Raw genomic sequence first — 113677 nt, 5'->3', positions numbered from 1 at the left:
ACTCGTGAAGAGTGCCGCCAGTGGAAGAAAATGACGGATCACCGCCGCCATCAAATCCTTGGAGAACGCACACGCCGACAGGCTAAGGTGCTAGGTTCGGGCTAGAGTAGGGAATTACAAGACTGGAATTCTTCAGTAAATCAAATGTCATTTGGGTCATAGCCCATCATGATTCCCATTGGCATTTTTTCACCACCGATCTTAGTTCAATCCCGCGATTTTGGCTTGACAAAAAACTAGTAAACGATGCATTATTTTTAACAACTTTCTCACAAGGCCGTTGCCGATATATTGCGATGACGAACGCGCTTGAAACAGTCTATCCATGCCTGGATCTTTGCAATCCAGGACTGCACCGACGACAGCGCTGGCAACCACGGCACCGGCCACCACTGCATTTGCGGCATCCTCGCCGCGCGCCCTTTCCGATGCAGCTCAAGACTTCATATTGGCTGAGATACATCTCCTTTACGCAGCGCAGCAGCAGCTGCTATGCGACACATCCCGCGAACGCACCTTCATGGAGTGAGATCCTATGGCGAGCATCGAAAGAACCGCATATCCGCAATTTCCGCGTACCTTGACGCTGAAGGATCTCCAGACATCGTTCTCTCCGCGCCCTGACGAGATTGAATGGGCGCAAGGTAACTCCCGAAGTCCCGATAGGCGTCTATCGCTATTGGTACTGCTCAAGTGCTTCCAGTTCCTGCGGTATTTTCCCGCACTGGAGGAGATACCGCCGGATGTCGTGGAGCATGTGTCCGCCACCCTGGCCATGCCGCCGGCACAGGCCATCGACTATCCCAGCCCCACCGCACTGTACCGCCATCACAAGGCGATCCGCGCGCTGCTCGGTGTGAAATCGTATACCGATGCCCATACCCGGCCCTTGGCCATCGGTATCGCAAAGACCGCCGCCGCTGTGGTCGACACACGCACCGATATCATCAACATTACGATCGACGAACTGGTGCGGCTTGGATACGAGTTGCCCGTGTACCGCACGATCGACGAAATCGCCGAGCAGGCCTATGCGGCGGCCGAACTTGAACTGCACGCGAGTATTGCCAAACGGCTCACCGAAGAGCAGCGAAAATGGCTTGATTCACTGCTCAATGCGGAGCTGCCTTTGCGCAGGACGCTGTACAACAAGATCAAGCGGTCCGCCAAGAAGACATCGCGCAAGCACCTCGACGCCGTGCTGGACCAGCTCGACTGGCTCGAATTGCTGCCCGACAGCGACGTACTGCTCGATGGTGTGCCGACGACCAAGCTCAAGCATATCGCCGACATGGCCTCGGCGCTCGACGCCGGCGACATGAAGGACTTCACGCCCGCCAAGCGCCACACATTCATCCTGGCGCTGATCCGGCAGATGCGCGTGAGCGCGCGCGATGATATCGCCGAGATGTTCATCCGGCGGGTGGGCACCATGCACAAAAGCGCGCGCGAGGAATTGCAATCGATCCAGGCACGTCAGCGTCAGATGAGCGAGGAGCTGGTGGCCACGCTTGAACATGTGCTGGAGATTCTGGCCGAGGGGCTTGACGATGCGGCGACCGGTATACGCGTGCGCGAGCTGCTGGCGCCCAACGGCGACCTGGAAAAACTCGGCGCGGACTGCGAAGCAATTCGGATTTGGAGTGGTGGAAATCATTTGTCGCTACTGTGGAAGCCTTACAGCAGCTGGCGGGCCGGTATGTTCAGGATGGCCAAGGTCTTGCGCTTTCAGGCGGCGACGGCGGACCGCAGCCTGCTCGACGCCCTCGATGTCGTGCTGGAAAACGAGCACAAGAAGACCGAATGGATTGCGACCGAAGTGTCCTTGAGCTTTGCCTCCGAACGGTGGCGCAAGCTGGTGCGGCGGTCGCACGGCTTGGGTAATCCCACGAACCGCCGCCATCTTGAAGTCTGCGTCTTCAGCCATCTGAGTAGCGACCTGCGGTCCGGGGACGTGTGCATCGACGGTTCCAGCTCTTTCGCCGATTACCGCAAGCAACTGTTGCCCTGGGACGAGTGCCAGGCGTTGCTGCCCGCATACTGCGATCGCGTCGGTATCGCCGACAACGCGAAGGATTTCGTCGACGGCCTCAAGAAACTGTTGACGGACACCGCCACCGAGGTTGACAAGGGCTTCCCCGCCAACATCGGCGACTTCACCATCGGCAGCAATGGCGAGCCAACAGTGCGGCGTAGCACGGCCCGCGAAGTGCCTGCCTCAGCTATCGCGCTGCAGGCGGCGATCGAAGCCCGCACCGTCCCTCGAAACCTGCTCGATATCCTGGCCAATATCGAACATTGGACCGCTTTTACGCGTAATTTTGGACCGCTCTCCGGCGACGAACCCAAGCTGCGCAACGCGCGCGAACGCTACTTGCTCACCGTCTTTGCGATGGGCTGCAATCTGGGGCCGACCCAAGCGGCTCGGCACCTATCCAACGGCGTGACGCCCCACCAGCTGTCCTACTCGAACCAGCGCCACATGGGCCTAGAACAGCTCGACAACGCCTGTCGCGACCTCACCGAGCTATACCTGCGTCTGGAGCTGCCAAAGCTGTGGGGCGAAGGCAAGAAGGTGGCCGCCGACGGCACGCAATACGAATTCTACGAGCAGAATATGCTGGTCGGCATGCATTTCCGGTACCGGAAAAAAGGCGCCGTGGCGTACCGCCATGTGGCGGACAACTACATCGCCAACTTCAGGAGCTTTATACCGCCGGGTGTGTTCGAGGCCTTGTATGTTATCGAAGGCTTGATGAAGGCGGGATTGAGTGTGCAGGCCGATACGGTGTATTCGGATACCCACGGCCAGTCAGAGACCGTCTTTGCCTTCACGCATTTGCTGGGTATCCAGCTGATGCCCCGCATCCGCAATTGGAAGGATTTGAAATTCTACCGGCCGACGAAGGCCGCTTCGTATCAGCACATCGATCGGCTGTTCACCGATGTGGTCGACTGGGACCGGATCGCCGACCACTGGCAGGATCTGATGCAGGTGGCGATATCGATCCAGACCGGCCGTATTTCGTCGCCCATGCTGTTGCGCAAACTGAGCCACGAAGGCCGGCACAATCGCCTGTTTGCCGCGACGCGTGAACTTGGCAGGGTGCTGCGCACGGTGTACTTGCTGCGCTGGATCTCCAGCAAGGAAATGCGGCAGGAAGTGACCGCGACAACGAATAAAATCGAGTCTTATCACGCTTTCACCAAATGGCTCGATTTTGGCGGCGACGTCATTGCCGAGAACGAATTTAACGAGCAGCAGAAGCGATTGCGTTATATCGACCTGGTCGCCTCGGCCGTGATCCTGCAAAATACGGTCGACATGATGAGGATCATGCAGGAAATGCACGCCGCCGGCGAACCCGTTTCAGCGGCCGATGTCGAATACATGAGTCCGTACGGGACCTTCGGCGTCAAACGGTTCGGCAACTACCACCTGGACATGAAGCGTCCACCTGAGCCGTGGCTGAAGGAGTCGCAGTTCAGGCGGGCGGCGAAACAGGCCAAGGCGGCAGCATCCGAGAAAAAGCGAAATGACCAACCAGGAAACAACCCATGACCGACACGTCCAACACGATCTCAACCGCATACGGGCTCGTCGATAGTGCGGCCCTTGATGAATTGCAAGCCAGCTTCGATACAAGCATGCTGCTGCGCATTGTCGACGAAATCGATGCCGCAGCATCGGCGGCAAGAGGGGAGAACAGTTTAAGGGAGATGGTGCTTCGCCTGCACGCGATGTCGCATACAGTGATCAATGGCGCCGGCATGTCCGTGGGCACGGACGCTGAAACGCTGCCGGAGCTGGCAGACACAATAGTGGACGACTTGAGAGAGACGGCCACGCGAATGCGTACTTGGATTGCCAAGTTGGAACCACTACTGAAGTTGGAGCCGCGTCACTGATCGCCAGAGGCCGAAGGGCTGGGCGTTCCTTATGTGCGATTTGGCCTAAAGTGTGCCACCTTTATTACTTTTACGCTTATGTGCTATTACTGGCCTTATCCCGGCTGACCCTCCACTACGGCCATGCGGCCTGACCCGCTCAGCATGCAGGCGGCAGTAGCGCCGGAACGCGCCATCGCGCCAGTCAGCCTGTGGACGCTGGCACTGCTGTTCCTGCGCATCGGCTGCACCGGGTTTGGCGGCTTCATGGCGATGGTGGCCGTTACCCAGCAGGTGCTATGCGAACGGCGCCGCCTGCTGCCGCAGGCGGATTTGCTGGATGGCCTGGCGCTGGCCTCCGTGCTGCCCGGTCCCGTTGCGGTGAATGTCGCGGCGTATGCGGGCTACCGCCTGCGTGGCGTGGCCGGCGCTATCATCGCCTTGCTGTGCGCGGTCTTGCCGGCGTTTTTTTGCATGGTGGCCCTGGGCACGCTGTATCTGCGCTACGGCAGCAGCGATGCGCTGCGCCCCATATTTGCCGGTATCGCGCCGGCGATCGTCGCAATCGTGCTGGCAGCCGGTTGCCGGCTGTGGCAAGGCGCAGTACATGACCGCCGGCAGGCCGCTCTGGGTGTGGGCGCAGCGCTGGTGATGGTCTGGCAGCCGGGACTGGCAACGACGTTGAGTGTGATGGCCGTGGCAGCCGCGATTGGCTATCACAGCTACGGTGGTCGGTCGGCCCCGTCGCCAGCGCTGGCCCGCCGCGCGCCACTGGCGGCGCCGCAAGGCACGCGTCGCCGCTGGCCACAACGGCTGGCGATGCTGCTGGTCGCGCCGCTTGCCGCGCTGGCGCTGCTGAGCGCATCGCCCATCCTGCTGCAATTGCTCGGCGTGTTCTCCAGTATGAGTTTGCTGGCGTTTGGCGGTGGCTATGTCTTCATCCCGCTGCTCCAGCACACGGTGGTGGAAGCCTATCACTGGCTGACGCCGGCCGAATTTACCGATGCGCTGGCGCTTACCCAGCTCAGTCCCGGTCCAGCGATGATCAGCTCCGCGTTGATCGGACTGAAAGTTGCCGGCTTTTCCGGCGCAACGGCAGCCAGCATCGGCATGTTCGTCCCCAGCGCCATGCTGATTGTGGCCGCAAGCGGCGCCATGCAGCGCATCCGCAGCAGCACTTCCGTGCAGGCGGCGCTCAGCGGCATGCGCGCGGCGCTGTCGGGCATGGTGTTTGCGGCCGCCGTCACCATCAGCTGCAGCCATCCGCTACACCTGGCCACTGTACTGGTCTGTTTAGCGGCACTGTTTGCGCTGCTGCGCTTACGTGTCGATGCCGCTGTGGTGGTGCTGTGCGCAGCACTGTCTGGCTGGCTGTTTTTCTAGGAGAGTTGCATGCATACCCATTCCCAGTCGGCGGAGCAGGCCCCGCGCCCGGTCATGATGATCCCGTTACGCCGCTGCGGCAGCCATGCGCTGCGGCTGCGGCTGAATAGGGCGCCGCAGTTTTATTCGCCCTACCCGCTGCACATCGTGGATTTCATGCCGCTGCTGCCGCTGTATGGCGACCTGCGCGACGACCGCCAGTACTTCCGCCTGGTCACCGACCTGTGTGGCCTGCAGGCGGTCAGCATGGTCAAGTGGCCGCAGATGAGCTTTGATCCCGTTGAGATTTTTGAAACGCTACGCCACCAGCCGCGCAGCATCCACCGCATCCACTGGGAGCTGCTACTGCGCGCCGGCGCCCAGCAAGGCGCCAGCGTGGTCATGGACAAGTCGCTCGACAATGTCCACTACGCCGACGAACTCATGGCGCTACTGCCCACCATGCTGTTCATCAACGTGGTGCGCGATCCGCGCGCCCAGGTAGCCTCCATGAACCGCGCCATCATTCACGACTTTGACACCCATCTCAACGCGGAAACCTGGCTGGCCGCGCACCGGGCCGCCGACCACGTGATGCAGCGCTATCCGGAACGCGTGCTCACCATCCGCTACGAAGATTTTGTCTCCCAGCAGCGCGCCACGCTGGAAACCCTGTGCCACTTCCTCGGCATCGACTTCCAGCCGCAGATGCTCGATATCGGCGCCTCGCAGGAGGCCAGGCAAATTGCACAGCTATCGGCACTATGGTCCTCCAACTGCTATCCGCCGATTGTCGCCAATATCGACAAATTCCGCCAGCAGCTGTCGGCGGACGACATCAACCTCATCGAAACCGTAACTGGCGACTATATGGACCGCTACGGCTATACCCGGCTGGCCAGCGGTGATGCCGATTTGTCACCACGCCGCCGCGCCGAAGCGGTAGCCCGTTCCGACGCCGGCCGCGCACGCGCCTGGCGCGACCTGGAACAGGACAATTTCCGCGATTACGTGCTGCGCCGCTGCCGCGCCGACTACCTGGCCCAGCTGCGCGCCCGCCTGAGCCAGCCGCCAGCGTCGATGATGCACGGCAGTGCGCCGGTGCGTCTCAGCGAGCTTGATCCCGCCGCGTTTGAGGTCAGCGACTAGGCATGGGCTGTGCCGGCGGCTGATCGCGGTCACAGCGCCGCCATCTGCTGATGCAGCAGCTCCTGCGCTGCGGTGAAATCCAACGCCTGGATGGACTGGGCTAATCGGCACAGTTGCGCATCCGTGCTGCCCGCCAGCGGCGTCACCCAGTCCAGCGCCCGCAAATTGCCGGCCGCCAGCAGCGCCGCCAGTTCGTCCAGCGGTAGCGGCGACAGCAGTGCCGGTGGCGTGGCCGGCAGCGGGGCTGGCGCCGGCGCCAATCCGGCGCGCAGGCGCTGCGTGGCGTCGAGGCCGGCCTGCGGCAATGCCGCTGTCTGCGCCAGCAAGGCGTCATCGGTCTCCCCGCGTTTGACCGCCTGCTCCAGCGCGCTGACCTGCGCCGCCAGCCCGCGCGCGCCCAGTGTCGCCGCCAGACCCTTGTAGGTATGCAGCGCCGCGCCTGCCTCCGCACGCTCGCCGCTGCGCAGCGCCGCCACCGCCTGCGCCGCCAGTTCGCGACTTTGCGTACCAAAGCCGTCAAGCGCCCGCCGGTACAGGCTGTCGTTGCCGCCAAACCGCGCCAGCACCAGCGCCGGCGCCTCGTCGCCGTCCAGCGTGGGACTCGGCAGCGGCGCTGGTGCGGCCGAGCGCAGCAGGCAGCGCACCAGTTGCTCGAGGTCGATCGGTTTGCCCACGTGATCATCCATGCCGGCCGCCAGGCAGCTGGCGCGATCGGCCTCGCCGGCGTTGGCGGTCATGGCAACGATACGCAGCGCCGGACCCAGCGCGGTGCGGATGCGGCGCGTCGCCTCCAGCCCGTCCATTTCCGGCATCTGCATGTCCATCAGGACCACATCTGGCAGCAGCTGCGCGGCCAGCAGATAGTCCAGGCCCTCACGGCCGTTGTCGGCCAGCGTCACCTGGGCGCCCTCGTGCCCCAGCAACTCGCCGGCAACCTCGCGGTTGAGCGGGTTGTCTTCCACCAGCAGGATGTGCATGCCCAGCAAGCGCTGCGGCGCTGGCTCCAGCTGCGGCGGCGCCACCGGCCCATCGAGCGCCCGCTGGACCGCCTTCGCCAGCATGTGCGGCGTCGCCGGCGTGCTCAGCACTTCGCCGCTGGCCGGCGTCTCGCAGGCCGGCGTCAGCAGCACCAGCGGCATGCCGCACGCTGTCACCTGGCGTTCCAGCGCGGCGCGCTGGCCCAGCGCCTGATCCAGCAGCACCGCATCATAGCGCTGCAAGGACATGGCCTGCACGGCTGCCAGGCCATCGCCCGCCAGCGTTGCCTGCCAGCCCAGTCCGCACGCCATGCGCTGCAGCGCGCTACCGGCCCCGTGGTGGGCATGCGCGATCAGCAGCGTCGGGCCCGGCAGCGCCGGTGCCGGCGCCAGCGCTCCGCAGCCAAGGTCGACCTCGAACCAGAAGCAGCTGCCCTGCCCTGGCGCACTATCGAGTTGCAGCGTGCTGCCCATCAGGGCCAGCAGACGGCGGCTGATTACCAGCCCCAGTCCGGTCCCGCCATAGCGCCGCGAAATCGACGCTTCGGCCTGCGTGAAGCCGTCGAAAATACGCGCCTGTTGCTCGGTGCTGATGCCGATGCCGCTATCGGTCACGGCCACCCGCAAGCGCAACCAGCCTTCGGTGCCGGCCAGCACCCGCACGCTGACGCAGACCTCGCCACACTCGGTGAACTTGAGCGCATTGCCGGCCAGGTTGATCAGAATCTGCTGCAGGCGCAGGCGATCGCCGATCAGCACTGCGGGCAGACGGGGATCGAGATCAAAAATCAGTTCCACCGGCTTGCCGGCCTGGTTGCCACCCAGCACCACCGCCAGATCGCGCAGCATGGCGTCGCTGTCGAACGGATGGGGGTCCAGCTTGAGCTTGCCGGCTTCGATCTTCGAATAATCCAGCACATCGTTGAGCAGTTGCAGCAGCGCGCGCGCGGCACTGCCGGCCTTGCTCAGATAGTCGCGCTGGCGCGGCGCCAGCGGGGTGGCCTGCACCAGTTGCAGCATGCCCAGCACGGCATTCATCGGGGTGCGGATTTCGTGGCTCATATTGGCCAGGAAATTCGACTTGGCGGCACTGGCGGCCAGCGCTTCTTCCTTGGCACGCTGCAGCGACGACAGCAGTTCGCGCCGTTGGGTGATGTCCATGGCCACGCCGAGGTAGCCGCTCAGTCTACCGTGCGCATCATGCATGGCGGTGACGATCAGCGACACCGCCAGGCGGCTGCCGTCCTGGCGGATATACGTCCATTCGCGCGTCTCGGCGCCGGCCCGCTCGGCCCCGAGCACCAGCGCACGGAACGGCCCCACCAGCTGGGCTTCCTGTTCGCTCAGTTCGGCCGCGCGCGCGGCGAGTTCCCCCGGATCGTGGAAGCGCATCGGGGTGGCGCCGTGCAGCATCTGCTCAGCCGAATAACCCAGCATGCGCTCGGCGCCGCGGTTGAACACGGTAATACTGCCGTCCACCGCACAGGCGATGATGGCCACGCCGGTGGCGGCATCGAGCACATTGCTCAGGATCAGATTGGTGTCGCGCAGTTGCGCCGTGCGCTGCGCCACGGTATCTTCCAGGCGCGCGTTGGCGGCGCGCACGCGCAGTTCGGCGGCCTTGCGTTCGGTAATGTCGCGCACCGTTTTGGCGGCGCCGATCACACTGCCGTCCGGGTGGCGTACCGGCGCCACCGCGACCCAGACATCGACCACATGGCCGTCGCGGTGCAGGCGCTGGGTCTCGACGTCGGTCACCGTCTCGCCGGCCGCTAGCCGCCGCAAGATGGCCTGCTCTTCATGCTGCAGATGGGGCGGCACCAGCAACTCGGCCACGGTACGGCCCAGCGCCTGCGCCGTGCTGTGGCCGAACAGGCGCTCGGCGCCGTCATTCCAGCTGGTGATGCGGCCCTGCATGTCCTTGCCGATGATGGCGTCGGCCGAGCTATCGACGATGGCTGCCAGCCGCGCCTGTCCGGCCAGCGCCTCGTCGCGCCGCTGGCGGCCGGCTGCGGCCACCGCCAGCAGCGCCGTCAGCGCAGCCGTCATCACCAGCCCGGCGGCCAGCACCACGGCCGGCGAGGGCAAATGCTGGCGCATGGTGTAGGCCTCGCCGCCTTCCACCGTGAGCTGCCAGCGGCGGCCATAGGTGTGCAGCGTGGTGCTGGTGCGCAGCACGTCGCGCGCGCCGCCGTCCAGGCGCGGCAGCACCCGCAGCGGCGTCGGCCCCGTCACATCCTCGAGGCTGATGCTGAGCCCGGCCGCTTCAGCGCCCACATCCTGCACCACCTTTTCAATCCGCAAGGCCGCATAAGTCCATCCCACCAGCGTCGCTGCGCGCAGCGCCGGCGCCGGCACGGCGCCGGCGGCGTAGACCGGCAATACCAGCAAAAACGCCGGCCGCACTTCACCGCTGCCGTACAACATCACGGGCGGCGTCAGGCGCGCCTCGCCGGCCGCTGCGGCCAGGTCGGCGGTAAGCCGGCGCAGGGTTTCCGATCCCAGGTCCAGTCCCTGCAAGGGCTGGCCGCCGTCCAGCGCGCGGTAGGCCTGGACCACGTAGCGGCTGTGCGCGTGACGGCTGAATTCGCTCACATAAAAATCAGGCTGCCGCGCGCGCTGCTCGCGCACAAACGCCGCCTCGTCCTCGCGCGGCACGCGCCGCACAAAGCCGAAACTGCGCGCGCTGCCCAGTTCGCGCTCGGGCGCCAGGCTGGCCAGATAGAGATTCAGTTCGCCCTGCCCCATGCGGGCCGGGCCGGCCGTCAGCACCACGCCGCGCAATCCCTGCAAGGCATCCTGGTAGCGCCCCAGATGCTGCTGCATGTGTTCCGCCGCCGCCGCGCCGACCGCCTGCAGGCGTTGCTGCATCAGGCGCTGGTTCTGCAGCGTCTGGTACCACGCCGCCGCACCGCTCAGCAGCAGGCCGGCAAGCGCCACCAGCACGGGCGCGCGCCAACGGCGCCCGACGCGCGCGGGCTTCATGGCGCGACCGCGTCCAGGCAGGCGCGGTCGCGGCCGGCGCCCTTGGCCAGGTAGAGCTGGGCATCAGCGCGCGCCAGCAGGTCGGCCACGCTGGCATGACCATCGCCGCACGCTACCCCCAGGCTCAGCGAGACCACTCCGGCCGCCGTACCGGCCGCGTGCGGCAATTGCAGCGCCCTGACCTGCTGGCACAGATGCTGCGCCAGCCGCAAGGCGTCGGCCTGTGCCAGCCCCGGCAGCAACAGCGCGAATTCCTCGCCGCCGTAGCGGGCCACGAAGTCGCCGGGGCGGCGCAAGCCCGCCTGCAATGCGGCCGCGACCTGGGTCAGGCAAGCGTCACCGGCCTGGTGGCCATACAGATCGTTGTAGCGCTTGAAAAAATCGACGTCGCCCAGCATCAGCGTGAGCGGCTCGCCGCTGCGGCGCGCGAGCGCCAGCGCGGTGTCGGCCTGCTGATCGAAATAGCGGCGGTTGGGGATGCCCGTCAAGCCATCCAGGTAGGCCAGCCGCTGCAGCGCGTCGGCCTGACGGCGCAGCGTCAGGTGCACCTGCACCCGGTGACGCAAGGTCAGCGGATTGAGCGGCTTGCTCACAAAGTCCACCGCGCCGGCCTGCCAACAGGCCGATTCCTCCTGCGCATCGGTGCTGGCCGTAATGAAGATCAGCGGAGTGGCGGCGGTGCGCGGATCCTGCTTGAGGCGGGCCGCCACCTGCATGCCATCGACCTCCGGCATCACCAGGTCCAGCAGCACGATGTCGGGCTGCTGCGCCAGGCAGAGCGCAATGCCGGCCTCGCCGCTGGTGGCCATCAACACCTCGTACTGCTGCGACAGCATGCTGTAGACGGTCTGGATATTGAGCGGCTGGTCATCGATTACCAGCACGGTGGCGCGCGCCGACGGCGGCGCCGGCGCCGGAAACGCCATCATGCTGCCCATGGCGTACTCCTCAAGCGCCGTGGCGCCATGGCCGCGCGGCTGCGCATTACTTGGGGGGAAATCAAACGAAACATGACACGCTCCTGCTAAGCCATCCGCCGCTGCCAGGCAGGCGTCGCGGAAGGCGGTTCGGGGAGCGGCGGGAAGGGGCCGCGTCAGCTGTATCCGGCCCGGACAAGGGGGCAGGCCAGCCTGGGCTGTGCGCGCTCAGTACCGCAGGAGGGGGCGGTACCGGGCACCGCGCACGGCAGTGATCGACCGTGTCAGCATACCACAACAAATTGCCCAAAACCAATAATCTCCCGGGCTTTTCGCGCGGCTGTGGCGCCGCCGCCTCATTTGCGCAGCGGACCACCCAGCGCATTCAAGGTATCGGCGGCGGCCAGCAACTCGCGCGCGACGTCGTTCAGGCGGCGCTGGTGCGACCGGGCCTGGTCGCGCAGCAGGTTCAGGGCGCTGAGCTGGTCGAGCCGGTAGCGCTCCATGAGCAAGCCGATCGCCATGCCGGTTTCGCGTCCCTCGCGCAGGGCCTGGCCGAGACGCTGCTCTTCCGCACGCAAGCCGCGGATTTCCGCCCCGCGCGCCAGCGCTGCGCGCACCGCCGGCAACAACTGGGCCAGGTCGATCGGCTTGCGCAGGAAGCCCACGGCGCCGCTGCGGGCGGCCTGTTCCACCACGTCCTGCTCGTCGTTCGCCGACAGGAACATGTGCGGCACACCATCCATGCGCGCGGCCAGTTCCAGCCCGGACATGTCCGGCATGGTGATGTCCAGCACGGCCAACTCGGGCGGCGCCGCATCGCTCAGCGAGGCCAGCGCCTGCGCACCGCTGCTGGCCAGGCGCACCCGCAGCCCGGCCGCCTCCAGCGTGCGCGCCAGCAGGCCCAGGATCGGCAGGTCGTCATCGACCAGCAGCACCAGCGGCGCACTGTCGCCGTGCAGGCTCATGGCGCCGCCTCCAGCAGCGCCGGCCCGCCTGCCTCGCGCTGGCTGGCGCTGCGCAAGCGGGCCAGCGCCGCCATGGCCTGCGGCGTGTCGCCGTTGCGGCAGGCCAGTTCCAGCGCGGCCGCCTGCGCCCCGCTGTCCGGGCAGCCAAAGGTGGCCGCCGAGCCTTTGATCGCATGGGCGTCCATCTGTGCCGCCGCCCACTCGCCGCGCGCCAGGGCCTCGGCCAACTGCGCCACCCGCGCGCCGAGACCGTCGCGGAACGCCTGCACCATGGGCTGGAACTCGGGCAGATCCTCAAAGCTGGTCAGCGGCGCCAGCCGGCGCAGATAGCGCGCCACCACCGCCTCGAATGCGGCCCGCTCGATCGGCTTGGCCAGCCAGTCATCAAAGCCGGCCTGCCGGTAACGTGCATGGTCCTCGGCCAGCACATTGGCGGTGAGCGCCACGATCGGCCGGCGGAAGCCGGCCTCGCGCAGGCGGCGCGTGGCGCCGAGGCCATCCAGTATCGGCATCTGGATATCCATCAACACCAGGTCGGGCAAGGCCGCCAGCGCGCTCTGCACCCCCTGCTCACCGTCGGCAGCGCAGGCCACCTCGGCGCCCATGCGCTGCAGCAGCTTGCTGATCAGCAGGCGGTTGTCGGCACCGTCCTCGACCACCAGCACCCGCCCCGCGACCTGGCCGGGCGCAGCCGCGCTGGCGGCCACGCTGGGCAGCGCGGCCGCCACGGCCGCGCGGATCGTCACGGTCATGGTGGTGCCCTGCCCTTTGACGCTGGCGACCTGGATGCCGCCGCCCATGGCGCTGGCCAGCTGGCGCACCAGATACAGGCCCAGGCCGGTGCCGCCAAAGCGCCGCGCCACGCTGCTGTCGGCCTGGGTGAACGGGGTAAACAAGCCGGCCACCTGGTCCTCGCTCATGCCGATGCCGGTGTCGCGCACCCGGCAGCCCAGCAACTGGGCCTCGCTGTCGTACCAGACCGCCACCTCGACCTCGCCGTACTCGGTGAACTTGATCGCATTCGATACCAGGTTGAGCAGAATCTGGCGCCAGCGCGTGGGATCGCCCAGCAACGCCGCCGGGCAAGGCCCGTGCATGGCAGCCTGGTAGGCAATGCCGCGCTGGGCCGCCGAGGTCCGCATCAGCGCGCTGACCGCATTGAGCGCCTCCTCGGGCGAGAAGGCCACGCTTTCGAGCACCAGCTTGCCCGACTCCACTTTGGACATGTCCAGTATGTCGTTGATCAGCGACAGCAAATGCTGGCTGTTGCGCAGGATAATACGGCCCAGCTCGCTCGTTTCCGCGCGCCCCGCATGCTCGAGCTGCTCGGCGAAGCCGATCACGGCGGTCAGCGGGGTGCGGATCTCATGGCTCATCATCGCCAGGAAGGCCGACTTGGCGCGGTTGGCGGCGTCGGCTTCAGCCTTGAGGGTGCGCTGCTCGCGCACCGCGCCGTCGCGCTTGCGCATGGCGCGCAGCACGATCAGGCAGGCCGCCAGCACCGCCAGGCTGCACACTGCGCCCACCGCGCTGAGCTGGAGCGCAAAGTTGCGCCACTGGGCCAGGAAGACGTCTTCCGGCACGCTGATATTGATCACCAGCGGGTAGTTCGGGATCAGCCGGGCCGCCCCCATGCGTGTCACCGTGCGGCCGTTGTCCGCCAGCCGCGGCGTGGACACCACGGCGGTGCCGGCTTCGCGCCGCTGGCGTTCAATGATGTCAAAGCTGCTGCCATTGCGGTTGATTTGCCCCATGACGTCATCATTGTGCGGCCAGCGCGCCAGCACCGTGAAGTCGCGCCGGTACAGCGTCACGGCAGAGCCTTCGCTGAGCCGGATCTTGCCGTAAAAATCGCTGATCTGCCGGCTCGACACGCCCACCAGCACCACCCCCAGGAACTCGCCGGCCGGCGCACTGATACGGCGCGACAGATAAAACGTCTAGGCGCCATTGCCCTTGTTACGCACCGGCTTGCTCACATACAGGCCAAGCTCGGGCGAGGCGCGGTGGGCCTGGAAATAGTCGCGGTCGGCCAGGCTGATGGCGGGCGCCGGGTGGCTGCGCGTGAAGTTGACGACCTGGCCGTCGGCCGCCACGATGGTGGCCACGTCGATCTGCGGCAACACCCGCTTGCGGTCCAGCAGACGCTGGAATTCGGCCTCGTCGCCGAGCCGCGCGCGCAGCGTGGCGCCGTCCTCGACGCCGAGCAGGCGGATGCGCTCGAGCATGCCGTCGAGCATCAGATCAGCCGCACTCATCTCGTGCGCAGTCTGCTCCGCCAGCAGCAGGGCGGTGCCGTCGAGCTGGTCGCGCCACTCGGCAATTTCGCTATCGCGCGCCTGATACAGCGCAATCCCCAGCGCGCTGGCGATGGTCAGCAACAGCGCCGCGCCGGTGGCGGCAATCAGGGTGCGGGAACGGTTGGAATCAGGCATCTTGCTATCCGGTATGAGTGTTCACGATAGCACCAGCCCCGTCTTTTGCCGCGCTTTTTTTGGCGGCCAAGCGGCCCGATGTTGCGCCGGCGCGACCTTAGCGTTGACTATCAAAACGGTAGAGATAGCGCTGCAGTGCCGAGCACACCTGGGCGCTGCGCTGGCGGCGTTCGCGCGCCTGCACCTGGCCGCCGACCTGCAGGCTATGGCGTTGCATCAGCCGCCAGCGCCACAGTTGTTGCAACACGGCCGCCACCGCAGCCGCCTCGGTTGGTTCATGCATGACAGCCTCCGTTCAGGTCAGGTGATGTCGCTGGTCGAGCAGCATTTGCCGCGCCTGCAACTGCTTGAGTTCGGCAATCGGGATATCGAACGCGTCATGTACGCGCAACAGCACCTCGTCGCTGACCGGCACCCGGCGGCGGCGGATTTTGCTGATGCTCGACGGCGCCAGCCGCAGGCACCGGCTGAGCTCGGCGTCGTTCTTGATTTTCTGCCGCGCCATGACGCCGTCAAGCAGGCAGTGGGTCAGCCAGGCGCCGTGCGCGATTGCGGCCGGATCGGGTTTCTCGCTACTCATGCTGCACTCCTCATTACCGTTGGGGTGGGTTCGTGAAAGCGGCGCTGGATGACCAGCACCGCGTCCAGCTCGGCCAGCAGGGCGTCGACGCAGGCCGGGTCGAAATGGCCGCCGCGCTGGGTGTGCAGATAGTCCACCGCGCGCGCCAGGTCCCAGCCGGGCTTGTAGGGCCGGGCCGTGGTCAGCGCGTCAAACACATCGGCCACGGCGACGATGCGCCCATACAGGGGAATCGCCTGGCCTGCCAGGCCATGGGGGTAGCCGGCGCCGTCGTAGCGTTCGTGGTGGCTGATGGCGATGGTGGCGCCCGCCTGCAGCAGGGCCGACTCGCTGTCGGCCAGGATCTCGGCGCCGATCTGCGGATGGCGCTGCATGATGGCGCGCTCTTCCGCCGTCAGCGGCCCGGGTTTGAGCAGCACCGCATCCGGTATCCCGACTTTGCCGATATCGTGCATCGGCGCCGCTTCGCAGATCAGGTCGCACTCGGCGGCGTCCAGGCCGAGCCGCTGCGCGATCAGGCGCGCGTAGGCGGCCATGCGCAACAGGTGGCTGCCGGTATCGTTGTCGCGAAATTCCGCGGCACGCGACAGCCGGTGGATGGCTTCCTGCTCCCGCGCCACGATGGCTGCGGTTGCGCGCCGCACCGCTTGCGCCAAGCCCTCGGCGCGCGTGGCCAGCTGCAACTGGGCCTGGCGCAAGGCCAGCAAGTTGCCGATGCGGACATTGAACTCGATGCTGTTGACAGGCTTGGTCAGGAAATCATTCGCGCTCAGGCGCAGCGCCTGGTGCCGCACCCCCACCTCGGTGTCGGCGGTCACCATCACCACCGGCACCTCGCGCATATTGGGCAGGTCACGGAAACGGCGCAGGAATTCGAGGCCATCGATGCCGGGCATCATATAATCAATCACCACCAGGTCGGGCGTGCGGTGTGCGCACCAGGCCAGCGCTTCCGCCGCGTCCTGCATGGGCAGCGGTTTCGCCACATCGAGCATGCTCAGCATGTGGCAGAACAGGTCCAGATTCATCTGGTTATCATCTACGACCAGCACTTTCATTGCGGCTCCTTTCGGATTCCTCTAGGCGCTTGCCGGGTTCAGCGGCATAATGGCGTCGGGAAAAGTCATTCGTCAGTAAAACCGATTATGCCTTAATTTTTATCGAAATCGGTATATTTGGTATTTTTAATTCTTGCTGTAGTTTATTGGTGACAACAGGTACTATGAAGAGTGCAATACAAACAGAGGAAGTCTGCACCACGCAGCGGGCCGCGGAATTGCTGGGCATTTCTGTCTCCACGGTGCAACAACTGGTGGAGGCCGGCGAAATCGAAGCCTGGAAGACCAAGGGCGGCCACCGCCGCATCCCGCTGGCTGCGGTGATGGCGTACAAGCTGCAAGCGGGCACCGAACTGATGCCGGCGCGGCCGCCAACTGAAGCGGGCGCCGCCATCCTGATCGTCGAGGACAACCCCATGCAGCGTCAGCTGTATCAAAAGCAGATCGGCAGCTGGGAGCTGGGCGCCACGCTGGGTTTCTGCGACAACGGCTACCAGGCGCTGCTGGAAGTGGCGCGGCGCCAGCCCGACATCTTGCTGGTCGACATCATGATGGAAGGCATGGATGGCTATGAACTGATTAACACCCTGCTGGCCGACTCCCATTTGCGGCCGATGCACATTGCGATCCTGTCAGGCCTGGATCGCGCCGCACTGCAGCAGCGCGGCGGCGTACCGCGCGGCGTGGTGTTCTTCCAGAAGCCGGTCAACTATGACGAATTGCGCGGCTATTTGCGGGCCTGTTGCGCCCAAGTGGCGCGCGATGCCAAATGAATTTACCGAATTAATTAAATTTGACAAATATCGCTAGTTGAAGCATGCTGTACCTAACAGGCCGGCGGTACGCCACCCATCTCGGGCGGTGGCCGGCCACGGGAGCACACCATGTGGCAATCCGTACAGAAATATGGCGACACGCGCTGGGCGCTGACGGCCTTTGCCCTGCTGCTACTGGCCGGAATCTGGGGCCTGACGCTGTGGCAACTGGACAACGATGAACACCAGGCGCGCGCTGCCGCCCAACGCGAAAGCCGCGACCTGGTGCGCCTGTTCAGCGAACATGCGGCGCGCACCGTGCTCGCCGCCGATCAGGCCGCGTTATTCCTGCGCCAGCGCTACGCTGCCGAGGGGCGCCAGCTGAAAGTCAGCGACGAACTCAAAAGCAGCCTGGGCGCCGGCCGCCTATACCACCTGTTTTCCATCGTCGACCCCGCAGGCAATGTCGTACTGTCCAGTCAGCCTTTCACGCCGACCAACCTGGCCGACCGTCCCCACATCCGCATTCATGGCCCCAACAGCCCCGACCTGCTGTATATCAGCGCGCCGGTGCTGGGGCGGGTGTCCGGCAAATGGTCGCTGCAAATTTCGCGCCGCATCACCATGGCCGACGGCCGCTACGGCGGCGTGGTGGTGGTGTCGCTGGACCCGCTCTACTTCACCCAGCTGTACGGCGAGGTCGACGTCGGGCGCCAGGGCTCGGTGGCGCTGGTCGGCGCCGACGGCGTGGTGCGCGCGCGGCGGGTCGGCCAACAGGACAGCCTGGGCCAGAATATCGGCGCCAGCACCGTGTTTGGCGCCATGCTGCGCGGCGGCGGCGGCGGCGAGTACGCCGGTCCCATCGATGGCCGGCCGCGCTTCTATGGCTTTGCCCCGTTGCCGGGGCTGCCGCTGTATGCGCTGGTGGGGCTGGACCGCGAGGAGCGCCTGGCCAGCCTAGTCGAGCACCAGCGCCTGACGCTGTCACTGGCGACGCTGACCAGCGCGGTGGTGCTGGCATTTACCGCGATGCTGAGTGTGCTGACGCGGCGCCTGATCCGCAGCCGTGAGGCGGCCTGCGCCGCCAACCTGGCCAAGTCGCGCTTCCTGGCCAATATGTCGCATGAACTGCGCACCCCGCTCAACGGCGTGTTGGGCTATGCCGAATTGCTGCAGGGGGAGCTTGGCGACAGCAAGCAGGGCAATTTTGCCAGCCGCATCCACGCCTGCGGCATGCGCCTGCTGGGCCTGGTCGAAGCCGTGCTGGAGCTCAGTGGCCTGGAGTCGGGCCACGCCACGCTGGACCTGCGCCAGGAGCAGGTCGGCGAGATGGCGCAGCGCGTCGTCAGCGCCCAGCGCGTTGCAGCCGAGGCCAAAGGCCTGGCGGTGAAACTGGACCTGGGCAGCACGCTGCCACGCCATTATGTGTGTGATCGCGCCAAACTGCTGCGCGTGCTGGACATTCTGCTGCGCAACGCGGTGGAAGTCACCAGCACCGGCAGCGTGCGGCTGCTGGTGCGCGCCGCCCCGAACCAGCTGGTGTTCCGCGTCTGCGATACCGGGCCGGGCATACCGCCAGCGGTGCGCGCGCGCCTGTTCGAACAATTTACCGTGGCCGACGACAGCGCCAGCCGCGGCCGCGACGGCGCCGGCCTTGGCCTGGCGATCGCCCACCGCCTGACCCAGCTCATGGGCGGCACCATCATGCTCGAAAGCAGCAATAACGACGGCACGGTGTTTGTCGTCACCCTGCCCTATCTGCGCCTGCAACAACCGGCCGGCGCCATTATCCTGAGCGAGGAGGCTTAATCATGCACACCGCAAGCTACCAACAGATCGATCCGGCCGTGCTCATGCGCCTGGCCGGCGACCGCAGCACCTTCCGCGTCTTGTCACAGACGTTCATGGAGCACGCGCCCGAGCTGTTCCGGCAGCTGGTCGGGGCGTTGCAGCGCGCCGACTATACCGCCATCGGCCGCCTGAGCCATGCGCTCAAAGGCATGACCACGCTGGTCGGGGCCGATCGCCTGACGACGTTGTTGCAGACCCTGGAACTGGCGGCGCGCGCGCAACAGCCGGCCGAGGCCACCGAATTAGGCCAGCTGTTCGTGCAAGTGCTGACTGAAGTGAGCGCCAGCGTTGAAGATGACGGCATTGCCGCCTGAGGCGCCCGCCACCGGTGCGGCCGTGGCCAGCCAGCGCCTGCGTCCGAGCGCGCGCCAGCTGGCCGCGCTGATCTGTGCAGCGCTGCTGACGCTGCTGGCCCTCACCATGGCGAGCTCGGCGTGGCTGCTGCGCGAGCATGAGATAGCCGACTGGCGCCTGGATCTGGACAACCTGAGCCAGGTGCTGGCGGAGAATGTTGCACAAACATTGAGTTCCGGCCATCTGCTGCTGGACAGCCTGGCCGGCCTGGCGCACAGCAACGCCGACGACATCGCCAGCGTGGCGGTGTATCGCAGCCTGCGCGACCAGGCGGCGATGCTGCCGCACGTCGCCGTCGCCCATATCGTCGATGCCAGTGGCAAGATCCGCGCCTCGACGCGCGGCTATCCGGCAACGCCAGCCAGCGTCGCCGCGCAGGACTACTTCCGCTATCACCGCCGTCATGCGCTCGGCCAGCCGTTCCTGAGCGCGCCGGAGCGCGACCCGGGCGACGGCCGCTGGCTGTTTTATGTGAGCCAGCGACTCGACGACAACCATGGCCAGTTCGCCGGCGTGGTGGTGGTCGGCCTCGCGTGCGACTCGTTGAGCGAGTCGTTTCGCACCGCCAGCCTGAATGGCCAGGCCGCGATCGCGCTGTATCGCCAGGACTTGACGCTGCTGGCGCGCTGGCCGCAGCTGCCGGCCGCCACCGGCAAGCTGCATCGCGACAGTGCCGCGCACCAGCTACTGGCAAGCGGCAAACAGCACGACGTGGTCCGCACGCCCGACCTCCACACCGGCGGCGACGAACCGGCCGGTAGCCTGAGCGCGGTGCGCCTGCTGCGCGACTATCCCGTGCTGCTGAGCGCCAGTGTCAGCGAGGGCACCCTGCTTGCCGGCTGGCGCACCAGCATGCACCTGATCGGTGCGGTGGCGCTGGCCAGCGCCGCAGTCACGCTGGCGGCCTTCTGGCTGGTGGCCCGGCTGCTGCGTCGACGCGAGCGCGACGCCGACCATGCGCTGGCGCTCAAGGCGCGCGCCGATGCGGCCAGCGCCGCCAAGTCGCGCTTCCTGGCCGTCATGAGCCATGAAATCCGCACCCCCATGAATGCGATCCTGGGCATGTCCGAACTGCTGCTCGATACCGAACTGAGCCCCACTCAGCGCAATTACGCCGGCAACGTCCATCAGGGTACGCTGGCGCTGCTGCACATCATCAACGATGTGCTCGACTTCTCGCGCATCGAATCGGGCCAGATGACGCTGGACCTCCAGCCGTATGATGCGGCGCTGCTGGTCGAGCAGGCCGTGGCCCTGCACCGTCCGGGCGCGGCGCGCAAGGGATTGCGCATGACGTGCCGCAGCAGCGCACCGCCCGGCCTGGTCGAAGGCGATGCCGGCCGTGTGCGCCAGGTGCTGGGCAACCTGCTGGACAATGCCATCAAGTTCACCGACCGCGGCGACATCGAGGTCACGTTCAGCGCCCGCCCCGACGGCGAGCAATGGCTGCTGCGCTATGCGGTGCGTGACACTGGCGCCGGCCTCCCGGCCGCCATGCAGGCACGCTGGTTCGCCACCACCAGCCAGGCGCAAGCCGGGACAACCGATGACGGCGCCGACCTGGGCCTGGCAATCTGTCAGCGCCTGGTGAGCCTGATGGGCGGGGCGATGGATTGCGTCAGCGCCCCTGGCGTCGGCACGACGATTGGGATTGAATTGCCCTCGCGCTACGTCAGCACATCCGCTGCGGCGGTTCCGGCGCCGGCGCCGGCGCCGGCCTTGCCGGCCACAGGCAAACGCGTGCTGCTGGTGGAGGACACCGAAATGAACCGGCTACTGGCGAGCATCCTGCTCAAAAAGCTCGACTGGGAGGTCGACGAAGCCCATGACGGGGCGCAGGCGCTGGCCGCCCTGGAGCAACAGCGCTATGACATTGTGCTCATGGATTGCATGATGCCCGTGATGGACGGTTATGAGGCGACGCGGCGCTTCCGGCTGTGGGAGCAAGCCCAGGCGCGCACCCGCACCCCGGTGGTGGCGCTGACCGCCAGCGCCGTCGAAGGCGACCGTGAGCGCTGCCTCGCGGCCGGCGCCGACGACTATTTGACCAAGCCGTTCACGGCGGCCGCCTTCGCCGGCGTGCTGGCGCGCTGGGTGCCTGATAATGATGATGCAAAACAACAACAGCAGCAATCCCAATAAGACTAATTCCACCGATTTAATCAATTTAATTGATTTCATCAAATATTCTTGGCATGATGCTCTTACAGCGGCAATCGCCGCAACCAACGTGTGGAGCCTCATCATGACTTTCGCAAAAAAACTCTATATCCTGATTTTCGTTGCCGTGGCCGGCCTCATTGCATTAGGAACGGTCGGCATGGTGCAGATCCAGTCGGTGTATCACGCGGCCAACTACGCCAACGAAAACTCGCTACCCAGCATCGAACACCTCGATGACGCGGCCGAAGCCATGTTCCGCATGCGGATCAACGTCTGGAAGCATATTGCGAGCACGGAGGGTGTCGAGAAATCGCGCGTGATGGAGGAAATCCGCAAGCAGGAAACCGCCATCGAGGCAACGCTGGCGCGCTACCAAAAAGAAGATTTGTCGGATGAGCATGACCGCCAGCTGCTGCAACAGGACCGGGAAACGTTGCGCGGCTACTATGCAGCGCGCGACGCCGTCCTGGCCCTGTCGGCCGCCGGCAATATCGAGGCGGCGCGCGCGAAGCAGCTGTCGATCCAGGCGCACATCATGGCTGCCGACAAGGCAATGAAAGAGCACCGCGCCTACAACGTCAAGCTGGCCGAAGACGCTTCCGAGCAAGCAGCGGCGACGCGCCATGATGCGATCCTGCTGTCAAGCGCCATCGCTGCCATCATTACACTGGGCGTCACGGTGGCAGGCGTGGTGCTGGTGCGCCAACTGGTGCAGGCCTTGCGCGCCGCAGTGGCGCTGGCGGACGCCGTAGCCGGCGGCGACCTCACTACGCGCGTCCACAGCGCCAGCGGCGACGAGATCGGACAGCTGCAGCGCGCGCTGAGCCAGATGAGCGACAAGCTCACCGCCGTCATCGGCGAGGTGCAGCACGGCGCCCAGGCGATCCAGACCGCGTCGAGCGAAATTGCCAGCGGCAATCTGGACCTGTCGGCGCGCACCGAGCAGCAGGCTGGCGCCCTGGAGGAAACCGCCTCCTCGATGGAAGAACTGACCAGCACTGTGCAACATAATGCCGACAGCGCGCTACAGGCCCGCCAGTTGGCCAGCGAGGCGGCCAGCACCGCGCAACAAGGCGGCCAGGTGGTCAGCCAGGTGGTCGACACCATGGCGGCCATCAGTACCGCATCGGCCAGGATCGTCGATATCATCAGCGTCATCGACGGTATTGCCTTCCAGACCAATATCCTGGCGCTCAACGCCGCAGTCGAGGCGGCGCGCGCCGGCGACCAGGGGCGCGGCTTCGCCGTGGTGGCCACCGAAGTGCGCAACCTGGCGCAGCGCTCGGCAGGCGCAGCCAAAGAAATCAAGGCACTCATCGACGACTCCTCGACGCGCGTGCAGCAAGGCGGCCTGTTGGTGGAACAGGCCGGCGTGGCGATGGAGCGCATCGTCGACAGCGTCAGCCGCGTGGCCGGCGTGATCGGCGAAATCGCCGATGCCAGCCGCGAACAGAGTACCGGCATCCAGCAAATCAACGAGGCCGTGACGCAAATGGACGACATGACGCAGCAGAATGCCGCACTGGTCGAGCAGTCTGCGGCTGCCGCCGTCGCCATGCGCGAACAGGCCGATACGCTGACCCAGCTGGTTGGGCAATTCCGCCTGCAGGCGGACGCCCGCGCCCTGCCCGCCCCCGCCAAGGTGATGGCCTTGCCCGCGCGGCGCAAAAGTCCGGCGCTGGGCTACGCCTGATAGCGTGTCGCTGGCCGGCATTGCGCTGCCGGCGGCGATCTCGCGCGGCACCAGGAAAGCTGACTTAAGGCCTTGATTTTGCTATAATTCCCGCCTTCACACGTAAGGAATCAAGCCATGTCACTGCTAGCCCACCAGCTTGAACTGCTGTCGCCCGCCAAAACCGCCGAAATCGGCCGCGAAGCCATTTTGCACGGCGCCGATGCCGTCTATATCGGCGGGCCGGCCTTCGGCGCGCGCCATAACGCCAGCAATCCGATCGAGGATATCTCCAGTCTGGTGGAGTTTGCACACCGCTACCGTTCGCGCATTTTCGTGACGATCAACACCATCCTGCATGACGCCGAACTGGAAGCCGCACGCAAGCAAATCTGGCAACTGTACGATGCCGGCGTCGATGCGCTGATCATCCAGGACATGGGGCTGCTGGAGATGGACCTGCCGCCGATCCAGCTGCACGCCAGTACCCAGTGCGACATCCGCACCGTGGAAAAAGCCAAATTCCTGGGCAATGTGGGCTTCTCGCAGCTGGTGCTGGCGCGTGAGCTGACGATTGAGCAGATCAAGAAAATCCATGCCGAGGTCGATACGCCGCTGGAGTATTTCGTCCACGGCGCGCTGTGCGTGGCGTACTCGGGCCAGTGCTACATTTCGCACGCCGACACCGGCCGCAGCGCCAACCGCGGCGACTGCTCGCAAGCCTGCCGCCTGCCGTACACGCTGAGCGACAGCAAGGGCGGCGTGGTCGCTTATGAAAAACACCTGCTGTCGATGAAGGACAACGACCAGAGCGCCAACCTGGAAGCGCTGATCGATGCCGGCATCCGCTCGTTGAAAATCGAGGGCCGCTACAAGGACATGGGCTATGTGAAAAACATCACCGCCCACTACCGCCTGCTGCTGGACGAAATCCTCGAACGCCGCACCGAGTTCACGCGCGCTGCCAGCGGCAACACCAACATCCTGTTCACGCCGGACGTCGACAAGACCTTCCATCGTGGCCACACTGATTACTTTGCCAACGGCCGCCTGGATGACATCGGCGCCTTCGACAGCCCGAAATACGTGGGCGTTGAGCTGGGCACCGTGACCCGCATCGCCACCGACCATTTCGACGTTGTCACCAACGACGCCATGGCCAACGGCGATGGCCTGAACTATCTGCACAAGCGCGAGGTGTACGGCGTGCAGGCCAACGTGGTGAAGAAGCTGGACCAAAACGAAGAAGGCCAGGTGTGGCGCGTGTTCCCGAACGAGGCTGTCAGCGCGCTGACCGGCCTGAAAGTCGGCCTGTCGGTCAACCGCAACCGCGATCACCACTGGGAAGCTGCGCTGAACAAGAAGTCGTCCGAGCGCAAGGTCGGCCTGCATCTGGCGCTGAGCGAACAAGGCCAGGGCCTGCGTCTGTCATTGACCGATGAAGATGGTTTCGTCAGCGAGACCACCGCTGCCATCGCGCTGCAACCGGCACAGAACGCCGACCAGGCCGATGCCTCGCTGCGCGCCAGCCTGGCCAAACTGGGCAACACCATGTTTGCTGCTGAAAGCGTGGACCTGAAACTGTCGCAGCCATGGTTCGTGCCATCGGCCGCCATCAATGCGCTGCGCCGCGAAGCGATTGAAGCGCATGAAGCCGTGCGCCTGGCCGGCTGGGACCGCCCACAACGCAAGGCCGCCGCCGAGCCGCCGGCCGTGTACCCGGACACCCAGCTCAGCTACCTGGCCAACGTCTACAACGAAAAGGCCCGCGCCTTCTATCACAAGCATGGCGTGCAGCTGATCGCCGCCGCTTACGAGGCGCACGAAGAAGCGGGCGAAGTGCCGCTGATGATTACCAAGCACTGTCTGCGCTTCTCGTTCAACCTGTGCCCGAAACAGGCCAAGGGTGTACAAGGCGTGCAAGGCCAGGTGCGTGCAGAGCCGATGACGCTGGTCAGTGGCGACGAAACCTACACGCTGCGCTTCGATTGCAAGCCATGCGAAATGCACGTGGTCGGCGCCATGAAACCGGGCATCCTGAAATCGGCGCCGCCGTCCAACGTGCCTTACAGCCCAATGGTGTTCCACCGCCAGCGCCCGCGCGCCTGATACGCTGACGGCGCCGGCCGGCGTTAGCTGGTCCGGAAAATCAGCTCCTTCACCTGCCGCAGCTTCGGTGCGACGGCAGGTACCGTCAACATGGTGCTGGCCACCGCCATCAACAGCATGGCGGTAAAGGTCTCGTTGGTGATGATGCCTTTGTCGAGCAGGATGTTGACGAAGATGATCATGATCAGCGCTTTGGTTTGCAGCAGCCAGCCGATGATCGATGCCTCACCCGGCTGCCATTTCAGGATCTTGCCGGCGATCTGCACGCCGAGCAGCTTGCCCGTCACCGACGCCACCAGCAGCACCGCTGCGGCGATGAACACCGCCGAACCGCCCATGCCCCAGTTGGTGCGCAAGCCGGTGCTCAGGAAGAAGACCGGCATGAACGCCAGCAGCACATGGTGGCGCATCAGGTCCATTTTCTCCTGGTCGAACCAGTGCGCGTCCATCACCGCACCGGCCAGGAAGGCGCCCACCATGAAGTGCAGGCCGGCCCAGTCGGCCGCAAAGCCGCACGCCGCCAGCCAGATCAGCGACACATACCAGCGGTCGCGCTCCGGCAGGCGCGCCATGAGCTTGCGGAAGCCCCACGCCGCCAGTGCGAACAGCACCAGGAAACCAAGCTGGCGGCCGACGCGCGTCCAGTCCAGCAGGATCAGCGCCAGCACGCCCCAGATGGCAATATCGTCCAGGCTGGCGTAGCGCAGGATGCGTTGGCCGATAGGCTGACGCAGAATCTCAAGGTTCTCCATCAGCAGAATCAGAATCGGCAGCGCGGTCACGGCGCACGCCATGCCCACGCCCAGCACGAATTGCCAGTCCTTGCCGTTGGGGCCGATCCAGCCGCTGTACGACAACATGCCCAGCGCCGCCACGCAGCCAAACAGCAGCGGCGTGCCGAGCGCCATGCTGGCGGTGATCACGCTTTCGCGGCGGTGCTCCCAGGCCTTGGGCAAATCCAGTTCAATCCCCGCGATCATCACAAACAGCATCACGGCCCACCAGGCAATGCTGTTCAGCGACTGGATGACGGGTGGCGTGAACACAAATTTGTAGTAATCCGGAAATGCCGAACCCAGTACGCCGGGTCCCAGCAGGATGCCGGCGATGATTTGCACCACCACCAGCGGCGCATAGTAATTGGTGTCGCACAGGCGCCAGACCAGATAAGGAATGGAAAAGATGATCAACATTGCCAGGAGAAAAATCTCCGTGGTGGTCATCGCAGTATGCATCGAGGTATCCCCAGCTTATGTAATTATGTAATTTCACTACGCAAAAAGTATAAACTGACTGTTTTAAATCTGGCAAAACATTTGTTTTTATCGCCAAAACAGTATTTGGAAACGTTGTTTTATCTGCTTGACAGGTCATATCACCCAATATACCTTCACGTTCGTTGCCATGTGGCAATGTCGTAGCGCCTTCATATACTTGAATCATTCGTGCGCTGCGAAAACATTTTCTGTAGCAAAATGCGCGGCGCCACGGTGATGTGCCGTTGGCAACCTTTTACACCTGCCGAAAGCCAAGGGGATAGCATGCTTATACGTTCAGATCGACTGCGAACGATGGAAACGTTTCACCGACTAAGAATAACCGGGTTGCCACTCGCACTGAGCCTGGCGCTGGCCGCGTGCGGCGGCAGCAGCGACAGCACGCCAACGGACAGCGGCCGTACCGCCAGCGCCATGCGGATGGGCGGCGCGGCGGCCGAGCCGGAGGTGGTATTGACGCCGGTTGGCGCAACGTCCAGCGGTTCGGAGCGCGGCGACCTGTCGGCCGCCGCTGCCATCGACCACAATTCCAACACGCGCTGGGGCAGCCTGTTCAGCGACGACCAGAACCTGACGCTGGATTTCGGTAGCAGCAAACCGATCAACCGCGTACACATCGAGTGGGAAAACGCCCACGCCACCAAATACCTGCTGCAGGTATCGGATGACAACAAGACCTTCACCACGATTAAAACCGTGGACAACAGCCAGGGCGGCACCGAGGACTGGACGGGCCTGAATGCCCAGGGACGTTATCTGCGCATGCAAGGCGTCACGCGTTCGACCAACTACGGCTATTCGATTTTCGAGATCCAGGCGTATTCCGGCGGATCGGCAGGCACGCCGACCGATCCGACCACGCCTGACAATCCGACCACGCCAGATCCGGTGCAGGTAGATCCAACCAAGCCAGGCGTCACCATCAAGCCCGTCACGGCCATGTCGTCCAAGGTCGAGAATCCCGCCAACGCGGCGGTCTACGCGATCGACGGCAAGACCAGCACCCGCTGGTCCAGCGACGCCAAGGACGGCGACGGCGCCTGGATCCAGTTCGACTTCGGCGCCAAGACCCAGGTCGGCTATATGAAGCTGCTGTGGGAGAACGCTTACGGCAAGGCTTACGATCTGCTGGTCTCGGACGACGGCCAGAACTTCACCAAGATCCGCTCCGTCACCGACGGCAAAGGCGGCACCGAGGAATTCTTCAACCTCGGCGTGAACGCGCGCTACCTCCGCCTGCAAGGCGTGGCACGCGCAACGCAGTATGGCTACTCGCTGTTTGAGGTGGAGTTCAAGACGCCAGGCAGCGACAACTCGCTGGGCAGCTCGGCGACGTCGGCCTTCAACTTCCCGGCCAGCGGTGCGGGCTGGGCGCCCTTGCCTGCTTCCGGCGAACCGATCGAATCGCTGCAATTCACGCTGCCCGACGGTACGCTGGTGACCCGCTTCGGCGCCCGCGGCCTGGCGCGTCACGGCCGCGAGCGCGGCGAAGACTGGAACGAAATCGGCTACGGTCCCAACGAAACGGTGGACCCGGTAACCGGCCTGCCGGTCGATAAAGGTCCGGGTAACTACCTGACCTTCGTGCCGCAATACTTCAAGAACCGTACCTGGGGCATGGAGATCATCGACAACAGCAAAGTGCCTGGCGTGACCAAGCCGCAGCTGATCGTCAACCAGTACACCACCGTCGACTTCCTGCAAGGCGGCGTGGCCTTCTTCCGCGCCATCGACCGGCCGGGCGTGACCGGCTATGGCTGGATGGCGCCAGGCCAGTTGGTGGACGACACGGTCAAGGTCTGCAAGCCGATCGCCTACCCGGCCAACAACAAGCTGGCCAGCGCCAACGGCATCAACGGTGCGTGCACCTTGCAGGTCAAGGAATATCCGGGCATGACGGCGCTGGACACCAACGGCTTCCCGATCGCCGGCAAGGACATCAAGGCGCGTCCGCTGGTACAGGGCGACGTGATCGAGGTGTCGCCATCGATGTTCTCGACCACCGACTCGATGCAGTCCAAGGGCGACAACGGCGGCATCCGCTACTACTCGTATGAATGGGTATATGTTGTCGGCCAGGGCCTGAAGCCATGGTACGGTGTGCAGCCGCGCCTGAACTCCGTGCCGCTGCCAACGGAAACCCTGTCCGGCGGCGCCGGTTCGGTCGGCTACAACTACTCGGACAACGCCTTGTTCATGTTCCAGCAGCCGCATACCAATATCGGCATGCAGAACATGCAGCGCTTTGTTGAGGGCCGTCGCCTGTTCCACACCAACTTCACCACCGGCGACCACAACGAACCTGGCAATGACCGCTACGATGCTGCCGTCGGCCTGCAAGGTCCCCGCTTCAACCAGTCGTCGTGCTTTGCCTGCCACGTCAACAATGGCCGCAGCTACGCGCCAACAGCGCTGAACCAGCGTCTGGACAGCATGTCGGTGCGGGTGGCGTCGACCAACGCTTCGGGCCAGCAGCTGCCGCACCCGGTGTATGGCACCACGGTGCAGATGAATGCCGTGTCGTCCACTGGCGTGCCGCAGAACTGGGGCACCGGCGTGCGCGTGTCGAGCTTCGAAACCACCAGCAAGAAGCTGGCCGATGGCACCGCCGTCGAGTTGCGCAAACCGGTGCTGGCGTTTGAAGGTCCTACGCCGGATACCGTGTCGCTGCGCGCAGCCCAGCCTATCATCGGCGCCGGCCTGCTGGAAGCCGTGGCGGAAGCTGATATTCTGGCGCGTGCAAGCGCGTCGCCGGACGTCGATGGCGTCAAAGGTGTCGCCAACTATGTCTACGATTCGGAAACCGGCGCGGTGCGTCTGGGCCGCTTCGGCTGGAAGGCATCCAAGGCGACGCTGCGTCAGCAAGCGGCAACTGCACTGCTGCAGGACATGGCCGTGACCTCGCCTGTGTACCGCAACCGCTCATGCAATAGCGACCCTTCCAGCTGCGGATCGGCCGCACAGCAAAAAGGTATTTCGGAAGCGGACCTGCAATCGCTGTCGCGCTATCTGGCGCTGGTGGCCGTGCCTGCGCAACGCAGCCTGGCCAGCGGCTTCCCGAAAGGCGTGGCGCCGATTGATGAACTGAACGTCGATCCAGCCAAGGTGGCTGCCGGCGCCAAGGTCTTCACCGGCATGCGCTGCGTGGCCTGCCACACGGCGGAAATGAAGACGGGGAGTGGCCACCTGTTTGCGGAACTGCGCAACCAGACCATCCGTCCCTATTCCGACCTGCTGCTGCACGACATGGGCGCCGGCCTGGCCGACAAGTTCGCTGAAGGTCAGGCCAAGGGCAATATGTGGCGTACCGCGCCGCTGTGGGGCCTGGGCTACACCGAGAAAGTCATGGGCAACAGCGCCAAGGTCGGCTACCTGCACGACGGCCGCGCACGCAACCTGACCGAAGCCATCATGTGGCACGATGGCGAAGCAGCCAAAGCGCGCCAGCGCTTCGAGAATCTGTCGAAGACTGACCGCGATGCGCTGCTAGCCTTCCTCAAGTCGCTGTAATGTGAATCAACCGGGCCACTCGCTGGCCCGGTTTTTTGCGCTGCTTACTTCTTCATCTCGTCCTTCTTCATTTCATCCTTTTTCATTTCATCTTTCTTCATGTCGTCCTTCTTCATGGCGTCTTTCTTCATTTCGTCCTTTGCCATGTGGTCTTTCTTGGCCGGCTTCTTCATGGCGTCCTTGCTCATCTCTTCCTTCTTCATGCTGTCCTGAGCGTAGACGGCGCCGGTCATGGTCAGGCAAGCGGCGATCAGTGCGATGGTAATTTTTTTCATGATGGTTCCTCTGTAAGAAAATAAATGAAGGTTCAGCTGCCGCCGAACCAGTTATACCCCTGGTCTTCCCAGTAGCCGCCAGAGTAGGTATTGGTGACAAAAATGGCTTGTACGTGCTTGGGATTCTTGTAGCCGAGCTTGGTCGGCATGCGCAGCTTCATCGGAAAGCCATAGCGCGGCGGTAATGGCTGGCCATCGTAGGTCAGCGCCATCAGTGTTTGCGGATGGAGCGCGGTGGCCATGTCGATGCTGGTGAAGTAGTCGTCGGCGCATTTGAAGCCGACATATTTGGCGCTCAGGTCAGCGCCGATACGGCGCAGGAACACGCTGAACGGCACTCCGCCCCACTTGCCGATGGCGCTCCAGCCTTCAACACAGATGTGCCGCGTGATCTGGCTTTGCTGCGGCATCGCCTGCAGCTGGCGCAGCGTCCATGGCTTGCGGTCGGCAATCAGACCGCTGAGCTCCAGCCGCCAGGCTTCGCCATCGACGTGACGCACCTCGTCTTCCTCGTAATAGGCGTTGAAAGGAAATGGCCGCGTAATCATGCTGTCCGGGTAGGTCGGCGCAAGGCGATTCGGGTCGAACAGCAAGCCCTGTGCGCGGTCGTTGAAGCGGGACACGGACATCAGCGCCCGTTCCACGCTTTCCTGGCTATCGAGCGAACAGCCGGTCAACAAGCTCAGGCCGCCCAGCGTCAGGCTGCGTTGCAGGAAGGCGCGTCGCGAAGGCTGCGCTACTTTGGCGATGGCGTCTTTGAGCATGGCCGCGCCATCCGGTGGAATAATAATCGACATGATGTATCCTGTTGGTTTAACGGCCGCGCAGCATGGCCAGCAAAGTGCGTGGCACCAGCGCCACCATCGCGACATGCACCACGATGAAGGCGCACAGCCCGGCCATGGCAAAGAAATGCACGCGGCGCGCGCCTTCGTAGCCGCCCATCAGCTCCCGTAAAATCGGAAACTGCACCGACTTCCACAGCACCAGGCCGGACATCACCAGCAGCACGCTGTCCAGCATGACGAAGACATAGGCCAGCCGCTGCACGCTGTTGTAGTGGCGCAGATCGGCGTGCGCCAGCCTGCCGCGCAGGGCGGCGCTCACGTCCGCCAGCACCTGGCCCGGCGAGATAGGGAAAAATTTGCGGCGCAGCCGCCCTGTCCACAGATTGATCGCCAGATAGCAGACGCCATTGGCAACCAGCAGCCACATGGCGGCGAAGTGCCACTGCAACGCGCCGCCCAGCCAACCGCCCAGCGTAAGCTCCTTGGGAATCGCGAAATCGAGAAAGCGCGTCGCGTTGTAGATCCGCCAGCCGCTCAGGACCAGAATCACTACTGCAACCGCATTCAGCCAGTGGGCACAGCGCAGCCAACCCGGATGGATAAGGCTTTTGACTTTGCGGTCATTGTCGGCATATGATGCCGACGCAGGATCAGGCGTGAGTTGGCGTTTCATGATGTATTGCCTGTTTATGTGAGAGTGACAGGTAATTCGCTGGGACCGGGTAAATGGTTACAGCGCGAGACAAAAATTTTTTCAGCCGATATTTATCAATCACATGCTGTTACCAAAAGCGCCCACAGAGCGAATAACAGAGACAGACGCCCTGCGTCACACAGAGCTGCGCTTGCATGCGCTGTTTGTGCAGGGACTGGATGGCGACGCCCAGGCATATCGTCACTTCCTGCAAGCGACGACGCCCTACTTGCGCGCCTTCCTGCGGCGGCGCCTTAGCGGCTGGCCGAGCGAAGTGGAAGACCTGGTGCAGGAATCGCTGCTGGCGATCCACAACCAGCGCCTGAGCTACGAGCACGGCCTGCCGCTGACCGCGTGGATTTACGCCATCGCCCGCTACAAATTGATTGACTGGCTGCGCCGTCACGCGCGCCAGGACGCGCTGCACCAGCCGCTGGAGGACGAAGACGCGCTGTTTTCCAGCGCCGACCAGGAGGCCGGCGAGGCGCAGCGCGATTTATTCAAGCTGCTGGCCACACTGCCGGACAAGCAGCGCGAAGCCATCGTCTACACCAAGCTCGATGGCCTGTCGATGCGCGAGGCGGCGGACTTGCTGAAGATGTCCGAAGCGGCAGTCAAAGTATCCGTGCACCGCGGCTTGAAAGCACTGGCAACGACACTGAGAGAAGCATCATGAAAACCGATGACCTGATATACATGCTTGCCAGCGGCCCCGACGTCGCCGTCAGCGCCCCGTCTGCCCGTTCGGCGCTATCGCCTTTGCTGTGGGGCCTTTTGGCCAGCTTCCTGATGATGCTGGTACTGCTGGGCGTACGGCGCGAGCTGATGGCGGAGCTGATGCTGCCGGCTTTCTGGAGCAAGCTGGGGTTCTCAGTGGCCTTGATGGCGGCCGGCCTGATTGCCGTTCGCCGCCTGTCGGTACCGGGAGCGCGCACCCGGACCTTGCCGGCGCTGATCGCCGCGCCATTGCTGCTGGCATGGACCGCCAGCGCCGCATTGCTGACGAATGCCGCACCCGAAGCACGGGTCGATCTGTTCTGGGGCAGCACCTGGCACTACTGCACCATGCTGATTGCACTCATTTCCCTGCCCATGTTCGTCGCGATATTGCGCGTGATGCGCGAGCGCACGCCGACGCGCCTGCGCCTGGCCGGCGCCGCTGCGGGCTTTGCCGCTGGCGCCACGGCTGCTGTCTTGTATTGTCTGCACTGTCCCGAACTAAGTATTGTGTTCGTCGGTTTCTGGTACCTGCTCGGCATGCTGGTTCCCGCCGCAGTGGGCGCCTTGATCGGTCCCCGCGTACTGGCCTGGTAAGCGATGCGGCCGACCGAATTCGAACCGCCGGAAGCGCTGCGCGACGTCGTCAAGTGCTTCTGGCATCTCCACCGCGACCTTGGACCGCAGCGTTCGTCCTTCGAAGTGATGCCGGACGGGTATGCTGAAATCATCTTCCATTTTGGCGGCGACTGCAGCGCGGACGGCAAGCAGACCTTGCCTTCGCCATTTCTGGTCGGGCTGTTAAATCAGCCAGTCCATTTCAGCGCTCACGGCCGCCTGGACATACTTGCTATCCGCTGTTTTCCGTGGACCGTGTTTGAGTTACTTGGCGTGCCGCCGGCCAAGGATAGCATTCAGCTATTCGAACACCCTGTCGCCCACTTGCATGCGACACTGGCGCAGTGGATGCTGGCCGACCGCATCGATCTGGCGGTGGCCGCGCTGGAACAGCATCTGCTTGGCGCGCAGGCGCAACTGGACACCACGTTGCACAAGGCTGGCGAGGCGATACGCCAGGCAAACGGCGCGCTGCCGGTCAGCCAGGTCGCAGCAGCAGCGCATGCCACTGTGCGTACGCTGGAACGCAAATTCAAGCAGTCCGCCGGCCACACGGTCAAAGACGTATCGGGACTGGTGCGCTTTGAACAGGCGCGCAATCAGCTCATGCAGCAGCCGGACTCGGACATCGCCGATCTGGCGCAGCGGCTGGGCTATACCGACCAGTCGCACCTGAGCCGCGAGTTCAAACGCTACAGCGGCACCACACCAGCTGCCTTCGCGCGCAAGGCCGGGAAGCCCTGAGCGCTGCCATTTTGTCGCGTTTGTACAATCCGGGCGCGATCGCTGCCGATAGACTGGCTGCATGAATACTACCTATGACGTGATGATCTGCGGCGCCGGTCCTGTCGGCCTGTTTCTGGCTTGCGAGCTGGCGTTGGCAGAATGCTCGGTGCTGGTCCTGGAAAAGGCGGAGCAACCGGATTCCTTGTTGAAGCAACTGCCATTCGGCACGCGCGGACTGTCGTCCCTGAGCGTCGAAGCGCTCGACCGCCGTGGCCTGCTGGCGCAGCTCGAAGTCCCCCGGCGGCTCAAGAATCCGTTCGGTGATAACAAATCGCTACAGGCCGGGCACTTTGCCGGCATCGCATTTCAGTACCCTGATATCGATACGGCACAATGGCCTTATCGTCTGCCCAGCTCCACGCCCACCAACCTGCTGGCGGAGATGCAGGAACTGGAGTCCGTACTGGCGCGCCGCGCCAGCGCACTGGGTGTCCGCATCCTGCGCGGCCACGCCATCACGGCGTGCCAGCAGAGCGCAGATGTGGTTTCAGTTCAGGCAAACAGCCAGTCATTCCACGGCCAGTGGCTGATCGGCTGCGATGGCGCACGCAGCATGGTGCGCAAACTCGCCGGGTTTGATTTTGCCGGTACGGAGCCAGAGTTCACGGGTTACACCACGCGCGTCGATATCGCCGATCCGGAAAAACTCAGTCCGGTCCGCACCAAGACGCCGCGCGGCATGTACTTCCAGTCCCAGCCTGGCTACCTGGCCATGCAGGATTTCGACGGCGGCGCGTTTCACAACGGCGAAGAACCCATCACGCTGGCACACCTGCAATCGGTCCTGCGCCGCATCTCCGGCACTGACGTGACGCTCAGCGCGGTGCACACCGCCACCACCTGGACCGACCGCGCCCGCCAGGCCAGCAGTTACCGTAACCGCCGCATCCTGCTGGCGGGCGACGCGGCCCATATTCATTCACCGCTGGGCGGCCAGGGACTCAATCTCGGACTGGGCGATGCAATGAATCTGGGCTGGAAACTGGCTGCCACCCTCCATGGCACGGCGCCCGATGGGCTGCTCGACAGCTACCATGACGAGCGCCATCCCGTCGGCGCGCAAGTGCTGGACTGGTCACGCGCCCAGGTGGCGGCCATGCGCCCGGGACCGGAAGGACAGGCATTGCATGCCATCTTCCGCGACCTGGTCGGAACACGTGACGGCGCCACTTACTTCGCGGCGCGCGTATGGGGCATCTTCACGCGCTACGATCTGGACGCTGGCCATCCACTGGCCGGCCTCAGTGCCCCCAACTTTGAATGTGAGGACGGCACTCGGGTCGGCGACTTGATGCACGGCGGCCGCGCACTGCTGCTGGACTTCACCGGGGACGCCGCGCGCCAGGCCTGTGCCGCAGCTTACGGCGAACGGGTTCAATACGTCGCCGCTCGTGTCAGGGAATCGCTGGGTATCAGCGCCCTGCTGGTGCGTCCCGACGGCACCGTGGCCTGGGCCACCGACCAAACGACGGGCCATGACGGGCTGCCGCAAGCCCTGGCCCGCTGGTTCAATCCAGCGGCGTAAGCACCACGTTGTGCAGCTCATATGGCGTGCCTTCGAGCTGGAAGCCGATGCGGCCGGATGCCGGTATCGCATGCGACACCCGGTTTTGCGGCACGCCATTCAGCGTCACCTCCACCACGCCGTCGCGACTGAGGATATCGCAGGCATTCCATTCGCCGACCGGCTTTTCGCTGTCCGCCGCCGTATGGGCTTTGATGCGTGGCTCGGCGCCCGGCTTGCTGGTCAGCGCCTCGTCAAAACTGGCGGCCGCCATGGGCAGCAAGTCACCGGCATTGCCATTCTTGGTTTGCACTTGCAGGCTGACGGGCCAGACGCGGTCAAAAGTACCAGGACTGATGTGCAGCAGCACGCCACCGTTGCCAGGCTTGCCGCTCCAGCGCCATTCCACGTGCAGCCTGTAATTGCTGTAGGTCTGCCGGGTGGCCAGAAAGCCCGACGGTTTGCCGGTGGAAGCGATTACGCCATCCGGCAGCATGCGGAAGGCGTCCTCGATCACGGCTGCGGGTGTGGTCTGCAATTCCCAGCCGCTGAAATCGCGGCCATTGAATAAATCGGCTGCACCCGCCGTCTGCGCGGACAGGCTGAATATCACTGCACTTAACAACTTGTTCACTGTGTCTCCTCCGCTAAACATCTGCAAGTATCTCACTTTAGAATCTGGCGGACAGCAGAAAAATAGCGCTAGACTAGAGCTTATGGCTATCTACGACACCTTCAAGACCCGCACCGCCCAGGCGCTGCCCAAGCTGACGCCCACGGAGATCAAGCGCATCCAGCGTTTCGGCACGCTGGTCGCCTTCCGTGATGGCCAATGCCTGTTCGACGCGGGCCTGACCAGTTTTGGCATGTACGTGGTGATGCAAGGCGCTATCCGCATCAGCCGGCACGACGGCCTGGGGAATACCTCGGTGATCGCCGAACATGGCCCCGGCGAATTCGCTGGCGAAATCAGCCAGCTGTCCGGCGCGCCCACGCTGGTCAACGGCCATGCTGTCGGCGACGTGGAAGCGCTGGTCCTGACCACGGAATCCTTGCGCGCGCTGCTGATCGCCGAGGCGGAGCTGGGGGAACGCATCGTCCGCGCCTTTATCCTGCGCCGCGTCGAGCAGATCGATAACAAGGATGGCGGTCTGGTGCTGGTCGCAACGCCCGGCCATGCGCGCATGCACAGCTTGCAGGGATGGTTGTCGAGTAACGGCCTGCCGCACCGCGTGCTGGACCCGCGCAGCGATGAGCAGGCGCGCGCCCTGTGCGAACGCTATCAGCCCGAAACCCAGGACTGGCCTTTGGCCGTCTGCCCCAATGGCGACGTCAAAAAGAACCCCAGCATTGTGGACCTGGGCCGCTGCCTGGGCACGCTGCCAGAACTCAGCCCGGACCAGGTCTGGGACGTGATTGTCGTTGGCGCCGGCCCCGCCGGTCTGGCCACCGCCGTCTATGCGGCGTCGGAAGGCTTGACGGTACTGGTGCTGGAAACACGCGCTTATGGCGGGCAGGCCGCAGCCAGCGCGCGCATCGAAAACTACCTTGGCTTCCCGACGGGGATCTCGGGCGGCGCCCTGGCCGGCCGCGCGTTTGTGCAGTCGCAGAAGTTCGGCGTGAAGATGGCGATACCGGCGCCAGCGGGCCGTCTGCTGTGCGGCGCCTATCCGCTGCAGGTCGAGATGTGCGGCAGTCTCACGCGGCTGCAGGCCCGCAGCGTGGTGCTGTCGTGCGGCGCGCGTTATCGCCGTCCATCGCTCGCGAATCTCAAACAGTTTGAAGGCAAAGGCGTGTATTACTGGGCCTCGCCGCTGGAAGCCGGCTTGTGCGCGACGGAGGAAGTGATACTGGTCGGCGGCGGCAACTCCGCGGGACAGGCGGCCGTCTACCTGGCCGGCCACGCCGCCAAGGTACACATCCTGATCCGCAAGGACAGCCTGGCGTCCACCATGTCCAGCTACCTGATCGACCGCATTGCCGCCACGCCCAACATCGCGCTGCACACGGAATCGGAAATCGTGGCGCTGGAAGGCTGCGCAGAAGAAGGCCTGCAGCAGGTCCGCGTGCGTCACCACCGCAGCGGCGGCGAGGCAGACTACGATATCTGCCGCGTATTCCTGTTCATCGGCGCAGACCCCAACACCGGCTGGCTCAGCGACTGCGGTGTGCAGGTCGATGACAAAGGCTTTATCCTGACTGGCTACGACTTGCCCGGCGCGGCGCAGGCGGAACGCGCGGCGCTGGAGACCAGCATTCCCGGCGTGTTTGCCATCGGCGACGTGCGCGCCAACTCCACCAAGCGCGTGGCCGCCGCCGTTGGCGAAGGCGCTGCCGTGGTATCGCAGATCCACGGCTTCCTGGCCAGTCAGCGTTAGGCGATATCGATACGCTGGTGCGGCTCCAGATCGTGGAACACGTCTTCCTGATGCAGAGGGATATACAGGTGGATCGCCTTCCCGCGATGGAAGACACCACGCAACTGATTGCAAACGCTCCAGACACGTTCGTAGGAATCCGCGACTTCAATCAGCGCCCACGGACTATCGTTATCGCCCTGCCTCACCATGCTGACTTGCTTGACATGGAAATACAGCGCCAGGCCTTGTGCAACGCTGTCTTCACTGGCATCGCCATGCAGTCCGGTCAAGATTACTTGCATCTTCAACTCCCCTCAAGCGATGATATTCAGGCCGCCGTCCACATAGACCGTGCTGCCCGTCAGGCGTTTGGCATAGGGCGAGGCCAGGTAGGCACAGGTATTGCCCACATCGACGATATCGACCAGCTCACCGAGTGGCGCCCGCGCCACGGCGTCGGCAAGCAGATGGTCGAAGTCCTTCAGTCCCGATGCCGCACGGGTTTGCAGCGGCCCTGGTGAAATGGCATGCACGCGGATATCGCGCGGCCCCAGTTCAAACGCCAGATAGCGGCATGCCGCTTCCAGCGCGGCCTTTACCGGGCCCATGACGTTGTAGTTCGGGATGACCTTGTCGGCGCCATGGTAACTCATGGCGAACATGCTGCCGCCGTCCGTCATCAATGGCGCGGCCAGCTTCGCCATGCGGATGAAGGAGTGGCAGGACACATCCATCGCCTGCAGGAATCCGTCCAGCGAACAGTCGAGCAAGCCGCCTTGCAGATCCTGTTTGGCCGCAAAGGCGATGGAGTGGACCAGAATATCCAGCCTGCCCTGCTCTGCCAGTGCGGCAAACACGGCCTCCAGCTGGCGAGGCTGCGTCACGTCCAGCGGCAGCAACTGCGCATCGATCTGCTGCGCCAGCGGCGCCACAAACGGTAGCGCCTTGTCGTTGAGATAGGTGAGCACCACGTCCGCGCCCAGTTTGCGGAACGCCAGCGCGCAACCCCAGGCGATCGAATGTTCGTTGGCGACGCCAACCACCAGCGCGCGCTTGCCCGTTAAGATGGGATAGAGGGTTTCGGTGCTCATCCAGCCTCCACCAGTTCCAGCGCGTGCTGCGCAATCATCAATTCTTCATTGGCAGGGATTACCCAGACGTCCACCTTGCTGCCAGGCGCACTGACGCGCGTGACACCGCGTGGATTGGCGGCGTTGGCGGCTTCGTCCAGCTCCACACCCAGCCAGGCCGCATCCTTGCAGACCGCGGAACGCAGCGCCACGCTGTTTTCGCCGATGCCGCCCGAGAACACCAGCGCATCCAGTCCGCCCAATGCCGCGGCCAGCGAACCCAGCTCGCGGCCGATGCGGTAGACCATGAGCGCAATCGCCGCCTTGGCGCGCGGTTCGTCACTCTGTTCCAGCGTACGCATATCGGACGAAATGCCGGAGACGCCCAGCAGACCGGATTCCTGGTACATCAGCTTCTGTACCGCCGCCACGTCCATGCCCAGTTCCTGCATCAGATACAGCACCACACCCGGATCGAGCGCACCGCAACGCGTGCCCATGGGCAGTCCGTCAACCGCAGTGAAACCCATGGTGCTGGCCATGCTGCGGCCGGACTGCATCGCACACATGCTGGCGCCGTTGCCGAGGTGGGCAGCGACGACTTTCGCCTGCGCCAGCCGGGGTTCTGCCTTGGGCAATACACTGGCGATGTACTCGTAGGACAGCCCGTGGAAGCCGTAGCGGCGCACGCCAAGGTCCGTGATGCGGGCCGGCAGCGCAAACTCCTGCGCCTCCGCCGGCTGGCCGACGTGGAAGGCGGTATCAAAACAGCCTATCTGCGGCACATCCGGCGCCATCGCCAGTACCGAGCGCACCGGCGCCAGATTGTGCGGCAGATGCAGCGGCGCCAGCGGCACCAGCTTTTCCAGCTCATCGACCAGCGCGGCATCCAGACGCTGCGGGCCGCTGTGCGCCACGCCGCCGTGCACGATACGGTGGCCCACCGCGATCACGCGGTGCCCATCGAGATGGGTTTGTGCGAAGTCCACCAGGAAGCGCATGCCGCCTTCGTGGTTGAGCGGGCCATCACGCCATTCGCGCTCGCCGACCACGCTGCCATCCGCGTTCTGGGCGATGAAACGGGCCACGCCACTGTACAGGTTCTCGATCTTGCCGCGTAGCGTCAGATCCAGCGCCGGACCGCTGTACATGGAAAACTTGATGCTGGACGAACCAGCATTAATCACAATGATGCTGTCATTGGCCTGCATCTGTTCAGCCTCCGAGAATACGCGCGCCAGACAGTTTGCTATGCGCGACTAGTACAGCCACCGCACACGACGCCAGGCGTGCCTGTACAGTATCGGCACGGCTGGTGAGTATCACCGGTACGCGCGCGCCCAGCACGATGCCGGCGGCACTGGCGCCGGCCATAAAGGTCAGGCTCTTGGCCAGCATATTGCCCGCCTCCAGATCCGGCGCGACCAGCACATTGGCCCGCCCCGCCACTGGCGAGACCAGATGCTTGATGGATGCTGCTTCCGGGCTGATGGCGTTATCCATCGCCAGTGGGCCGTCCAGCAAACCACCGGTGATCTGGCCACGGTCGGCCATTTTGCACAGCGCGGCGGCATCGATGGTGGATGGCATTTTGGCGCTGACCGTTTCCACTGCCGCCAGGATGGCGACCTTGACGGGATCGAAACGCAGCACATGCGCCAGGTCGATCGCGTTCTGGACGATATCGACCTTCTCTACCAGCGTGGGAATGATGTTGACGGCAGCGTCAGTGATGATGAGCGGTTCGGCACGGCCCGGCACATCCATCACGAAGCAGTGGCTGAGCCGGCGCGCGGTGCGCAGGCCGGTGGCGGTGGCGACGACAGCGCCCATTAATTCATCGGTATGCAGGCTGCCCTTCATCAATGCGGTCGCGGCGCCTTCGTGCACCAGCTGCACGGCGCGGGCGGCAGAGGCGTGACTGTGTTCGGTATCGATGATGGGCAGTGCAGAGATATCCAGCCGCGCTTCGTCGGCGACCTGGCGTATCCGGTCCTGGGGGCCAACCAGGATGGGTTTGATCAAGCCCATATTGGCCGCGTCCAGCACGCCTTCCAGCGCGTTGCGGTCACAGGGGTGCGCGACAGCGACCGTGGCCGGTCCGGCATGACGCGCTGCAGCGATCAGTTTATCGTAATGCGGGTGCGTTGCTTCCATGCGATCTCCTCAGTAGACGGCACGGGAATGATAACAATAAATGCAAATAAATCAATCGCTTTTTGTGCGTCGCCGCAAGCCCAGCCAGAGACATAACAGCACCGGTACACCCAGCGCGACAGCAGATACATGGTCCCACACACCGTCGCCTAACAGTGCGGACAACAGTCCAATCACGGTCAGCACGGACAGCGCGATGGGGGCCGCCCACATGCGCAGGAACGGGCCGCTCATGCCGGCACCTGCTGCTGTTCTTCCTTGGCTGCCGCTGCAGCGCGCGCGGGCGCCGGTGCGCCCCGCTTCAGCCAGAGATACAGGCCGCTGCCCAGCACAAAGATGGTGATGATATCCAGCGCCGCCCACAGGAACTGCATCCACGGGCCGCCGTAGTCGCCAAAGTGCAGCGGCTGCGAAATCAGCAGGCCGGTCAGGTACCAGGGCAGCTGGCGGCGGTCCGTAATCCGGGTGGTCTGCGCATCGATCAGCACTGGCTTGTACAGGCGCGACGTCAACGCCTCGTTACCGCGCATGAAGATGCCGTAATGGTGCGGGCTGGTGAACGGGGTGCCTGGGAAGGCGACAAAACCGATCTTCATGCCCGGCTCCGCAGCGACCGCGTGCTCCAGCGATTGCTGCATCGATCCCAGCTGGGTGGGCGGCGGCAGACCTTTGTATGGCGCGACCATTTCCGCCATCTCGGTGTACTGCCAATACTTCAGCAGCAGGTCAGCCCAGGTATTAATCATGCCGGTGGCGCCCACCACCAATGCCCAGGTCAGTGTGACGATGCCCAGCATATTGTGCAGGTCCAGCCACTTGACGCGCGGGCCGCGCTCGCGGCGCACCTCGCCAAAATCCAGCTTGCGCATGAACGGCGCGTACAGCACGACCCCGGAAATAATCGCCATCACCAGCAGCAGTCCCATCAAACCGAGGAACAGCTTGCCCCACAGGCCTGCGTACAGATCCACATGCAGGTGGAACATCACGCCCAGAAAACTGCCTTCGAAACTGGGCTCGCCCAGCACCTTGGCGGTGCGCGCATCCACGGCGATCGATTTGAATTTTTCGTCGGTCGGATTGTCGCCCATGGTCAGGAACCAGATCTTCGGATCATCGGCCTCCTGCGACAAATACATGGCCATCTTGTCCGGGTACAGCGCCTTGCCGGCCGCGATGACCTTATCCAGGCTGGCCATCGGCGTACCGGCCGCCATCTGCGGCGCTTCAATGGCGTTGCCAAGCGCGTGATCGATTTCGTGGTGATAGATCAGCGGCAGGCCGGTGACGCACAACAGCAACATGAACACGGTGCAAACCAGGCTGCTCCACTTGTGTATCCATGCCCAGCGGCGGACGGCGATTGGTGTCATTTTGTCATCCAGATTACGGTATTCAGACGCCAATGATAATGCAAATTAGTCTCATTCAGCAGCAAAAAAACGTTTCCAACGCTATAATTGAGAATCAATCTCATTTAATTAGTTAAACAGCCATGCTCACCCTGAACCTGAAATTGTCCCCTTTCGCCCTGGCAGCCATGCTGCTGGCCAGCGCCACCGCCCACGCCCAAACGCAAGCGGCGGCCGGCAGCGCCGATGACGTGCAGACGGTCGTCGTCAGCGCCTCCGCCGATGCGTCGGCCGGCGGCCTGCCGAAGAACTTCGCCGGTGGCCAGGTCGCGCGTGGCGGCCGGGTGGGCATGCTGGGCAATGTGGACATGATGGACACGCCGTTCAACACCTTGAACTTCACATCGGCGCTGATTCAGGACCAGCAGGCGCGCAGCGTCGCCGATGTGCTGCAAAACGATCCGTCGGTGCGCGTGGCGCGTGGCTTCGGTAATTTTCAGGAACTGTATGTGATCCGCGGCTTCGCCGTCAGTTCGGACGATCTGGCCTACAACGGCTTGTACGGCATCCTGCCGCGCCAGTTCGTGGCCTCCGAACTGCTGGAGCGCGTGGAAGTGTTCCGCGGTGCGACCTCCTTCGTCAACGGCGCCGCGCCGGGCGGTGGCGGCATCGGCGGCTCCATCAACCTGCTGCCTAAACGCGCCGGCAACAAGCCGCTCACGCAAGTGACCGTGGGCGTGGAAACCGGCGGCCAGGGTTATGCCGCCGTTGATATCGCACGCCGCTTCGGCGCCGACGGCAATACCGGCATCCGCATCAACGCCGCGCGCCGCGACGGCGACACTGGCGTCGACCGCGAACACCGTGAACTGAACGTGGCCTCGATTGGCCTGGACTTCCAGGCGCGCGACTTCCGCCTGTCGGCCGATATCGGCTATCAGGATCACAAGCTGAAAAACCCGCGTCCCGCCGTGACGCTGCTAGAAGGCGTGGCCATGCTGCCGGCGCCGGATGGCAGCAGCACCTGGGCGCAGAACTGGACCCGCTCCAACGAACGCGACACCTTCGGCACCCTGCGCGGCGAATGGGATCTGGGCAAGGATACAGTAGCCTGGGCCGCTGCCGGTGTCCGCAGCGGCAACGAGGACAACAGCCTCGCCGAGCCGACCGTCAACAACAATGATGGCAGCGCCACCTCCTACCGCTTCGACAATACCCGCCGCGATAATGTGCGGACTGGCGAAATCGGCGTACGAACCAAGCTGCGTACGGGCGGCATCGGCCATACGCTGAGCGCAAGCGCGTCCAGCTACTGGCTGGAGTCGAAGAACGCTTACGCCTTCAGTGCATTTGGCGGCCTGAGTACCAACATCTACAAGCCGGTTGACGTCACCGCGCCTGCGCCCAATTTCTTTGTTGGCGGTGTGCTCAGCGATCCGCACCTGACCGTGAAAACAATCCTGAGCAGCTACGCCGTCGCCGATACGCTGTCGATGCTGGACGATAAAGTCCTGCTGACTGTGGGCGCGCGCCATCAGACCATCAAGACCGATGGCTTCGACTACAACACCTCGGAGCGCAACGCGCATTACGACCAAAGCAAGGTCACGCCGGTTGCCGCCGTGGTCTACAAGCCGGTGAAAGACGTGGCGCTGTATGCCAATTACGCCGAAGGCCTGCAACAAGGCCCGACGGCGCCCGCCCAGAACGTCGACAATAAAAACCAGATGTTCGCGCCTTACGTATCGAAGCAAAAAGAAGTGGGCGTGAAATACGAACACGGCACGCTGGGCGCCACCGCTGCCCTGTTCAGCACCAAGCAGCCATCGGCCTTCGTGAAAAACGGCCACTTTGGCGTGTTTGGCGAACAGCGCAATCAGGGCGCCGAACTGACGGTGTATGGCATGCCGGTGCGCGGCCTGCGCGTGCTGGGCGGCCTGACGCTGCTCGATGCCAAGCAGCGCGTGACTGACGGCGGCAAGAATCAGGGCAATGACGTCATCGGCGTGCCGGATACGCAGCTGAACATCGGCGCCGAATGGGATGTGCCAGGCGTGAGTGGCCTGAACCTGAATGCGCGCACCACGTACACCTCGTCGCAGTACGCCGACGGCGCCAACCAGCAGGAACTGCCGGCATGGACCCGTCTCGACCTGGGCGCCAGCTACGCTACCCGTGTGCTGGACCGCAACGTCACCTTCCGCGCACGCGTGGATAACGTTACCGACAAGAGCTACTGGGCTTCTGCCGGCGGCTATCCAGGTTCGGGCTACCTGATTCTGGGCGCACCGCGCACCGTGGCGGTGTCGGCGAGCGTGGAGTTCTAATAGATCTCGCGGCGCAGGCGCTGCATTTGCATCTCGTGACGCTCGACCCAATGTCGGGCGTCATCCCAGCGCCGCTCCATGCGCTGCAAATAATCGATCAGGTCGCGGCGGTCCTGTTCGCGGCGGCGATCCTGCTTGGCGGTTTCCTCATTGGCCGGCCGGTCTTTGGCTTCCTGATTGGCGCGGATCTCGCGCTCCAGCCGTCCCAGTCGGTTGCGCGCATCATGCACGCGATCGGCCAATTCATTCGCTTCATCCACCGCCTGGCGGTACTTGGCTGCGGTGATTTCATAATCCTGCCCGCTGACGTAAGCGTGCTTCATCTGGCTTTGCAGCGCAGGCGCGCAGACCTCCACCGCCATGCCAGTGTTGGCACGGCCACGTTCAAAGGCATTGTCCAGCGTGCAGTAGCGCGCATTCTCCTGACGCCAGGCGTTGGTGTAGGCATCGCGCGTGGCGGGGATCACGAACACGCCATCGCGGCCGGCGTTCGCCATGCGTTCGTCAAGGCGGAATGGCTGGCCATAGCCGTCGGCTGCGCCGGTGTCGCGCCAGTAAGTGCTTAAGCGCGCCTCCCAGGCCTGGCGATATTCCTGTTCATGGATCTTCAGGCCTTTTTGTTTGGCCTCGCGGCTGCGCATGCCGAACTCCTTGCCGCTCGTCGCGTCCTGCGTACCAAGGTTGCGCCAGTAGTTGATGATCTCCGCATTCCATGCGGCGCGATAGGATTCTTCCTGAATGTCCACGCCGGCGCTGCGCGCGGCGGCGGCGCGGTTGCGGAACTCGCTGTCCGGCAGGCCGTTGCTGGCGTCGTTGCTGCCGGCATCCGTCCAGAAGGTGCGGTTCCCCGCGCGCCAGCCATTGGCGTATGCCGCTTCGTCAAAATGCAGTTGTGCGGCAGCCGCCCGGCTCCGGCTCAATTCTTTTTGCGAGGATGGCTTGCCTTCCGTGCCATCGCGCTTACCGGTGTTTTCCCAGTAGAGCGAGTTACCGGCAGCCCAGCCGGCATCGTAGGCCGGACGGTTGAGCGGCGTCTTGTTTTTGCGGAGGTCTTCCGAGGCGGCCAGCGCATCGAAGCGCGCCAGCTTGCCCTCCGTACCATCGACACCGCCGAACCGATACCACAGGTCCCAGTTACCTTGTGCCCATCCGGCGGTGTAGCGCGCGGAGGCGTCTGCGGCGCCGGCCTTGATGCCATGGTCATCGCAAAACTCCTTGCGTTCTCCAAAGCTGGGCGGCTCGCCCTTGGTGCCATCGTTCTGGCCGATGGCGACCCAGTCATCGGTTTTGCAGGCGGAGATCAACTGCTCGTTGGACATGCTGCAGCCAGCCAGCAGCAGTAACAGGGGAATCAGGCGCAATGTGGTGTTCATGCGCCGAATTATAATGCCAATTTGCTATGGCGTTGCCTGAAAAATCACATCGACTTGCAAGCCGCCAGTATCGGCGCGATTGTTCAGCTGGATCGTCGCGCGGTTGCGCGCGGCGGCGCGTTCCGCGATCGCCAGCCCTAACCCGCTGCCCGGCTGATCCTGGCCAGGCAAGCGGAAGAAGCGCTCAAATACTTTGCGCTGCATGTCGGGCGCGATGCCCGGACCTTGGTCGGATACCGACAGCACCACCTGTTCCGCCGATGCTGCAATACGCACCGTCACGCGGCTCTGCCCGGGCGAGTACTTCACCGCATTGCTGACCAGGTTATCGATCAGCGACGCCATGCTCTCCAGATGCAGCGGCATGGCGCAGGTATCGGGCGCCAGCAGTTCTATCTCGATGCCGCGTGTGGCGGCGATCTGGCCGGCCATGGCCAGACGGTCCGCCACCAGTTCCACCAGGTCGCGCGGCGCCAGCCTGGCGTGATCGCGGTCGCTGCCGGAACGGGCCAGGGCCAGCAGCTGATGCACCGTATGCGTAGCGCGCTGCACGCCGGTACGCAAGCCATTGCCTGCTTCCGCCAGCCGCTGCGGCGTGCGCGCTTCACCAAGGCTCTCCGCATTGATCTGGATGATGGACAGTGGCGTCTTCAATTCATGCGCGGCATCGATCAGGAATTCCTGTTCGCGTTCCAGCCTTTCCGTCAGCCGCTCCATCAGGCGGTTGACGGAGCCCACCAGCGGCGACAGCTCCTGATACGGCGATGGCGCCAGCGCCGACAGATTGGCGCCGGAGCGCTGCTCGATCTCGCCAACGATGTCGTTCAGCGGCCGCAGTCCCACGCGGATGATGAACCAGGCGGGCAGCAACAGGAACGGTATGCTGAACAGCAGCGGCGCCAGGTAGTAGCCCACGCTGGACACTTGCAGCATCCACTCGCCTATCACTTCGGTGGCCATCCGCACCGTCACATCGGTGGCCGGATCATGCTCCACCGACGCCACCCAGCTATCGCGCAGGTTCTGGTGATACGGTCCCGCAACGGCGTCAGTACCCGGCAAGCCGGCATCGGGTGTCTGATACAGCAGACGGCCATGGCGCCAGACGTGCGTCTGCAAGGCTGGAATATACCAGCCCAGTTCCTTGTACAGCGCGTAGTGCAGCGCTTCCATCTTGTGCACCATCGGCTGTATCTCTGCTTCGGGTCGGCCATCCATGGTCTGCATCACCACCAGGATGCGCAAGGCGCTGGCGCGCAGTTCGCGCTGCATATCGCGGCGCTTGGCGGTGCGCGTTTCGTACATATCCAGCGCCAGGTTGGCCAGCCACACCACCGCCATCACCGAGATGAAGCCGAACAGCAAACGCCGGAACAGCGAGCGGTTCTTCATTTGTCGACCACGTAGCCGACGCCACGCACCGTGCGGATATAGCCTTCGCCGATTTTCTGGCGCAGATGGGACATATGCACATCCAGCGCCGCACCTTCGCTGTGCGGCAGCGCGCGCGACTCCAGCTCGCGCCGCGTCAGCACACGGTCCGGATAACGCATCAGCGCATGCAGCAAGGCGAATTCGGTTTTCGACAGCACCACATTGACGCCGCCGCGCGTCAGCAGCATGCGCTTGTCGTCGAGGACCAGGTCCTTGACCTTCCACACTGGCTCGCCGGCTTCGGTCCAGCCGGTGGCCCGGCGCATCACCGCGCGCAGACGCGCCAGCAGCTCACTGACTGCAAACGGCTTGACCAGATAATCGTCGGCGCCACGGTCCAGGCCATTCAGGCGGTCTTCCAGGCTGTCACGTGCGGTGATGACGAGAATGGGCAGTGTCAGGCCGGCCGCACGCAGATCGCGCAGCACCTCGATCCCGCTGCCATCCGGCAGGCCGAGATCGAGCAGCGCCGCATCGAACGGTTCCGTTTCGACCCAGCGGCGCGCGTCGCTGGCGCGGCGCACCCATACCACTTCAAGTCCCGCGTCCTGCAGCGAGGACTGCAAAGCCTTGCCCAGCTCTAGATCATCTTCAACCAGGCATATCTTCATGGGGGTAATACCTCTTTTGTTCATGGCCGATATCTACGCACTTTCTTGCATATAAGTCAATCGCCTGCACGCCACAGCCTTAGGCAAACGTTAAGGTTTCTTTTGGATTTAATTAAGAGAATCTGGCGAGAATGACTGGATAAATCTACAACCACAAGACGAGGGACAGCAATGGAAAGGATGAAAACGACGCCGACGCCTATCGCATCGGCAGTCTTCATGATGTTGGCGTGCGGCGCGGCGCCGGCGTGGGCGCAAAGCGCAGACACGCCGATGGAGCAAGTAGTGGTCACCGGCATACGCGCTTCGCTGGAACAGGCGCTGACCCGCAAGCGCAATAGCGACACGCTGGCCGAAGTCATTTCGGCCGAAGACATCGGCAAAATGCCGGACAAGAACGTGGCCGATGCCGTGCAGCGCGTCCCGGGCGTGAACATTTCATCCTCCGCCGGCGGTGAAGGCGGCTTCGCCGAAAATGACCGCGTCAGTATTCGCGGCACCAGCTCCAGCCTCACGCAGACGCTGGTCAACGGCCACACCATCGGTACCGGCGACTGGTTTGTGCTGGACCAGACCGGCGCGGTCGGGCGCAGCGTGAGCTATGCACTGCTGCCATCGGAAATCGTCAGTGCGGTCACGGTGCAGAAAAGCCAGCAGGCCGATATGGTGGAAGGCGGCGTCGCCGGCTCCGTCAATATTGAAACCCGCAAGCCGCTGGACTTCAAGAAGCAGTTCACCGCCGAAGCCACGGTACAGGCCATCTACGCCGACCTGCCGCGCAAGACCGATCCGCAAATGAATGCGCTGTTCGGCTGGAAAAACGATGCCAAGACGTTTGGTGTGCTGGTCCAGCTGTTCTACGAAAAACGCCATGAGCGCCGTGATGGCCAGGAGTTCTACGGCTATACGCCTATCGATGCCGAGAGCAATGCGGCCAAGGCCCATCCGGAACTGGCTGGCATCCTGGCGCCATCGGGCATCAGCGCATCGCTGTTTGAACAGGAGCGCAAGCGTACCGGTGGTGCGATTGACCTGCAATTCAAGCCTTCGCGTGACCTGAGCTTTGATATCAACGGCTTTAGCTCCTCGCTGGATGCGGCCAACTACAACCGAAGCTTCTACAACAATATCTCGGCCAACATCAATGCCACCGATCCCGTTACCGGCGCCCCGGTTGGCGTGGTGCCTTCTGCGTATGTGATCAAGAGCGGCACGCTGGTGTCGGCGACCATTCCGGCCTCGCAGTATCCGGCAGTCAGCGCGACGAAAACCTATAACTCGTCGCTATATTCGGCATTCGGCGACCAGATCTATCGCCCTGGTTCGGCATCGTCTTCCGCATACATCGATCTGGATGGCAGCTACCGCGTCAACGACGATTTGCGCATCAGCGGCAGCGTGGGCTACACGCGCGGCGTTGGTAAAACGCCGTCCGATATCGGCTACGAAGCAGGCCTGACTGGCGCTGGCTCCACCTATACCTTGAACGGCCTGTCGCCAGCGACGATGTCCTTCCCTGGCGCGGACACCTCCAGGTTCACCAACTACGTGACCGCGTCGGCCTGGGGTTCCAACGTCAAAACGCAGGACACGGAAAAATACGGCCAGCTCGATGGCGAGCTGCGTCTGGACCGTGGCGTGATGGAGTCGGCCAAGTTCGGCGTGCGCTACGCGGAACACCACCGCAGTACCAGCCAGCCGGAGAACCGTAGCTGCCCGGCCTGCGACGGCACCACGTCCGCGCCGCTGCCGCAATGGGATGGTTCGACCTTCCCTGGCAATTTCGGCAAAAACATCAGCACCGATGCGGGCTTCCTGCGCAATGTCTGGCAGATCAGCCCTGCCGCCATCGCCGCCTGGGCCGCCAAGTACGACCTGGCCGGCGGCCCAACCACCCGCAACTGGGCTGGCGAACTGGATGTCCGCGAAAAGACCAGCGCCATTTACGGCATGGTCAATCTGGCAGGCGACAGCTGGCGCGGCAACGTGGGCGTGCGCTATGTGCACACCAACCAGGCCACCATCACCAACGTCCCGGGCGGTTCCAATCCTATTGGGCTGGACAACATCAACGGTCCGTACACGCCGACGCTGAACGAGCGCGGTTACAACGATGTACTGCCTAGCGCGAACTTCAAGTTTGACCTGTCGCCGACACTGGTAGGCCGGCTGGCTGTAGCCAAGACCATGGCGCGGCCAGACTACAGCGCCATGGTTGGCGCGGTCACGCTCAATGACACCAACCTGACCGGCAGCAGCGGCAATCCAAACCTGAAACCGGTGCGTTCGGTGAATTACGACGCGGCGCTGGAATGGTATTTCGCACCGAAGTCCTTGTTGTCAGCAGGCGTGTTCTACATGGACATGTCGTCCTATGTTACCTATGGCACGGCCAACCTGACCTACTACAACACCTCGTTCAAGCGCTTCGACAGCTATTCGATTTCGTCGCCGACCAACATCGCTGCGAAGAACAAGGGCGTGGAACTGGCGTGGCAGCAGCATATCTGGGGCGGCTTTGGCGCGCTGGCCAACTACACCTACACCGATGGGTCGGCGGAGGATGGCAAGCCAGTGGTGGGCAATTCGAAAAACACCTACAATGCCGAAACCTATTATGAGGACGACAGGCTGAGCGCGCGTCTGGCTTACACCTACCGCTCGTCCTTCTCCGGCGGGCTGTATAACAGCTTCCCGCAGGTGATGGCGGGCACCGGCAACCTGGCGGCGTCGCTCAACTACAAAATCAACGACAACCTCTCGATTACATTCGATGCGCTGAACCTGAATAATGCCGTGCTGCGTTACTACGGCACAAACAAGGACCAGCCTATCGCCTCGTATTCGAACGGCCGTCAATACTATCTGGGTCTGCGTGGCAAACTCTAAACCTGTGCGGGTACAGGCAATCGATGCCTTCCGGGGCATCACCATCCTGGTCATGATCTTTGTGAACACCCTGGCTGGCGTGCGTGGCATGCCGGCCTGGATGGATCACGCGCCCGCCGACGCGGATGCCATGACCTTCGCGGATGTGGTGTTCCCGGCCTTCCTGTTCATCGTCGGCATGTCGATTCCGTTCGCCATGGCGCAGCGGACGGCGGCTGGCGACAGCGGCTGGCGCCTGTGGCGACATGTACTGGCGCGCGCCGTGGGCTTGCTGGTACTGGGCGTGTTCATGGTCAATGCCGAGGAAGGCTATAACGAAGCTGCGATGGGCATGTCCATCCATTTGTGGTCGCTGCTGTTTTATGTATGCGCCATACTGGTGTGGGCGGTGTACCGTTTCAAGGAACGGGCGCTGACCTGGGGTTTGCGCGCCACCGGCGTTGCCGGCCTGCTGGCGCTGGCGCTCCTGTTCCGTGGCGGCCCCGATGGCAGCCTGCGCCTGGCGCCACAGTGGTGGGGCATACTGGGACTGATTGGCTGGGCATACCTGTACAGTGCCGTGGCATGGGGCGTCACACGCGGCCGCCAGTGGGCGCTCGCGGCCCTGATTGTGGCCTGTACAGTGGCGATACGCAGTGAGGACGCCGTCCACACATCGATCGCACTGTGCGGCATGCTGACCGCGCAGATTTTCTTTGGCGCGGAGCGTCAAGCGCCGTTTCTGCGCGCCGTGCTGCTGGCGGCGGGGCTGGCGGCGCTTGCTCTGGTGCTGCGTCCCTACTTCAAAATCTCCAAGATTTACGCCACCCCAAGCTGGGGCCTGTACAGTTCCGCCATCTGTGTGCTGCTGTTCGCCGCGCTGTACTGGGCGGTGGACCTGAAGCGCTGGCGCCGCTGGACCGCGTTCTTCCAGCCGGCAGCCGCCAATCCGCTGCTGGTCTACATCATTCCCTTCATCGTGTATGCGGCGATGCAGTACTGCCACCTGTCTTTTCCCGCCGTGCTGGGCGCCGGCTGGCCCGGCTTGCTGTGGGCGATGGCCTATGCGGTGATCGTCATGGTGCTGGCCATGCTCCTCAACCGCATGCACATTAAATTACAACTCTGAACACTATGCGTATCAATTCTATCGACGCCGTGCGGGGCCTGACCGTGGCCGCCATGCTGCTGGTGAACGACGCGGGCGACTGGTCGCACGTCTACCCGTGGCTGGAGCACGCGGAATGGCATGGCTGCACGCCGGCCGATTTCATTTTCCCCATTTTTATGCTGATCGTCGGCGTTTCCATCCAGCTCGCGCTGGGGCGGCAACTGGATGCGGGTGCACCGGCCCAACCCATGGCACGCGCCGCGCTGCTGCGCGGCGGCCGCATCATCCTGCTTGGCATCGCCCTCAATGTGATTGCTGCAGTGCTGCTGCATGGGCGGGATTTCCGCCTGCTTGGCGTGTTGCAGCGCATCGGCTTCTGCTTCGCCGTGGCCGGCCTCATGGCGATTTACCTGCGCAGCGTGCGCGCGCAATGGGCTGCACTGGCCGCCATCCTGCTTGGCTACTGGGCCTTGCTGGCTGCCAGCGGCGGCGTCGAACCGGTCGTGAACCTGGCTGACCGCATCGATACCGCGCTGCTTGGTCACCTGGCCTACCAATACGACGCCGCCACCGGACTGGCGCACGAACCGGAGGGCATATTCAGTACCCTGCCGGCGCTGGCCACCGTCATCCTTGGCATGCGCGCCGGCGACTGGATACGCCAGCAACGCATCGCCAGACTGGGATGGGCCGGCGTTGCCGCCATGCTGATTGGCGGCGCATGGGCGGTAGCGCTTCCATTCAACAAGCAGTTGTGGACCTCGTCGTTTGTGCTGTGGACTGGCGGCTTCGGCATGCTCGTGATCGCCCTTGCCTACCAACTGATCGACGTGCGCGGCTGGCCGCCGCTGGGCCGCGCAATGGGCGTGAATGCCATTGCGGCCTATGCCGGTTCCTGGATTGCGACCTGCCTGCTCACCGGCAGCGGCATCATCACGCCGCTGTATCAGAACGTATTCCGCGCGCCGCTGGAACCGTTATTCGGGCCGGAGTTTGCCTCGATGGCCTTCGCTGCCGCGTTCACCGGCGTGTTCTGGCTGGCGATGGTTTACGCGTACAAACGCAGCTGGCGCCTGACGATTTAAAACGTCCAGCGCAGCGATACCGTCAGGCTGCGCTCCTTCTGCACCGGCGCCTCGCCCACCAGCGAGCGCGCCGGCCGGTCGCTGCGCACCAGCAGCGCTTCCGTCATCAGCGACAGGCGCTCGGCCAGCGGCCAGTCGTAAGCCAGCGCAACGCCATAGCCGACTTCATTGTTCGGATCGGATGGAATCAGGTCATGCTCGCTGGTGCTGAAACGGTCATAGCGCACTGCCGCCGTGCCTGGCCCCAGCGGATGGCTGGCCAGCACGAACCATGACTGAAAATCCAGCCCGACGCCATTGCGTCCCATGATGGTATCCCCGCGCATGGCCTGCATCGACAACTCCCACGCGCCCTGCGGACGCCAGACGGCGCTGAGATGGTCGAAACGCGTACGCCAGCCGTATTGCCAGTCCTTCACCACCTGCGGATCGGCCAGATTATCGTAATGCAGCGCGGCCAGTTCCAGCCGTGTGCCGAAATTCAGATTGGCGCCGACGTAGTAGCCCAGCTTGCCGTCAATCTCGCGGAACGGATGGATGTCGCGCCACTGGCGCAGCAGGAAGCCGTTCGGCGGCCGGTACACTGGCAGGTCAGCCAGCTTCACGGTGTCGTTACGGCCAGCGATACGGTCGCTGATCGACCAGCCGCGCCAGGATAAAAGTGTGCCGGTAGGGTCGTTGCCGGTGTAGACGGCAGCCAGCACACCGACATCGTACGGCGCGCCACTGTAGCGGCCCAGCCGCCGTGCACTCCATTCAATGCCATTGGTCCGCAGCTCCTCGCCGATCCAGCTGTTGATGGCGGAACTGGAAATGGTGCGCTTGGGCACCCAGCCCACGCTGTCGTAATCGAGTTCCACACTGGTCGGCGGAAAGAAGAAGCCGGCCTTGACGCGGGTCTTCCAGGCGCCGGCCGGCACCGGATTCCACGAAAGATAGGCCTCGCGCACGTCGACAATGCCGCGATGCTGCTGATCGGCGCTGAGCTCCAGGCTGGCGCTCACGCTGTCCAGCACATCCACGTCGCCGCGCAACACGGCCTGGCCGATGCTGAGCCGCGGCGAATTCTGGTCATAGCGTGTCTTGCCCAGGCCACTGTCCAGGAAGCTGCGGCCGGCGTCGGAGTCGACCGCGCGCACGTCGAGCAGGCCGCGCCACTCCGCGTCTGGTGCGGCACTGGCGCCGGCGCCGGGCAGCGCCAGCATCACGGCGCAGGTCAGGAAGCATAGTTTCATGCTTGCATGATACACGGCTATAATCCAGCGTCTATCAACCTGGAAGAAGAAAGCGACGGATGATTAAAAGTTTGCGTATCGCCGGACTGGCCCTGCTGGCCTGCGTTTCCGGTACGGCCCTGGCCGACACCTTTGAGACCATAGAACCGGCGCCACTGAAAGAAGTCTGGATCAATGGCGGTTTTTACACCTACCACTTCCAGCGCGACAAAGACCTCAACGGCGCGAATGGCGGCCTTGGGGCGGAATGGCGTTTCTCGACAGTCGCCTCGGTCACCGCCGGCCGTTTCTACAACAGCGACCGCGCTTACTCCAACTATGCGGGCATCTACTACCAGCCATTCAAGGTTGGCCCGGTACGCATCGGCGCCGTGCTGGGCGGCTTTGACGGCTATCCCAAAATGCGGAATGGCGGCTGGTTCCCCGCCGCCATTCCGACACTGAGCTATGAATATGAGCGGGTCGGCGTCAATGTCGCCATCATACCGACCTACAAAGACCGCCTGTACGGCGGCATCTCTGTACAGCTCAAACTCAAAGCCTTTTAACTGCGCGCCTTGCTCACGGCGATCTGGTCCAGGATATGTTTCGGCACTTCCGCATAGTGCTTGAATTCCATGGTGTAGGTCGCCCGGCCCTGCGTCAGCGAACGCAAGGTGGTCGAGTAGCCAAACATCTCGGCCAGCGGCACGGAGGCGCGGATGATCTTGCCGCCGCCGCCCGGGATTTCATCCATGCCCTGCACCATGCCACGACGTGACGTCAGATCGCCCATGGCATTTCCCATGAACTCTTCCGGCGTTTCCACCTCGACCTGCATCACCGGTTCCAGCAGCACCGGACCTGCGCGCCGCATGCCTTCCTTGAACGCCATCGAACCGGCCATGCGGAAGGCATTCTCGTTCGAGTCAACGTCGTGGTAGGAGCCAAACGTCAGCGTGGCGCGCACATCGACCACGGGATACCCCGCCAGCACGCCTGAACGCAGCGTCTCCTGGATGCCCTTGTCCACCGCCGGAATGAACTCGCGCGGCACCACCCCGCCCTTGATGGCATCGACAAACTCATAGCCTTTGCCGCCCGCTTCCAGCGGCTCCAGCGTCAGCACCACGTGGCCGTATTGACCACGCCCGCCCGACTGCTTGACGAATTTGCCTTCCACATCCATCGCCTTGCGCGTGATGGTTTCGCGGTAGGCCACTTGCGGCTTGCCGACCGTCGCCTCCACGCCAAACTCGCGCCGCATGCGATCCACCAGGATCTCCAGATGCAGCTCGCCCATGCCGGACATGATGGTCTGGCCGGATTCCTCGTCCGTATGCACACGGAAGGACGGATCTTCCTGCGCCAGGCGATTCAAGGCGATGCCCATTTTTTCCTGGTCGGCCTTGGTCTTGGGCTCAACCGCCTGCGAAATCACGGGCTCGGGGAAGATCATCTTCTCCAGAACGATCACATGGTCAGGCGCGCTGAGCGTATCGCCGGTGGTGACGCCTTTCAGCCCCACCGCCGCGGCGATATCGCCCGCATACACTTCCTTGATTTCCTTGCGCTCATTGGCGTGCATCTGCAGGATGCGGCCCAGGCGCTCCTTCTGCTGCTTGGTCGGGTTGTACACGGTGTCGCCGGAATTCACCACGCCCGAGTACACGCGGAAGAAGGTCAGCTGGCCCACAAACGGGTCGGTCATGATCTTGAACGCCAGCGCCGAGAACGGGTCGCTATCGGTCGGATGGCGCTCGATCGGCTGGTCCTGTTCATCCGTACCGGCGATCGCCGGCACATCCACCGGCGAAGGCAGATATTCGATCACCGCATCCAGCATGGCCTGCACGCCACGGTTCTTGAAGGCGCTACCGGCCAGCATGGGCACGATCTCGTTGCGGATGGTGCGCAGGCGCAGGCCGGCCTTGATCTCGTCCTCGGTCAGCACGCCGCCGTCCAGATATTTTTCCAGCAGCTCGGGCGTGGCTTCGGCCGCAGCTTCCACCATTTTCTCGCGCCATTCCTCGGCCACGGCTTGCAGGCCGGCCGGGATGTCCTCGTAGGTGAACTTGACGCCCAGCGTCTCGTCGTCCCAGTTAATCGCCCGCATCTTGACCAGGTCGATCACGCCATGGAAGTTGTCCTCCGCGCCCAGCGGCACCTGAATCGGAATCGCCACGCCCTTGAGGCGGTTGGCAATCTGCTCGCGCACGCGGAAGAAGTCCGCACCCACCCGGTCCATCTTGTTGATGAATGCAATCCGCGGCACATGGTATTTATTCGCCTGGCGCCACACGGTTTCCGACTGCGGCTGCACGCCGCCGACGGCGTCGTACACCATCACGGCGCCATCCAGCACGCGCATGGAACGCTCCACCTCGATGGTGAAGTCCACGTGGCCCGGCGTATCGATGATGTTGATACGGTGCTCGGGGAAATTGCCGGCCATGCCCTTCCAGAAGGCGGTGGTGGCCGCCGACGTAATCGTGATCCCGCGCTCCTGTTCCTGCTCCATCCAGTCCATCGTTGCGGCACCGTTATGTACCTCACCGATCTTATGGTTGACGCCGGTGTAAAACAGGATGCGCTCGGTGGTCGTGGTTTTGCCGGCATCGATGTGTGCGCTGATGCCGATGTTGCGGTAACGCTCGATAGGGGTCTTGCGGGTCATCACGATCTCCTTGGGATCTGCTATGGGAAGTCTCAATTGCGGCAATAGTCACCGAAATCAAGAGCCTGTTTAGCGTGCGACATAATCAATGGCAATTAATGTAGTCTGTAACATAATCAAACAGCTTAACTCTCATCTGGAAAAACTGCATGCGTGTACCACCAAAAACTACCCTCCTCCTGACCTTGGGCATAGCGCCGGCTCTGGCTTTAGCCCAGGCTTCCGACCTCGAACTACGGCTGGAACGTTGCGCCGTGCTGGGTGACGCCAGCGCCCGCCTCGCCTGCTACGATGGCCTGTCCAAGACCGCGCCGACAGTGCAGGCGGCCGGCGAGAACGCGGTGGCCCCACTGGCCGTCGGCGCCGCCGACAAGGTGGCGGAAGCCGCCGATGCGCCAGCCCGCACCCAGCCGTCGGCGCCGCCGCCGGAACCCAAGGTGCCGCCCAAGGTCGCGGCGCTGACCACCATTCCGCCCGAAGACACGGTCTCGCGCATGGTGCAGGAATGGGAACTGGACCGCTCCGCCAAACGCGGCGTGTTCAATTTCCGTCCGCACCATGACACCTACCTGCTGCTGGCAAATTACAGCACCAGCTCCAATGATGCGCCTTTTAAGGACTTTACGCCCGCCGGCATCAAATCCAAGCACGTCGAACTGACTTATCAGATCAGTTGCAAGATGAAGCTGATCGAGCAGCTCATGAGCTCGCCGGTGGACCTGTGGTTCGGCTACACCCAGAACAGCTTCTGGCAAGCCTACAACCGCGCGGCCTCGAGTCCCTTCCGCGAAACCAATTACCAGCCCGAGCTGATGCTGACCACGCCGCTGGCGCTGGACCTGGGCGTGCTGGACGTGCGTTATCTGACGCTGGCGCTGAACCACCAGTCGAATGGCCAGACCTCGACGCTGTCGCGCAGCTGGAACCGGATTTACGCGGAAGTGGGAGCGGAGAAAGGCAAGTTCGGCGTGTCGTTCCGCCTATGGAAGCGGCTGGATAACGCCCGCTCGGACAATGACAACATCGACATCACGGACTTCATGGGCCACGGCGACGTTCGCGCCACCTACCGTTTTGACGGTCATGAACTGTCCGTCATGGGGCGCCGCAACTTCAGCACGCGCCACGGCGCGCTGCAGTTCGGCTGGGCCTTCCCGCTGGCCGCCAATCTCAAGGGCTATGTGCAGGGCTTCAGCGGCTACGGGCAGAGCCTGATCGACTACAACTATTCGCAGAAATCCCTGGGCGCGGGATTCCTGGTCAACTTCTAACGGGGCGAGCCACCCAGGATGCGCGCCGGCAGCATGACAATGGCGCGCAGCAGCTCAAACAGACCTTCGACCCCAATGCCGATCAGGCGGAACGGCAAGGTAATCAGCCAGAAGAAGGGATACAGCACCAGCGCCAGCAGCGCCAGCGGCCAGCACAGGAACAGCAACATCAGCCACAGCATGAAACTCAGCATGAGACGCTCCCGAAATGGTTGTTTTTCTATGGTGTCACTTTAATCAAGCGACCCATCGGGGGCAATTTCTGTGCGACCAGCTGCATAAAAACGCTGACCAAGCGCTGCTTTCAGGGGATAAACGGCAGCCTACTGGCCCAGGCAGATGATTTTGGTGACGTACTCTTTGGCGTTGGGCTTTTTCTGGTTGGCCCAGGCAATCGCCTGGTTGGCTTCATCGATGGTCAGCACCGAGGCCTTTTCCTTGGATTTGATGAAGGACACGCCTTCAAACACGCCTTCCTTGCTGCGCATGACTTTGGCAAACACGGGCGGTTTGGCCTCGCCATCGACAAGTTTGTTTTGCTGGATCAGGTAACGTTGGTCGGTCTGGGTCATATATTTCTCGCTTAAAAGGCGAAATATACGCTCCCGACCGGCCGTCGTGGGGACTTTTTACGCGTAAGCAGGGACGCGCGTGGGTTGCAGCGTGGCTTCGTACAGGATCTCGGCCTTGAGCGAGGCTTGCAGCGATGGAATTGCGCCACCGGCGCGGTACTGGAAGCTCACCTGCAGCACATCGCCTTCACGCGCCTTGACGGGCGTGGCCAGTGGCAGCGTCATGTAGTGGTTGAGCCAGTCGATGGTAGTGGAACGCTCCTGCACCACCGCCAGAATGTTCTTGGTGACAAAGCGCATGGCATTGATCTCGCCATTGCGCTCAACCACGAACTTGCCCTGCCACGAATACATCAGCTCGTTCGGCTGGTTGAAATCGATGATGCTGTAGACGGCCGGCGGCGCCATTTCCACCGTGCCCGGGTAGATCACCGTGGTTTCCTGGAACTGCACGATCGGCGCGTAAAAGCCTTCAAAGTCGTATTCCTGCTGCAGCGGCTGCACTGCCATGATGACGGCTTCCGGCAGGAACACCGGCAGCGGGCCGCCGAAGCGCTCGGTATAACGGCGCTTGAACGATTCAATCACTTCCACCTGTTTTTCACGCAGCATGCCGACGTGGATCATTTCGCAGATCACCACATCGACCGGTTCCGGCGGCAGGTATTCAAACGCATCCGCGTGGACGACTTCGACTTTTTCGCCGTTGGGATTCATGGCCAGGAACTTGCGCGCTTCCTTGACCATGTCCGGATTGAATTCGACGCAATACACCTTGGCCGCCTTGGCGGCCGCAAACCACGACAGCACGCCCGTGCCACCACCAAGCTCCAGCACCTTCATGCCCGGCTTCACGGCATAGTCGATGGCTGACTTGAACCCGTGCATGCGGTTCTGATCCATCAGCATATTGTGATGGTAGTGGACTGGAATAAACTGCCCCAGATAGCAGCTTTCAATTTCGCGTTCGTTCAGCATGGTGGTCCTTGGTGAGTGCTCTAAGGACATTATCGTTAAGATTGTTGCCCCACCATGCAGTGAGCTGGGCAACAAATACCCGTCAATTCAATCGCTCACCCAAATACCGTCACGCGTTACGTTATTTATGGCTTCGCCTGCTTTGCCGCCAGGAAGGCGTTGATGGTTTTGGCGATCCAGGGCTTGTCGGCCTTCAGCGCAAACTCGGCGGCCGTGAGGTGGAAGCCGCCATCTTTGAGAGTGGCGTCGGCGCCCTCCTTGAGCAGCAGCGCCACCACGTCTTCCTGGCCTTCGCGCGCGGCGATCATGAGCGGCGTCATGCCGGACGGGGTTTCGGCGTCGATGTAGGCGTACTTGTCCAGCAGGATGGTGGTGATTTCCACGCTGCCCGCGGCGGCGGCGTAATGTAATGCCGTCCAGCCCTTCTGGTTGACCTGGGCGCCGCGCTGGAGCATCTCCAGCACGGCCTGCTTGTTGGTGCGGAAGGCAGCCATCATCAGCGCGGTATTGCCGTTGGGCGCCTTGGCTTCCAGATCGATGCCGGGCTGGTCCATGAGCAGGCGCGCCACCTTGAGCGACTCGTAACGCATCGCGACAATCAGGCCCGTCTCACCGTTGGGATCACGGACATTCGGGCTGACGCCACGCAGCAGCGCGGTCTGCACGCGGCTCACCGCGTCCAGCTGGGCGGCACGGAAGAAGTCAACCTCGTCGTCGCTCTGCCCGCTGGCAAAAGCCGGTGCACTCAAGGCGGCGGCCAAGCCCAGCAGAATGAGGCGGCGGCGCATCATTCTGCAACGTTGAACAGCGTGCGGAAATTGGCCGTGGTCTGCGCAGCGACCTCTTCCACTGGCACGCCTTTGAGCTTGGCGATGTATTCGGCCACGTGCGCAACAAAGCCCGGCTCATTCATCCTGCCGCGGTACGGCACCGGCGCCAGGTAGGGCGAGTCGGTTTCGATGAGGATGCGTTCCAGCGGCAGTTCCAGCGCCACTGCCTGCAACTCCTTGGCGCTCTTGAAGGTCACGATGCCCGAGAAGGAAATATAAAAGCCCATCGCGATGGCGGCCTTCGCCACTTCCAGCGACTCGGTAAAGCAGTGCATCACGCCCGCCACGCCGCCCGCCTCCGTGCCGGCGCCCTCTTCGCGCATGATGCGGATGGTGTCTTCGCTGGCGCTGCGGGTATGGATAATCAAGGGCTTGCGGGTGATGCGCGAGGCCTTGATGTGGGTGCGGAAGCGCTCACGCTGCCATTCCAGGTCGCCTTCCAGGCGGAAGTAGTCCAGCCCGGTCTCGCCGATCGCGATGATCTTGGGGTCATCCGCCAGCGCCACCAGCTGCTCGACGGTGGGCTCCGGCGTGTCTTCATAATCCGGATGCACGCCCACCGAGGCGTAGATGTGCGGATACTGGTGCGCCAGCGCCAGCACCTGCGGGAAATCCGGCAAGTCCACCGACACGCACAGCGCATGGGTGACCTTGTTGTGCGCCATCTGGGCCAGGATGTCCGGCATGCGAGCAGCCAGCTCGGGGAAATTGATGTGGCAATGAGAGTCGATATACATGCCGGGATTGTAACCGATCCCGCCGTGCGCCCGAGTTGTGGAAACGATACCACTGCCGATATCAAAAACACTTTTCGGCTTGTTAATACTCGGCTACCATCGCCTCACGTTATGTAATTACGTTACAAAAACAAAAGGAGACCTATGAGTACCACCGAAATTTTCCTGCTGGCGATGCTGCTGATTTTCGTTGCCCCTTACCTGGTCTGGCGGCTGGGCAAAACCGATTACTTCGCACCGCTGGTGATCGTGCAGATCATCATGGGCATCATTCTTGGCCCTGGCGTGCTCGGCGCCACCATGCCCGATTACTACAAATTCCTGTTCAATCCCGATGTGGTCAAAACCCTCAACGGCATTGCCCAATGGGGCGTGATGCTGTTCGTGATGCTGGCCGGTATCGAGCTGGATCTGAAAACAGTCTGGCAATACCGCCGCGAAAGCGTCACCACCGCCGGCCTGTCGCTGGGCGTGCCGCTGCTGTTCGGTTGCGCCGCCGCCCTGCTGCTCATGAACTACCAGGGCTGGATGGGCGCCAAGGCCGCCAACTGGCAATTCATGCTGGGCACCGGCATGGCCTGCGCCGTGACCGCGCTGCCGGTGCTGGTGCTGCTGCTGGAAAAACTCGACATCCTGCGCCAGCCCATGGGCCAGCGCATCCTGCGCTATGCCAGCCTGGATGACGTCGCCATCTGGGGCGTGCTGGCGCTGATTATGCTGGACTGGGAGCGCGTGGGCCGCCAGGCCGGCTTCCTGGTGGCGTTTGCCACGCTGACCTTTGTGTTCCGCCGCCTGATGGCGCGCCTGGACGAAAGCGACCGCTGGTACGTGGCCGTGATCTGGCTGATCGCCTGCTCGTTTGGCGCCGACTGGGCCGGTCTGCACTTCATGGTGGGCGCTTTCCTGGCAGGCGTGGTCATGGACGCGGAATGGTTCGGCCAGGAAAAGCTGGACGCGCTGTTCAAAAACGTGCTGCTGGTGCTGATGCCGGTATTCTTCCTGAGCACGGGCCTGCGCACCAAGTGGGACCTGGGCGGCTACTCGGTGTTCTTCGTGGCGGGGCTGCTGCTGTTCGCTTCGGTCGGCGGCAAGCTGGCCGGCGCCCACCTGGCCGGCAAAGTGCTGAACTGGAAAAAAGGCGAAGCCTCGATCATCGGCTGGCTGCTGCAGTCCAAGGGCCTGATCGAGATCGTGTTTGCCAACATCCTGCTGGACAAGCAAATCATCACCAACGAGACCTTTACCGCACTGTTGCTGATGGCGGCCGGCAGCACCATGTTGACGATTCCGATTGTGCACCCTAAACTCAACCGTGCACAAAACCGGGGACTGGTGGGTCAAGCCAGCTCCTGAACGACAACAGGACAAACACATGGCGCGTACCGGATTAAGCAAATCACAGGTCAGGGAAACACGGGACCAGATCGTGGCCGAGGGGCGCTACCCCTCGGTTGATGCCGTGCGCCATGCCTTGGGCACCGGCTCCAAGTCCACCATCCACAAGCATCTCAAAGACCTGGCCGAGGAAGACAGCCAGGCCGGCCAGGGCCTCCGGCGCGACGACACGGCGCGCAGCATTACGGCGCTGGTCGAACAGCTCACCGACCGCCTGCACAAGGACACCGACCGCCGCCTGCGCGATCTGTGCGCCGGCTACGAAGAAGAACTGGAAGAAAAAGACCGCGAAATTGCCGAACTGCGCCGCACCGTTGCGCGCCTGGACGCGCGTCTCGACCAACTTCAAGCCGATACCCACGCCACCGATGCGCAGAACCAGGGCTTCGGCGACTTCAGCGACCTGTTTGCCAGCTCACGCAGCGGACCGCGTGACGATACGCCGTTCAATGTGATCCTGGCGGGCGGCCGCACCATGACCATCGATTTCGACAGCCCGCAAATCCACCTTACGCCACGCGTTTTCCAAGGATAATCAGGTCGCGCTCAACGCCGTCCAGATTCGCCACCTTGGGCAGATGCGCCCAGGTTTCAAAGCCGAATTTGCCGAACAGGCCCAGGCTGGGCTGGTTGTGGCCGAAGATGAAACCCAGCAGCGTGTGCACCTTGATCTGCGGCGCGTAGGCAATCGCCTGCTCGATGCAGTAACGGCCCACGCCCTTGCCGCGCGCCGCCTCGGCGATATAAATTGAAATTTCCGAAGTCCCTGAATAGGCCGGGCGGCCATAGAAATTCGAGTACGACATCCAGCCCAGCGTCGCGCCAGTGTCCGCCGCTTCGATGATCCACAGCGGGCGCTTGTCCGGCGTATGCTCGTGGAACCACGGCAGACGCGATTCCACCGGCACCGGCTCGGTATCGGCAGTCACCTCGCGCGAGGCGATGGTGCTGTTGTAGATGGCAACGATGGTAGGCAGATCTTCAAGCGTGGCAAGGCGATGGCGGAAAGTCATGTGAAGTGAAAAGCAGGGTTACAGGGTGTGGGTAGCGCGCGCAGAACGCAATGCGGCGCCAAGGATTTCTTCGATACGCAGCCGGGCGCGCTGGCCGCTCTCATCGTCCGGAAAATGCACGCCCACGCCCTGCGCCTTGTTGTTGTGCGCGCCGGCCGGCGTGATCCAGGCGACTTTGCAGGCGATCGGATACTTGTTGGGGTCGTCCATGAGCGCCAGGATCAGATAGATCTCGTCGCCCAGTTTGTAGGGCTTCTGGGTCGGCACGAACATGCCGCCGTTTTTCAGGAAAGGCATGTAGGCGGCATACAGCGCCGCCTTTTCCTTGATCGCCAGCGACAGCACCGTCGGCCGTGGCGTCATCGGCACGGTGTTCGGGTCAAGTGGGCTGGCAGCGGACATTCCTTACCTTTCAGGCGCAGCAGGTCGTGTATTCAAGCAGCATATCCTCAAGGAACAGCTTGGGCGACAGCGGATGGTCGGCAGTCGCGCGGCGCTCGTTGGCGCCCTTGATCGCGGCCATCAGGCGGCTGACGTGGATCTTGTCCGCCAGGCTGGCCACCTCTTTCTGATAGCGAGGATAATACCGGATGTTACCGGACAGTTTGTAGGAAAACACATCATAAAGCCAGCGCTGCAGCCAGGACACCGGGCCGCTCAACGGCGCTTTTTGTAACTTATCCGCAACTTTCAAGGCAAGATCCACGCTTGGGTGGGCCAGCATCTGCAGCAGCGTTTCCAGATCCTCGCGGCTGCCGTTCTCGGCCTGCTCCATGGCCGCCAGCGGGGCGCCGCCCTGCTCGCGCAACCAGCTGTCGGCGTCCGGCACGCCTTGCTCCTTGAGCCAGGCCAGCGCCTCGGCATGGCTCGGCATCGGCAGCGCGAACTTGCGGCAGCGCGACAGGATGGTCGGCAGCAGGCGGTCCAGGCTATTGGACGCCAGCAGGAATACCGTGCCTGGCGGCGGCTCTTCCAGCGTTTTCAGCAGTGCATTGGAGGCCGGCATATTCAGCGCTTCGGCCGGATACAGCACCACCACGCGCAAGCCCTGGCGGTGGGTGGAGATGTTCATGAAATCCGCCAGGTTGCGGATCTGCTCGATCTTGATTTCCTTGGATGGCACCTTCGACTTGGCGGCCTTTTTGGTCTCGCCTTCGCCGTCTTCGCTTTCCGCCGGCTCATCCTCCATGGACTCGGGCCGCACGCGGCGGTAGTCCGGGTGGTTCTGCTGCGAGAACCAGCCGCAGGACGCGCACGTGCCGCAGGCGTGGCCATCCGGCAGCACCGCCTCGCACAGCAAGCCCTGCGCAAAGCGCTCGATGAAATCGGACTTGCCTATGCCGGCGGCGCCATGGAACAGGATGGCATGCGGCATGCGCTGGCGCAGCGTTTGCAGCTGCTGCCACGCGGATTGCTGCCACGGGTAAATGGAATCACTCATTATTCAGTATTTTATTTCAAAAGCAGGCGTCGAGGATGGCAGCGATCTGCTGCTGAATCTCGGCGATGCTTTGCGTGGAATCGATCACGCGGAAGCGCTGCGGGAACTGGGCCGCACGGCGCAGATATTCGTTGCGGGTGGCGGCAAAGAAGTCGGCCTTTTCCTGTTCGAACTTGTCCAGCTCGCGCGTGGCGTCCAGGCGCGCGCGCGCCACTTCCAGCGGCACATCAAACAGCAAGGTCAGGTCTGGCTGCACATCTGGATGCACCCACTGCTCCAGCGCTTCCAGCTTGGCCAGGCTGGTGCCGCGGCCGCCGCCCTGGTAGGCAAAGGTGGAATCAGTGAAGCGGTCGGAGATGACCCAGGCGCCGCGCGCCAGCGCCGGCTGGATGACCTGGGCGAGATGTTCGCGGCGGCTGGCAAACACCAGCAGCGCCTCGGTTTCCAGGTGCATTTTTTCGTGCAATACGATCTCGCGCAACTTCTCGCCCAGCGGCGTGCCGCCCGGTTCGCGCGAGCTGACCAGCTCAATGCCGCGCGCCTTGATGTAGTCGCTGACGAAGGCAATGTGGGTGGACTTGCCAGCGCCATCAATGCCTTCAAAGGTGATGAATTTAGACATTTACTCTTATCGTTGATACTGATTGACTGCCCGATTGTGGTCGTTCAGGTTGTCCGAGAACTGGCTGGTGCCATTGCCCTTGGAGACAAAATACAGCGCCGCCGTCTTGGCCGGCGCCAGCGCCGCCGTCAGCGATTGAACGCCCGGCAAGGCGATCGGCGTCGGCGGCAGGCCGGAACGGGTATAGGTATTGTACGGGGTGTCAGTTTCCAGGTCCTTCTTGCGGATCTTGCCGTCGTACTTCAGGCCCATGCCGTAGATCACGGTCGGATCGGTCTGCAGCAGCATGCCGATCTTCAGGCGGTTGACGAACACGCCGGCGATCATGGCGCGCTCGGATTTCTGGCCGGTTTCCTTTTCCACGATGGACGCCATGGTCAGCGCCTCATACGGATTCTTGTATGGCAGCGCCGGATCGCGCTTTTCCCAGGCATCGGCCAGGCGCGTGAGCATCATGGCATGCGCCTGCTTGTAGATTTGCAGGTCGCTGGCGCCCTTGGCGAACAAATAGGTATCCGGGAAGAACAGCCCTTCCGCATCCTTATACTCGGACGCAATGGCGTTCATCACTTCCTTGTCCGACAGCGCGATGGTGTCGTGCTTGAGGCCCTTGTGCGCAGCGATCGCGGCGCGCATCTGGCGGAACGACCAGCCTTCGATGATGGTCAGCTGTTCTTGCGCAAACTCGCCGCGCGCCAGCTGGTCAATCAGGCGCAGCGGCGTCGATCCCGGCTTCAATTCATAGGAACCGGCTTTCAGCTTGCTGCTCTTGCCCGTCACGCGCGCCAGCAGGTTGAACAGCAGCGGCTGGATGGGGACGCCCGCTTCGGCGATTTGCTGGCCGGCGGCATGGGCGCCGCTGCCGGGCGCGATCGTAAACTCAATCGACTCCGCCTCGGACGGAATGATCGGATTTTGCGACCAGTACATAAAATAAGCACCGCTGACGATGGCCAGCAAAACACACAGACCGATTATTTTTTTGATAAAAGCCATTATTAAAGCCGAATTGTTGGGTCAAGTCGCACAGCTTGCCAGTTCCTGGCACGCCACGCCAGTGCCACGTTTTGTGTGGCATCTGACGCGATCGCCGCGACATCACTATAATGAGCCCGTAATGATAATGCCTTCCCCGTCAAAATATTGAAAATTATGTCTTCTTGGAACGAACTTTTAGCGCAGCACGCGGCTCCGCTGACCACCGCACAACTGCAAGCCGGCTTTGTCGCCCCGATCACCGACCTGGGCCTGATCGCGCTGGACGGCGAGGAATCGGCCAGTTTCCTGCACAATCAGTTGACCAACGACGTTGAGCACCTGGGCCAGGGCGAAGTGCGCCTGGCCGGCTATTGCTCGCCGAAAGGCCGCCTGCTGGCCTCGTTCCTGATGTGGCGCAACGCAACTACTATCTTCCTGCAACTGCCGCGCGACATCCAGGCGCCCGTGCAAAAACGCCTGAGCATGTTTGTGCTGCGCTCCAAAACCAAGCTCAGCGACGCGACCGACGCCCCGGCCAACCAGTTGCTGCTGGGCCTGGGCGGCGCCAGCGCCAACACCTTGCTGGGCCAGTGGTTCAGCGCCCTGCCCGCCGCACCGTACACCAGGATCGATGCCGAGGCTGGCACCCTGATCCGCGTTGCCGACGCCTTCGGCGCGCCGCGCTACCAGTGGCTGATGTCCGCCGAAACCGCCGCCGCCGTGGTGCCGGTGCTGGCCGGCAAGCTGACCGTGGGTGCTGGCGATGCCTGGCGTCTGTCGGAAATCCATGCCGGCGTGCCGCAGATCGCCAAGGCGACGCAGGAACAGTTCGTTCCGCAGATGGTCAATTACGAGCTGCTGGGCGGCGTCAACTTCAAGAAAGGCTGCTACCCGGGCCAGGAAATCGTTGCGCGCAGCCAGTATCTGGGCAAGCTCAAACGCCGCACCACGCTGGTCAGCATCCCTGACGCCAACGCCGCCGCCGGCATGGAAGTGTTTGCCACCGCCGATCCCGAGCAGCCATGCGGCATGATCGTCAACGCTGCACCCAACGGCCAGGGCGGCATCGACGCGCTGGTGGAAATGAAGCTGGCCGCCATCGAAGCTGGCTCGGTCCGCCTCGGCTCGGCCGACGGCGTGGCGCTGACCTTCCTCGACATGCCGTACGTGCTGGAACCGCTCGATCTCTAGCATGGATCTGTACATCTACTACAAGGTCAAGGACGCGGACGCAGCGTCCTTGCAGGCAGCGGCCGCCGTCATGCAGGCGACGCTGGCGCAGCGCCATGGCGTTGCGGGCCAACTCAAACGCCGTCCAGAGACCAGGGACGGCGTGCAGACCTGGATGGAAGTCTACCCGTCCACGCCGGAAGGATTTGCGGCCGTGCTCGACAGCGCGGTGCACGAGGCCGGCTTGCTGGCCTGGATCGCCGGCCTGCGCCACACCGAAGTTTTTATGGATGTCGCCCCATGTGCCTGATTGTTTTTGCCTGGCAGGTCGTGCCTGCGGTACCGCTGATCGCCGCCGCCAACCGCGACGAATTCTACCAACGCGCCACCGCGCCGGCCGCGCCGTGGCCCGAACATCCACAGATTTTCGCGGGCCGCGATTTGCAGGCGGGCGGCAGCTGGATGGGAATTACCCAGCCGGGCGATGACGGCGGGCCATCGCGCTTTGCCGCCATCACCAACATCCGCGCGCCGTCCGAACACAAGGACCAGGCGCCATCGCGCGGCCAGCTGGTGGCTGACTACCTTGCGGGCAGCCTGTCGCCGCAGGAATATGTCGCCGCCATCCGCCCCACTGCCGACCAGTACAACGGTTTCAACCTGGTGCTGGGCGACCGCGATACGCTGATCTGGTATTCCAACAAGGGCGACAACGATGCGCGCAACGGCCAGCCGCTCGCACCCGGCGTCTACGGCCTGTCCAACGCCTTGCTGGATGCACCGTGGCCGAAAGTGCTGAAAACCAAAGCCCAGTTCGCCAGCCTGCTTTGCCTGGGCGCGCCGGATGAAGCCTTCTTTGAAATGCTGTCCGACACCGCACCGGCGCCGGATCTTCGTCTGCCAGAAACCGGCGTGCCGCGCGACCTGGAGCGCGTACTCTCGGCCGTCCGCATCGAAAGCCCGAGCTATGGCACGCGCACTTCCACCGTGGTCAAACTCTACAAGGACGCCCCGGCCACGCTGCACGAAATGCTGGTCCACTGAGCGGCCACGCGGCCCAGCAGGTCGCGGAACGCCTTGCGCTGCACATCGGTGAAGCTGCCCTTGGCGTTGGATACGTCAACAACCAGCAGCTCGCCGCCCGGCAGCTCCGCGCAATCCACACAAAGGTAAGGCAGGTTGAGGCGTTGCTGGATGGACGATAGCGCTGGCCGGTGCCGCCGCATGTCATCGCAAACGCAAGGCTCGCCATCGATCAGGACAACGCGGCGCAGTGCTTGCGCGCCATCACCGGCAGCGCTGGCAACGAAGAATTCCACACCCTCCGCTGCTGCCAGATAGGCGGCCAGTTGCGCCGGCGTCTCTATCCTGTACCAGCGCGTGTCACCCTTGGCTGGCCGCACGCTGACCGGCAACTGGGCGGCTGCAAGCCGGCCCAACGCGCTGCAATCCGCGCGCACCGCCAATGGCATCGCCACACCTGGCAGACCGCTCAGTGCAACCGGCGCCCGGTCCGGCGACAGCATACGGATCTGCTCGGGACGGCTGATTACCGGGCGCGGCCAGTTGCTGACGTAGTCCGCCAACAATGCCAGCAGCGGTTGATTTGCCTCCGTGCTGGCCACCGCAACCAGCATGATGTCATGCGCGGGCACCTGTTCCGGGAACGCCTCATCCGCGCGCAGATACAGCAACTCCAGCTTGACGTCGCTGTCCTGTAGCAGAAATTCAACCGGCGTGTTGGCCTCCAGATCGCCCGGCCCCATCAGCGCCAGCAGTGTCAATCCGGGCTGCGGCCGCGCGGCGGGAATCGTATAGTGCGGCTGCAGCATGATGGCTTCCGCCTGCACGGCCAGCGCATCTTCATGCTCGCCCGTGAGATGCAAGACCGTGGAAAAATCCATGTAAGCGTGGGCGTCATTGGGGTAGGCTTGCGCGCGTTGCAACAACACCTGGCCGATCGATGCCAGGTCTTCGCCCGCATCGGCATGCCGCAGCAATGACGCCAGGCCCATCAGCGGGGCATCATGTTGCGCGATGGCATCTGCGAGCATCTCATGCATTTTTTGGGACATTTCGCTCAATTTTTCTTCAGACCTGCCGTTATCACCAGTAGCGGAGCATTCCGTTGCCTGCCGCGCCCCATGACACAGAAGAAGGAAATCAGCCACTATGGACACAAGCAGCATCAGCCGCCTGGACTTGCCATCCATCGCCACTGTGGCGACGGCGTCCACGCCTGCGTCCGGTAAAAATGGGGGCACGGATGCAACAAACGCTATTGTCGCGCCTAAAGACAGTGCTCAGCCCCGCGCACCGAGTAAAACTGAGTTAAAAAATTCCGTAGATGCAATTAATCACTTTCTGAAAGACAACAGCGAAGTGCATTTCAGCATCGATGAGGATAGCGGTCTGTCGGTCGTGAAAGTCATCGACAACGAGACCAAGAAAGTGCTGCAACAGTTCCCATCGGAACAGTCGCTGCAAATCGGCAAAAAGCTGGACAGCCTTAAAGGCTTGCTAATCAATAGCGAAGCTTGATTTAAAAAATGTTGTTATAAACAATTTCCTTCGTGATAGCATCTAATGAAATTTAGATAATTCACAAAGGGGAATGTATGAAAACCATGAAGATGCTGTTGGCAGGTGTTGCGCTCGCCGGTGTTACGGCTGTGAACGCCTATGCGGGTGTCATTACGGTTCCAGACACAGGGCTGAGCACCCAGTTTAACTGGAACGCCGGCATCGGCCCTGCCCTCGACAGTTTCAGCCTGACGGTGGCCGGCCCATCGAAAGTCAGCGTCACGCTCACCGACATGTTTATCGCCGGCGACGAATTTGCCCTGTCGCTCGATGGCAATGCCATCACCTGGAATACCAGCGGCTACGTCGGCAACTACTTCCAGGGCGTCGCCAGCAATGTCCTGCTGAGCGCAGGCACGCATAGCTTCGGCATTACCCTGACCAAGACCGCGCCAGGCTATACGGCGGGTACGGCATTGGCCACCTTCGGCGCAGTCACTGCAGTTCCTGAACCGGCAACCTACGGCATGCTGATCGCCGGCCTGGGCATGCTGGCCTACGCCGCACGCCGCAAAAAAGCCTGATTCAGAAGTTGCGCTGCATGTTGATGTGCGCGATACCCGCCTCATAAAACTCATCGCCATCCACGCTGAAGCCGTGCCGTTCGTAAAACGGTGCGGCATGCGTTTGCGCGCTCAGCGCCACCAGGGTATCGCCGCGCAACCTGGCCTGCTCCATCAACGCTTGCAGTAGCTGACCGCCGACGCCGGTGCCGCGCGCGGATTTGCGTACCGCCATGCGGCCGATGTGGCCATCCGGCAGCAGGCGGCCGGTACCCACCGGCGTTCCCTCGGCATCATAAACCACCGCGTGCAGGCAGACCGCATCCATGTGGTCCATTTCCAGCTCGGCCGGCACGTTCTGTTCTTCGACGAAAACTTCCGTGCGGATCAGTTTTGCATCCGCACTCAGCGTGCCCCAGTCTCCCAGTCTGATCATGCTTTTGCTCCTTTGATTTTCGCGCGCAGCATGTCCTTGAGTTGCGGCGCTGCGGCGTACGGGTCGGCGGGATTGGCGCCCGCCACAATATGCTCCATGCGCTCGCGCACACCGGCCAGCGCTTCGGGATGCGAGTAAATGTAAAAGCGGCCTTCCGCCACGGCGCGGAAGGTTTCCTCCGCCACCGCTTCGGCCGACACCTTGCCAGACGAGACGGCTTTATCCGTCATGGCCTGCGCCGCCAGCTGACTGGCCGTCGGCCCTGCCGTCATGCGCACATCTTCGGGACGATTACGGTGCGACTGGCTAATGCCGGTCGGGACAAAGTACGGGCACAGCACCGAGGCGCCGATGGGCGCGCCCACCAGTTGCAAGTCCTGATACAGCGTCTCGCTCAGCGACACCACCGCATGCTTGGAGACATTGTAGACCCCCATCGCCGGCGCATTCAGCAGGCCCGCCATCGATGCCGTATTGACGATATGACCTTCAAACGCGGGATCGCTCTCCGCTGCGGCCAGCATCAATTTGGTGAAAATGCGCACGCCGTGGATCACGCCCCAGACATTCACCCCCATCACCCATTCCCAGTCCGCCTCGGTGTTTTCCCAGATCAGGCCACCGGAGCCCACGCCAGCGTTGTTGAACAGCAGATGCACGGCGCCGAACTTGGCCACCGCCGCATCGGCCAGTGCCTGCACCTGCTCGCTCTTGCGCACGTCGCACAACTGCGCGATGACGCTGGCGCCCTGCGCGGTCAATTCATCGACCGCCGTTTGCAGCGCGTCGCGCTGTACATCGGCCAGCACCAGCTTCATGCCCTCACGTGCCGCCACGTTGGCGAATTGACGGCCCAAACCACTTGCACCGCCGGTGATGACGGCGACTTTGTCCCGGAATGTTTTCATTTTTAAATGAGCTTCACCAGTTGTTTGCCAAAATTACGCCCTTGCAGCAGGCCCATAAACGCTTCCGGCGCGGCGGCCAGGCCGTCCGCAACGGATTCGCGATACTTGATCTGACGGTTGGCGACCAGCACGGCCAGCTCCTGCAGGCCCTGCTGCCAGTACTCCATATGTTCAGTGATGATGAAACCGCGGATGGTCAGGCGGTTAATCAGCAGCACGCGCGAATTCTTGATCGGCATGTCGGCGCCGTTGTAGCCGGCGATCAGGCCGCACAGCGCGATGCGCGCAAACGCATTGGTGCGCGCCAGCGAGGCATCGAGGCAGGCGCCGCCGACGTTCTCGAAAATCGCATCGACGCCGTCCGGCGTGGCGGCCGCAAGATCGGCGTCCAGATTGCCAGCCTTGTAGTCGACGCAGGCATCAAAGCCCAGTTGATTGACCACGTAATCGCATTTCTCCGGTCCGCCCGCGATGCCCACCACGCGGCAGCCGCGCAGCCGCGCCAGCTGGCCGACCACGCTACCCACCGCACCGCTGGCGGCCGACACCACCACGGTTTCACCCGCAGCCGCTTCCATGATCTGGTTGAAGCCATACCATGCCGCCATGCCCGGCATGCCGACCACGCCAAGATAGGCCGACAATGGAATGCGCGTGGTATCGAGCTTGCGCAGCATGACGCCATCGGACACACCCATCTCGGCCCAGCCCAGCATGCCGTTGACGAAATCGCCGACCTGGTAAAACGCATCGCGCGACGCGAGCACTTCACCGACCGTGCCGCCGATCATGGTCTCGTCCAACGCCTGCGAAGCGGCGTAGCTGGCGGCCTTGCTCATGCGCCCGCGCATATACGGGTCCAGCGACAGGTAGTGATTACGGATCAGCACCTCGCCATCGGCCAGTGCCGGCACTGGCACGGTCTCGAGGCGGAAATTCTCCGGCGCGACCGCACCGCGCGGACGCGCCGCCAGTACGATGCGCTGGTAATGCTCAGGAATACTCATACTGCGGAAACGCCTCCGTCCACTGCCAGGATCTGGCCCGTGATATGTTTGCCCGCGTCCGACGCGAACAGCACCGCCGCGCCTTTGAGGTCTTCGTCATCGCCCAGGCGGTTCAGCGGCGCGTGCGCGGTGAGCTGGTCGCCCATTTGAGACAGCAGGCCCTTGGTCATTTTCGACGGGAAGAAGCCCGGCGCCAGCGCGTTGACGGTGATGCCATGGCGGCCCCACTCACCCGCCAGCGTGCGCGTGAAGTTGACCAGCGCGCCCTTGGAAGTATTGTAGGCGATGGTCTGCATCGTACCGGGTGGATTGCCGGCCAGGCCTGCAATCGAGGCGATGTTGATGATGCGGCCATAGCCGCGCGGGATCATCGAGCGCTTGCCCACCAGTTGCGACACCACGAAAATGCTGCGGATGTTGAGGTCCATGACCTTGTCCCAGGCGTCCACAGGATGGTCTTCCGCCGGCGCGCCCCAGCTGGCGCCTGCGTTGTTGATCAGGATATCGATGTGGCCGAGATGCGCAATGGCGTCATCCACCAGCTGCGCGGCCTGCTCGTCCTGCGATAGGTCGGCGGCAATCGCATGCGCGCTGATGCCGTGCTGCGACAGGTAGGCGACCGCTTCATCCAGGTCGGCCTGCTTGCGGGCCGAGACCACGATCTTCGCGCCCTGCTCGCCCAGCGCCAGCGCCATTTGCAGACCCAGGCCGCGCGAACCGCCGGTCACCAGTGCCGTCTTGCCTTGCAGGGAAAAGAGTTCTTGGGTAGTACGCATGGGATGTCTCCTTTTATATTTCGTAGTCCATGCACTGGCGCTGATCGCGCACCGCGCCGAAGAACGGCTTGATGGCGACGTGCTCAGGATGGTTCTGGTACGCGTCCAGCGCGGCCTTGCCGGTAAATTCGGAATACAGGATCACATCGTAGGTGGCTTCCAGGCCAGGCTGCGCCACCGCCGCTTCAAACTTCAGGATGCCAGGCACCAGATTGGCGCAGGCGTCCAGCATGGACTTCATTTTGGCGGCATTGGTGGCGCGGTCGGCGCCTTCGGCGTGGTCCTTCAGTTTCCACATCACGATGTGCTTGAGCATTGCTATTCCTTGTTAAAACCACGCATCCTTCATATCGAGCGTGGTGGTGTCTATGCTGGCCAGCAGTTCCAGCTGCGGGCCGACTTTCGGCAACTCCCACCGGAAGAAGTAACGGCAGGCTTGCAGCTTGCCGTGATAGAAGTCCGCATCGTTCGCACCGAGCGATGCCGCTGCCACCAGCGCCTGCTGCAGCCAGATCCACGCGACCACGATGTGGCCGCATGCTTCCAGATAGGTGCTGGCGTTGGCCAGCGTCTTGTTCATGTCGCCGACAGCATACAGCTTTTGCGTCACTTGCTCCAAGACCTGCCATGCCTGTTCCAGCGCATCGGCGTGCGACAGCAGGTCCTGGCCGATGCCGGCATAGCCCACCGGCGCCACGTCCGGCGCGCCGACGCTGCCACGCACCTTGCGGATGGTCTTGCGCACTTCGGCGGCAAACGCCTTGAACAGCGCGCCGTCCTGCATCGACACCTTGCGGCCCAGCAGATCCAGGCCGTGAATGCCGTGCGTGCCTTCATGGATGGCATTCAGGCGGTTATCGCGGTAGAACTGTTCGACGTTGTACTCGCGCGTATAGCCATAGCCGCCGTGGACCTGGATCGCCAGGCTGTTCGCTTCCACACACCATTGCGATGGCCAGGACTTGGTCATCGGTGTCAGGAATTCCAGCAGGCGGGCAGCATGTTCGCGCGCTTCCGGCGTTTCGGCGGTCTGCTGCTCGTCGACCAGCCGGGCGCTGTACATTACCAGGCCCAAACCGCCTTCCACATAGGCTTTCTGCGCGAGCAGCATGCGCCGCACATCGGTGTGTTCGATGATGGCCAGCTGCGGCTGCGCCGGATCCTTCTGCGCCGGATGGCGGCCCTGCGGGCGGTTGCGCGCGTAGTCCAGCGCATGCAGATACCCGGTGTAGCCCAGCACCGCAGCGCCCAGGCCCACGCCGATGCGCGCCTCGTTCATCATGTGGAACATATTGGCAAGGCCCTGATGCGGCTTGCCGACCAGGTAGCCGATGGCGCCGCCCTTCTCGCCGAAATTGAGCAGGCAGTTGGTGGTGCCGCGATTGCCCATCTTGTGATTGAGGCCAGCCAGCGCCACGTCATTGCGGTCACCCAGGCTACCGTCATCGTTGACCAGGAATTTCGGCACGATGAACAGCGAGATGCCCTTTACGCCGGGTATCAGCTTGCCGTCTTCACCGGGAATCTTGGCCAGCACCAGATGGACGATGTTTTCGGCCAGCTCGTGCTCCCCGGCAGAAATCCACATCTTGTTACCGGTCAGGCGATATTGATGCTCGCCGTCCGGCACCGCGCGGGTGATGATGTCCGACAGGCTGGAACCGGCCTGCGGCTCGGACAGGCACATGGTGCCAAAGTAGCGGCCTTCCAGCATCGGCGTAACGAAGCGCTGGATCTGCTCCGGCGTGCCGGTCTTGAGCAAGGTGTTGGCGTTGCTCATGGTGAGGAAGGTGTAGGCCGACGTGCTGACGTTGGCCGCGGTGAAGTACGCCGCGAGCGCCTTCTCCACCACCACCGGCAGCTGCATGCCGCCGCGTTCATAGTCATGGCCCGCCGCCATCAGGCCGGCGGCGGAAAAGGCCTGCAGTGCCGCCCTGACCTCGGGGATGATCTGCACTTTGCCGTCCACCACGTGCGGCTCGTTGCTGTCGGCTTTCTTGTTGTGCGGCGCGAACAGCTCGGTGGCGAGGCGTTCGGCGGTATCCAGTGCCGCATCGAAAGTCTCACGGTTGTGATCCTGGAAGCGGGTGCGCCGCGTCAGCGCCTCCGCATCCAGCCATTCATACAGCATGAAAGCGAGGTCGCGGCGCGACAAAATGGTCGAGTCCATGCGGCTTACACCACTTCGAACAGACCTGCCGCTCCCTGGCCGCCACCGATACACATGGTGACCACCACATATTTGACGCCACGGCGCTTGCCCTCGATCAGCGCGTGACCGACCAGGCGTGCGCCCGAGACGCCGTAAGGATGGCCGACCGCAATCGCGCCGCCGTTGACGTTCAGACGATCCATCGGGATGCCCAGCTTATCGGCGCAGTACAGCACCTGCACCGCAAACGCTTCGTTGAGCTCCCACAGGCCGATGTCTTCCACCTTCAGGCCCGCCTTTTTCAGCAGCTTGGGAATCGCGAACACCGGACCGATGCCCATTTCATCCGGTTCGCAACCCACGGCAGCGAAGCCGCGGAACACGCCCATTGGCGCAATGCCTTTGGCGGCAGCCGTCTGTGCGTTCATCACGATGGTCATGGCGCCGCCGTCCGAGAACTGGCTGGCGTTACCCGCCGTGATCACACCGCCCGGCAGTGCGGTGCGGATTTTCGAAACGCCTTCATACGTCGTATCAGCGCGAATGCCTTCGTCGGCCGAAATGGTGACTTCCTTCGACAGCAGCATGCCCGAGGCCTTGTCTGCCACGCCCATCACCGTAGTCATCGGCACGATCTCGGCGTCAAAGCGGCCGGCAGCCTGCGCGGCGGCCGCGCGCTGCTGGCTCTGCGCACCGTATTCATCCTGGCGTTCGCGGCTGATGTTGTAGCGCTTGGCGACAGTCTCCGCCGTCTGCAGCATCGGCCAGTAGATTTCCGGCTTGTGCTGCGACAGCCAGACTTCCTTGTACATATGCAGATTCATTTCCTGCGCCACGCAGGAAATCGACTCGACACCGCCAGCGGCGTAGATGTCCCCCTCGCCCGCGATGATGCGCTGGGACGCCGTGGCAATCGATTGCAGGCCCGAGGAGCAGAAACGGTTGATGGTCATGCCGGCAGTCGTCACCGGGCAGCCGGCGCGAATGGCGATCTGGCGCGCGATATTGCCGCCGTTGGCGCCTTCAGGGAAGGCGCAGCCGGCCAGCACGTCTTCCACTTCGCCCGCTTCAATGCCAGCGCGCTCGATCGCGGCCTGCAGCACGTGGCCGCCCAGCGTGGCGCCATGCGTCATGTTGAACGCGCCTTTCCAGGACTTGGCCAAACCCGTGCGGGCGGTAGAAACAATGACGGCATCGATCATGAAAGTCTCCTATGGAATGAGGTGTTATGCGGCCCAGAATAGCATATTTTTAGTACGGTCGTTCGCAAATATTTTTGTCAGTTTCGTGTAAGTTTCAAGCAAGCATGACGTAAGGTTCGGGGTACAGACTGGGATCAAGCTGACGAAGTTATAACTATCTCGGCTGGGGAAAAAATCCTAAAAAACTAAAGGAGACACACATCATGGCAAATACAGGAACCGCTGACGCGCGCACGCCTGGGCGCTCCAGCCCGATCACTGCCGAAGAGCGCAAGGTGATCTTTGCGTCCTCGCTGGGCACCGTGTTCGAATGGTATGACTTTTATCTGTACGGCTCGCTGGCGCCGATTATCGCCAAGCAGTTCTTCATCGGCGAACCGACTACCACCTTCATCTTTGCGCTGCTGGCGTTTGCTGCCGGCTTCATCGTGCGGCCATTTGGCGCGCTGGTGTTTGGCCGCCTGGGCGACATGATCGGCCGCAAATACACCTTCCTGATCACCATTCTGATCATGGGCGCCTCCACCTTCATTGTCGGCCTCTTGCCCGGCTATGCGGCCATCGGCATCGCGGCGCCAATTGTACTGGTCACCCTGCGGATTTTGCAGGGCCTGGCACTGGGCGGCGAATATGGCGGCGCAGCGACCTACGTGGCGGAGCACGCACCGCACGGCAAGCGCGGCGCCTTCACTTCGTGGATCCAGACCACCGCGACGCTGGGCCTGTTCCTGTCGCTGCTGGTGATCCTGGGCACCCGCACCGCGATCGGCGAAGAAGCCTTCAACGCCTGGGGCTGGCGCGTACCATTCCTGGTATCCGTGCTGCTGCTGGGGATATCGGTGTGGATCCGCCTGTCGATGAATGAATCGCCGGCCTTCGCCAAAATGAAAGCCGAAGGCAAAACCTCCAAGGCGCCGCTGAGCGAAGCGTTCGGCCAGTGGAAAAACCTGAAAGTCGTGATCCTGGCGCTGATCGGCCTGACCATGGGCCAGGCAGTGGTGTGGTACACCGGCCAGTTCTACGCCCTGTTCTTCATGACCCAGGTACTGAAGATCGACGGCGCCAACGCCAACATCATGACCGCGCTGTCGCTGGCGCTGGCGACGCCGTTCTTCATCTTCTTCGGCATGCTGTCCGACCGGATCGGCCGCAAATACATCATCCTGGGCGGCTGCGTGCTGGCTGCGGCCACCTACTTCCCGCTGTTCGGCGCCCTGACCCACTACGGCAATCCGCAGCTGGAAGCCGCGCTGAAAAATTCGCCAGTGGTGGTGGTAGCCGATCCGGCCTCGTGCCACTTCCAGTTCAACCCGACCAACACCAAGAAGTTCCCATCGTCGTGCGACATTGCCACCGGCATGCTGTCGAACGCCTCGGTGAACTACACCACGCAGGAAGCGCCAGCTGGCAGCGTGGCCAAGATCAAGGTCGGCGACAAGGAAATCAGCTCGTTCAACGCCGTCATGACGCCCGACGGCCTGAACTTCGACAAGCCATCGAAAGACGCTGAAGCCGCGCTGAAAAAAGAAGTCGGCGGCGCCATCAAGGCCGCTGGCTACCCAGCCAAGGCCGATGAGGCGCAGATCAACAAACCGATGGTGGTGCTGATCCTGTTCATCCTGGTGCTATATGTGACCATGGTGTACGGCCCGATCGCGGCGATGCTGGTCGAGATGTTCCCGACCCGCATCCGCTACACCTCGATGTCCCTGCCCTACCATATCGGCAACGGCTGGTTCGGCGGCCTGCTGCCGACCATTTCGTTCGCGCTGGTGGCCTTCAAGGGCGACATCTACTACGGCCTGTGGTATCCCATCATCATCGCCCTGGCCACCGTCGTGATTGGCGTACTGTTCATCGGCGAAACCAAAGACAACAATATCTACGCAGCGGACTAAAGCCTTTCCCGCCGCTCAGTTAAGCCGCCTTCGGGCGGCTTTTTTCATCCGGGGTCAGTTCTTGCAATCCAACACGACCTCATCAATAACGGCTTACTCTGCACGGTGGATGATGCGGCTGACGGTGGCGTAGGAGATGTGGAAATGCGCCGCTATCTGCGCCATCGTATATGCGGTGGACCGATAGGCTTGAACGATAGCCGTATCCCGATCCTGAAATTTTGCCTGATATTCGTCCAGCGAAAGCGCTAGTGCGCGCCGATGCACTCTCGTCACTTCGTTTAACGTGGTATCGAACTCTGTACAACGATGGCCGGCAATAAAAGCCTCGTCGCCAAGAAACAGTTGATGCCGAACGTTGTTGAAGGGGTTGCTCCCTCCGATCCCAGCGACGATAAAGCTGCGATAGGCCTGGATCGCCTCCAGACGAGTGGCTCCGAATGGCGCCAAAATCAAGTTGATTTGCATCCAGGGCGGTGATGCGTCCAGGCTCGTCACGAGATGGTAGCTACTCCAATGCCAATCATCCGGCAACCGCACCATTCCTGCGCGCACTGGATTCAGCACAACATAACGCGCAGCTTCGCGCAAATGCGCTTCCTTCTGAACCAGGATCGCCTTATATCTGCCCTGAAACAGGTGCCCAACCACTCGATGGCGACGATTGAAGTACTGGGAATAAATTCCATTTAACTGACGCATTCCGCGCGACAAATTCGCATCGCCAGTCTCTACCAGCAGATGGTAGTGATTCGTCATCTGGCAAAAGCCATGCACAGAAAAGTTGAAGCGCTCACAGGTCTTTTTTAGCACTTCTATCCAAAACAACCGGTCCGTGTCGTCACGATAGATAGCCTGCTGCCTGTCGCCGCGTGCGGTGACATGATACAGCGCGCCGGGAAACTCAAATCGTAATGGTCTGCTCATGAAGCAAACCGTACATCGGGAAGAAATCCGTCGTTCTGTGCAGTCTCAACAGACGAGCCCGTGTTGGATTGCAAGAACTGACCCCGGGAAAAAAAACCGCCTCGTGGAGAGGCGGCAAACTATTAACCCAAGGAGTTTCTACTACTGTTACTACTGCTGCTTGCTACTACTGCTCTACTGCTTGCTCAGTGCTGCTGACGGCGGCGCGCGAAGGCGCCAACCAAGGCGAGGCCGCCCAGCAGCATGGCGTAGGTTTCCGGTTCCGGAACCGCCGCCATGACACTTGACGTGCCAAACTCAACACGCAGGCCGGTCGGATTGCCGCCGTTCTGCGCCCAGTTGGTGACCACGAAGTCCAGCTTGTTGAGGCCGGACACAAATCCTGTACTTGCGCTGAAGCTGCTCCAGTCGGTAAAACCGCTCGCGCTACTGATGACCTGGTTGTTGAGTTTGACCACCACCGCATTGTCCGCCGCCAGGCGGCCCACGAACGAGGCGCTGGCGGCGTTGAAACCGCTCAGGTCAAACGACAGGGAATAGGTGTAGGTGCCCGCGCTCCCGGCGTCAAAGCTCTGGCCCTGGCTGCCGGTCGGCGTGATCCATTTGGAGCTGCTGCTGTTCGACAGCCACGGACCGATCGGCCACTGGCTGTCGTAGGTGATGACCGGTACGCTGTTGCCGATAGCAGTATCGCTGCTGGCTGCGCTCAGGCTGTAGTTGGTGTCGGCACTGCCGCTGGCGCCCAGGCCGGTGTTTTTCAGGCCGGTGATGCTGGCAGCGTGTGCAGCAGTCATGGCAGCGAATGCCAGTACGGCAGCGGTAATCAGGGGGCGTTTCATGGGAGCCTCTAAAAAATCGGTTAGTCGTTTCAGCCAGCATCGATGGGGATGCCTGGAGTTCCGACCCGTTTTTTAGGGCGTCGAAGGAGGTGCTTGTTGTGAAGAATTATATCGGGCTTTTCGCCGAAATGCTCACATGCCAATAAATTTTCTATACGGCATGTGAGCTTTTACCACACTTTTATTGTTGTTTGCGACGGCGCGCAATGGCGCCAACCAGCGCCAGACCACCCAGCAGCATGGCATAGGCTTCTGGTTCAGGTACGGCCGCCACGTTGGAGTTCAGGAACTCGACGCGCAGGCCGCTTGGATTGCCGCCATTCAGCGCGTAGTTGGTGACGGTAAATTCCAGCGTGTTGACGCCGGCCACAAAACCGCTGTGGGCCGAGAAATCGCTCCAGTTGGTGAAGCCGACCGCATTGCTCAACAGGCTAGTGGTATTCAATTTGACGGACACCGCGTTGTCCGCTGCGATGCGCGCATTGAACACTGCCGATGCGGCGTTGTAACCGGTCAGGTCGAACTGCAGCGTGTAGGTGTAAGTGCCATTGCTCCATGGGTCCAGGCTCTCGCCCTGGGTGCCGGTTGGCGTGATCCATTTCGAGGCGTCGGTGTTGGCCAGCCACGGGTTGATCGGCCACTGGCTGCCGTTGGTGATGGTCGGTACGGTGTTGCTGACACTGCTCGAACTCAGCGTGTAGTACGCGTCCGCCGTGCCGCTGATGCCTTCGCCGGTGTTGTGCAGGCCGTTGATGGAGGCAGCCTGAGCCGATGAGAAGCTGGCGATTGCCAGTGCGGCAGCGATGATGGTGTGCTTCATGAAAACCCCTGGATTTTTTAGTATGAATTCGGACGCCCACCACACTGCCAGCCGTTTCCTGGGCGCGGGAAAACAAAAACGGCCGGGGTCGATTATAGCGACGCCGGCCGAAAAGTGTGAGCACAAAATCAATTACTATGGTTTATTTGCAACGTTAGTTTATCCGTTGAAACCTTTCCCATCGGCAGCCAGCTTGCTCAGCAATGGCGCTGGCTTCCACGCCCCGCCCTGGTGTCCTTTGGCGTATTTGTTGATGGCCAACAGCACATTCGGCAAGCCAACCGTATCGGCGTAGAACATCGGTCCGCCACGGTACAGCGGGAAGCCATAGCCGGTCAGGTAGACCATGTCGATGTCCGACGCGCGCAGTGCAATGCCCTCTTCCAGGATCAGCGCGCCTTCGTTGACCAGCGAGTAGACCAGGCGCTCAACGATTTCCTCATCGCTGATCTTGCGGCGGGTGATGCCCAGGTCGGCCGAATGCTTGACGATCATGGCGTTGACGTCCTCGTTAGGATACGCCTTGCGGTCGCCCGCCTTGTAGTCGTACCAGCCAGCGCCGGTTTTCTGGCCATAGCGCCCCATTTCGCACAGCAGGTCGGCGGTTTTGGAATAGCTGATCTCTGGCTTCTCGACATAGCGGCGCTTGCGGATCGCCCAACCAATGTCGTTGCCGGCCAGGTCGCCCATGCGGAACGGCCCCATGGCAAAGCCGAATTTCTCGGCTGCTTTGTCGACCTGCTCCGGCAACGCGCCCTCTTCCAGCAGGAAACCAGCCTGGCGGCTGTACTGCTCGATCATGCGGTTGCCGATGAAGCCGTCGCACACGCCCGACACCACGCCGGTCTTCTTGAGTTTTTTGGACAGCGCCAGCGCGGTCGCCAGCACGTCCTTGCCGGTGGCCTTGCCACGCACGATTTCCAGCAGCTTCATGACATTGGCCGGCGAGAAGAAGTGCGTACCGATCACGTCCTGCGGGCGCTGGGTGAACGCGGCGATCTGGTCCACGTCCAGCGTCGAGGTGTTGGTGGCCAGGATCGCCCCCGGCTTCATCACTTCATCGAGCTTGCGGAACACGGCTTCCTTGACGCCCATTTCCTCAAACACGGCTTCCACCACGATGTCCGCCTGACCGATATCTTCGTAGGCCAGCGTGCTGCTCAGCAGGCCCATGCGCTGATCCAGTTTTTCCTGCGTCAGCTTGCCTTTTTTCAGCGTGTTTTCATAGTTCTTGCGAATCGTGGCGATACCCTTGTCCAGCGCTTCCTGCCGGGTTTCCAGCAGCTTGACGGGAATGCCGGCGTTCAGGAAGTTCATGGCAATCCCGCCGCCCATGGTGCCGGCGCCGATGATGGCCGCGCTCTTGATCGGACGCACTGGCGTATCGGCAGGCACATCCGGTACCTTGCTGGCCACGCGTTCGGCAAAGAAGGCATGGCGCAGCGCTTTCGATTCGGTGGTCTGAATCAGGTGCAGGAAGCGCTCGCGCTCGAACTTCATGCCGTCTTCAAATTTCATGGTGACGGACGCGGCCACGGTTTCCACGCACTCCAGCGGCGCCGGGAACGGACCGGCCATGGCCTTGACCGTGTTGCGCGAGAATTGCAGGAAGGCTTCGTGGTTCGGGTAGTCCACCTTGCGGTCGCGCACTTTCGGCAGCGGACGCACATCGGCAATCTTTTCAGCGAAGGCCACGGCCGACGTCAACAGGTCGGCATCGGCGGCAAAGATCTCGTCAAACAGGGCCGGCAGCTTTTCCGACGCGACCGGATTGCCCGAGACAATCATGTTCAATGCCGGTTCCAGGCCCAGCACGCGCGGCAGACGCTGCGTGCCGCCAGCGCCTGGCAGCAGGCCCAGCTTCACTTCCGGCAGCGCGATCTGCGCGCCCGGCATGGCGACACGGTAATGGCAGCCCAGCGACAGTTCCAGGCCGCCGCCCATGCACACGGTATGGATCGCCGCCACCACCGGCTTGGTCGAGCTTTCGGCGGTGGCAATGAAGGTATGCAGGCTGGGCTCGGCCAGCGCTTTGGGGGTATTGAATTCTTTGATGTCGGCGCCGCCCGAAAAGGCTTTGCCGGCGCCGGTGATGACGATGGCTTTGACCGCATCGTCCGCCAGCGCTTGCTGGATGCCCTTCACCGCCGCAGTCCGCGTTTCCAGGCCCATGCCGTTGACCGGCGGATTGTTCAGGGTAATGACGGCAACGGCACCGTGCACTTGATATTCAGCAGTCATGTCTCTTCCTTATGTTTTGGTTGAAATGGCAGGCTTGCTTACTATACCTTACAAAACGAACGACCGTGTTATTTTTTATGGTGAGCTCATGCTTTTGAATCCGGTGGTAACGCTTCGTAATGGCGCGAGTGATTTAAAAACCTGTCGTTTGCGGAGTACACTTCACCAAGATTCCTTATTGCTCAGCTTGCCCCAGATTTAAATACAGGAAATAATTAATCAACGCCACGCATATTCCCCGCCCCCGAATATCATATTAAATCTCACTAAATATCACACAGTATCAAAATACTTACGTATTTAGTATCTCCTTAATATCAAACAGGGACTCCCATGAACGCTCCTAGCCAGGTAATCCAGACGCAGGATGTAGAACTCCAAGCCATCCACGCGGCATTGAACCGCGTGCAAGCGGTCATTGAGTTTGATCTTGAAGGCATCATTTTGCACGCCAACGAAAACTTCCTGCGCGTGCTCGGCTACTCGCTGAGCGAAGTCCAGGGCCGCCATCATTCGATGTTCTGCGAGCCGGAATTTGCCGCCAGCCCAGCATACAAACAGTTCTGGATCCGTCTGGCCGCTGGGGAATACGAGCACGGCGAGTACAAGCGTGTGGCCAAGGACGGCCGCGAGATCTGGATCAACGCCTCCTACAATCCCGTGATGGATGCCGATGGCAAGCCCTACAAAATCATCAAGTTCGCCACTGACATCACCGCCAACCGCCTGCGCAACGCCGAGTATGAAGGCAAGGTCAGCGCCATCAGCAAAGCCCAGGCCGTCATCGAGTTCGACATGCAGGGCCACGTGCTCAACGCCAATGAAAATTTCCTCGATGTTATGGGATATTTTATGGACGACATCAAAGGCGAGCACCATCGCATGTTTGTCGACCCCGATTATGCGGCCAGTGCCGACTATAAACGTTTCTGGCAGAAACTGAATCGTGGCGAGTTTGATGCCGGACGCTATAAACGAATTGGCAATAATAAGAAAACGATATGGATTCAAGCCACGTATAATCCGATTATGGATTTAAATGGCAATCCATACAAAATAGTTAAATACGCAACTGATATTACCGCCCAGGTGGAACTGGAAGAATCCGTCACGGCCAAAGCCAAGGCCGACGGCGATAAAATCGCCCGCCTGCTGGACTCGGTGGAACGCGCGGCCAGCGGCGACCTGACCAGCAAAGTCACGATCGAAGGCGACGAGCCGCTGGATCACCTGGCCGAGGGCATCAGCAAGATGATTACCGACCTGCGCCGCGTCATCAGCGACGTCGTGATGTCGGCCAGCGGCCTGGCCGACGCCTCGACCACGATTGCCGAACGCTCCAACGGCGTGGCCGTGGGCACCCAGGCGCTGGGCGCCACCGTGGAAGAGATGAACGCCTCCATCGATGGCCTGACCAGCTCGATCAACACGATCGCCGGCAATACGTCGGACGCCGACGCCATGGCCAAGTCTACCCAGTACGAGGCGGAAGTGGGCGCCAAGGCCGTGGCCAAGTCGATCGAGGCCATGGACCTGATCAACCGTTCGTCGGAAGACATCGGCGAAATCGTCAAGGTTATCAGCGATATCGCCAACCAGACCAATATGCTGGCCTTCAACGCCGCGATTGAAGCAGCGCGCGCAGGCGAGCACGGCCTCGGCTTCTCGGTGGTCGCCGACGAAGTGCGCAAGCTGGCGGAACGCTCCTCGCAGGCGACCAAGGAGATTTCCAAGCTCATCAACGAGTCGGTCAAGCGCGTGTCGGCGGGCAGCGAGATTTCGCGCCAGGCCAGCGATGCGTTCGACAAGATCCTGGTTGGCGTGGTCAAGACCACCAATGCGATTTCCGATATTTCCAAGGCCACCAACGAGCAGCTGCTGACCGCGCGTGAAGTCAGCACTGCGGTGCAATATATCGCCGAGGAGGCCGAGAAATCGGCGGCCGCCTGCGACAGCATCGCCCGCTCGACGGAGGGCTTGAACCAGCGGGCCGGCGATCTGAATAAAACGGTGGCCGGCTTTACCGTATGACCATGGACGCCGGTATCACACCGGCAACGCTGTCCGCGCTCATCGCGCTGGTGCGCAAGCATACCGGCATCGCCATGACCGAGCGGAAAAGCGTGTTGCTGGAGCGGCGCTTGCGCCCGCGCGTTCAGGCGCTGAAACTGAACAGCTACCAGGCTTATCTGGACATGGTGGAGCAGGACCGGGCCGAGATACCGCATTTTATCGACCTGGTCACCACCAACGACACCCTGTTCTTCCGCACCCCGCAAGTGTGGGATTACGTGGAACAGGAGTTTTTGCCACAGTGGTGGCGCGAGCATCCGGGCAAGCGCCTCAAAGTGTGGTCTGCAGCAGCCTCGAGCGGTGAAGAGTTGTACTCGATGGCCATGCTGTGCGAAGAGTTTCAAGCCGCGCACCCCGGCTTCAGCTACCAGATCCACGCGACCGATATTTCGCGGCAGATCCTGGCGCTGGCGCGCGACGGCCAGTACACCGGCCGTTCGGTCGAGCGCATCCAGTCCTCGCATCCGGACTGGGTCAAGAAGTACTTCCGTCCCAGCGCCAATGGCCTGCGGGTGGTGGATGCACTGAAGAATAACGTGGAATTAGCCCAACATAATTTGCTAACGCCACTCAAGCCTGCCAAGCAGTTTGACCTGGTATTTTTGCGCAACGTGCTGATCTACTTCGATCAGGAACAGCAGCAAACCATCCTTCAGCAAGCGCGCCTGAGCATGGCAGCCCACTCAGTCATGATTGTGGGTGAATCCGAATCGATCTCTGGCCTCAACACCGCCTACCAGTTCGACCGGCCGATGATCTATCGAATGGAATAAAGGCGGTGTCCCATGCAAGCAACCATCCATACCAATCTGCCGTTTCTGGCGCCCCTGCCCTGGCCGGAGCTGGAGGCGCCCGAACGCGACAGCAGTGCGCCGCGCCCACCAGTCCAGGTCGGCATGGGCCAAATCAAGATCGCCAGCCGCACCGGCCAGTTGCAGGCGCTGCTGGGCTCGTGCGTGGGCATTGGCATCCTCTGGAAAAAGCGCGGCCGCTGCGGCCTGGCCCATTGCCTGCTGCCGGAGTGCCCGCAAGCGGCCGAGGAACTGGGTGCGCGCTATGTCAACCAGGCCGTGCCTTCGCTGCTGCGCCTGATGGGCGCCACCGAGGCGGATTACGCGGATATTGAAGTGGTGGTCGCCGGCGGCGCCACTATGCTCAACGCCTGCTCCAGCCGCCTGCAGATCGGCCAGCAGAATGCCGACGCAGCGCGCCATCACCTGCGCAAGTACGGCCTCAACGTGGCTTACTGCCGCGTTGGCGGCAAATGCGGCCGCACGATCACCATCGATTGCGCCACCTGCGACTACGCGGTGCAGGAAATTGTCACCACTACTTCGAAGGCCAACTATGCCTGATGCTTCCGCCACCTCCGTCACGGAGCTGTTTGGTTCTTTTGTGTTGGGCGAAGACGAATTCGCCCTGCCCGCGAGCTGCTTCCGCGAGGTGGTCAACTATCCGGACAAGATGACCACGCTGCCCTTGTCGCCCAAATTCCTGGAAGGGATCTTCACGCTGCGCGGCAGCGTGATCCCGGTGGTGAACCTGGGCCGCGTGTTTGACACCAGCGCGCGTTCGGCGCTACCGACCGACAAAATCGCCATCCTCGACTATCAGGGCGTGCTGGTCGGCATACTGTTCCACGCCACCGGCGAAATCCTGCGCGTGCGACCCGAGCAGCGCAGCACCCTCGCCTACAACGATGGCGACCAAGGCGGCGTGGTGGCCGGCACGATACTGCTCAACCACGGCGCGCGGCTGGTGCAGGTGCTGGACCCGGACGCGCTGATACGCATCGAAAACGTGCCGCAAGTGCTGGCGCTGCAATCCGCCGACCGCCTGGCGCGCCGCACGCACGGCGAGCGCCGCCAGTGCGTGAGCTTCTGCGTGGGCGGCTCGGCGTTTGCCTTCGAGATGAGCGCGATCCAGGAGATTATCCGCGTGCCCGAGCTGCAGGCCTCGGTGCTCAACAGCGCACTGTGCCTGGGCCGCATCAACTTCCGCGGCAGTCCGGTGGCGGTGGTGGACTTTGCCACGCTGCTCAACGCGGCGACGCCCTCTGTGGCGGGTGCCGAGCGCAGTTTCGGCGCCGACCAGCGCATCATCGTGGCGCGCATCGACGACGCCACCATCGGCTTCCTGGTCGACTCGGTCAACAACATCGTCAACTTCTACAGCGAAGAAGTGATGCCGATTCCGCTGCTGAGCAAGACCCGCACCGGCATGTTCGGCGGCTGCCTGTCCAAGCCGGACCTGGGCGACATCTTCTTCCTCGACCACCAGCAGATCTTCTCCAGCAACGAGATCAAGGAAATGCGCAACGGCCACGCCAACCTCTACCCCAAGGACGAGGAAGTGCTGAACAAGCTGCAGCGGCAGGACGCGCGCCGTGGCCAGCGCAAGGTCTACATCACCTTTGCGCTGGAAAACAGCTATGCGGTGGAGATCAAGCAGGTGCGCGAGATCATCGATTTCACCTCCGGCGAAATCACGCGCCCACCCGGCGTGCCGGCGTTCATGTACGGCATGCTCAATCTGCGCCAGCAAATGGTCAGCGTAGTGGACTTGCGCAGCCTGTATGGCATGGCGCCGCTGCAAGACACCTCGAAAGCCAAGATCCTTGTGGTGGACCGTGGCGATGAATGCTATGGGCTGATGGTGGATGCGGTCGAAAACATCATGACCATCGAGGACAGCCGCCGCTTTGGCGCGCCCAAGATGATGCGCAACCCGAACGCGCAGGGCGATCCGCGCACCGAGATGGATGAAGTCATCAACATCGACAACGACGACGGCAGCCAGATCACGCTCAGCGTGTTCCAGTGCGACCGCCTCATCGAACGCCTGTCGAGGGAGATGCCGGCGCTGGCGGCGTAAGGCGCGGTGGAGTACAGTAGCGCATACCGGCGGCTGCCGGTGCTGCCAACCTGGAGGTCCACCCATGCAGATATCCCGTCGTTCCATCGCCGTATTGATTCCTCTGAGCGTGCTGGCGGCCAGCGCCTTTGCGCTGTCGCTGGACGATCTCACCAACAAGGACGCTTCCGGCGGCCTCAAAGCAGCGCTGGAAACCGGCTCCAGTCAGGCCGTCAGCAAACTCGGCGCCGACGGTGGTTTCCTCAACAACGACAAGGTGCGCATCCCGCTGCCCAAGATACTGGAACAGGCGCGCCCGATTCTCAAAATGACGGGCAAAGGCCAGCAGCTGGATGACCTGGTGGTGCAGATGAACCATGCGGCCGAAGCGGCCGTGCCCATGGCCAAGCCGCTGCTGCTGGAGGCGGTCAAGTCGATGACCGTGACCGACGCCAAGAACATCCTGACCGGCGGCGAGACCTCGGTCACCGATTTCTTCCGCGGTAAAACCCAGGACAAGCTGGCCGTGCAATTCCTGCCGGTGGTGAAAAAAGTCACCGACAAATCCGGCCTGGCCACCAAATACAATGCGGCCATGAACCTGGCGCCGAAAATCGGCGTGATCGCCAAGGACCAGGCCACGGTGGAAGGCTATGTCACGCAGCGCGCGCTGGACGGCCTGTACACCATGATCGCCGAAGAGGAAAAAGCCATCCGCGCCGACCCGCTGGGCACGGGCAGCAAGTTGATTGGCAAGGTGTTTGGCGCCCTCAAATAAGCCTGCTTCCTCCCCTGCCCGGTTCGCCGGGCTTTTTTTCATCTTGAATTCCAGCCAGGCGTGGCTTAATATAGATAGGTAGCCTACCTATATTTATTGCCATGAGTCCTGAAAAACCCATCCCCCAGCATGCGATCGCGCTCGCCGACGAGCTGCGGGTCGCGCTGCACCATGTGTTCCGCCGCATCCGCCAGGAAAGCGACAACGATCCCTCCGGCCTGACCTTGCAGCAGAAAATGCTGCTGTCCACCATCAGCCTGCATCCTGGCATCGGCGTGGCGGAGCTGGCGCGCATGGAAAAACTGCGTGGTCCGACCATGAGCGGCCATATCAAGGCGCTGGAGGCGCTCGACCTGGTGCGCCGCGACGCGCCCGATCCAGAAGACCGGCGCCGCAGCGGCCTGCTGCTGACCAAACACGGCACCACCGTGCTGGAAGACATCCGCACCCGCCGCCGGGACTGGCTGGCCCGCAAACTCGCGCAACTGCCGCCGGAAGGCGCAGCGGCGCTCCGCAACGCTTTGGTTTATCTGAATGAGATTGGCGAATGACGACGATGCAAAACCCCACCCAAATCCGGAATATCTACATGGGCCTGGTCATCATGATCGGCCTCTCCGCGCTGGACCAGAGCATCGTGGCCACCGCGCTGCCGCGCATCGTGTCGGAACTGGGCGGCATGGCCCACCTGTCGTGGGTAATAACGGCCTATGTGCTGGCCTCCACCGCCACCATGCCGCTGTACGGCAAACTCAGCGACCAGTACGGCCGCAAACCGCTGCTGTACGCGGCCATCATCCTGTTCCTGACGGGTTCGGCGCTGTGCGGCCTGGCGCAAAGCATGACGCAGCTGATTGTGTTCCGCGCCATTCAGGGCCTGGGCGCGGGCGGCTTTTTGCCGCTGGCGCAAATCGTCATCGGCGACCTGATTCCACCGGCTGAACGCGGCAAGCGCCAGGGCAGCATCGCGGCCGTGTATGCGGCCACCAGCGTCATCGGCCCCGTGCTGGGCGGCTTGATGACGGACTGGCTGTCGTGGCATTCGATTTTCTACATCAACCTGCCGATCGGTGCGGTGGCCGTGTACGTGATCGGCAAATACATGCACGACGACAAACCGCACCATGCCCACAAGATCGATTATCTGGGCTCGGTGCTGCTGACGGGCGCGGTGACGTCGGCGCTGCTGGTGCTGGCGCTGGGTGGTACCGAATGGCGATGGGACGGTCATCAGGTCAAGGAACTGGGCGCGCTGGCGCTGGTACTGGCCATCGCGCTGCTGTTCCACGTGCGCCGCGTGCCGGAACCGGTGCTGCCACCAGACCTGTTTGACAACCGCGTGTTCAACGTCGCCAGCGTGGTGCTGGCGCTGACTTTCGTCGGCATGATGGGTTCCAGCGTGTTCTTCCCGCTGCTGTTCCAGATGGTGATGGGGGTCAGCCCGGCCAATTCCGGCCTGCTGACCATGCCGATGATGGTGGGCCTGGTGCTGTCATCCACGCTGAACGGCCGCGTGCTGCTGAAATCCAGCGGCCGCTACAAGCCGGCGCAAATCCTGGGCCTGAGCCTGGCCACCTTGTCGTTTGCCACGCTGTCCTGGGGCATCGCGCATGCGGCCAGCTTTGGCCTGCTGGAACCGGCCATCTTTGTGCTCGGCGCCGGCCTGGGTCTCGTGATGCCGAACATGACGATGGCGGTACAGAACGCCCTGCCCGCCACGCGCCGCGGCGTCGGTACCGCCATGCTGGGCTTCTTCCGCTCGCTGGGCGGCCTGATCGGCGTGACCGGCTCCGGTGCGATCCTGGCGATGCAGCTGCACGGCCAGGCCGCCAACCCAGATCTGTACCGCCACGCGCTGGCCATCATCTTCAGCGCTGGCACGGTGCTGGTGGGACTCGGGCTGCTGATGCTGTTCTGGCTGCCCGAACTGCCGCTGGCACATCACACCAACGCGAAACAATAAGGAAAGCCGCCATGCACGCCTTTGCTCATTTCTTTACCGGCGCATTCCTGTGCAACGCCCTGCCACACCTGGCGGCTGGCCTGCAGGGCAAGCGCTTTCCGACGCCGTTTGCGAGGCCGCGCGGCGTCGGCCATTCGTCCGCTGTACTCAACGTGCTGCGGGGCTTCTTCAATCTGCTGACCGGCCTGGCGCTGTTGACGGCATGGCCGGTGCAACCTGGTGTGACGCTGGAGTTTGGCATCACGGTGCTCGGTGCGCTAGCGCTGGGGCTCTATCTGGCGCGGCACTTCGCCAAAAACGCTGTCCCGGCTTAACCTAGCCGCCGCCGATATTGTGTCGGCGTTTCGCCCATGACCTGACGGAAGGCCTGCGCAAACAGGCTGGCGCTGGAAAAGCCCGTTTCGTGGGCAATCTGGACCACCTGGTCGCGCGACATCGCCAGCCGCTCCGTGGCTTTGACGACACGTGCGCGCTGCACGAACTCCGACCAGCTCATGCTGAATTCTTCGGCGAAGCGCCGTGACAAGGTACGCTCGGACGTGATGGCTGCTCTGGCCACGTCCGAAAAACTCAACACCTCGCCGAGATGGGCCAGCGTATAGCTCACTGCGCGATCCAGCTCCGCCGTGCGGGCACGCGGAAACCACAGGTCTTCGACGCAAGCGGCAGCTTCGCCAACGACGCCTGCCAAGGCGGTCAGAAACGGTTGCGAGCTTTGATCCGATGCCGCCTGCTGCGCATCCCAGCGGGTCGCGTATTGGATCATTTTCGCGATCAACGGCGTGACCCGGAATACCTGGCAGGGCAGCGAAGGCTGTGCCACGCATCCGGGCGCGAACAGCACCGACGCCGAAGTGGCGGCGGCATTGCTGCGAATGCGGATCGGCGTGCCCGCCGAAATCAGCGCCGCCCGGTGCGGTGGCAGCAGCCAGCTGCGCTGCTCAACGTCCAGGTGGAAGGCGCCAGCGGAGGCATACAGCAGGTAAGTCTGCCCGAAAATGCGCTCACCGGTATCAAAGGGTTCGTCGAACCGCTTGGGGTAAGCGAAGGAAATCATGGCGCCTCATTGGAGAATGTCGGCGGATTATACGTCACGCCGACGGCCTATTTCACCGCGCAGGCGCCAGCCACCACCAGTTCCGGCTGCAATTGCCGCAGCAGGCTGGCGGTATCGAACAACGCCCAATGCTCGACGATGCGGCCGTCGGCAATCCGGAAGGTGCGGTATTGCGTCACCTCGATAGCCTTGCCGGTGGCGGCGATGTCGCGAAACTGGCCGCTGTGGCGGGCCTGGACCCTGAGCTGAAGCATCACCATGTCGCCCTGTGCCACGCACTGTTCCACCCTGTGCGCGGCGCCGCTGAAGGCGGCAGAAAAGACCCGCACCATATTCCCATGGCCACTACTGTCGTGGGGTGTGTAGGCATGGTCGACAAACCCGGCGCCGACGTAGTGATCGATCAGCTCTGGATTGCCGTCGACCCAAACGGCCTGCATGAAATCGGTGACGAGGCTAACGTTGGCGTCCAGCGGTGGCGTGATGGCGGGCATGGCTTTCTTTCATGTGAGTCGGGAGAGGGACTTCATGATAGAAAATGGCACCCGGAGCCGATAGGCCCTGGATGCCAAATGCTGTCGGTTTTACGCCAATCTTAGTTGGTCAGCGCCAGCGTTGGGCGACGCAGCGCTGTACGCATGCCGATGCGTGGCGTGCTATCGAGCTTGAAGGTGCTGACCATTTCTTCCAGCTGCGCGGCCTGCTCCTGCATGGCGTTGGCGGCTGCGGCGGCTTCCTCCACCAGCGCGGCGTTCTGCTGCGTCACTTCATCCATCGAGACGATGGCCTGGTTGATCTGGTTGATGCCTTCGCTTTGCTCTTCGCCGGCCACCATGATTTCGGTCATGATGCTGGTGACGCGCTCCACGCCGCTGACGATATCGCCCATCGTGGCGCCGGCCTTGTCCACCAGCGCCGTGCCCGCGTCAACCTGTTCCACGGACGCGGTAATCAGCTCCTTGATCTCCTTGGCTGCGGCGGCCGAACGCTGGGCCAGATTGCGCACCTCGGTCGCCACCACGGCAAAGCCGCGCCCCTGCTCGCCAGCGCGCGCCGCTTCCACTGCCGCATTGAGCGCCAGGATATTGGTCTGGAAGGCGATGCCATCGATCACGCCAATGATGTCGGCAATCTTGCGCGACGAATTGTTGATGCTACCCATGGTATATACCACTTGCGACACCAACTGGCCGCCCTTGCCCGCCACGTCCTGCGCGCTCAGCGCCAACTGGTTGGCTTGACGGGCGTTGTCGGCGTTCTGGCGTACCGTCGAGGTCAGCTCTTCCAGCGACGACGCGGTTTCTTCGAGTGCCGCAGCCTGATTCTCGGTACGGCGCGACAGGTCGAGATTGCCGGCTGCGATTTCCGCGCTGGCAGTCGCGATGGCACTGCTGCCGTGACGGATGCTGCTCACGGTGTTGGACATCTGGTCCTGCATTTTAATCAGGCCCTGCATCAGGCGGCCCATTTCGTCGTGGCGCTCAATGCGGATCTGGTTCGCCAGGTTGCCGCTTGCGATCTGGTCAAAGTGGCCCAGTGCGTGCTCCAGCGGGCGCAGGATGGCGCGCAGCAGGCGTACGCTGGAAATCACAATCAGCACTGCGCCCACCAGCAGAATCACGGTAAAGCCTTTGGTAAAGCCGGAGAAGAAGGACTGGCTGTCGTCGTAATGCACCTTGGCGGAGTCCATCTGGAACGCTTCCAGCTTGTTGGAGGCCGCATCGAATACGCCAAACTGCGCCGACAGGGTCTTCATCGACAGCGTGTCGATTTTTTCCATGTCCTGGGCCCGCAGCGCCGCCATCAGGGCGCGCATTTCATTCACGTACAGCGTGCGTTTGGCATCGAGGTCGGCTGCCAGTTCTTTTTCGCCTTCGCCCAGCGGCAGCGCCAGATAAGCCTTCCAGGCCTGGTTGGAATCCGTAATGAAGCCTTCGGCGCGGCTCAGGGTCTTGTCCAGATCAGGGGCGTCCGGGTGGAACACGCCGCGGTCGATCACAAAGCGCGAGCGGTTCAGGAAATTCTTGGCATTGGTCAGCGTGACGGTCGAGGCCATCTGGTTGGTGTACACGTCTTTCAGCGAGTAATTGACGGTGTTCATGCCGTAGATGCTGAGGCCGCCGAGGAACAGCATCAACGCGCCGAGGAAGGACAGGCTGGCGATTAAGCGCGTTCGTATCGTTATATTTTTAAACATCTTTATCTCTCCGTTTACTCACAAATGATTCCATATGGCAATAATGTAAAGGCAAATTAGTTCGCAGTCAAAACATTTATCCCTGAATTAAACGGTTTTCCGATAGCTAAAAACAAAAGCCCCGGCACGTGGCCGGGGCTGGATTGCGGCGTAACGATGGGGCTTATGTGGTGGGCAGCACGTAGTTGCGGTACTGCTCGCGCAGCTTGTTTTTCTGGATCTTGCCGGTGCCGCCGACGGGCAAGGCATCGGCAAACACCACATCATCCGGCAACCACCACTTGGCGACCTTGCCGTCAAAATGGGCCAGCAACTGCTCCCGGCTGACCTCCTGGCCGGGCTTGCGCACCACCACGAGCAGCGGACGTTCGTCCCACTTTGGGTGGAATACGCCGATGCAGGCGGCCTGCATCACGGCCGGATGCGACATGGCGATGTTTTCCAGGTCTATGGTGCCGATCCACTCGCCGCCAGATTTGATGACATCCTTGGCGCGGTCGGTGATCTGCATGAACCCGTCCGCATCGATGGTGGCGACGTCGCCGGTCGGGAACCAGCCGTCTTCCAGCACATCGCCGCCCTCGCCTTTGAAGTAGCTGGCGATAATCCAGGGGCCTTTGACCAGCAGGCTGCCGCTGGTCACGCCATCCCATGGCAACTCCTCGCCCAATTCGTCCACGATCTTCATATCGACACCGTAGATGGCATGGCCTTGCTTTTGCAGGATCTGGCGCTGCGCCGCTTTCGGCAGTTCCAGGTGCTTGCTCAGCAAGCCGCCTGTCGTGCCCAGCGGCGACATCTCCGTCATGCCCCAGCCGTGGATGACCTGCACATCAAACTCGTCAATGAGCGTGTTCATCATCGCTGGCGGACAGGCCGAACCGCCGATGACCGTGCGGTGGAAGGTGGAGAATTTCAGCTGGTGCTGCATGGCGTAGTTGATCAGGCCCAGCCAGACGGTGGGCACGCCCGCCGAGAAGGTGACCTTTTCCTGTTCCATGAGCTCGTAGACGGACTTGCCGTCCAGCGCCGGGCCGGGAAATACCATCTTGGCGCCCGACAGCGGCACGGAATACGGCAAGCCCCAGGCATTCACATGGAACATGGGCACGACCGGCATCACGGAGTCGCGCGACGACACGTTCAGCACATTGGGCAAGGCCGAGGCATACGCATGCAGTACCGTCGAACGGTGCGAATACAAGGCGCCTTTGGGATTGCCGGTGGTGCCGGATGTGTAACACAGTGTCGCAGCGGCGTGCTCATCAAACGTCGGCCAGGTGTAGTCCGGTGATTGCGCGGCCAGCAGATCTTCGTAGCACAGCAGGTTGGGAATATTGGTCTGCGCCGGCATGCGGTCGGCCGCGCCCAGCAGCACGAAGCCTTTCACGGTCTTGCAGTGCGGCGCGATGGCCTCCACCAGCGGCAGGAAGCAGAAATCAAACAGCAGATACTGGTCTTCCGCGTGGTTGCAGATGTAGGCCAGTTGTTCGGGATGCAGGCGTGGGTTGATGGTATGCAGCACGGCGCCACTACCGGAGACGGCGTAGTAGGCTTCCAGGTGACGGTAGCCGTTCCACGCCAGCGTGGCCACGCGTTCGCCCATTTGCAGGCCAAGCGCCTGCAGCGCCTTGGCCAGCTGTTTGGCGCGCTGCGCACAGTCGCGGAAAGTGTAGCGGTGCAGGTCGCCTTCCACGCGCTGCGAGACGATCTCGCTGTTGGCGTAATGGCGCGCGGCAAATTCGAGGATGCCTGAAATCAGCAACGGCTGATCCATCATCTGGCCCATGAGCATGCAAGGTCTCCGTTTCGTCGTAGTTTGGATGGTCCGAGTGTGGTGCGCCGTTGCGCAGAGCGTCAACGGATTTCGATGCTGCACCGCCGCATCGCCAGCCTGCGGTAAAATTCCGGGCTAGCTTATTCTGAATGGGAACACATCATCACTGCCGCCAAACTGCCGCTGGACAATTCCTTCGCGTCCTTGCCGCCTGCGTTCTACACCCGTTTGATGCCGACCCCGCTGCCCGCACCGTATCTGGTGAGCGTCAGCGCCCCGGCTGCGGAGCTGATCGGCCTGACGCCGGCGCAAGTCGCCGACGGCCTGGATATCCTGATCGGCAACGCCGTGCCGGAGCGCGCACTGCCGCTGGCCGCCGTGTATTCGGGCCACCAGTTTGGCGTGTGGGCCGGCCAGCTGGGCGACGGCCGCGCCATCCTGTTTGGCGAGGTCGCGACGCCACAAGGTCCGCTCGAGTTGCAATGGAAAGGCGCCGGCCTGACGCCATACTCGCGCATGGGCGATGGCCGCGCGGTGCTGCGCTCGTCAATCCGCGAATTCCTGTGTTCGGAAGCCATGCAGGCGCTCGGCATCCCGACGTCGCGCGCGCTGTCGGTGGCGGGTTCCGACCAGGGCGTGGTGCGCGAAACCATTGAAACCTCGGCCGTGGTAGTACGCATGGCGCCCAGTTTCATCCGCTTCGGCTCCTTCGAGCACTGGTACTACCGCAAGAAAAACGACGAACTCAAGGTGCTGGCCGATTACGTCATCGACCGCCACTATCCGGCGCTGCGCAGCGCGGAAAACCCGTATGCCGCCCTGCTGGAAGAAGTCACGCGCCGCACGGCGCACATGATCGCGCACTGGCAGGCGGTGGGTTTCATGCACGGCGTGATGAACACCGACAATATGTCCATCCTGGGCCTGACGCTGGATTACGGCCCCTACGGCTTCATGGAAGCATTTGATGCCAACCACATCTGCAACCACACCGACCAGCAAGGCCGCTACTCCTACGCCAACCAGCCGCAGATCGGCCACTGGAACTGCTACGCACTGGCGCAAGCGCTGCTGCCGCTGATCGGCGAAGTCGAGCCGACCCAGGCCGCATTGGACGTCTATCAGCCCGCGTTCGCCGCCAAAATGGACGAGTTGCTGCACGACAAACTGGGTCTGACCATGCTGGACGAGCACCTGGACGCCGACCGCACACTGTTTGACGATATGTTTGCGATGCTGCCCGGCGTCGATTTCACGCTGTTCTTCCGCCGCCTGAGCGGCGTGCGCGCAGCCGATGCCAGCGGCGACGAGCCGCTGCGCGACCTGTTCATCGACCGGGCCGCGTTCGACGCATGGGCGCAACGCTACCGCACCCGCCTGCGCGCCGAAGCCAGCGACGACAGCGCGCGCGCGCTTGTGATGAATCAGGTCAACCCCAAATATGTGCTGCGAAACTACTTGGCCCAAGTGGCCATTGAAAAAGCGCAGAATAAGGACTTTTCCGAGGTGGAACGCCTGCTGGCCGTGTTGCAGCGTCCCTACGACGAACAGCCCGAACATGAGCACTATGCCGCCTTGCCGCCGGACTGGGCAAGCCAACTGGAAGTCAGCTGTTCCTCTTAAGCGAGTACTAAGCCATGAGCAATAAAGTCACCAAACCCGACGCCGAATGGCGCGCCCAACTGGACCCGATGGAATATCAAGTGACCCGGCATGCGGCCACCGAGCGCGCATTCACCGGCAAGTTCTGGGATCATCACGAACCCGGTATTTACACCTGCGTGTGCTGCAACACGCCGTTGTTCCGTTCCGACACCAAATTTGACTCCGGCTGCGGCTGGCCCAGCTATTTCGAGCCCATCGACCCGGCCAATGTCATCGAGAAAGTCGACCGTTCCCATGGTATGCTGAGAACGGAGACCATCTGTGCCGTGTGCGACGCCCACCTCGGCCATGTATTCCCGGACGGCCCGCCGCCGACCGGACTGCGTTACTGCATCAACTCGGCGTCCCTGCGCTTTGACCCACAAGACTAATAAGACATCATGAAATTCCTGTTCGACTTTATCCCGGTACTACTGTTTTTTGCAGCCTACAAACTGACTGGCTTGAATGCCGATGCGGCTCAGCATTTCATCAACACTTACCTGAGCGGCATGATTTCCGGTGGCTCCGTCACGCCGGAGCAATCGCCTATCGTCATTGCGACCCTGGTCGGTATTCTGGCCACCATGGCGCAAATTGGCTGGATCAAGCTGCGCGGCCGGAAGGTTGACGGGATTTTGTGGCTGTCGCTGGGCATGTTCGTCGTGTTCGGCGGCTTGACCATTTACCTGCACGATGAAGACTTCATCAAATGGAAGCTCAGTATCGTGTATTGGCTGCTGGCGGCCGTGCTGCTGGTCAGCGACCTGGTGTTTAAAAAGAACCTGATGCGCAAATCGATGGGCGAGATCATTGAATTGCCGGAGCAGATCTGGACCCGCCTGAATCTGGCCTGGATCGGTTTCTTTGTGTTTATGGGCGCATTGAATTGGTATCTGGCCTTTGTGCTTTTCAAAGGCAATACCAACGCCTGGGTCAACTTTAAAGCGTTTGGCGCCACCGCTATCATGTTTGTATTTATCGTGGCGCAAACGGTTTATTTGTCGCGTCATATCAAGGACCAGGCATGAACCCGATTCAGGATACCCGCCTGGAGCGCATGCGCGCCCGCTTTATCGACAAACTCAATCCTGTGGAACTGGTGCTCGATGACGACTCCGCCGCCCACGCCGGCCATGCCGGCGCGGCGTCCGGTGGTGGCCATTACAACGTTAGAATTGTTTCGTTACAATTCGAAGGGCTTAAACTCGTCACGAGACATCGACTCGTGTATGATTCCGTGCACGATATGATGCATAAAGAAATTCATGCATTGGCCATTACCGCATTGGCTCCGTCCGAAGTATGATGTAGCGCTTGGAACGGTGAGGCTGCTATCGGCTTTTAAAATAATTGAAGACAAAGACAGATAGTTAGTCCAACCCCATCCGAGTACCTCGCTAAACTTTCCCTATTACAGGAATTAATAATGACTTTCAAGCCAGCCAAGTTGCTGATTGCACTTCTCGTTGTCGCTGTTCCAGCTTTTGCGCAAAACGTTGCCGTTGTTAATGGCAAGGCTATTCCAACTTCGCGCGTGGACGCGGTCGTCAAACAAGTCGTGGCCCAGGGCCAGCAGCCTGATTCCCCACAACTGCGCGATCTGATCAAGAAAGACCTGATCGGCCGCGAAGTCATGATGCAGGAAGCGGAAAAGCAAGGTTACGCCAAGAACGCCGACGTCAAGACCGCGCTCGAGAACGCCCGTCAGGCCATCATGATCAACGCCATGGTTGCTGATTACGTCAAGAAAAACCCGGTATCGGATGCGGAAATCAAGGCCGAATACGACCGCTTTGTTGCCCAGGCTGGCGACAAGGAATACCACGTGCGCCACATCCTGCTGGGCACCGAAGCCGAAGCCAACGACGTGATCGCCAAGATCAAGGGCGGCGCCAAGTTTGAAGACCTGGCCAAGCAGTCGAAAGACACCGGCTCGGCAGCCAATGGCGGCGACCTGGACTGGGCTTCGCCTTCATCCTTCCCACCAGTGTTCTCGCAAGCCTTCGTGGCCCTGCAAAAAGGCCAGGTTACCGAGAAGCCAGTGCAAACCCCTAACGGTTTCCACGTGATCAAAGTGGACGATATCCGTGCCGCCAAACTGCCAACCCTGGAAGAAGTGAAGCCACAAGTGGCCGAAGCACTGACCCAGAAGAAACTGCAAGCTTACCAAGAAGAACTGGTCAAGAAAGCAAAAGTGCAGTAATGTTATGAAAGGCGGCGCCCTGCGGGGCGCCGTTTTTGATTCAGCGTTGGTATCATGCGCCCTTAGCGTGTACTTTTTATAGGATTTAAATAATGATGTTGAAACCAGCCCGCCTGTTGTTAGCACTGATCGCTGTCGCTGCAGCACCAGCATTCGCGCAGAACGTCGCGACCGTCAATGGCAAGGCTATTCCTGCCGCCAAGGTTGATCAAATGGTTAAGCAAGTCGTTGCGCAAGGCCAGCAGCCTGATTCGCCGCAACTGCGCGACATGGTGAAAAAAGAACTGATCGGCCGTGAAGTATTGCTGCAGGAAGCGGATAAACAAGGCTACGGTAAAAAGCCTGAGGTCAATGCCGCAATCGACAATGCCCGTCAAAGCATTATCATCAATGCGATGCTGGCTGATTATGTGAAAAAGAATCCAATCAAAGACGCTGATATTCAGGCTGAGCTGGATAAATATAAAGCGGCAGTTGGCCCAACCGAATATCACTCGCGTCATATTCTGGTAGCGACCGAACAGGAAGCCAAGGATATTATCGCCAAGCTCAAAGGCGGCGCCAAATTCGAAGACCTGGCCAAAGCATCGAAAGATCCAGGTTCGGGCGCCAATGGCGGCGATCTGGGCTGGATGTCCCCAGGCAAACTGGTCAAGCCATTCGCCGATGCCATGGTGGCACTGAAAAACGGTGAAACCACCCAGACCCCGGTCAAATCGGAATTCGGCTACCACGTGATCCGCCTGGAAGAATCGCGTCCAACCAAGTTCCCAACCCTGGACGAAGCACGCGGCCAGATCAGTGAAGGCCTGATGCAGCGTAAGATCGCCGCATACCGCGAAGAACTGATGAAGAAAGCCAAGATCCAGTAAGCTGGATTCCGGCAGCAAGAAGCGCCTGTATGCAGGCGCTTTTTTTACGTCTTGTTCACACTGACAAATGGCTTGAACGCGCCAACTACTAGCATGAAACCGGACTTTCTGACCAACGTAGCAATCGCCCTTGCCTCGGAGGCCGATCCCGCCCGCGCACCCGCCATGCGCGCCTACATGCGCGACCAGTTCGACTTCATTGGCGTCGGCACGCCGCAGCGCCGGGCAAGCTGCAGGAGTTTGCTCAAGGCCCTGAAAGGCAGCGGCACGCCAGCCCTGCTGGAACATGCCCGCGCACTCTGGGAATTACCGCAGCGCGAATATCAATACGTGGCGCTGGATATGCTGGCCATGCATTGGAAAGAATTAGATGCCGAATCCATACCCGCGTTAATGGCCTTGGCAAAGGATCAGTCCTGGTGGGACACGGTCGATACGCTGGCAGGAATTATCGGCGATGTTTTACGCCACCGGCATGATTATATGGACGAGGCGTTACGCGATCAGAATATGTGGATACGCCGCATCGCCTTATTGCACCAATTAGGTTGGCGTAATAAAACCGATCAAACACGCTTATTTGATTACGCCCTGGCCTTGGCACATGAAAAGGAATTCTTTATTCAAAAAGCCATCGGCTGGTCATTAAGGGATTATGCCCGTCATGCACCCGATGCGGTCCGCGCTTTCACATTAAGGGAACAAGCACGTTTAGCGCCGCTCAGTTTCCGCGAGGCCAACAAGCATCTTTAATCGTCTGGCGCGGGGAGTTTCTCCAGTCCATCTCATAAATGCACGATTAAATGCGCTTTGCTCGGAATAGCCTAAAAGCAGTGCGATTTCCGGCAATGTCAGACGTGTATCACGCAGATATTCTTGCGCCATTTTAAGGCGTACATCATCCAGCAATTGCTGGAAAGTCCAGCCGCCCTGCTCCAGCTTGCGGCGCAGCGTGCGGCCAGAAATATGCATCGCTGCGGCGACCGTGTCCAGCAGCGGTTCACCCTGCACGAGCGCGGCGGCAATCTGGCGTTGTAGCTGCGACGCCAGGTCCTGTTCGTCCGGCAACGCCGCCAGCAGTTCCTGAACCTGCCGCTCCAGCAGGGTTACCAACGCAGGATCAGGCTGGCGCAGCGGCTGCCCCGTCAGACCGGCGGGAAAGTCGATTCTGGTCGCCGCAGCATTGAACAGCACCTGGCAGCGGAACAATTGCGCATAAGGCGTCACGTCAGCTGGCGACGGCTCAACGAAATGGACCGCCAGCGGCGCGAGCGTGGGCACGCCAGTAATGTCACGGACAAACTGCACCATCGCCGCCATGCCGCACTGATTGACCAGCAAACCGACCTCGCGCGACGCTGCGCCCCACTCCAGCACCAGCCCGTCACTGCCCAAGGCATAACGTACCGGGCTGACGTCATGCACCAGGCGCTGATAACGGATGTAGCGCTCCAATGCCGGCAGTACGCTGCTGGATGCCAGCAGAACGTACCCTAGCGGTCCCAGATGTGCAGGCGTGATGCCCGCCCCGACACGCAGCCCCAGCGCGGGATCATCAAGCCGCTCGGCCGCATTCTCCAGCATGGCGCGCCACTGCGCTGCCGTACATCCCGACTGCGGCGTGCCGACCAGCGCCGTTTCGCCACGCGTGACAAGGTAGTCGGACAGCAGGCGGACATAGGCGGCAGGAATGGCGGCGGTGTAGCTCATGGCCTGAATTGTCAAAAAGCTGGCCATCATTGTCAAGCCAGCAATGCTGGCAATGGCTAGCATCGTGCCATTTCAACCACAGGAGTACGCACATGATTGCAGCATCAGCCGCGCAGGCACAGGACCTGGTCCGCAACCCATCCCATTTTCAGTGGTACGTCATCCCCCTGCTGTTGCTGGTCATCTACGCCTATGGCGAACAGGCTGCCGCCAGACGCTGGAATGTCGTGCTGGCCGGCCTGGCGTTCTGGCTGATGGACTGGGTGAACGAAATCTGGAATGGCCTGTTGTTCCACTTTTCCGGCGTCGCCCCGGCCTGGGCGACGCCGGGCGGCTCGGCCTATGTCATTCTGATCGGGCTCAACATCGAAATCTGCTTCATGTTCGCCATCATGGGCTTGTACGCGGCGCGTACGCTGCCGGCAGACCGTTCGCTCAGCATCGCCGGCATCAACAACCGTTGGGTACTGGCCGCAGTGAATTCCGTGCTCTGCGTGATTGTCGAATACGCGCTCAACAGCATCGGCGCGTTGACCTGGGAATGGCCAGCATGGAACCGCAGCGCACCGTGGCTGATCTGGCTGATCGGCTACCTGCCCTTCTTCCTGGTGGCGTACTGGGTGCATGACATGCCATCCCGGCCGCGCCAGATCGCCGTCGTCGCCACGCTGGGCATAGGCGTTGCGACGGCGCTGGCCGTGTTCGGCGGCATGCTGGGCTGGATATAAAAAAAGCCGGATCGCTCCGGCCTTCATCTGCATCAGCCCACGAACTTGCGGGCGTTGCGGAACATCCGCATCCAAGGCGATTCCTCACCCCACGACTCCGGCGCCCAAGAGTGCTGGACGGAACGGAACACACGCTCAGCGTGCGGCATCATGACGGTGAAGCGGCCATCCGGCGTGGTCACCGAGGTCAGGCCTTGCGGCGAGCCGTTCGGGTTGTACGGATAGGCTTCGGTGGCGGCGCCACGGTTGTCGATGAAGCGCATCGCCGCAATCGCGTCGCCGATGTTGCCGGTCTGCGAGAAGTCGGCATAGCCTTCGCCGTGCGCAATCGCGATTGGCGTCTGGGTGCCGGCCATGCCCTTGAAGAAGATCGACGGCGAATCCAGCACTTCCACCATGGCAAAGCGGGCTTCGAACTTCTCCGACTTGTTGGTGGTGAACTTGGGCCATGCCTGCGCGCCGGGGATCAGCGGTTTCAGGTTGCTCATCATCTGGCAGCCGTTGCAGACACCCAGGCCGAAGGTGTCCTGGCGTGCGAAGAACTTGGCGAACTGGTCCGACAGCGCGTTGTTGAACAGGATGGTCTTGGCCCAGCCTTCGCCCGCGCCCAATACGTCGCCGTATGAGAAGCCGCCGACGGCGATGATGCCCTGGAAGTCGTCCAGCTTGGCGCGGCCCGAGATCAGGTCGCTCATGTGCACGTCGACTGCGGTGAAGCCAGCCTGATGCATCACGTAAGCCGTCTCGATGTGCGAGTTGACGCCCTGCTCGCGCAGGATGGCAACGCGTGGACGCACGCCAGTGGCGATGAACGGCGCAGCGACGTTCTCGCTCAGGTCAAACGTCACTTTCGGCGTGATGCCTGGGTCTTGCTCGTCCAGCAGACGATCGTATTCCGCATCGGCGCAAGCAGGATTGTCGCGCAGGCGGGCGATACGCCAGCTGGTTTCGCTCCACAGGCGGTGCAGTTCAACGCGCGGCTTGGTGTAGATGATCTTGGCGTCGCGCGTGAACTCAATCACGCCACGGTCGTTCGGCTTGCCGATGATGTGGCTGCAGGCGCCCAGGTTGAACGAACGCAGCACATCCATCACAGCCGACTTCTCGTCAGCGCGCACCTGGATCACCGCACCCAGCTCTTCCGAGAACAGCGCGCGCAGGGTTTGCTCGTTGCGGCGTTCGGCGATCTGGGTGGCCCAGTTCTTGGCATCGCCCTGGTCGGCGCCATGGCCTTCTTCCAGCGTCAGGATGTCGAGGTTGATCGACAGACCAGCACGGCCAGCGAAGGCCATCTCGGTCAGCGTGCCGTACAGGCCGCCATCCGAACGGTCGTGGTAGGCCAGCAGCTTGCCGTCCTTGTTCAGTTGCTGGATCGCAGCGAAGAAGGCTTTCACGTCTTCCGCGCTGTCCACGTCCGGCACGCTGTTGCCCAGCTGGCCCATGACTTGCGCCAGCGACGATGCGCCCAGACGGTTTTTACCACGGCCCAGGTCAATCAGGATGATGGCGGTGTCGCCAGCATCGGTACGGATTTGCGGCGTCAGCGACTTGCGCACATCGTACACTGGGGCAAACGACGACACGATCAGCGATACCGGCGACAGCACGGCCTTGGCGTCATCGCCTTCTTTCCAGGTGGTGCGCATCGACAGCGAATCCTTGCCGACCGGGATGCTGATGCCCAGTGCCGGGCACAGTTCCATACCAACGGCCTTGACCGTGTCGTACAGCGCCGCGTCCTGGCCAGGCTGGCCGCAAGCGGCCATCCAGTTGGCCGACAGCTTGATGTCTTCGATCGAGTTGATCGGTGCAGCAGCGATGTTCAGCACCGCCTCGGCAACCGCCATGCGGCCCGACGCGGCAGCGTCGATCACGGCCAGCGGGGTACGCTCGCCCATGGCCATCGCTTCGCCCTGGTAGCCTTCAAAGCTCATCGCCGTCACGGCGCAGTCCGCTACCGGCACCTGCCATGGGCCGACCATCTGGTCGCGCACCGACATGCCGCCCACGGTACGGTCGCCAATGGTAATCAGGAAGGATTTGTCGCCAACGGTCGGCAGCAGCAGCACGCGCTTGGCGGCTTCTTCCAGATCCATGCCGGTCAGGTCGATGGCCGGGAAATCGTTTTGCACGTGATGAACGTCGCGCTGCATCTTGGGCGGTTTGCCCAGCAGGACTTCCATCGGCATATCGACCGGGTTGTTGCCCAGGTCCGGATCGATCAGCTTCAGCTGACGTTCTTCGGTGGCGGTACCGACCACGGCGAACGGGCTGCGCTCGCGTTCGCAGATGGCCTGGAATACAGGCAGATCGGCTGGTGCAATCGCCATGACATAGCGTTCCTGCGATTCGTTGGACCAGATTTCTTTCGGCGCCATGCCGCTTTCTTCCAGCGGAATCTTGCGCAGATCGAAGATCGCGCCGCGTTTGGCGTCGTTGGTGATTTCCGGGAAGGCGTTCGACAGACCACCCGCGCCAACGTCGTGGATCGAGATGATCGGGTTGTTCGCGCCCAGCTGCCAGCAGCTGTTGATGACTTCTTGCGCACGGCGTTCCATCTCTGGATTGCCACGCTGGACCGAGTCAAAGTCCAGGTCCGCCGTGTTGGTGCCGGTAGCCATCGACGAAGCAGCCGAGCCGCCCATGCCGATCCGCATGCCCGGGCCGCCCAGCTGCACCAGCAGGCTGCCGACCGGGATGTCGTTCTTGTGGGTGTGCTGCGACGAGATATTGCCGATACCGCCAGCAATCATGATCGGCTTGTGGTAGCCGAACACGGTGTCGTGCGCGCCGGCAAACTGCTTGCCGATGTTCTGTTCATAGGTGCGGAAGTAACCGCCGAGTACCGGACGGCCAAATTCGTTGCTGAACGCGGCGCCGCCGAGCGGACCGTCGATCATGATTTGCAGCGGCGAAGCGATGCGCTCCGGCTTGCCGTACGGCTGGCCGCTGTCGCGGTAGTCAGCCACCGGTGCGGTCACCACCGCGTCGCTTTCCCATGGACGCACGGCGCCCGGCAACAGCAGGTTCGACACGGTAAAGCCGGCTAGGCCGGCCTTGGGCTTGGCGCCGCGGCCGGTTGCACCTTCGTCGCGGATCTCGCCGCCGGCGCCGGTGGAGGCGCCAGGGAATGGCGAAATCGCGGTTGGGTGATTGTGGGTTTCCACTTTCATCAGGGTGTGCGTCAGTTCGGTGACTGGCGCGTATTCCTGGTTGCCAGACTGCGGGAAGAAGCGCATCACTTCGGCGCCTTCCATGATCGACGAGTTGTCGCTGTACGCCACCACGGTGCCTTTCGGCTGCAGCTGGTGGGTGTTCTTGATCATGCCAAACAGCGATTTGGGCTGGGCCACGCCGTCGATGGTCCAGTCGGCATTGAAGATCTTGTGGCGGCAGTGTTCCGAGTTGGCCTGCGCGAACATCATCAGTTCAACGTCGGTTGGATTGCGGCCGGCCTTGGTGAAAGCGGCATCCAGGTATTCCACTTCGTCGTCCGACATGGCCAGGCCGAGGTCGGTGTTGGCCTTGTCCAGCGCAGCCTTGCCGCTGCCGATCACATCAATGGCTTCCAGCGGACGCGCTTGCAGTTCGCGGAACAGGCCGGCGGCCTCATCCGCCGAACGCAGCACCGATTCCGTCATGCGGTCGTGCAGCAGCGCGGCGACGGCCTGGATTTCCTCGTCCGACAGCTTTTTCGGTGCGCCAATCGAGCTGCCCAGAATGCCGGTCTTCAGGTTGATGCGGTACGCCACGCCACGCTCGACACGCTTGATGTGCGCCATGCCGCAGTTGTGGACGATGTCGGTGGCTTTCGAGGCCCATGGCGAAATCGTGCCGAAACGCGGGATGACGAAGAACTCTTCGGCATGGCCTTCGGTATTGTCGGCGTGGGCCGGTTCACCGTAGGTCAGCAGACCGCCGAGGCGGCTGGTGTCGTCGGCCGACAGCGGCTGGGCGGCATCGATGAAGTGGACATAGCGCGCCTGAACAGCGGCAACAGATGGCAGCACAGCCTGCAGTTGGTTCAACAGACGTTGGCTACGGAATGCAGACAGGGCGTTGGAGCCCGGCAGAATCAGCATGGTTGGAAGATAGTTGATGCAGCTAGGCTGCGGTTTAAAGGGGAATGAGGCACGAGATACTTGGTCTTGCAGATTTTCCTTTGCCGACATTATACCCGCTATCAGCGTTGCCATATAGTGCCTCTAGCCGGCAAAAGCTGCCACAGAAGCAACATTTTGCGCCAAAAATAAGGTATTTTCACTTGCCATGGAGTATGCTGAACAAAACTTAGCATGGATGTAAAACAATGGCAGAATATAGCGACTTGTCAGTGCTGATCGTTGATCCCAACCCCGGGATGCGCGGCAACCTGCACAATATGCTGAGCCAGTCATCGATCACAAAAATTGACTATGCGGTCAGTTCCGGCACGGCGATCCGCCAGCTGGCGAAAAAACCGTTCGACATTATTTTGTGCGAGTACGACCTGGGCAATGGGAGCGGCGAGAACAATGGCCAGGACGGCCAGCAGCTGCTGGAAGACCTGCGCCATCACAAGCTGATCCAGCCCTGGACCATCTTCATCATGCTGACCTCGGAAGGCGTCTACAGCAAGGTCATCGGCGCCGCCGAGCTGACCCCGACCGATTACGTGCTCAAGCCATTCACGGTCGACGCCCTGCTCCAGCGCATCCGCAAAGCCGTGGACCGGCGCGAGGTGTTCCTGCCGATCTACCAGTTGATCGAATTTGGCAATATCCGCAAGGCCGTCGCCGATTGCAAGGTCGCCGAGGAAAAGAACCCGCGCTACGCGGTCGACTTCGCCCGCCTGCGCGCCGAATTGCTGTTCGATCTCGAAGAGCTGGCCGATGCGGAATTGATCTACCAGTGGATCCTGATGACCAAGCCCATCGCCTGGGCGCACCTGGGCCTGGCGCGCTGCCTGTTCGGGCAACAGAAATATCTGGAGACGCAGGAGACGCTGGAAACGCTGCTGGAACAGAATCCCCGCTACATGGCGGCCTACGACCTGCTGGCCCGCACGCACGAGGTGCTGGGCCAGCAGGAATCGGCAAAAAAAATCCTCGAAGACGCGGTGGCGATTTCCCCGCACATGGTGCGCCGCCTGCGCCATCTGGGCGAGGTTGCGTTTGAGGCGGGCGACGTCGGCGTGGCAGAAAAAGCCTTCAAGCAGGTGGTGGCCAAGGCCAAGTATTCCGAATTCCGCGATCCCGAAGACCACGTCAAGCTGGTCAAGACGCTGGTCAAGAAAGGCGATGCCAACCAGGCCAGCGGCGTCATTCGCGACATGGAGCGCTCGCTGCGCGGTGGCCCGAATGTGGACGTGTGCCGTGCGATTGCGGCCGGCATGGTGCAGGAGATGGCAGGCAATATAACCGCCGCCGCGACAGAGCTGACCAATGCGGTCAACTCAGTGGCCGGCAGCCGCGGCTTGTCGACCGGCCTGAAAATCGGCCTGGTGCACAGCTGCCTCAACATCAAACTGGATCAGCAGGCGTCCGACCTGATGCTCAACCTGATGAACGACGTGGAGAGCGGCGTCTCGATGGACGATGCCGTGAATGTGTTTGAGAAGGCCGGCCGCCACGACCTGGCCCAAGGCATGGGCGAACAGATAAAGATTCAGGTGGACGAGCTCATCGCGCACGCGGCCGACCAGCGTTCACACGGCGACCTGCGCGCGGCGGTGGACACCCTGAATGCCGGCCTGCGCAAGGCGCCGGGCAATCTGGCGTTGCTGCCAGCTGCCGCCTCGGCCATCCTCAAGCAGCTGGATGACCTGGGCTGGGAGGCGCCGCTGGCCGAACAATGCTACTTCCTGCTGGAGCGCATGCGCCGCCTGGACCCGACGCATCCGTCACTGGAAGCGCTGATGGCGCAATATCACCACACCCAGCGCAAATACGGTATCTCGGCCGTGGCCTGACTTTAGTCCGGGGCGTCGATCTGGTAGCCCTTGGCCTGCAACGCGGCGAGATAGTTGCGGGAACCAAGAATATTGCCGAGGCCAAGGACGGCAAAACTGGTGTTATTGGTGCTGATCGCCTTTTCCGCCGCAGTCACCCAGGCGTCCTGTATGCGCTGCTCCAGGTTCTGCCAGCCGGGCTGATTCTTGACAAAGCCAGCGCCCATCATGGCATCGTCGCAGGCGCTTTCCTGGTCTGGATAGCTGAGTTTCTGAATGCCTTCCAGATCGCCTTTGGCCCAGGCGTTGGCGCGCACGCGCATGCCGTCCAGATCCTGCTCCAGGCGGGACACGGTTTTGATAAAGCATTCGGTATCCGCCAGCGAGGACTTCTTGAAATCGCTGAGCGCCTGCGACGCGCCACTGGTATCGAGTGCAATCGCCGTCTCGGTGACCTTGATGTTGTGCTCCTTGACGATGCCGCGCAGCTTGACGCCCACCGCCTGCCCCTTGTTCAGGCCAGCCTGCTTGAGGCCAGCGTCGAACAGCGCCTGCGCCGCGAAGATGGGACGTTCCTGTTCCACATCGTTATTCCTGGGCAGGTATTTGGCTTTGAGCGGTTGCCAGCGCGCGTAAATATCGGCGGGCAGCACTTCCTTGAGCGAGGCGCCGTCAGGATTTTTCTTCAAGCCGATCAGCTTGGGCAGCAAGGTCAGGCCGCGCAAGATGCCAACATGGGCCGAAGCGCCGGGCGGCGCCAGGTATTCCTGCGATTGCGACAGAATGTTCTCGACCTGCTGCGAGCGCCACTCCATCTTGTCCGGCAGCGGACCATAGCTGCCAAACACCCACAGCACGTGGCCGTCCTTGCTCACCTTCCACAGGCCGGGGCCGGGACGCTGGCCAACCAGCAGCACCGTCTCGCCTGCCGCCGCTGGCTCGGTCTCCGTGGGCGGGGCCTCGGTCTGGGCCCAGGCCGTGGAGAGGGACAGGGACAGGCAGAGCGCTGGCAGCAGGTATTTGGTCATGAACGGGCTTTCAGAAGGAAATCAGGCCGGGCGTCAGGCAGTGGCTGATGATGTACCAGGAAGCAAAGTACAAGCCGCAAAGCAGGAAGGCCAGAATAATCGCCGTGCGCGACGAATTACGGGATTGAAAAATCCTGAGTAATGTACGCATCGTGCCCTCCTCTTGCCTGTCGAAAACACGACTGTACGTCGCCGGCAAAGTGGCAGACAAGCAAGGAATCCCGGGTAGCAGATTTCAGCACTACCGGTATTGAGATACAGCACGCAACTGCGCTTCCGCAGCGCTGTTCAGTACATTCAGGTCAATGCCGGCGGCTTTAACAGCCAGTTCGCGCAAAGCCAGGGCGGCCGCCATTGCGTCGCCCGGCTCTTCCGGGATGTTGAGGTGGTGGAGATCGGTCACGCATCAACTGTCGTTGACGCACCATAACCGCCACCGCCCGGCGTCTCGATGACGAACACATCGCCCGGCTGCATATCGGTCTTGCCGATGTGGCCCAGCTCCTCGATGCTGCCGTCCACACGCTGCACGCTGTTGCGACCCAGGGCGCCCAGCTCGCCGCCAGCCATGCCAAATGGCGCGTGGATACGGTTGTTGGACAGGATGGCGGCCGTCATCGGCTCCAGGAAGCGTACCTTGCGCACGCCGCCGTTGCCGCCATGCCAGCGTCCCGCACCACCGCTATCGGCGCGGATCTCGTAGCTGTCGAGACGCACCGGGAAGCGGAACTCCAGTATCTCTGGATCGGTAAGGCGCGAGTTGGTCATATTGGTTTGTACTACGCTGGTGCCGTCGAAACCGTCGCCGGCGCCAGAGCCGCCGCTGATGGTTTCGTAGTACTGGTAGCGCGCGTTACCAAACGTGAAGTTGTTCATGGTGCCCTGCGCCGCCGCCATCACGCCCAGCGCGCCATACAGGGCATTGGTGATGCAGGTTGAAGTTTCGACGTTGCCCGACACCACCGATGCCGGATAGCGCGGGTTCAACATCGAGCCCTGCGGAATAATCACCTTGAGCGGCTTGAGGCAGCCCGCGTTGAGGGGGATCTCGTCGTCCACCAGCGTACGGAATACGTACAGCACGGCCGCCATGCACACTGCGGACGGCGCGTTGAAATTGTTCTGCAACTGCGCCGAGGTGCCGGTGAAATCAATCTCCGCGCGCCGCGCCGCCTGGTCGACACGCACCGCGACCTGGATCTGCGCGCCGTTATCCAGCGGCAGCGTGTAGCTGCCGTCCTTCAAAGCGCTGATGACGCGGCGCACCGCTTCCTCGGCATTGTCCTGCACGTGACCCATGTAAGCCTGCACGACATCCAGGCCGAAATGCGCGACCATCCTGTGCAGCTCTTCGACGCCTTTCTGGTTGGCCGCAATCTGCGCGCGCAGGTCGGCCAGGTTCTGGTCAGGATTACGCGCCGGGTATTGCGCGCTTGCCAGCAGCGCGCGGGTTTCCGCTTCCCGCAGCTGGCCGCCGTCAACCAGCTTGAAGTTATTGATTAGCACGCCCTCTTCTTCGATCACGCGCGAATCGGGCGGCATCGAGCCTGGCGTGGTACCGCCGATGTCCGCGTGGTGGCCGCGCGAGCCGACGTAGAACAGGATGTTGGCGCCCGCTTCGTCGAACACCGGCGTAATCACCGTGACGTCCGGCAGATGGGTGCCGCCGTTGTAGGGGTCGTTGAGCATGAAGACATCGCCCGCGCGCATCTTGCCGGCGTTTTCGCGCATCACGGTCTTGATGCTCTCGCCCATGGAGCCCAAATGCACAGGCATGTGCGGCGCATTGGCGATCAGGTTGCCGTCGGCGTCGAAGATGGCGCAGCTGAAGTCCAGGCGCTCCTTGATGTTGACCGAGTACGCGGTGTTCTGCAAACGCAGCCCCATTTGCTCGGCGATCGACATGAACAGGTTGTTGAAGATCTCCAGCATCACCGGATCGGCGGTGGTGCCGATCGCGCGGCGCTCGGGCAATGCGGCGACGCGGCGCAATATCAGGTGATCGTGCAGCGTGACCTCGGCCTGCCAGCCCGTTTCCACAATCGTGGTGGCATTGGCTTCGGCGATAATCGCCGGACCTTTGACGATATCGCCAATCCGCGTGGCAGAGCGCTGGTACAAGCTGGTTTGCCGCCATTTGCCGCCGCTGTACATCGGCACCACTGCGTGCGGCATCAGGCCGGACAAGCGGCGCGCCGCCGGCTCTACCGCTTCCGATGGTGCATCGGACTTGCCGACCGCTTCCACCGATACAGCTTCCACGATCAGCGCGCGCGCCGGCATCAGGAAGGAATAGCGTTTGCGATAGGCCGCTTCAAACTGGGCCTGCATGCTTTCCGGTGTATCGAACAAGACGATCAGCGCGGTATCCGTGCCTTCGTAACGCAGATGGACCCGGCGGATCAGCGCAATGCGCTCGTCTTCCACCTGCTGATGATGCAGGTCGGCGCGCGCCTGGCGGCCCAGCGCGTGCAACCGTGCTTCCAGATCGGCGTGCGCTTCAGCGCTCAAACGTATTTCAACGGCGGCTTC

The 113677-nt window shown here is 62.4% G+C and carries 104 protein-coding genes (2 of these 104 cut by a window edge); 48 read left to right on the top strand and 56 right to left on the bottom strand.

The window, feature by feature from the left end; translation table 11 throughout:
- The 5 genes from BUA36_RS04985 to BUA36_RS04965 all read left to right on the top strand — a co-directional run.
- On the top strand, nucleotides 1–105 hold the 3' portion of the coding sequence (locus BUA36_RS04985) for a DUF1289 domain-containing protein (protein ID WP_072781919.1). The gene continues 75 nt to the left of window position 1, outside the view; only the last 105 of its 180 coding nucleotides appear in the window; its start codon lies off the left edge, out of view; it ends in the stop codon at nucleotides 103–105.
- A 430-nt stretch (nucleotides 106–535) separates the two neighbouring features.
- Nucleotides 536–3562: a Tn3 family transposase gene (locus BUA36_RS04980; protein WP_072781917.1), complete on the top strand. Its 3027-nt coding sequence runs from the start codon at nucleotides 536–538 to the stop codon at nucleotides 3560–3562.
- The gene (gene tnpC / locus BUA36_RS04975; protein ID WP_072781915.1) at nucleotides 3559–3909 is read left to right on the top strand and encodes a Tn3 family transposase post-transcriptional regulator TnpC; all 351 of its coding nucleotides are present in this window, start codon (nucleotides 3559–3561) and stop codon (nucleotides 3907–3909) included. Before BUA36_RS04980 ends, tnpC begins: the two co-directional genes overlap by 4 nt.
- 123 nt (nucleotides 3910–4032) lie before the next feature.
- Nucleotides 4033–5271 carry a chromate efflux transporter gene (gene chrA / locus BUA36_RS04970; RefSeq protein ID WP_072781913.1) on the top strand — a complete coding sequence of 413 codons (1239 nt, stop codon included), beginning with the start codon at nucleotides 4033–4035 and terminating at the stop codon, nucleotides 5269–5271.
- A gap of 9 nt (nucleotides 5272–5280) precedes the next feature.
- Complete coding sequence (locus BUA36_RS04965) at nucleotides 5281–6399, top strand: sulfotransferase family protein (RefSeq protein WP_072781911.1); 1119 nt, start codon at nucleotides 5281–5283, stop codon at nucleotides 6397–6399.
- Between the two features lie 29 nt (nucleotides 6400–6428).
- Here BUA36_RS04965 and BUA36_RS04960 read toward each other — a convergent pair whose 3' ends face one another.
- The 8 genes from BUA36_RS04960 to BUA36_RS04925 form a co-directional block, all read right to left on the bottom strand.
- Entirely contained in the window at nucleotides 6429–10361 is a 3933-nt protein-coding gene (locus BUA36_RS04960; RefSeq protein ID WP_072781909.1) for a PAS domain S-box protein, read from the bottom strand.
- A complete protein-coding gene (locus BUA36_RS04955; protein ID WP_072781907.1) occupies nucleotides 10358–11299 on the bottom strand; it encodes a diguanylate cyclase domain-containing protein in 942 nt (313 codons plus the stop codon). Before BUA36_RS04955 ends, BUA36_RS04960 begins: the two co-directional genes overlap by 4 nt.
- 335 nt (nucleotides 11300–11634) lie before the next feature.
- Nucleotides 11635–12246, bottom strand: coding sequence for an ANTAR domain-containing response regulator (locus BUA36_RS04950; RefSeq protein ID WP_072781905.1), 612 nt, complete (start codon nucleotides 12244–12246; stop codon nucleotides 11635–11637).
- Nucleotides 12243–14126, bottom strand: coding sequence for an ATP-binding protein (locus tag BUA36_RS04945; protein ID WP_139260348.1), 1884 nt, complete (start codon nucleotides 14124–14126; stop codon nucleotides 12243–12245). The genes BUA36_RS04950 and BUA36_RS04945 overlap by 4 nt, the downstream gene beginning before the upstream one ends.
- A 60-nt stretch (nucleotides 14127–14186) precedes the next feature.
- The gene (locus tag BUA36_RS04940; RefSeq protein WP_072781900.1) at nucleotides 14187–14681 is read right to left on the bottom strand and encodes a PDC sensor domain-containing protein; all 495 of its coding nucleotides are present in this window, start codon (nucleotides 14679–14681) and stop codon (nucleotides 14187–14189) included.
- A gap of 97 nt (nucleotides 14682–14778) precedes the next feature.
- A complete protein-coding gene (locus BUA36_RS04935) occupies nucleotides 14779–14964 on the bottom strand; it encodes a hypothetical protein (RefSeq protein WP_072781898.1) in 186 nt (61 codons plus the stop codon).
- A gap of 12 nt (nucleotides 14965–14976) precedes the next feature.
- Nucleotides 14977–15261 carry a helix-turn-helix domain-containing protein gene (locus BUA36_RS04930; protein WP_072781896.1) on the bottom strand — a complete coding sequence of 95 codons (285 nt, stop codon included), beginning with the start codon at nucleotides 15259–15261 and terminating at the stop codon, nucleotides 14977–14979.
- The gene (locus BUA36_RS04925; protein WP_072781894.1) at nucleotides 15258–16319 is read right to left on the bottom strand and encodes an HD domain-containing phosphohydrolase; all 1062 of its coding nucleotides are present in this window, start codon (nucleotides 16317–16319) and stop codon (nucleotides 15258–15260) included. The genes BUA36_RS04930 and BUA36_RS04925 overlap by 4 nt, the downstream gene beginning before the upstream one ends.
- Nucleotides 16320–16483: 164 nt before the next feature.
- Here BUA36_RS04925 and BUA36_RS04920 point away from each other — a divergent pair, with 164 nt between their 5' ends.
- The 6 genes from BUA36_RS04920 to BUA36_RS04895 all read left to right on the top strand — a co-directional run bounded on the left by BUA36_RS04920 (nucleotide 16484) and on the right by BUA36_RS04895 (nucleotide 25223).
- Complete coding sequence (locus BUA36_RS04920) at nucleotides 16484–17092, top strand: response regulator (RefSeq protein WP_072781892.1); 609 nt, start codon at nucleotides 16484–16486, stop codon at nucleotides 17090–17092.
- 111 nt (nucleotides 17093–17203) lie between these two features.
- Nucleotides 17204–18883, top strand: coding sequence for a sensor histidine kinase (locus tag BUA36_RS04915; protein ID WP_072781889.1), 1680 nt, complete (start codon nucleotides 17204–17206; stop codon nucleotides 18881–18883).
- A gap of 2 nt (nucleotides 18884–18885) precedes the next feature.
- Nucleotides 18886–19239, top strand: a complete 354-nt coding sequence (locus BUA36_RS04910; RefSeq protein ID WP_072781887.1) for an Hpt domain-containing protein — start codon at nucleotides 18886–18888, stop codon at nucleotides 19237–19239.
- Nucleotides 19220–21421: a hybrid sensor histidine kinase/response regulator gene (locus BUA36_RS04905; protein ID WP_072781885.1), complete on the top strand. Its 2202-nt coding sequence runs from the start codon at nucleotides 19220–19222 to the stop codon at nucleotides 21419–21421. The genes BUA36_RS04910 and BUA36_RS04905 overlap by 20 nt, the downstream gene beginning before the upstream one ends.
- Nucleotides 21422–21524: 103 nt before the next feature.
- Nucleotides 21525–23135: a methyl-accepting chemotaxis protein gene (locus BUA36_RS31510; protein WP_072781883.1), complete on the top strand. Its 1611-nt coding sequence runs from the start codon at nucleotides 21525–21527 to the stop codon at nucleotides 23133–23135.
- Between the two features lie 117 nt (nucleotides 23136–23252).
- Complete coding sequence (locus BUA36_RS04895; protein WP_072781881.1) at nucleotides 23253–25223, top strand: peptidase U32 family protein; 1971 nt, start codon at nucleotides 23253–23255, stop codon at nucleotides 25221–25223.
- A 23-nt stretch (nucleotides 25224–25246) separates the two neighbouring features.
- Here the strand turns inward: BUA36_RS04895 and BUA36_RS04890 are convergent, their stop codons facing one another.
- Complete coding sequence (locus tag BUA36_RS04890; protein ID WP_371851425.1) at nucleotides 25247–26446, bottom strand: cation:proton antiporter; 1200 nt, start codon at nucleotides 26444–26446, stop codon at nucleotides 25247–25249.
- Between the two features lie 348 nt (nucleotides 26447–26794).
- On the opposite strand from BUA36_RS04890, the gene BUA36_RS04885 reads away from it, so the two are divergent.
- Nucleotides 26795–30010, top strand: coding sequence for a di-heme oxidoredictase family protein (locus BUA36_RS04885; protein WP_072781877.1), 3216 nt, complete (start codon nucleotides 26795–26797; stop codon nucleotides 30008–30010).
- A 44-nt stretch (nucleotides 30011–30054) separates the two neighbouring features.
- Here the strand turns inward: BUA36_RS04885 and BUA36_RS04880 are convergent, their stop codons facing one another.
- The 3 genes from BUA36_RS04880 to BUA36_RS04870 are packed head-to-tail and all read right to left on the bottom strand — an operon-like array spanning nucleotide 30055 to nucleotide 31746.
- Nucleotides 30055–30285, bottom strand: coding sequence for a pentapeptide MXKDX repeat protein (locus BUA36_RS04880; protein ID WP_072781875.1), 231 nt, complete (start codon nucleotides 30283–30285; stop codon nucleotides 30055–30057).
- 32 nt (nucleotides 30286–30317) lie between these two features.
- Nucleotides 30318–31082: a molybdopterin-dependent oxidoreductase gene (locus BUA36_RS04875; RefSeq protein WP_072781873.1), complete on the bottom strand. Its 765-nt coding sequence runs from the start codon at nucleotides 31080–31082 to the stop codon at nucleotides 30318–30320.
- Between the two features lie 16 nt (nucleotides 31083–31098).
- The gene (locus tag BUA36_RS04870; RefSeq protein WP_084559994.1) at nucleotides 31099–31746 is read right to left on the bottom strand and encodes a cytochrome b/b6 domain-containing protein; all 648 of its coding nucleotides are present in this window, start codon (nucleotides 31744–31746) and stop codon (nucleotides 31099–31101) included.
- 103 nt (nucleotides 31747–31849) lie between these two features.
- Between BUA36_RS04870 and BUA36_RS04865 the strand changes: the two genes are divergently transcribed.
- The 4 genes from BUA36_RS04865 to BUA36_RS04850 all read left to right on the top strand — a co-directional run bounded on the left by BUA36_RS04865 (nucleotide 31850) and on the right by BUA36_RS04850 (nucleotide 35413).
- Nucleotides 31850–32443, top strand: a complete 594-nt coding sequence (locus tag BUA36_RS04865) for a sigma-70 family RNA polymerase sigma factor (RefSeq protein ID WP_084559993.1) — start codon at nucleotides 31850–31852, stop codon at nucleotides 32441–32443.
- The gene (locus BUA36_RS30155; RefSeq protein ID WP_072781871.1) at nucleotides 32440–33081 is read left to right on the top strand and encodes an NrsF family protein; all 642 of its coding nucleotides are present in this window, start codon (nucleotides 32440–32442) and stop codon (nucleotides 33079–33081) included. Before BUA36_RS04865 ends, BUA36_RS30155 begins: the two co-directional genes overlap by 4 nt.
- 3 nt (nucleotides 33082–33084) lie before the next feature.
- Nucleotides 33085–33846, top strand: a complete 762-nt coding sequence (locus tag BUA36_RS30150; protein WP_139260346.1) for an AraC family transcriptional regulator — start codon at nucleotides 33085–33087, stop codon at nucleotides 33844–33846.
- 61 nt (nucleotides 33847–33907) lie between these two features.
- On the top strand, nucleotides 33908–35413 hold the full coding sequence (locus BUA36_RS04850) for an FAD-dependent monooxygenase (protein ID WP_072781869.1): 1506 nt from the start codon (nucleotides 33908–33910) through the stop codon (nucleotides 35411–35413).
- On the opposite strand, the gene BUA36_RS04845 is transcribed toward BUA36_RS04850, so the two are convergent.
- Complete coding sequence (locus BUA36_RS04845) at nucleotides 35397–36026, bottom strand: 3-keto-disaccharide hydrolase (protein ID WP_167544252.1); 630 nt, start codon at nucleotides 36024–36026, stop codon at nucleotides 35397–35399. The genes BUA36_RS04850 and BUA36_RS04845 overlap by 17 nt on opposite strands.
- Nucleotides 36027–36108: 82 nt before the next feature.
- On the opposite strand from BUA36_RS04845, the gene BUA36_RS04840 reads away from it, so the two are divergent.
- The gene (locus tag BUA36_RS04840) at nucleotides 36109–37770 is read left to right on the top strand and encodes an FAD-dependent oxidoreductase (protein ID WP_072781863.1); all 1662 of its coding nucleotides are present in this window, start codon (nucleotides 36109–36111) and stop codon (nucleotides 37768–37770) included.
- Here BUA36_RS04840 and BUA36_RS04835 read toward each other — a convergent pair.
- From BUA36_RS04835 to BUA36_RS04810, 6 genes are read right to left on the bottom strand one after another with little or no spacing between them, the layout of a single operon-like run.
- Nucleotides 37767–38054, bottom strand: coding sequence for a hypothetical protein (locus BUA36_RS04835; protein ID WP_072782554.1), 288 nt, complete (start codon nucleotides 38052–38054; stop codon nucleotides 37767–37769). The genes BUA36_RS04840 and BUA36_RS04835 overlap by 4 nt on opposite strands.
- A 12-nt stretch (nucleotides 38055–38066) precedes the next feature.
- Nucleotides 38067–38843: an enoyl-ACP reductase FabI gene (gene fabI, locus BUA36_RS04830; RefSeq protein WP_072781861.1), complete on the bottom strand. Its 777-nt coding sequence runs from the start codon at nucleotides 38841–38843 to the stop codon at nucleotides 38067–38069.
- The gene (locus tag BUA36_RS04825; RefSeq protein WP_072781859.1) at nucleotides 38840–40033 is read right to left on the bottom strand and encodes an acetate/propionate family kinase; all 1194 of its coding nucleotides are present in this window, start codon (nucleotides 40031–40033) and stop codon (nucleotides 38840–38842) included. The genes fabI and BUA36_RS04825 overlap by 4 nt, the downstream gene beginning before the upstream one ends.
- Nucleotides 40034–40037: 4 nt before the next feature.
- On the bottom strand, nucleotides 40038–40979 hold the full coding sequence (locus BUA36_RS04820) for a phosphate acetyltransferase (RefSeq protein WP_072781857.1): 942 nt from the start codon (nucleotides 40977–40979) through the stop codon (nucleotides 40038–40040).
- A gap of 51 nt (nucleotides 40980–41030) precedes the next feature.
- Nucleotides 41031–41213 (bottom strand): hypothetical protein, encoded by a 183-nt coding sequence (locus tag BUA36_RS04815; protein WP_072781854.1) that lies wholly within the window; start codon nucleotides 41211–41213, stop codon nucleotides 41031–41033.
- Complete coding sequence (locus BUA36_RS04810) at nucleotides 41210–42352, bottom strand: PepSY-associated TM helix domain-containing protein (RefSeq protein ID WP_072782551.1); 1143 nt, start codon at nucleotides 42350–42352, stop codon at nucleotides 41210–41212. The genes BUA36_RS04815 and BUA36_RS04810 overlap by 4 nt, the downstream gene beginning before the upstream one ends.
- A 122-nt stretch (nucleotides 42353–42474) precedes the next feature.
- On the opposite strand from BUA36_RS04810, the gene BUA36_RS04805 reads away from it, so the two are divergent.
- The gene (locus BUA36_RS04805; RefSeq protein ID WP_072781852.1) at nucleotides 42475–44658 is read left to right on the top strand and encodes a TonB-dependent receptor; all 2184 of its coding nucleotides are present in this window, start codon (nucleotides 42475–42477) and stop codon (nucleotides 44656–44658) included.
- On the opposite strand, the gene BUA36_RS04800 is transcribed toward BUA36_RS04805, so the two are convergent.
- From BUA36_RS04800 to BUA36_RS04790, 3 genes are read right to left on the bottom strand one after another with little or no spacing between them, the layout of a single operon-like run.
- Nucleotides 44655–46031, bottom strand: a complete 1377-nt coding sequence (locus BUA36_RS04800; protein ID WP_072781850.1) for a DUF2799 domain-containing protein — start codon at nucleotides 46029–46031, stop codon at nucleotides 44655–44657. The two genes, BUA36_RS04805 and BUA36_RS04800, sit on opposite strands and share 4 nt — an antisense overlap.
- Before the next feature lie 24 nt (nucleotides 46032–46055).
- Nucleotides 46056–47423, bottom strand: coding sequence for a sensor histidine kinase (locus BUA36_RS04795; RefSeq protein WP_072781848.1), 1368 nt, complete (start codon nucleotides 47421–47423; stop codon nucleotides 46056–46058).
- Nucleotides 47420–48076 carry a response regulator transcription factor gene (locus tag BUA36_RS04790; protein ID WP_072781846.1) on the bottom strand — a complete coding sequence of 219 codons (657 nt, stop codon included), beginning with the start codon at nucleotides 48074–48076 and terminating at the stop codon, nucleotides 47420–47422. Before BUA36_RS04790 ends, BUA36_RS04795 begins: the two co-directional genes overlap by 4 nt.
- 180 nt (nucleotides 48077–48256) lie before the next feature.
- Here BUA36_RS04790 and BUA36_RS04785 point away from each other — a divergent pair, with 180 nt between their 5' ends.
- From BUA36_RS04785 to BUA36_RS04775, 3 genes are read left to right on the top strand one after another with little or no spacing between them, the layout of a single operon-like run.
- Nucleotides 48257–50965, top strand: a complete 2709-nt coding sequence (locus BUA36_RS04785) for a TonB-dependent receptor (protein WP_307188225.1) — start codon at nucleotides 48257–48259, stop codon at nucleotides 50963–50965.
- On the top strand, nucleotides 50952–52073 hold the full coding sequence (locus tag BUA36_RS04780) for a DUF5009 domain-containing protein (RefSeq protein WP_072781842.1): 1122 nt from the start codon (nucleotides 50952–50954) through the stop codon (nucleotides 52071–52073). The genes BUA36_RS04785 and BUA36_RS04780 overlap by 14 nt, the downstream gene beginning before the upstream one ends.
- A 5-nt stretch (nucleotides 52074–52078) precedes the next feature.
- Nucleotides 52079–53140 (top strand): acyltransferase family protein, encoded by a 1062-nt coding sequence (locus BUA36_RS04775; protein ID WP_072781840.1) that lies wholly within the window; start codon nucleotides 52079–52081, stop codon nucleotides 53138–53140.
- On the opposite strand, the gene BUA36_RS04770 is transcribed toward BUA36_RS04775, so the two are convergent.
- On the bottom strand, nucleotides 53137–54375 hold the full coding sequence (locus tag BUA36_RS04770) for a hypothetical protein (protein ID WP_072781838.1): 1239 nt from the start codon (nucleotides 54373–54375) through the stop codon (nucleotides 53137–53139). The two genes, BUA36_RS04775 and BUA36_RS04770, sit on opposite strands and share 4 nt — an antisense overlap.
- A gap of 59 nt (nucleotides 54376–54434) precedes the next feature.
- Between BUA36_RS04770 and BUA36_RS04765 the strand changes: the two genes are divergently transcribed.
- On the top strand, nucleotides 54435–54923 hold the full coding sequence (locus BUA36_RS04765) for a hypothetical protein (protein WP_072781836.1): 489 nt from the start codon (nucleotides 54435–54437) through the stop codon (nucleotides 54921–54923).
- On the opposite strand, the gene fusA is transcribed toward BUA36_RS04765, so the two are convergent.
- Nucleotides 54920–57031: an elongation factor G gene (fusA, locus tag BUA36_RS04760; protein ID WP_072781834.1), complete on the bottom strand. Its 2112-nt coding sequence runs from the start codon at nucleotides 57029–57031 to the stop codon at nucleotides 54920–54922. The two genes, BUA36_RS04765 and fusA, sit on opposite strands and share 4 nt — an antisense overlap.
- 149 nt (nucleotides 57032–57180) lie before the next feature.
- Here fusA and BUA36_RS04755 point away from each other — a divergent pair, with 149 nt between their 5' ends.
- On the top strand, nucleotides 57181–58302 hold the full coding sequence (locus BUA36_RS04755) for a phospholipase A (protein ID WP_072781832.1): 1122 nt from the start codon (nucleotides 57181–57183) through the stop codon (nucleotides 58300–58302).
- Here BUA36_RS04755 and BUA36_RS04750 read toward each other — a convergent pair.
- The 5 genes from BUA36_RS04750 to BUA36_RS04730 all read right to left on the bottom strand — a co-directional run bounded on the left by BUA36_RS04750 (nucleotide 58299) and on the right by BUA36_RS04730 (nucleotide 61419).
- On the bottom strand, nucleotides 58299–58496 hold the full coding sequence (locus BUA36_RS04750) for a hypothetical protein (RefSeq protein ID WP_072781830.1): 198 nt from the start codon (nucleotides 58494–58496) through the stop codon (nucleotides 58299–58301). The two genes, BUA36_RS04755 and BUA36_RS04750, sit on opposite strands and share 4 nt — an antisense overlap.
- A 129-nt stretch (nucleotides 58497–58625) precedes the next feature.
- Nucleotides 58626–58874 (bottom strand): hypothetical protein, encoded by a 249-nt coding sequence (locus tag BUA36_RS04745; RefSeq protein ID WP_072781828.1) that lies wholly within the window; start codon nucleotides 58872–58874, stop codon nucleotides 58626–58628.
- Between the two features lie 57 nt (nucleotides 58875–58931).
- The gene (locus BUA36_RS04740; RefSeq protein ID WP_139260345.1) at nucleotides 58932–59882 is read right to left on the bottom strand and encodes a class I SAM-dependent methyltransferase; all 951 of its coding nucleotides are present in this window, start codon (nucleotides 59880–59882) and stop codon (nucleotides 58932–58934) included.
- A 95-nt stretch (nucleotides 59883–59977) separates the two neighbouring features.
- On the bottom strand, nucleotides 59978–60643 hold the full coding sequence (locus BUA36_RS04735; RefSeq protein WP_072781824.1) for an ankyrin repeat domain-containing protein: 666 nt from the start codon (nucleotides 60641–60643) through the stop codon (nucleotides 59978–59980).
- Entirely contained in the window at nucleotides 60640–61419 is a 780-nt protein-coding gene (locus BUA36_RS04730; RefSeq protein ID WP_072781822.1) for a TatD family hydrolase, read from the bottom strand. Before BUA36_RS04730 ends, BUA36_RS04735 begins: the two co-directional genes overlap by 4 nt.
- Before the next feature lie 144 nt (nucleotides 61420–61563).
- On the opposite strand from BUA36_RS04730, the gene BUA36_RS04725 reads away from it, so the two are divergent.
- Together BUA36_RS04725 and BUA36_RS04720 are read left to right on the top strand one after the other, a co-directional pair.
- The gene (locus BUA36_RS04725; RefSeq protein ID WP_072781820.1) at nucleotides 61564–62772 is read left to right on the top strand and encodes a cation:proton antiporter; all 1209 of its coding nucleotides are present in this window, start codon (nucleotides 61564–61566) and stop codon (nucleotides 62770–62772) included.
- A 19-nt stretch (nucleotides 62773–62791) separates the two neighbouring features.
- On the top strand, nucleotides 62792–63349 hold the full coding sequence (locus tag BUA36_RS04720) for a DNA-binding protein (RefSeq protein ID WP_072781818.1): 558 nt from the start codon (nucleotides 62792–62794) through the stop codon (nucleotides 63347–63349).
- On the opposite strand, the gene BUA36_RS04715 is transcribed toward BUA36_RS04720, so the two are convergent.
- The 5 genes from BUA36_RS04715 to mltG are packed head-to-tail and all read right to left on the bottom strand — an operon-like array spanning nucleotide 63324 to nucleotide 66886.
- Nucleotides 63324–63827 (bottom strand): GNAT family N-acetyltransferase, encoded by a 504-nt coding sequence (locus BUA36_RS04715; RefSeq protein WP_072781816.1) that lies wholly within the window; start codon nucleotides 63825–63827, stop codon nucleotides 63324–63326. The two genes, BUA36_RS04720 and BUA36_RS04715, sit on opposite strands and share 26 nt — an antisense overlap.
- An 18-nt stretch (nucleotides 63828–63845) precedes the next feature.
- On the bottom strand, nucleotides 63846–64229 hold the full coding sequence (locus BUA36_RS04710) for a PilZ domain-containing protein (protein WP_072781814.1): 384 nt from the start codon (nucleotides 64227–64229) through the stop codon (nucleotides 63846–63848).
- Between the two features lie 10 nt (nucleotides 64230–64239).
- Nucleotides 64240–65268 carry a DNA polymerase III subunit delta' gene (locus tag BUA36_RS04705; protein ID WP_072781812.1) on the bottom strand — a complete coding sequence of 343 codons (1029 nt, stop codon included), beginning with the start codon at nucleotides 65266–65268 and terminating at the stop codon, nucleotides 64240–64242.
- A 16-nt stretch (nucleotides 65269–65284) separates the two neighbouring features.
- Complete coding sequence (tmk, locus tag BUA36_RS04700; protein ID WP_072781810.1) at nucleotides 65285–65890, bottom strand: dTMP kinase; 606 nt, start codon at nucleotides 65888–65890, stop codon at nucleotides 65285–65287.
- A 6-nt stretch (nucleotides 65891–65896) separates the two neighbouring features.
- On the bottom strand, nucleotides 65897–66886 hold the full coding sequence (mltG, locus tag BUA36_RS04695; protein WP_208861853.1) for an endolytic transglycosylase MltG: 990 nt from the start codon (nucleotides 66884–66886) through the stop codon (nucleotides 65897–65899).
- 156 nt (nucleotides 66887–67042) lie between these two features.
- Here mltG and ygfZ point away from each other — a divergent pair, with 156 nt between their 5' ends.
- Genes ygfZ through BUA36_RS04680 form a run of 3 tightly spaced genes read left to right on the top strand, consistent with a single transcriptional unit; the run spans nucleotide 67043 to nucleotide 69082 of the window.
- Complete coding sequence (gene ygfZ / locus BUA36_RS04690; RefSeq protein ID WP_072781808.1) at nucleotides 67043–68059, top strand: CAF17-like 4Fe-4S cluster assembly/insertion protein YgfZ; 1017 nt, start codon at nucleotides 67043–67045, stop codon at nucleotides 68057–68059.
- A 1-nt stretch (nucleotide 68060) separates the two neighbouring features.
- Nucleotides 68061–68348, top strand: a complete 288-nt coding sequence (locus BUA36_RS04685) for a DUF4936 family protein (RefSeq protein WP_072781806.1) — start codon at nucleotides 68061–68063, stop codon at nucleotides 68346–68348.
- Nucleotides 68339–69082: an NRDE family protein gene (locus BUA36_RS04680; RefSeq protein ID WP_072781804.1), complete on the top strand. Its 744-nt coding sequence runs from the start codon at nucleotides 68339–68341 to the stop codon at nucleotides 69080–69082. The genes BUA36_RS04685 and BUA36_RS04680 overlap by 10 nt, the downstream gene beginning before the upstream one ends.
- Here the strand turns inward: BUA36_RS04680 and BUA36_RS04675 are convergent.
- Nucleotides 69037–70113: a hypothetical protein gene (locus tag BUA36_RS04675; protein ID WP_072781802.1), complete on the bottom strand. Its 1077-nt coding sequence runs from the start codon at nucleotides 70111–70113 to the stop codon at nucleotides 69037–69039. The two genes, BUA36_RS04680 and BUA36_RS04675, sit on opposite strands and share 46 nt — an antisense overlap.
- 97 nt (nucleotides 70114–70210) lie before the next feature.
- Here BUA36_RS04675 and BUA36_RS04670 point away from each other — a divergent pair, with 97 nt between their 5' ends.
- Nucleotides 70211–70579 carry a flagellar protein FlaG gene (locus BUA36_RS04670; protein ID WP_072781800.1) on the top strand — a complete coding sequence of 123 codons (369 nt, stop codon included), beginning with the start codon at nucleotides 70211–70213 and terminating at the stop codon, nucleotides 70577–70579.
- A gap of 77 nt (nucleotides 70580–70656) precedes the next feature.
- On the top strand, nucleotides 70657–71145 hold the full coding sequence (locus BUA36_RS04665; protein WP_072781798.1) for a PEP-CTERM sorting domain-containing protein: 489 nt from the start codon (nucleotides 70657–70659) through the stop codon (nucleotides 71143–71145).
- Nucleotide 71146: 1 nt separating this feature from the next.
- Here BUA36_RS04665 and BUA36_RS04660 read toward each other — a convergent pair whose 3' ends face one another.
- From BUA36_RS04660 to BUA36_RS04630, 7 genes are read right to left on the bottom strand one after another with little or no spacing between them, the layout of a single operon-like run.
- Entirely contained in the window at nucleotides 71147–71560 is a 414-nt protein-coding gene (locus tag BUA36_RS04660) for a GNAT family N-acetyltransferase (RefSeq protein ID WP_072781796.1), read from the bottom strand.
- Nucleotides 71557–72468: an SDR family oxidoreductase gene (locus BUA36_RS04655; RefSeq protein ID WP_072781794.1), complete on the bottom strand. Its 912-nt coding sequence runs from the start codon at nucleotides 72466–72468 to the stop codon at nucleotides 71557–71559. The genes BUA36_RS04660 and BUA36_RS04655 overlap by 4 nt, the downstream gene beginning before the upstream one ends.
- Nucleotides 72469–72470: 2 nt before the next feature.
- A complete protein-coding gene (locus tag BUA36_RS04650; RefSeq protein ID WP_072781792.1) occupies nucleotides 72471–73475 on the bottom strand; it encodes an NADP-dependent oxidoreductase in 1005 nt (334 codons plus the stop codon).
- Entirely contained in the window at nucleotides 73472–74251 is a 780-nt protein-coding gene (locus BUA36_RS04645; protein ID WP_072781790.1) for an SDR family oxidoreductase, read from the bottom strand. Before BUA36_RS04645 ends, BUA36_RS04650 begins: the two co-directional genes overlap by 4 nt.
- A 13-nt stretch (nucleotides 74252–74264) precedes the next feature.
- Nucleotides 74265–74567: a Dabb family protein gene (locus BUA36_RS04640; protein WP_072781788.1), complete on the bottom strand. Its 303-nt coding sequence runs from the start codon at nucleotides 74565–74567 to the stop codon at nucleotides 74265–74267.
- Nucleotides 74568–74579: 12 nt separating this feature from the next.
- Nucleotides 74580–76421 carry an acyl-CoA dehydrogenase gene (locus BUA36_RS04635; protein WP_072781785.1) on the bottom strand — a complete coding sequence of 614 codons (1842 nt, stop codon included), beginning with the start codon at nucleotides 76419–76421 and terminating at the stop codon, nucleotides 74580–74582.
- 5 nt (nucleotides 76422–76426) lie between these two features.
- The gene (locus BUA36_RS04630) at nucleotides 76427–77605 is read right to left on the bottom strand and encodes an acetyl-CoA C-acyltransferase (RefSeq protein WP_072781782.1); all 1179 of its coding nucleotides are present in this window, start codon (nucleotides 77603–77605) and stop codon (nucleotides 76427–76429) included.
- A gap of 203 nt (nucleotides 77606–77808) precedes the next feature.
- On the opposite strand from BUA36_RS04630, the gene BUA36_RS04625 reads away from it, so the two are divergent.
- A complete protein-coding gene (locus BUA36_RS04625; RefSeq protein WP_072781780.1) occupies nucleotides 77809–79503 on the top strand; it encodes an MFS transporter in 1695 nt (564 codons plus the stop codon).
- Nucleotides 79504–79596: 93 nt separating this feature from the next.
- On the opposite strand, the gene BUA36_RS04620 is transcribed toward BUA36_RS04625, so the two are convergent.
- The 4 genes from BUA36_RS04620 to BUA36_RS04605 form a co-directional block, all read right to left on the bottom strand.
- Entirely contained in the window at nucleotides 79597–80430 is an 834-nt protein-coding gene (locus tag BUA36_RS04620; RefSeq protein WP_072781778.1) for a transposase, read from the bottom strand.
- A gap of 185 nt (nucleotides 80431–80615) precedes the next feature.
- The gene (locus BUA36_RS04615) at nucleotides 80616–81269 is read right to left on the bottom strand and encodes an FxDxF family PEP-CTERM protein (protein WP_072781776.1); all 654 of its coding nucleotides are present in this window, start codon (nucleotides 81267–81269) and stop codon (nucleotides 80616–80618) included.
- A 181-nt stretch (nucleotides 81270–81450) separates the two neighbouring features.
- A complete protein-coding gene (locus BUA36_RS04610) occupies nucleotides 81451–82089 on the bottom strand; it encodes a PEP-CTERM sorting domain-containing protein (protein WP_072781774.1) in 639 nt (212 codons plus the stop codon).
- A gap of 159 nt (nucleotides 82090–82248) precedes the next feature.
- On the bottom strand, nucleotides 82249–84330 hold the full coding sequence (locus tag BUA36_RS04605) for a 3-hydroxyacyl-CoA dehydrogenase NAD-binding domain-containing protein (protein WP_072781772.1): 2082 nt from the start codon (nucleotides 84328–84330) through the stop codon (nucleotides 82249–82251).
- Nucleotides 84331–84663: 333 nt separating this feature from the next.
- On the opposite strand from BUA36_RS04605, the gene BUA36_RS04600 reads away from it, so the two are divergent.
- The 8 genes from BUA36_RS04600 to BUA36_RS04565 all read left to right on the top strand — a co-directional run bounded on the left by BUA36_RS04600 (nucleotide 84664) and on the right by BUA36_RS04565 (nucleotide 92311).
- On the top strand, nucleotides 84664–86361 hold the full coding sequence (locus BUA36_RS04600) for a methyl-accepting chemotaxis protein (RefSeq protein ID WP_072781769.1): 1698 nt from the start codon (nucleotides 84664–84666) through the stop codon (nucleotides 86359–86361).
- Nucleotides 86358–87176 (top strand): CheR family methyltransferase, encoded by an 819-nt coding sequence (locus BUA36_RS04595; RefSeq protein ID WP_072781767.1) that lies wholly within the window; start codon nucleotides 86358–86360, stop codon nucleotides 87174–87176. Before BUA36_RS04600 ends, BUA36_RS04595 begins: the two co-directional genes overlap by 4 nt.
- A gap of 12 nt (nucleotides 87177–87188) precedes the next feature.
- On the top strand, nucleotides 87189–87758 hold the full coding sequence (locus BUA36_RS04590; RefSeq protein ID WP_084559990.1) for a chemotaxis protein CheD: 570 nt from the start codon (nucleotides 87189–87191) through the stop codon (nucleotides 87756–87758).
- Complete coding sequence (locus tag BUA36_RS04585) at nucleotides 87751–89277, top strand: chemotaxis protein CheW (RefSeq protein WP_072781765.1); 1527 nt, start codon at nucleotides 87751–87753, stop codon at nucleotides 89275–89277. Before BUA36_RS04590 ends, BUA36_RS04585 begins: the two co-directional genes overlap by 8 nt.
- 64 nt (nucleotides 89278–89341) lie before the next feature.
- Nucleotides 89342–90034 carry a DUF4197 domain-containing protein gene (locus BUA36_RS04580; protein ID WP_072781763.1) on the top strand — a complete coding sequence of 231 codons (693 nt, stop codon included), beginning with the start codon at nucleotides 89342–89344 and terminating at the stop codon, nucleotides 90032–90034.
- A 101-nt stretch (nucleotides 90035–90135) separates the two neighbouring features.
- Nucleotides 90136–90585, top strand: coding sequence for a MarR family winged helix-turn-helix transcriptional regulator (locus BUA36_RS04575; protein ID WP_072781761.1), 450 nt, complete (start codon nucleotides 90136–90138; stop codon nucleotides 90583–90585).
- Nucleotides 90582–91997 (top strand): MDR family MFS transporter, encoded by a 1416-nt coding sequence (locus BUA36_RS04570; protein WP_084559989.1) that lies wholly within the window; start codon nucleotides 90582–90584, stop codon nucleotides 91995–91997. The genes BUA36_RS04575 and BUA36_RS04570 overlap by 4 nt, the downstream gene beginning before the upstream one ends.
- Nucleotides 91998–92008: 11 nt before the next feature.
- Nucleotides 92009–92311, top strand: coding sequence for a hypothetical protein (locus BUA36_RS04565; RefSeq protein ID WP_072781759.1), 303 nt, complete (start codon nucleotides 92009–92011; stop codon nucleotides 92309–92311).
- Here BUA36_RS04565 and BUA36_RS04560 read toward each other — a convergent pair.
- The 4 genes from BUA36_RS04560 to BUA36_RS04545 all read right to left on the bottom strand — a co-directional run bounded on the left by BUA36_RS04560 (nucleotide 92308) and on the right by BUA36_RS04545 (nucleotide 97040).
- Nucleotides 92308–93054: an AraC family transcriptional regulator gene (locus tag BUA36_RS04560; RefSeq protein WP_072781757.1), complete on the bottom strand. Its 747-nt coding sequence runs from the start codon at nucleotides 93052–93054 to the stop codon at nucleotides 92308–92310. The genes BUA36_RS04565 and BUA36_RS04560 overlap by 4 nt on opposite strands.
- Nucleotides 93055–93101: 47 nt before the next feature.
- Nucleotides 93102–93548 (bottom strand): ester cyclase, encoded by a 447-nt coding sequence (locus BUA36_RS04555; protein WP_072781755.1) that lies wholly within the window; start codon nucleotides 93546–93548, stop codon nucleotides 93102–93104.
- Nucleotides 93549–93649: 101 nt separating this feature from the next.
- A complete protein-coding gene (locus tag BUA36_RS31505; protein ID WP_072781753.1) occupies nucleotides 93650–95251 on the bottom strand; it encodes a methyl-accepting chemotaxis protein in 1602 nt (533 codons plus the stop codon).
- A 163-nt stretch (nucleotides 95252–95414) separates the two neighbouring features.
- On the bottom strand, nucleotides 95415–97040 hold the full coding sequence (locus BUA36_RS04545) for a 3-(methylthio)propionyl-CoA ligase (protein ID WP_208861864.1): 1626 nt from the start codon (nucleotides 97038–97040) through the stop codon (nucleotides 95415–95417).
- A gap of 219 nt (nucleotides 97041–97259) precedes the next feature.
- Here BUA36_RS04545 and BUA36_RS04540 point away from each other — a divergent pair, with 219 nt between their 5' ends.
- From BUA36_RS04540 to BUA36_RS04510, 7 genes are all read left to right on the top strand, one after another.
- Nucleotides 97260–98651: a protein adenylyltransferase SelO gene (locus tag BUA36_RS04540; RefSeq protein ID WP_371851424.1), complete on the top strand. Its 1392-nt coding sequence runs from the start codon at nucleotides 97260–97262 to the stop codon at nucleotides 98649–98651.
- Nucleotides 98652–98665: 14 nt separating this feature from the next.
- Complete coding sequence (gene msrB / locus BUA36_RS04535; RefSeq protein ID WP_072781746.1) at nucleotides 98666–99064, top strand: peptide-methionine (R)-S-oxide reductase MsrB; 399 nt, start codon at nucleotides 98666–98668, stop codon at nucleotides 99062–99064.
- A 9-nt stretch (nucleotides 99065–99073) separates the two neighbouring features.
- Nucleotides 99074–99703, top strand: a complete 630-nt coding sequence (locus BUA36_RS04530) for a septation protein A (protein WP_072781744.1) — start codon at nucleotides 99074–99076, stop codon at nucleotides 99701–99703.
- On the top strand, nucleotides 99700–99981 hold the full coding sequence (locus BUA36_RS04525) for a BolA family protein (RefSeq protein ID WP_072781742.1): 282 nt from the start codon (nucleotides 99700–99702) through the stop codon (nucleotides 99979–99981). The genes BUA36_RS04530 and BUA36_RS04525 overlap by 4 nt, the downstream gene beginning before the upstream one ends.
- A gap of 120 nt (nucleotides 99982–100101) precedes the next feature.
- Nucleotides 100102–100878 carry a peptidylprolyl isomerase gene (locus BUA36_RS04520; RefSeq protein WP_072781740.1) on the top strand — a complete coding sequence of 259 codons (777 nt, stop codon included), beginning with the start codon at nucleotides 100102–100104 and terminating at the stop codon, nucleotides 100876–100878.
- Between the two features lie 92 nt (nucleotides 100879–100970).
- Nucleotides 100971–101750: a peptidylprolyl isomerase gene (locus BUA36_RS04515; protein ID WP_072781738.1), complete on the top strand. Its 780-nt coding sequence runs from the start codon at nucleotides 100971–100973 to the stop codon at nucleotides 101748–101750.
- A gap of 93 nt (nucleotides 101751–101843) precedes the next feature.
- Nucleotides 101844–102503, top strand: coding sequence for a DNA alkylation repair protein (locus tag BUA36_RS04510; protein WP_072781736.1), 660 nt, complete (start codon nucleotides 101844–101846; stop codon nucleotides 102501–102503).
- Here the strand turns inward: BUA36_RS04510 and BUA36_RS04505 are convergent.
- Nucleotides 102462–103523 (bottom strand): AraC family transcriptional regulator, encoded by a 1062-nt coding sequence (locus BUA36_RS04505; RefSeq protein WP_084559988.1) that lies wholly within the window; start codon nucleotides 103521–103523, stop codon nucleotides 102462–102464. The genes BUA36_RS04510 and BUA36_RS04505 overlap by 42 nt on opposite strands.
- A gap of 29 nt (nucleotides 103524–103552) precedes the next feature.
- Here BUA36_RS04505 and BUA36_RS04500 point away from each other — a divergent pair, with 29 nt between their 5' ends.
- Nucleotides 103553–104188: an AF_1327 family membrane protein gene (locus BUA36_RS04500; RefSeq protein WP_072781734.1), complete on the top strand. Its 636-nt coding sequence runs from the start codon at nucleotides 103553–103555 to the stop codon at nucleotides 104186–104188.
- Nucleotides 104189–104220: 32 nt separating this feature from the next.
- Here BUA36_RS04500 and purL read toward each other — a convergent pair whose 3' ends face one another.
- Nucleotides 104221–108270, bottom strand: a complete 4050-nt coding sequence (gene purL / locus BUA36_RS04495; RefSeq protein WP_072781732.1) for a phosphoribosylformylglycinamidine synthase — start codon at nucleotides 108268–108270, stop codon at nucleotides 104221–104223.
- 227 nt (nucleotides 108271–108497) lie between these two features.
- Between purL and BUA36_RS04490 the strand changes: the two genes are divergently transcribed.
- Complete coding sequence (locus BUA36_RS04490) at nucleotides 108498–110138, top strand: response regulator (RefSeq protein ID WP_072781730.1); 1641 nt, start codon at nucleotides 108498–108500, stop codon at nucleotides 110136–110138.
- A 2-nt stretch (nucleotides 110139–110140) separates the two neighbouring features.
- Here the strand turns inward: BUA36_RS04490 and BUA36_RS04485 are convergent, their stop codons facing one another.
- The 4 genes from BUA36_RS04485 to BUA36_RS04480 form a co-directional block, all read right to left on the bottom strand.
- On the bottom strand, nucleotides 110141–111145 hold the full coding sequence (locus tag BUA36_RS04485; protein WP_072781729.1) for a TraB/GumN family protein: 1005 nt from the start codon (nucleotides 111143–111145) through the stop codon (nucleotides 110141–110143).
- A gap of 10 nt (nucleotides 111146–111155) precedes the next feature.
- Nucleotides 111156–111296 (bottom strand): hypothetical protein, encoded by a 141-nt coding sequence (locus BUA36_RS30645; protein WP_167544250.1) that lies wholly within the window; start codon nucleotides 111294–111296, stop codon nucleotides 111156–111158.
- A 90-nt stretch (nucleotides 111297–111386) separates the two neighbouring features.
- Nucleotides 111387–111548: a hypothetical protein gene (locus BUA36_RS30900; protein ID WP_208861852.1), complete on the bottom strand. Its 162-nt coding sequence runs from the start codon at nucleotides 111546–111548 to the stop codon at nucleotides 111387–111389.
- Nucleotides 111545–113677, bottom strand: the 3' portion of a protein-coding gene (locus tag BUA36_RS04480) for a hydantoinase B/oxoprolinase family protein (protein ID WP_072781727.1). 1476 nt of this gene lie beyond the right edge of the window; 2133 of the gene's 3609 nt are visible here — the last part of the coding sequence; its start codon lies beyond the right edge, outside the window; its stop codon occupies nucleotides 111545–111547. Before BUA36_RS04480 ends, BUA36_RS30900 begins: the two co-directional genes overlap by 4 nt.

The organism is Duganella sacchari, from assembly GCF_900143065.1.
GTDB lineage: Bacteria > Pseudomonadota > Gammaproteobacteria > Burkholderiales > Burkholderiaceae_D > Rugamonas > Rugamonas sacchari.
Note: the sequence above shows the minus strand (reverse complement) of the source record. Positions and strands in the feature narration are given on the sequence as shown.

Excerpts from the sequence above, each read along its gene's own strand:
- BUA36_RS04980 (WP_072781917.1), top strand. The coding sequence starts at position 536 with ATGGCGAGCATCGAAAGAACCGCATATCCGCAATTTCCGCGTACCTTG.
- tnpC (WP_072781915.1), top strand. The coding sequence starts at position 3,559 with ATGACCGACACGTCCAACACGATCTCAACCGCATACGGGCTCGTCGAT.
- chrA (WP_072781913.1), top strand. The coding sequence starts at position 4,033 with ATGCGGCCTGACCCGCTCAGCATGCAGGCGGCAGTAGCGCCGGAACGC.
- BUA36_RS04965 (WP_072781911.1), top strand. The coding sequence starts at position 5,281 with ATGCATACCCATTCCCAGTCGGCGGAGCAGGCCCCGCGCCCGGTCATG.
- BUA36_RS04960 (WP_072781909.1), bottom strand. The coding sequence starts at position 10,361 with ATGAAGCCCGCGCGCGTCGGGCGCCGTTGGCGCGCGCCCGTGCTGGTG.
- BUA36_RS04955 (WP_072781907.1), bottom strand. The coding sequence starts at position 11,299 with ATGGGCAGCATGATGGCGTTTCCGGCGCCGGCGCCGCCGTCGGCGCGC.
- BUA36_RS04950 (WP_072781905.1), bottom strand. The coding sequence starts at position 12,246 with ATGAGCCTGCACGGCGACAGTGCGCCGCTGGTGCTGCTGGTCGATGAC.
- BUA36_RS04940 (WP_072781900.1), bottom strand. The coding sequence starts at position 14,681 with ATGCCTGATTCCAACCGTTCCCGCACCCTGATTGCCGCCACCGGCGCG.
- BUA36_RS04935 (WP_072781898.1), bottom strand. The coding sequence starts at position 14,964 with ATGCATGAACCAACCGAGGCGGCTGCGGTGGCGGCCGTGTTGCAACAA.
- BUA36_RS04930 (WP_072781896.1), bottom strand. The coding sequence starts at position 15,261 with ATGAGTAGCGAGAAACCCGATCCGGCCGCAATCGCGCACGGCGCCTGG.
- BUA36_RS04925 (WP_072781894.1), bottom strand. The coding sequence starts at position 16,319 with ATGAAAGTGCTGGTCGTAGATGATAACCAGATGAATCTGGACCTGTTC.
- BUA36_RS04920 (WP_072781892.1), top strand. The coding sequence starts at position 16,484 with ATGAAGAGTGCAATACAAACAGAGGAAGTCTGCACCACGCAGCGGGCC.
- BUA36_RS04915 (WP_072781889.1), top strand. The coding sequence starts at position 17,204 with ATGTGGCAATCCGTACAGAAATATGGCGACACGCGCTGGGCGCTGACG.
- BUA36_RS04910 (WP_072781887.1), top strand. The coding sequence starts at position 18,886 with ATGCACACCGCAAGCTACCAACAGATCGATCCGGCCGTGCTCATGCGC.
- BUA36_RS04905 (WP_072781885.1), top strand. The coding sequence starts at position 19,220 with ATGACGGCATTGCCGCCTGAGGCGCCCGCCACCGGTGCGGCCGTGGCC.
- BUA36_RS31510 (WP_072781883.1), top strand. The coding sequence starts at position 21,525 with ATGACTTTCGCAAAAAAACTCTATATCCTGATTTTCGTTGCCGTGGCC.
- BUA36_RS04895 (WP_072781881.1), top strand. The coding sequence starts at position 23,253 with ATGTCACTGCTAGCCCACCAGCTTGAACTGCTGTCGCCCGCCAAAACC.
- BUA36_RS04890 (WP_371851425.1), bottom strand. The coding sequence starts at position 26,446 with ATGACCACCACGGAGATTTTTCTCCTGGCAATGTTGATCATCTTTTCC.
- BUA36_RS04885 (WP_072781877.1), top strand. The coding sequence starts at position 26,795 with ATGGAAACGTTTCACCGACTAAGAATAACCGGGTTGCCACTCGCACTG.
- BUA36_RS04880 (WP_072781875.1), bottom strand. The coding sequence starts at position 30,285 with ATGAAAAAAATTACCATCGCACTGATCGCCGCTTGCCTGACCATGACC.
- BUA36_RS04875 (WP_072781873.1), bottom strand. The coding sequence starts at position 31,082 with ATGTCGATTATTATTCCACCGGATGGCGCGGCCATGCTCAAAGACGCC.
- BUA36_RS04870 (WP_084559994.1), bottom strand. The coding sequence starts at position 31,746 with ATGAAACGCCAACTCACGCCTGATCCTGCGTCGGCATCATATGCCGAC.
- BUA36_RS04865 (WP_084559993.1), top strand. The coding sequence starts at position 31,850 with ATGCTGTTACCAAAAGCGCCCACAGAGCGAATAACAGAGACAGACGCC.
- BUA36_RS30155 (WP_072781871.1), top strand. The coding sequence starts at position 32,440 with ATGAAAACCGATGACCTGATATACATGCTTGCCAGCGGCCCCGACGTC.
- BUA36_RS30150 (WP_139260346.1), top strand. The coding sequence starts at position 33,085 with ATGCGGCCGACCGAATTCGAACCGCCGGAAGCGCTGCGCGACGTCGTC.
- BUA36_RS04850 (WP_072781869.1), top strand. The coding sequence starts at position 33,908 with ATGAATACTACCTATGACGTGATGATCTGCGGCGCCGGTCCTGTCGGC.
- BUA36_RS04840 (WP_072781863.1), top strand. The coding sequence starts at position 36,109 with ATGGCTATCTACGACACCTTCAAGACCCGCACCGCCCAGGCGCTGCCC.
- BUA36_RS04835 (WP_072782554.1), bottom strand. The coding sequence starts at position 38,054 with ATGCAAGTAATCTTGACCGGACTGCATGGCGATGCCAGTGAAGACAGC.
- fabI (WP_072781861.1), bottom strand. The coding sequence starts at position 38,843 with ATGAGCACCGAAACCCTCTATCCCATCTTAACGGGCAAGCGCGCGCTG.
- BUA36_RS04825 (WP_072781859.1), bottom strand. The coding sequence starts at position 40,033 with ATGCAGGCCAATGACAGCATCATTGTGATTAATGCTGGTTCGTCCAGC.
- BUA36_RS04820 (WP_072781857.1), bottom strand. The coding sequence starts at position 40,979 with ATGGAAGCAACGCACCCGCATTACGATAAACTGATCGCTGCAGCGCGT.
- BUA36_RS04815 (WP_072781854.1), bottom strand. The coding sequence starts at position 41,213 with ATGAGCGGCCCGTTCCTGCGCATGTGGGCGGCCCCCATCGCGCTGTCC.
- BUA36_RS04810 (WP_072782551.1), bottom strand. The coding sequence starts at position 42,352 with ATGACACCAATCGCCGTCCGCCGCTGGGCATGGATACACAAGTGGAGC.
- BUA36_RS04805 (WP_072781852.1), top strand. The coding sequence starts at position 42,475 with ATGCTCACCCTGAACCTGAAATTGTCCCCTTTCGCCCTGGCAGCCATG.
- BUA36_RS04800 (WP_072781850.1), bottom strand. The coding sequence starts at position 46,031 with ATGAACACCACATTGCGCCTGATTCCCCTGTTACTGCTGCTGGCTGGC.
- BUA36_RS04795 (WP_072781848.1), bottom strand. The coding sequence starts at position 47,423 with ATGAAGAACCGCTCGCTGTTCCGGCGTTTGCTGTTCGGCTTCATCTCG.
- BUA36_RS04790 (WP_072781846.1), bottom strand. The coding sequence starts at position 48,076 with ATGAAGATATGCCTGGTTGAAGATGATCTAGAGCTGGGCAAGGCTTTG.
- BUA36_RS04785 (WP_307188225.1), top strand. The coding sequence starts at position 48,257 with ATGAAAACGACGCCGACGCCTATCGCATCGGCAGTCTTCATGATGTTG.
- BUA36_RS04775 (WP_072781840.1), top strand. The coding sequence starts at position 52,079 with ATGCGTATCAATTCTATCGACGCCGTGCGGGGCCTGACCGTGGCCGCC.
- BUA36_RS04770 (WP_072781838.1), bottom strand. The coding sequence starts at position 54,375 with ATGAAACTATGCTTCCTGACCTGCGCCGTGATGCTGGCGCTGCCCGGC.
- BUA36_RS04765 (WP_072781836.1), top strand. The coding sequence starts at position 54,435 with ATGATTAAAAGTTTGCGTATCGCCGGACTGGCCCTGCTGGCCTGCGTT.
- fusA (WP_072781834.1), bottom strand. The coding sequence starts at position 57,031 with ATGACCCGCAAGACCCCTATCGAGCGTTACCGCAACATCGGCATCAGC.
- BUA36_RS04755 (WP_072781832.1), top strand. The coding sequence starts at position 57,181 with ATGCGTGTACCACCAAAAACTACCCTCCTCCTGACCTTGGGCATAGCG.
- BUA36_RS04750 (WP_072781830.1), bottom strand. The coding sequence starts at position 58,496 with ATGCTGAGTTTCATGCTGTGGCTGATGTTGCTGTTCCTGTGCTGGCCG.
- BUA36_RS04745 (WP_072781828.1), bottom strand. The coding sequence starts at position 58,874 with ATGACCCAGACCGACCAACGTTACCTGATCCAGCAAAACAAACTTGTC.
- BUA36_RS04740 (WP_139260345.1), bottom strand. The coding sequence starts at position 59,882 with ATGTCCTTAGAGCACTCACCAAGGACCACCATGCTGAACGAACGCGAA.
- BUA36_RS04735 (WP_072781824.1), bottom strand. The coding sequence starts at position 60,643 with ATGATGCGCCGCCGCCTCATTCTGCTGGGCTTGGCCGCCGCCTTGAGT.
- BUA36_RS04730 (WP_072781822.1), bottom strand. The coding sequence starts at position 61,419 with ATGTATATCGACTCTCATTGCCACATCAATTTCCCCGAGCTGGCTGCT.
- BUA36_RS04725 (WP_072781820.1), top strand. The coding sequence starts at position 61,564 with ATGAGTACCACCGAAATTTTCCTGCTGGCGATGCTGCTGATTTTCGTT.
- BUA36_RS04720 (WP_072781818.1), top strand. The coding sequence starts at position 62,792 with ATGGCGCGTACCGGATTAAGCAAATCACAGGTCAGGGAAACACGGGAC.
- BUA36_RS04715 (WP_072781816.1), bottom strand. The coding sequence starts at position 63,827 with ATGACTTTCCGCCATCGCCTTGCCACGCTTGAAGATCTGCCTACCATC.
- BUA36_RS04710 (WP_072781814.1), bottom strand. The coding sequence starts at position 64,229 with ATGTCCGCTGCCAGCCCACTTGACCCGAACACCGTGCCGATGACGCCA.
- BUA36_RS04705 (WP_072781812.1), bottom strand. The coding sequence starts at position 65,268 with ATGAGTGATTCCATTTACCCGTGGCAGCAATCCGCGTGGCAGCAGCTG.
- tmk (WP_072781810.1), bottom strand. The coding sequence starts at position 65,890 with ATGTCTAAATTCATCACCTTTGAAGGCATTGATGGCGCTGGCAAGTCC.
- mltG (WP_208861853.1), bottom strand. The coding sequence starts at position 66,886 with ATGGCTTTTATCAAAAAAATAATCGGTCTGTGTGTTTTGCTGGCCATC.
- ygfZ (WP_072781808.1), top strand. The coding sequence starts at position 67,043 with ATGTCTTCTTGGAACGAACTTTTAGCGCAGCACGCGGCTCCGCTGACC.
- BUA36_RS04685 (WP_072781806.1), top strand. The coding sequence starts at position 68,061 with ATGGATCTGTACATCTACTACAAGGTCAAGGACGCGGACGCAGCGTCC.
- BUA36_RS04680 (WP_072781804.1), top strand. The coding sequence starts at position 68,339 with ATGTGCCTGATTGTTTTTGCCTGGCAGGTCGTGCCTGCGGTACCGCTG.
- BUA36_RS04675 (WP_072781802.1), bottom strand. The coding sequence starts at position 70,113 with ATGTCCCAAAAAATGCATGAGATGCTCGCAGATGCCATCGCGCAACAT.
- BUA36_RS04670 (WP_072781800.1), top strand. The coding sequence starts at position 70,211 with ATGGACACAAGCAGCATCAGCCGCCTGGACTTGCCATCCATCGCCACT.
- BUA36_RS04665 (WP_072781798.1), top strand. The coding sequence starts at position 70,657 with ATGAAAACCATGAAGATGCTGTTGGCAGGTGTTGCGCTCGCCGGTGTT.
- BUA36_RS04660 (WP_072781796.1), bottom strand. The coding sequence starts at position 71,560 with ATGATCAGACTGGGAGACTGGGGCACGCTGAGTGCGGATGCAAAACTG.
- BUA36_RS04655 (WP_072781794.1), bottom strand. The coding sequence starts at position 72,468 with ATGAAAACATTCCGGGACAAAGTCGCCGTCATCACCGGCGGTGCAAGT.
- BUA36_RS04650 (WP_072781792.1), bottom strand. The coding sequence starts at position 73,475 with ATGAGTATTCCTGAGCATTACCAGCGCATCGTACTGGCGGCGCGTCCG.
- BUA36_RS04645 (WP_072781790.1), bottom strand. The coding sequence starts at position 74,251 with ATGCGTACTACCCAAGAACTCTTTTCCCTGCAAGGCAAGACGGCACTG.
- BUA36_RS04640 (WP_072781788.1), bottom strand. The coding sequence starts at position 74,567 with ATGCTCAAGCACATCGTGATGTGGAAACTGAAGGACCACGCCGAAGGC.
- BUA36_RS04635 (WP_072781785.1), bottom strand. The coding sequence starts at position 76,421 with ATGGACTCGACCATTTTGTCGCGCCGCGACCTCGCTTTCATGCTGTAT.
- BUA36_RS04630 (WP_072781782.1), bottom strand. The coding sequence starts at position 77,605 with ATGATCGATGCCGTCATTGTTTCTACCGCCCGCACGGGTTTGGCCAAG.
- BUA36_RS04625 (WP_072781780.1), top strand. The coding sequence starts at position 77,809 with ATGGCAAATACAGGAACCGCTGACGCGCGCACGCCTGGGCGCTCCAGC.
- BUA36_RS04620 (WP_072781778.1), bottom strand. The coding sequence starts at position 80,430 with ATGAGCAGACCATTACGATTTGAGTTTCCCGGCGCGCTGTATCATGTC.
- BUA36_RS04615 (WP_072781776.1), bottom strand. The coding sequence starts at position 81,269 with ATGAAACGCCCCCTGATTACCGCTGCCGTACTGGCATTCGCTGCCATG.
- BUA36_RS04610 (WP_072781774.1), bottom strand. The coding sequence starts at position 82,089 with ATGAAGCACACCATCATCGCTGCCGCACTGGCAATCGCCAGCTTCTCA.
- BUA36_RS04605 (WP_072781772.1), bottom strand. The coding sequence starts at position 84,330 with ATGACTGCTGAATATCAAGTGCACGGTGCCGTTGCCGTCATTACCCTG.
- BUA36_RS04600 (WP_072781769.1), top strand. The coding sequence starts at position 84,664 with ATGAACGCTCCTAGCCAGGTAATCCAGACGCAGGATGTAGAACTCCAA.
- BUA36_RS04595 (WP_072781767.1), top strand. The coding sequence starts at position 86,358 with ATGACCATGGACGCCGGTATCACACCGGCAACGCTGTCCGCGCTCATC.
- BUA36_RS04590 (WP_084559990.1), top strand. The coding sequence starts at position 87,189 with ATGCAAGCAACCATCCATACCAATCTGCCGTTTCTGGCGCCCCTGCCC.
- BUA36_RS04585 (WP_072781765.1), top strand. The coding sequence starts at position 87,751 with ATGCCTGATGCTTCCGCCACCTCCGTCACGGAGCTGTTTGGTTCTTTT.
- BUA36_RS04580 (WP_072781763.1), top strand. The coding sequence starts at position 89,342 with ATGCAGATATCCCGTCGTTCCATCGCCGTATTGATTCCTCTGAGCGTG.
- BUA36_RS04575 (WP_072781761.1), top strand. The coding sequence starts at position 90,136 with ATGAGTCCTGAAAAACCCATCCCCCAGCATGCGATCGCGCTCGCCGAC.
- BUA36_RS04570 (WP_084559989.1), top strand. The coding sequence starts at position 90,582 with ATGACGACGATGCAAAACCCCACCCAAATCCGGAATATCTACATGGGC.
- BUA36_RS04565 (WP_072781759.1), top strand. The coding sequence starts at position 92,009 with ATGCACGCCTTTGCTCATTTCTTTACCGGCGCATTCCTGTGCAACGCC.
- BUA36_RS04560 (WP_072781757.1), bottom strand. The coding sequence starts at position 93,054 with ATGATTTCCTTCGCTTACCCCAAGCGGTTCGACGAACCCTTTGATACC.
- BUA36_RS04555 (WP_072781755.1), bottom strand. The coding sequence starts at position 93,548 with ATGCCCGCCATCACGCCACCGCTGGACGCCAACGTTAGCCTCGTCACC.
- BUA36_RS31505 (WP_072781753.1), bottom strand. The coding sequence starts at position 95,251 with ATGTTTAAAAATATAACGATACGAACGCGCTTAATCGCCAGCCTGTCC.
- BUA36_RS04545 (WP_208861864.1), bottom strand. The coding sequence starts at position 97,040 with ATGGGCCAGATGATGGATCAGCCGTTGCTGATTTCAGGCATCCTCGAA.
- BUA36_RS04540 (WP_371851424.1), top strand. The coding sequence starts at position 97,260 with ATGCCGACCCCGCTGCCCGCACCGTATCTGGTGAGCGTCAGCGCCCCG.
- msrB (WP_072781746.1), top strand. The coding sequence starts at position 98,666 with ATGAGCAATAAAGTCACCAAACCCGACGCCGAATGGCGCGCCCAACTG.
- BUA36_RS04530 (WP_072781744.1), top strand. The coding sequence starts at position 99,074 with ATGAAATTCCTGTTCGACTTTATCCCGGTACTACTGTTTTTTGCAGCC.
- BUA36_RS04525 (WP_072781742.1), top strand. The coding sequence starts at position 99,700 with ATGAACCCGATTCAGGATACCCGCCTGGAGCGCATGCGCGCCCGCTTT.
- BUA36_RS04520 (WP_072781740.1), top strand. The coding sequence starts at position 100,102 with ATGACTTTCAAGCCAGCCAAGTTGCTGATTGCACTTCTCGTTGTCGCT.
- BUA36_RS04515 (WP_072781738.1), top strand. The coding sequence starts at position 100,971 with ATGATGTTGAAACCAGCCCGCCTGTTGTTAGCACTGATCGCTGTCGCT.
- BUA36_RS04510 (WP_072781736.1), top strand. The coding sequence starts at position 101,844 with ATGAAACCGGACTTTCTGACCAACGTAGCAATCGCCCTTGCCTCGGAG.
- BUA36_RS04505 (WP_084559988.1), bottom strand. The coding sequence starts at position 103,523 with ATGCTAGCCATTGCCAGCATTGCTGGCTTGACAATGATGGCCAGCTTT.
- BUA36_RS04500 (WP_072781734.1), top strand. The coding sequence starts at position 103,553 with ATGATTGCAGCATCAGCCGCGCAGGCACAGGACCTGGTCCGCAACCCA.
- purL (WP_072781732.1), bottom strand. The coding sequence starts at position 108,270 with ATGCTGATTCTGCCGGGCTCCAACGCCCTGTCTGCATTCCGTAGCCAA.
- BUA36_RS04490 (WP_072781730.1), top strand. The coding sequence starts at position 108,498 with ATGGCAGAATATAGCGACTTGTCAGTGCTGATCGTTGATCCCAACCCC.
- BUA36_RS04485 (WP_072781729.1), bottom strand. The coding sequence starts at position 111,145 with ATGACCAAATACCTGCTGCCAGCGCTCTGCCTGTCCCTGTCCCTCTCC.
- BUA36_RS30645 (WP_167544250.1), bottom strand. The coding sequence starts at position 111,296 with ATGCGTACATTACTCAGGATTTTTCAATCCCGTAATTCGTCGCGCACG.